This is a genomic window from Virgibacillus siamensis, from assembly GCF_900162695.1.
GTDB classification, from domain to species: domain Bacteria; phylum Bacillota; class Bacilli; order Bacillales; family Amphibacillaceae; genus Lentibacillus; species Lentibacillus siamensis_A.
Map to the genome: position 1 here is coordinate 1,666,263 of NZ_FUIH01000007.1, position 115,343 is coordinate 1,781,605.

The 115,343-nt window shown below is 40.4% G+C and carries 116 protein-coding genes and 3 other annotated features (2 of these 119 cut by a window edge); of the genes, 25 read left to right on the forward strand and 91 right to left on the reverse strand.

Features of this window, described 5'->3' with window-relative positions:
- The 3 genes in view from sdhB to B1K71_RS12230 are tightly spaced (at most 27 nt apart) and all read right to left on the reverse strand, a layout consistent with a single transcriptional unit that may run on beyond the window.
- A protein-coding gene (sdhB, locus tag B1K71_RS12220; protein WP_077327290.1) for a succinate dehydrogenase iron-sulfur subunit crosses the window boundary here: on the reverse strand, positions 1 to 191 show its start. It extends 574 nt beyond the left edge of the window; the window shows 191 of its 765 coding nt (coding positions 1–191); it begins with the start codon at positions 189 to 191; the stop codon falls past the left edge of the window.
- Positions 192 to 207: 16 nt separating this feature from the next.
- Entirely contained in the window at positions 208 to 1,959 is a 1,752-nt protein-coding gene (gene sdhA / locus B1K71_RS12225; protein ID WP_077327292.1) for a succinate dehydrogenase flavoprotein subunit, read from the reverse strand.
- A gap of 27 nt (positions 1,960 to 1,986) precedes the next feature.
- Positions 1,987 to 2,607: a succinate dehydrogenase cytochrome b558 subunit gene (locus tag B1K71_RS12230; RefSeq protein WP_077327294.1), complete on the reverse strand. Its 621-nt coding sequence runs from the start codon at positions 2,605 to 2,607 to the stop codon at positions 1,987 to 1,989.
- A 310-nt stretch (positions 2,608 to 2,917) separates the two neighbouring features.
- Between B1K71_RS12230 and B1K71_RS12235 the strand changes: the two genes are divergently transcribed.
- On the forward strand, positions 2,918 to 3,355 hold the full coding sequence (locus B1K71_RS12235; RefSeq protein ID WP_077327296.1) for a DUF2507 domain-containing protein: 438 nt from the start codon (positions 2,918 to 2,920) through the stop codon (positions 3,353 to 3,355).
- 63 nt (positions 3,356 to 3,418) lie between these two features.
- Here the strand turns inward: B1K71_RS12235 and uvrC are convergent, their stop codons facing one another.
- The 13 genes from uvrC to zapA form a co-directional block, all read right to left on the reverse strand.
- Entirely contained in the window at positions 3,419 to 5,197 is a 1,779-nt protein-coding gene (gene uvrC, locus B1K71_RS12240) for an excinuclease ABC subunit UvrC (protein WP_077327298.1), read from the reverse strand.
- 89 nt (positions 5,198 to 5,286) lie between these two features.
- Entirely contained in the window at positions 5,287 to 5,601 is a 315-nt protein-coding gene (trxA, locus tag B1K71_RS12245; RefSeq protein ID WP_077327300.1) for a thioredoxin, read from the reverse strand.
- Between the two features lie 144 nt (positions 5,602 to 5,745).
- Positions 5,746 to 6,717, reverse strand: coding sequence for an electron transfer flavoprotein subunit alpha/FixB family protein (locus B1K71_RS12250; protein ID WP_077327302.1), 972 nt, complete (start codon positions 6,715 to 6,717; stop codon positions 5,746 to 5,748).
- A gap of 27 nt (positions 6,718 to 6,744) precedes the next feature.
- Positions 6,745 to 7,518 (reverse strand): electron transfer flavoprotein subunit beta/FixA family protein, encoded by a 774-nt coding sequence (locus B1K71_RS12255; protein WP_077327304.1) that lies wholly within the window; start codon positions 7,516 to 7,518, stop codon positions 6,745 to 6,747.
- Positions 7,519 to 7,534: 16 nt separating this feature from the next.
- Positions 7,535 to 8,308 carry an enoyl-CoA hydratase gene (locus B1K71_RS12260; protein WP_077327306.1) on the reverse strand — a complete coding sequence of 258 codons (774 nt, stop codon included), beginning with the start codon at positions 8,306 to 8,308 and terminating at the stop codon, positions 7,535 to 7,537.
- Between the two features lie 18 nt (positions 8,309 to 8,326).
- On the reverse strand, positions 8,327 to 8,911 hold the full coding sequence (locus B1K71_RS12265; protein WP_077327309.1) for a TetR/AcrR family transcriptional regulator: 585 nt from the start codon (positions 8,909 to 8,911) through the stop codon (positions 8,327 to 8,329).
- Positions 8,912 to 9,040: 129 nt separating this feature from the next.
- Positions 9,041 to 10,735, reverse strand: coding sequence for a long-chain-fatty-acid--CoA ligase (locus B1K71_RS12270; protein ID WP_077327312.1), 1,695 nt, complete (start codon positions 10,733 to 10,735; stop codon positions 9,041 to 9,043).
- Positions 10,736 to 10,937: 202 nt separating this feature from the next.
- Positions 10,938 to 11,345, reverse strand: a complete 408-nt coding sequence (locus B1K71_RS12275; RefSeq protein ID WP_077327316.1) for a DUF350 domain-containing protein — start codon at positions 11,343 to 11,345, stop codon at positions 10,938 to 10,940.
- A gap of 22 nt (positions 11,346 to 11,367) precedes the next feature.
- Positions 11,368 to 13,713 carry an endonuclease MutS2 gene (locus B1K71_RS12280; RefSeq protein ID WP_077327320.1) on the reverse strand — a complete coding sequence of 782 codons (2,346 nt, stop codon included), beginning with the start codon at positions 13,711 to 13,713 and terminating at the stop codon, positions 11,368 to 11,370.
- 26 nt (positions 13,714 to 13,739) lie between these two features.
- Positions 13,740 to 15,461 carry a DNA polymerase/3'-5' exonuclease PolX gene (gene polX / locus B1K71_RS12285; RefSeq protein ID WP_077327324.1) on the reverse strand — a complete coding sequence of 574 codons (1,722 nt, stop codon included), beginning with the start codon at positions 15,459 to 15,461 and terminating at the stop codon, positions 13,740 to 13,742.
- The gene (locus tag B1K71_RS12290) at positions 15,448 to 15,708 is read right to left on the reverse strand and encodes a hypothetical protein (RefSeq protein ID WP_077327327.1); all 261 of its coding nucleotides are present in this window, start codon (positions 15,706 to 15,708) and stop codon (positions 15,448 to 15,450) included. The genes polX and B1K71_RS12290 overlap by 14 nt, the downstream gene beginning before the upstream one ends.
- Positions 15,709 to 15,966: 258 nt before the next feature.
- Entirely contained in the window at positions 15,967 to 16,521 is a 555-nt protein-coding gene (locus B1K71_RS12295) for a CvpA family protein (RefSeq protein WP_077327330.1), read from the reverse strand.
- A gap of 3 nt (positions 16,522 to 16,524) precedes the next feature.
- A complete protein-coding gene (zapA, locus tag B1K71_RS12300) occupies positions 16,525 to 16,788 on the reverse strand; it encodes a cell division protein ZapA (RefSeq protein ID WP_077327333.1) in 264 nt (87 codons plus the stop codon).
- A gap of 140 nt (positions 16,789 to 16,928) precedes the next feature.
- Between zapA and rnhC the strand changes: the two genes are divergently transcribed.
- Positions 16,929 to 17,858, forward strand: coding sequence for a ribonuclease HIII (rnhC, locus tag B1K71_RS12305; RefSeq protein ID WP_077327336.1), 930 nt, complete (start codon positions 16,929 to 16,931; stop codon positions 17,856 to 17,858).
- Positions 17,859 to 18,173: 315 nt separating this feature from the next.
- Here rnhC and pheT read toward each other — a convergent pair whose 3' ends face one another.
- From pheT to B1K71_RS12325, 3 genes are all read right to left on the reverse strand, one after another.
- On the reverse strand, positions 18,174 to 20,600 hold the full coding sequence (pheT, locus tag B1K71_RS12315) for a phenylalanine--tRNA ligase subunit beta (protein WP_077327343.1): 2,427 nt from the start codon (positions 20,598 to 20,600) through the stop codon (positions 18,174 to 18,176).
- Positions 20,600 to 21,649: a phenylalanine--tRNA ligase subunit alpha gene (gene pheS, locus B1K71_RS12320; protein ID WP_077327346.1), complete on the reverse strand. Its 1,050-nt coding sequence runs from the start codon at positions 21,647 to 21,649 to the stop codon at positions 20,600 to 20,602. The genes pheT and pheS overlap by 1 nt, the downstream gene beginning before the upstream one ends.
- Before the next feature lie 362 nt (positions 21,650 to 22,011).
- Complete coding sequence (locus B1K71_RS12325; RefSeq protein ID WP_077327349.1) at positions 22,012 to 22,746, reverse strand: TrmH family RNA methyltransferase; 735 nt, start codon at positions 22,744 to 22,746, stop codon at positions 22,012 to 22,014.
- A 100-nt stretch (positions 22,747 to 22,846) separates the two neighbouring features.
- Between B1K71_RS12325 and sspI the strand changes: the two genes are divergently transcribed.
- From sspI to B1K71_RS12350, 5 genes are all read left to right on the forward strand, one after another.
- The gene (gene sspI, locus B1K71_RS12330; RefSeq protein ID WP_077327352.1) at positions 22,847 to 23,071 is read left to right on the forward strand and encodes a small acid-soluble spore protein SspI; all 225 of its coding nucleotides are present in this window, start codon (positions 22,847 to 22,849) and stop codon (positions 23,069 to 23,071) included.
- Between the two features lie 310 nt (positions 23,072 to 23,381).
- Entirely contained in the window at positions 23,382 to 24,953 is a 1,572-nt protein-coding gene (locus B1K71_RS12335) for a DUF6583 family protein (protein WP_077327355.1), read from the forward strand.
- 15 nt (positions 24,954 to 24,968) lie between these two features.
- Positions 24,969 to 26,189, forward strand: coding sequence for an ABC transporter permease (locus tag B1K71_RS12340; protein WP_077327358.1), 1,221 nt, complete (start codon positions 24,969 to 24,971; stop codon positions 26,187 to 26,189).
- Positions 26,186 to 27,304: an ABC transporter permease gene (locus tag B1K71_RS12345; RefSeq protein WP_175631904.1), complete on the forward strand. Its 1,119-nt coding sequence runs from the start codon at positions 26,186 to 26,188 to the stop codon at positions 27,302 to 27,304. Before B1K71_RS12340 ends, B1K71_RS12345 begins: the two co-directional genes overlap by 4 nt.
- Entirely contained in the window at positions 27,297 to 27,968 is a 672-nt protein-coding gene (locus B1K71_RS12350) for an ABC transporter ATP-binding protein (protein ID WP_077327364.1), read from the forward strand. Before B1K71_RS12345 ends, B1K71_RS12350 begins: the two co-directional genes overlap by 8 nt.
- 47 nt (positions 27,969 to 28,015) lie before the next feature.
- Here B1K71_RS12350 and B1K71_RS12355 read toward each other — a convergent pair whose 3' ends face one another.
- Positions 28,016 to 29,101 (reverse strand): M42 family metallopeptidase, encoded by a 1,086-nt coding sequence (locus B1K71_RS12355; RefSeq protein WP_077327367.1) that lies wholly within the window; start codon positions 29,099 to 29,101, stop codon positions 28,016 to 28,018.
- A 73-nt stretch (positions 29,102 to 29,174) separates the two neighbouring features.
- Positions 29,175 to 29,660, reverse strand: coding sequence for a dUTP diphosphatase (locus tag B1K71_RS12360; protein ID WP_077327370.1), 486 nt, complete (start codon positions 29,658 to 29,660; stop codon positions 29,175 to 29,177).
- Between the two features lie 120 nt (positions 29,661 to 29,780).
- Here B1K71_RS12360 and B1K71_RS12365 point away from each other — a divergent pair, with 120 nt between their 5' ends.
- Positions 29,781 to 30,173: a sigma-w pathway protein ysdB gene (locus B1K71_RS12365; RefSeq protein ID WP_077327373.1), complete on the forward strand. Its 393-nt coding sequence runs from the start codon at positions 29,781 to 29,783 to the stop codon at positions 30,171 to 30,173.
- Between the two features lie 28 nt (positions 30,174 to 30,201).
- Here B1K71_RS12365 and B1K71_RS12370 read toward each other — a convergent pair whose 3' ends face one another.
- The 20 genes from B1K71_RS12370 to citZ all read right to left on the reverse strand — a co-directional run bounded on the left by B1K71_RS12370 (position 30,202) and on the right by citZ (position 50,021).
- Positions 30,202 to 30,774, reverse strand: a complete 573-nt coding sequence (locus B1K71_RS12370; protein ID WP_077327376.1) for a TVP38/TMEM64 family protein — start codon at positions 30,772 to 30,774, stop codon at positions 30,202 to 30,204.
- An 83-nt stretch (positions 30,775 to 30,857) separates the two neighbouring features.
- Entirely contained in the window at positions 30,858 to 31,124 is a 267-nt protein-coding gene (locus B1K71_RS12375) for a DUF1294 domain-containing protein (protein ID WP_077327379.1), read from the reverse strand.
- Between the two features lie 64 nt (positions 31,125 to 31,188).
- Entirely contained in the window at positions 31,189 to 31,545 is a 357-nt protein-coding gene (gene rplT / locus B1K71_RS12380; protein ID WP_077327383.1) for a 50S ribosomal protein L20, read from the reverse strand.
- A 53-nt stretch (positions 31,546 to 31,598) separates the two neighbouring features.
- Positions 31,599 to 31,796: a 50S ribosomal protein L35 gene (gene rpmI / locus B1K71_RS12385; RefSeq protein ID WP_077327386.1), complete on the reverse strand. Its 198-nt coding sequence runs from the start codon at positions 31,794 to 31,796 to the stop codon at positions 31,599 to 31,601.
- A 30-nt stretch (positions 31,797 to 31,826) separates the two neighbouring features.
- Complete coding sequence (infC, locus tag B1K71_RS12390; RefSeq protein ID WP_139343328.1) at positions 31,827 to 32,330, reverse strand: translation initiation factor IF-3; 504 nt, start codon at positions 32,328 to 32,330, stop codon at positions 31,827 to 31,829.
- A 60-nt stretch (positions 32,331 to 32,390) separates the two neighbouring features.
- Positions 32,391 to 32,517, reverse strand: a sequence feature (ribosomal protein L20 leader region).
- 150 nt (positions 32,518 to 32,667) lie between these two features.
- A complete protein-coding gene (gene thrS / locus B1K71_RS12395; RefSeq protein ID WP_077327388.1) occupies positions 32,668 to 34,614 on the reverse strand; it encodes a threonine--tRNA ligase in 1,947 nt (648 codons plus the stop codon).
- Positions 34,615 to 34,677: 63 nt separating this feature from the next.
- Positions 34,678 to 34,900: a binding site (T-box leader), on the reverse strand.
- A gap of 57 nt (positions 34,901 to 34,957) precedes the next feature.
- Positions 34,958 to 35,806: a putative sporulation protein YtxC gene (ytxC, locus tag B1K71_RS12400; RefSeq protein WP_245799264.1), complete on the reverse strand. Its 849-nt coding sequence runs from the start codon at positions 35,804 to 35,806 to the stop codon at positions 34,958 to 34,960.
- 200 nt (positions 35,807 to 36,006) lie between these two features.
- The gene (gene dnaI / locus B1K71_RS12405) at positions 36,007 to 36,939 is read right to left on the reverse strand and encodes a primosomal protein DnaI (protein ID WP_077327394.1); all 933 of its coding nucleotides are present in this window, start codon (positions 36,937 to 36,939) and stop codon (positions 36,007 to 36,009) included.
- Between the two features lie 21 nt (positions 36,940 to 36,960).
- The gene (locus tag B1K71_RS12410; RefSeq protein WP_077327397.1) at positions 36,961 to 38,298 is read right to left on the reverse strand and encodes a replication initiation and membrane attachment family protein; all 1,338 of its coding nucleotides are present in this window, start codon (positions 38,296 to 38,298) and stop codon (positions 36,961 to 36,963) included.
- 21 nt (positions 38,299 to 38,319) lie between these two features.
- Complete coding sequence (nrdR, locus tag B1K71_RS12415) at positions 38,320 to 38,799, reverse strand: transcriptional regulator NrdR (protein WP_077327400.1); 480 nt, start codon at positions 38,797 to 38,799, stop codon at positions 38,320 to 38,322.
- Between the two features lie 27 nt (positions 38,800 to 38,826).
- A complete protein-coding gene (locus tag B1K71_RS12420) occupies positions 38,827 to 39,219 on the reverse strand; it encodes a cytosolic protein (protein ID WP_077327403.1) in 393 nt (130 codons plus the stop codon).
- Between the two features lie 151 nt (positions 39,220 to 39,370).
- Positions 39,371 to 40,402 carry a glyceraldehyde-3-phosphate dehydrogenase gene (locus tag B1K71_RS12425; protein ID WP_077327406.1) on the reverse strand — a complete coding sequence of 344 codons (1,032 nt, stop codon included), beginning with the start codon at positions 40,400 to 40,402 and terminating at the stop codon, positions 39,371 to 39,373.
- Between the two features lie 111 nt (positions 40,403 to 40,513).
- Positions 40,514 to 41,116 carry a dephospho-CoA kinase gene (gene coaE, locus B1K71_RS12430; protein ID WP_077327408.1) on the reverse strand — a complete coding sequence of 201 codons (603 nt, stop codon included), beginning with the start codon at positions 41,114 to 41,116 and terminating at the stop codon, positions 40,514 to 40,516.
- Positions 41,117 to 41,130: 14 nt separating this feature from the next.
- Positions 41,131 to 41,958 carry a DNA-formamidopyrimidine glycosylase gene (gene mutM / locus B1K71_RS12435; RefSeq protein ID WP_077327411.1) on the reverse strand — a complete coding sequence of 276 codons (828 nt, stop codon included), beginning with the start codon at positions 41,956 to 41,958 and terminating at the stop codon, positions 41,131 to 41,133.
- A gap of 14 nt (positions 41,959 to 41,972) precedes the next feature.
- On the reverse strand, positions 41,973 to 44,609 hold the full coding sequence (polA, locus tag B1K71_RS12440; RefSeq protein ID WP_077327414.1) for a DNA polymerase I: 2,637 nt from the start codon (positions 44,607 to 44,609) through the stop codon (positions 41,973 to 41,975).
- 124 nt (positions 44,610 to 44,733) lie between these two features.
- Positions 44,734 to 46,098 carry a two-component system histidine kinase PnpS gene (gene pnpS / locus B1K71_RS12445; protein WP_077327417.1) on the reverse strand — a complete coding sequence of 455 codons (1,365 nt, stop codon included), beginning with the start codon at positions 46,096 to 46,098 and terminating at the stop codon, positions 44,734 to 44,736.
- Positions 46,098 to 46,790, reverse strand: a complete 693-nt coding sequence (locus tag B1K71_RS12450) for a response regulator transcription factor (RefSeq protein ID WP_077327420.1) — start codon at positions 46,788 to 46,790, stop codon at positions 46,098 to 46,100. The genes pnpS and B1K71_RS12450 overlap by 1 nt, the downstream gene beginning before the upstream one ends.
- 124 nt (positions 46,791 to 46,914) lie before the next feature.
- Positions 46,915 to 47,391, reverse strand: coding sequence for a MaoC/PaaZ C-terminal domain-containing protein (locus B1K71_RS12455; RefSeq protein ID WP_175631905.1), 477 nt, complete (start codon positions 47,389 to 47,391; stop codon positions 46,915 to 46,917).
- Positions 47,392 to 47,536: 145 nt separating this feature from the next.
- Positions 47,537 to 48,808, reverse strand: coding sequence for an NADP-dependent isocitrate dehydrogenase (gene icd / locus B1K71_RS12460; protein ID WP_077327428.1), 1,272 nt, complete (start codon positions 48,806 to 48,808; stop codon positions 47,537 to 47,539).
- 97 nt (positions 48,809 to 48,905) lie between these two features.
- Positions 48,906 to 50,021, reverse strand: a complete 1,116-nt coding sequence (gene citZ / locus B1K71_RS12465; RefSeq protein ID WP_077327431.1) for a citrate synthase — start codon at positions 50,019 to 50,021, stop codon at positions 48,906 to 48,908.
- Between the two features lie 347 nt (positions 50,022 to 50,368).
- Here citZ and ytvI point away from each other — a divergent pair, with 347 nt between their 5' ends.
- The gene (gene ytvI, locus B1K71_RS12470; RefSeq protein WP_077327434.1) at positions 50,369 to 51,481 is read left to right on the forward strand and encodes a sporulation integral membrane protein YtvI; all 1,113 of its coding nucleotides are present in this window, start codon (positions 50,369 to 50,371) and stop codon (positions 51,479 to 51,481) included.
- Between the two features lie 2 nt (positions 51,482 to 51,483).
- Here the strand turns inward: ytvI and B1K71_RS12475 are convergent, their stop codons facing one another.
- The 8 genes from B1K71_RS12475 to dnaE all read right to left on the reverse strand — a co-directional run bounded on the left by B1K71_RS12475 (position 51,484) and on the right by dnaE (position 62,643).
- A complete protein-coding gene (locus B1K71_RS12475) occupies positions 51,484 to 51,873 on the reverse strand; it encodes an FxsA family protein (RefSeq protein WP_077327436.1) in 390 nt (129 codons plus the stop codon).
- Between the two features lie 71 nt (positions 51,874 to 51,944).
- Positions 51,945 to 53,705 (reverse strand): pyruvate kinase, encoded by a 1,761-nt coding sequence (gene pyk, locus B1K71_RS12480; RefSeq protein ID WP_077327439.1) that lies wholly within the window; start codon positions 53,703 to 53,705, stop codon positions 51,945 to 51,947.
- A gap of 20 nt (positions 53,706 to 53,725) precedes the next feature.
- The gene (pfkA, locus tag B1K71_RS12485; RefSeq protein WP_077327442.1) at positions 53,726 to 54,685 is read right to left on the reverse strand and encodes a 6-phosphofructokinase; all 960 of its coding nucleotides are present in this window, start codon (positions 54,683 to 54,685) and stop codon (positions 53,726 to 53,728) included.
- A gap of 629 nt (positions 54,686 to 55,314) precedes the next feature.
- Positions 55,315 to 56,271 carry an acetyl-CoA carboxylase carboxyl transferase subunit alpha gene (gene accA / locus B1K71_RS12490; RefSeq protein ID WP_077327445.1) on the reverse strand — a complete coding sequence of 319 codons (957 nt, stop codon included), beginning with the start codon at positions 56,269 to 56,271 and terminating at the stop codon, positions 55,315 to 55,317.
- Positions 56,268 to 57,128 carry an acetyl-CoA carboxylase, carboxyltransferase subunit beta gene (gene accD, locus B1K71_RS12495; RefSeq protein WP_077327448.1) on the reverse strand — a complete coding sequence of 287 codons (861 nt, stop codon included), beginning with the start codon at positions 57,126 to 57,128 and terminating at the stop codon, positions 56,268 to 56,270. Before accD ends, accA begins: the two co-directional genes overlap by 4 nt.
- 96 nt (positions 57,129 to 57,224) lie before the next feature.
- Positions 57,225 to 57,872, reverse strand: a complete 648-nt coding sequence (locus B1K71_RS12500; protein ID WP_139343329.1) for a FadR/GntR family transcriptional regulator — start codon at positions 57,870 to 57,872, stop codon at positions 57,225 to 57,227.
- 23 nt (positions 57,873 to 57,895) lie between these two features.
- Entirely contained in the window at positions 57,896 to 59,134 is a 1,239-nt protein-coding gene (locus tag B1K71_RS12505; RefSeq protein ID WP_077327451.1) for an NAD(P)-dependent malic enzyme, read from the reverse strand.
- 134 nt (positions 59,135 to 59,268) lie between these two features.
- A complete protein-coding gene (gene dnaE / locus B1K71_RS12510; RefSeq protein ID WP_077327455.1) occupies positions 59,269 to 62,643 on the reverse strand; it encodes a DNA polymerase III subunit alpha in 3,375 nt (1,124 codons plus the stop codon).
- 144 nt (positions 62,644 to 62,787) lie between these two features.
- Here dnaE and B1K71_RS12515 point away from each other — a divergent pair, with 144 nt between their 5' ends.
- From B1K71_RS12515 to B1K71_RS12525, 3 genes are all read left to right on the forward strand, one after another.
- Entirely contained in the window at positions 62,788 to 63,120 is a 333-nt protein-coding gene (locus B1K71_RS12515; protein ID WP_077327458.1) for a YtrH family sporulation protein, read from the forward strand.
- Positions 63,120 to 63,623 (forward strand): sporulation membrane protein YtrI, encoded by a 504-nt coding sequence (gene ytrI, locus B1K71_RS12520; protein ID WP_077327461.1) that lies wholly within the window; start codon positions 63,120 to 63,122, stop codon positions 63,621 to 63,623. Before B1K71_RS12515 ends, ytrI begins: the two co-directional genes overlap by 1 nt.
- 126 nt (positions 63,624 to 63,749) lie before the next feature.
- Positions 63,750 to 63,947 (forward strand): hypothetical protein, encoded by a 198-nt coding sequence (locus tag B1K71_RS12525; RefSeq protein WP_077327464.1) that lies wholly within the window; start codon positions 63,750 to 63,752, stop codon positions 63,945 to 63,947.
- Between the two features lie 76 nt (positions 63,948 to 64,023).
- Here B1K71_RS12525 and B1K71_RS12530 read toward each other — a convergent pair whose 3' ends face one another.
- Positions 64,024 to 64,971, reverse strand: coding sequence for a DHH family phosphoesterase (locus tag B1K71_RS12530; protein WP_077327467.1), 948 nt, complete (start codon positions 64,969 to 64,971; stop codon positions 64,024 to 64,026).
- A 108-nt stretch (positions 64,972 to 65,079) separates the two neighbouring features.
- Between B1K71_RS12530 and B1K71_RS12535 the strand changes: the two genes are divergently transcribed.
- Entirely contained in the window at positions 65,080 to 65,373 is a 294-nt protein-coding gene (locus tag B1K71_RS12535) for a YtpI family protein (RefSeq protein WP_077327469.1), read from the forward strand.
- 27 nt (positions 65,374 to 65,400) lie between these two features.
- Here B1K71_RS12535 and B1K71_RS12540 read toward each other — a convergent pair whose 3' ends face one another.
- The 5 genes from B1K71_RS12540 to B1K71_RS12560 all read right to left on the reverse strand — a co-directional run bounded on the left by B1K71_RS12540 (position 65,401) and on the right by B1K71_RS12560 (position 69,543).
- Complete coding sequence (locus B1K71_RS12540) at positions 65,401 to 66,708, reverse strand: DRTGG domain-containing protein (protein WP_077327472.1); 1,308 nt, start codon at positions 66,706 to 66,708, stop codon at positions 65,401 to 65,403.
- A 78-nt stretch (positions 66,709 to 66,786) separates the two neighbouring features.
- Positions 66,787 to 67,008, reverse strand: a complete 222-nt coding sequence (locus B1K71_RS12545; protein WP_077327475.1) for a hypothetical protein — start codon at positions 67,006 to 67,008, stop codon at positions 66,787 to 66,789.
- A gap of 105 nt (positions 67,009 to 67,113) precedes the next feature.
- Positions 67,114 to 67,866: a prepilin peptidase gene (locus B1K71_RS12550; RefSeq protein ID WP_077327478.1), complete on the reverse strand. Its 753-nt coding sequence runs from the start codon at positions 67,864 to 67,866 to the stop codon at positions 67,114 to 67,116.
- Positions 67,867 to 68,031: 165 nt separating this feature from the next.
- On the reverse strand, positions 68,032 to 68,712 hold the full coding sequence (locus tag B1K71_RS12555; protein WP_077327481.1) for a metal-dependent hydrolase: 681 nt from the start codon (positions 68,710 to 68,712) through the stop codon (positions 68,032 to 68,034).
- A 159-nt stretch (positions 68,713 to 68,871) separates the two neighbouring features.
- Positions 68,872 to 69,543 carry a PspA/IM30 family protein gene (locus B1K71_RS12560; protein WP_077327484.1) on the reverse strand — a complete coding sequence of 224 codons (672 nt, stop codon included), beginning with the start codon at positions 69,541 to 69,543 and terminating at the stop codon, positions 68,872 to 68,874.
- A 160-nt stretch (positions 69,544 to 69,703) separates the two neighbouring features.
- Between B1K71_RS12560 and B1K71_RS12565 the strand changes: the two genes are divergently transcribed.
- Positions 69,704 to 70,801 carry a M24 family metallopeptidase gene (locus tag B1K71_RS12565; protein WP_077327487.1) on the forward strand — a complete coding sequence of 366 codons (1,098 nt, stop codon included), beginning with the start codon at positions 69,704 to 69,706 and terminating at the stop codon, positions 70,799 to 70,801.
- A gap of 371 nt (positions 70,802 to 71,172) precedes the next feature.
- On the opposite strand, the gene B1K71_RS12570 is transcribed toward B1K71_RS12565, so the two are convergent.
- Both B1K71_RS12570 and B1K71_RS19925 read right to left on the reverse strand, forming a co-directional pair.
- A complete protein-coding gene (locus B1K71_RS12570) occupies positions 71,173 to 71,931 on the reverse strand; it encodes an SDR family oxidoreductase (RefSeq protein WP_077327490.1) in 759 nt (252 codons plus the stop codon).
- A 133-nt stretch (positions 71,932 to 72,064) separates the two neighbouring features.
- Positions 72,065 to 72,217, reverse strand: coding sequence for a hypothetical protein (locus B1K71_RS19925; protein WP_175631818.1), 153 nt, complete (start codon positions 72,215 to 72,217; stop codon positions 72,065 to 72,067).
- A gap of 134 nt (positions 72,218 to 72,351) precedes the next feature.
- On the opposite strand from B1K71_RS19925, the gene B1K71_RS12575 reads away from it, so the two are divergent.
- Positions 72,352 to 72,786: a universal stress protein gene (locus tag B1K71_RS12575; RefSeq protein ID WP_077330223.1), complete on the forward strand. Its 435-nt coding sequence runs from the start codon at positions 72,352 to 72,354 to the stop codon at positions 72,784 to 72,786.
- 23 nt (positions 72,787 to 72,809) lie between these two features.
- Here the strand turns inward: B1K71_RS12575 and B1K71_RS12580 are convergent, their stop codons facing one another.
- From B1K71_RS12580 to B1K71_RS12605, 6 genes are all read right to left on the reverse strand, one after another.
- The gene (locus B1K71_RS12580; protein WP_077327493.1) at positions 72,810 to 73,322 is read right to left on the reverse strand and encodes a MogA/MoaB family molybdenum cofactor biosynthesis protein; all 513 of its coding nucleotides are present in this window, start codon (positions 73,320 to 73,322) and stop codon (positions 72,810 to 72,812) included.
- A 12-nt stretch (positions 73,323 to 73,334) separates the two neighbouring features.
- On the reverse strand, positions 73,335 to 74,519 hold the full coding sequence (locus B1K71_RS12585) for an acetate kinase (RefSeq protein WP_077327496.1): 1,185 nt from the start codon (positions 74,517 to 74,519) through the stop codon (positions 73,335 to 73,337).
- 15 nt (positions 74,520 to 74,534) lie between these two features.
- Positions 74,535 to 75,527, reverse strand: coding sequence for a class I SAM-dependent methyltransferase (locus tag B1K71_RS12590; RefSeq protein ID WP_077327499.1), 993 nt, complete (start codon positions 75,525 to 75,527; stop codon positions 74,535 to 74,537).
- A 106-nt stretch (positions 75,528 to 75,633) separates the two neighbouring features.
- Complete coding sequence (gene tpx / locus B1K71_RS12595; RefSeq protein ID WP_077327502.1) at positions 75,634 to 76,134, reverse strand: thiol peroxidase; 501 nt, start codon at positions 76,132 to 76,134, stop codon at positions 75,634 to 75,636.
- A gap of 101 nt (positions 76,135 to 76,235) precedes the next feature.
- A complete protein-coding gene (gene ytfJ, locus B1K71_RS12600; RefSeq protein WP_077327505.1) occupies positions 76,236 to 76,769 on the reverse strand; it encodes a GerW family sporulation protein in 534 nt (177 codons plus the stop codon).
- 12 nt (positions 76,770 to 76,781) lie between these two features.
- Entirely contained in the window at positions 76,782 to 77,249 is a 468-nt protein-coding gene (locus tag B1K71_RS12605; protein WP_175631907.1) for a DUF2953 domain-containing protein, read from the reverse strand.
- A 227-nt stretch (positions 77,250 to 77,476) separates the two neighbouring features.
- Between B1K71_RS12605 and B1K71_RS12610 the strand changes: the two genes are divergently transcribed.
- Positions 77,477 to 78,277 carry an NAD kinase gene (locus tag B1K71_RS12610; protein WP_077327511.1) on the forward strand — a complete coding sequence of 267 codons (801 nt, stop codon included), beginning with the start codon at positions 77,477 to 77,479 and terminating at the stop codon, positions 78,275 to 78,277.
- 44 nt (positions 78,278 to 78,321) lie between these two features.
- On the opposite strand, the gene B1K71_RS12615 is transcribed toward B1K71_RS12610, so the two are convergent.
- From B1K71_RS12615 to refZ, 6 genes are all read right to left on the reverse strand, one after another.
- Complete coding sequence (locus B1K71_RS12615; RefSeq protein WP_077327514.1) at positions 78,322 to 79,926, reverse strand: amidohydrolase; 1,605 nt, start codon at positions 79,924 to 79,926, stop codon at positions 78,322 to 78,324.
- 119 nt (positions 79,927 to 80,045) lie between these two features.
- On the reverse strand, positions 80,046 to 80,246 hold the full coding sequence (locus tag B1K71_RS12620; protein ID WP_077327517.1) for an alpha/beta-type small acid-soluble spore protein: 201 nt from the start codon (positions 80,244 to 80,246) through the stop codon (positions 80,046 to 80,048).
- A gap of 70 nt (positions 80,247 to 80,316) precedes the next feature.
- Complete coding sequence (gene thiI / locus B1K71_RS12625) at positions 80,317 to 81,519, reverse strand: tRNA uracil 4-sulfurtransferase ThiI (protein ID WP_077327520.1); 1,203 nt, start codon at positions 81,517 to 81,519, stop codon at positions 80,317 to 80,319.
- 5 nt (positions 81,520 to 81,524) lie between these two features.
- Positions 81,525 to 82,664 carry a cysteine desulfurase family protein gene (locus B1K71_RS12630; protein WP_077327523.1) on the reverse strand — a complete coding sequence of 380 codons (1,140 nt, stop codon included), beginning with the start codon at positions 82,662 to 82,664 and terminating at the stop codon, positions 81,525 to 81,527.
- A gap of 193 nt (positions 82,665 to 82,857) precedes the next feature.
- On the reverse strand, positions 82,858 to 84,549 hold the full coding sequence (ezrA, locus tag B1K71_RS12635) for a septation ring formation regulator EzrA (protein ID WP_077327526.1): 1,692 nt from the start codon (positions 84,547 to 84,549) through the stop codon (positions 82,858 to 82,860).
- Positions 84,550 to 84,784: 235 nt separating this feature from the next.
- Positions 84,785 to 85,390 carry a forespore capture DNA-binding protein RefZ gene (gene refZ / locus B1K71_RS12640; RefSeq protein WP_077327527.1) on the reverse strand — a complete coding sequence of 202 codons (606 nt, stop codon included), beginning with the start codon at positions 85,388 to 85,390 and terminating at the stop codon, positions 84,785 to 84,787.
- Between the two features lie 116 nt (positions 85,391 to 85,506).
- Between refZ and B1K71_RS12645 the strand changes: the two genes are divergently transcribed.
- Positions 85,507 to 85,989: a GAF domain-containing protein gene (locus tag B1K71_RS12645; protein ID WP_077327530.1), complete on the forward strand. Its 483-nt coding sequence runs from the start codon at positions 85,507 to 85,509 to the stop codon at positions 85,987 to 85,989.
- A gap of 272 nt (positions 85,990 to 86,261) precedes the next feature.
- Entirely contained in the window at positions 86,262 to 86,864 is a 603-nt protein-coding gene (gene rpsD, locus B1K71_RS12650) for a 30S ribosomal protein S4 (protein WP_077327533.1), read from the forward strand.
- 156 nt (positions 86,865 to 87,020) lie between these two features.
- Here rpsD and B1K71_RS12655 read toward each other — a convergent pair whose 3' ends face one another.
- From B1K71_RS12655 to tyrS, 4 genes are all read right to left on the reverse strand, one after another.
- On the reverse strand, positions 87,021 to 87,374 hold the full coding sequence (locus B1K71_RS12655) for an STAS/SEC14 domain-containing protein (protein ID WP_077327536.1): 354 nt from the start codon (positions 87,372 to 87,374) through the stop codon (positions 87,021 to 87,023).
- 165 nt (positions 87,375 to 87,539) lie between these two features.
- A complete protein-coding gene (locus B1K71_RS12660; RefSeq protein WP_077327538.1) occupies positions 87,540 to 88,709 on the reverse strand; it encodes a YkvI family membrane protein in 1,170 nt (389 codons plus the stop codon).
- Positions 88,710 to 88,913: 204 nt separating this feature from the next.
- Positions 88,914 to 89,666 carry a Bax inhibitor-1/YccA family protein gene (locus B1K71_RS12665; protein ID WP_077327541.1) on the reverse strand — a complete coding sequence of 251 codons (753 nt, stop codon included), beginning with the start codon at positions 89,664 to 89,666 and terminating at the stop codon, positions 88,914 to 88,916.
- 42 nt (positions 89,667 to 89,708) lie between these two features.
- Positions 89,709 to 90,980, reverse strand: coding sequence for a tyrosine--tRNA ligase (tyrS, locus tag B1K71_RS12670; protein WP_077327544.1), 1,272 nt, complete (start codon positions 90,978 to 90,980; stop codon positions 89,709 to 89,711).
- 47 nt (positions 90,981 to 91,027) lie between these two features.
- Positions 91,028 to 91,227, reverse strand: a binding site (T-box leader).
- 122 nt (positions 91,228 to 91,349) lie between these two features.
- Here tyrS and B1K71_RS12675 point away from each other — a divergent pair.
- The 4 genes from B1K71_RS12675 to B1K71_RS12690 all read left to right on the forward strand — a co-directional run bounded on the left by B1K71_RS12675 (position 91,350) and on the right by B1K71_RS12690 (position 97,380).
- On the forward strand, positions 91,350 to 94,352 hold the full coding sequence (locus B1K71_RS12675) for a transglycosylase domain-containing protein (RefSeq protein WP_077327548.1): 3,003 nt from the start codon (positions 91,350 to 91,352) through the stop codon (positions 94,350 to 94,352).
- 560 nt (positions 94,353 to 94,912) lie between these two features.
- Positions 94,913 to 95,566 carry a GNAT family N-acetyltransferase gene (locus B1K71_RS12680; RefSeq protein WP_077327549.1) on the forward strand — a complete coding sequence of 218 codons (654 nt, stop codon included), beginning with the start codon at positions 94,913 to 94,915 and terminating at the stop codon, positions 95,564 to 95,566.
- The gene (locus tag B1K71_RS12685) at positions 95,567 to 96,217 is read left to right on the forward strand and encodes an acetoin utilization AcuB family protein (protein WP_077327552.1); all 651 of its coding nucleotides are present in this window, start codon (positions 95,567 to 95,569) and stop codon (positions 96,215 to 96,217) included.
- Positions 96,214 to 97,380, forward strand: coding sequence for an acetoin utilization protein AcuC (locus B1K71_RS12690; protein WP_077327555.1), 1,167 nt, complete (start codon positions 96,214 to 96,216; stop codon positions 97,378 to 97,380). The genes B1K71_RS12685 and B1K71_RS12690 overlap by 4 nt, the downstream gene beginning before the upstream one ends.
- A gap of 36 nt (positions 97,381 to 97,416) precedes the next feature.
- Here the strand turns inward: B1K71_RS12690 and ccpA are convergent, their stop codons facing one another.
- From ccpA to B1K71_RS12745, 11 genes are all read right to left on the reverse strand, one after another.
- Positions 97,417 to 98,412 (reverse strand): catabolite control protein A, encoded by a 996-nt coding sequence (gene ccpA / locus B1K71_RS12695; RefSeq protein WP_077327557.1) that lies wholly within the window; start codon positions 98,410 to 98,412, stop codon positions 97,417 to 97,419.
- 107 nt (positions 98,413 to 98,519) lie between these two features.
- A complete protein-coding gene (locus B1K71_RS12700) occupies positions 98,520 to 99,593 on the reverse strand; it encodes a bifunctional 3-deoxy-7-phosphoheptulonate synthase/chorismate mutase (protein WP_077327560.1) in 1,074 nt (357 codons plus the stop codon).
- A gap of 290 nt (positions 99,594 to 99,883) precedes the next feature.
- A complete protein-coding gene (locus tag B1K71_RS12705; RefSeq protein WP_077327563.1) occupies positions 99,884 to 100,291 on the reverse strand; it encodes a YtxH domain-containing protein in 408 nt (135 codons plus the stop codon).
- 17 nt (positions 100,292 to 100,308) lie between these two features.
- Positions 100,309 to 100,716, reverse strand: coding sequence for a DUF948 domain-containing protein (locus B1K71_RS12710; protein WP_077327565.1), 408 nt, complete (start codon positions 100,714 to 100,716; stop codon positions 100,309 to 100,311).
- A 295-nt stretch (positions 100,717 to 101,011) separates the two neighbouring features.
- The gene (gene murC, locus B1K71_RS12715; RefSeq protein ID WP_077327568.1) at positions 101,012 to 102,334 is read right to left on the reverse strand and encodes a UDP-N-acetylmuramate--L-alanine ligase; all 1,323 of its coding nucleotides are present in this window, start codon (positions 102,332 to 102,334) and stop codon (positions 101,012 to 101,014) included.
- A gap of 110 nt (positions 102,335 to 102,444) precedes the next feature.
- Positions 102,445 to 103,563, reverse strand: coding sequence for a nicotinate phosphoribosyltransferase (locus tag B1K71_RS12720; RefSeq protein ID WP_077327570.1), 1,119 nt, complete (start codon positions 103,561 to 103,563; stop codon positions 102,445 to 102,447).
- A gap of 140 nt (positions 103,564 to 103,703) precedes the next feature.
- Entirely contained in the window at positions 103,704 to 106,118 is a 2,415-nt protein-coding gene (locus B1K71_RS12725; protein WP_077327573.1) for a DNA translocase FtsK, read from the reverse strand.
- 113 nt (positions 106,119 to 106,231) lie between these two features.
- Positions 106,232 to 106,834, reverse strand: a complete 603-nt coding sequence (gene ytpR / locus B1K71_RS12730) for a YtpR family tRNA-binding protein (protein WP_077327575.1) — start codon at positions 106,832 to 106,834, stop codon at positions 106,232 to 106,234.
- 13 nt (positions 106,835 to 106,847) lie between these two features.
- Positions 106,848 to 107,651, reverse strand: a complete 804-nt coding sequence (locus B1K71_RS12735) for a DUF1444 domain-containing protein (RefSeq protein ID WP_077327578.1) — start codon at positions 107,649 to 107,651, stop codon at positions 106,848 to 106,850.
- Between the two features lie 17 nt (positions 107,652 to 107,668).
- Complete coding sequence (locus B1K71_RS12740) at positions 107,669 to 107,986, reverse strand: thioredoxin family protein (protein ID WP_077327581.1); 318 nt, start codon at positions 107,984 to 107,986, stop codon at positions 107,669 to 107,671.
- Between the two features lie 104 nt (positions 107,987 to 108,090).
- Positions 108,091 to 108,636, reverse strand: a complete 546-nt coding sequence (locus tag B1K71_RS12745; protein WP_077327584.1) for a hypothetical protein — start codon at positions 108,634 to 108,636, stop codon at positions 108,091 to 108,093.
- 178 nt (positions 108,637 to 108,814) lie between these two features.
- Here B1K71_RS12745 and B1K71_RS12750 point away from each other — a divergent pair, with 178 nt between their 5' ends.
- Entirely contained in the window at positions 108,815 to 109,255 is a 441-nt protein-coding gene (locus tag B1K71_RS12750; RefSeq protein ID WP_077327587.1) for a YtoQ family protein, read from the forward strand.
- Between the two features lie 23 nt (positions 109,256 to 109,278).
- Here the strand turns inward: B1K71_RS12750 and B1K71_RS12755 are convergent, their stop codons facing one another.
- Positions 109,279 to 109,782 (reverse strand): DUF84 family protein, encoded by a 504-nt coding sequence (locus B1K71_RS12755; RefSeq protein WP_077327590.1) that lies wholly within the window; start codon positions 109,780 to 109,782, stop codon positions 109,279 to 109,281.
- 64 nt (positions 109,783 to 109,846) lie between these two features.
- Positions 109,847 to 110,914 (reverse strand): M42 family metallopeptidase, encoded by a 1,068-nt coding sequence (locus B1K71_RS12760; protein WP_077327593.1) that lies wholly within the window; start codon positions 110,912 to 110,914, stop codon positions 109,847 to 109,849.
- Between the two features lie 170 nt (positions 110,915 to 111,084).
- Between B1K71_RS12760 and B1K71_RS12765 the strand changes: the two genes are divergently transcribed.
- Positions 111,085 to 111,399, forward strand: a complete 315-nt coding sequence (locus tag B1K71_RS12765) for a PepSY domain-containing protein (protein ID WP_077327595.1) — start codon at positions 111,085 to 111,087, stop codon at positions 111,397 to 111,399.
- A 47-nt stretch (positions 111,400 to 111,446) separates the two neighbouring features.
- On the opposite strand, the gene B1K71_RS12770 is transcribed toward B1K71_RS12765, so the two are convergent.
- Together B1K71_RS12770 and trmB are read right to left on the reverse strand one after the other, a co-directional pair.
- The gene (locus tag B1K71_RS12770; RefSeq protein ID WP_077327598.1) at positions 111,447 to 112,301 is read right to left on the reverse strand and encodes a YtnP family quorum-quenching lactonase; all 855 of its coding nucleotides are present in this window, start codon (positions 112,299 to 112,301) and stop codon (positions 111,447 to 111,449) included.
- Positions 112,302 to 112,369: 68 nt separating this feature from the next.
- A complete protein-coding gene (gene trmB / locus B1K71_RS12775) occupies positions 112,370 to 113,005 on the reverse strand; it encodes a tRNA (guanosine(46)-N7)-methyltransferase TrmB (protein ID WP_077327601.1) in 636 nt (211 codons plus the stop codon).
- An 81-nt stretch (positions 113,006 to 113,086) separates the two neighbouring features.
- Here trmB and B1K71_RS12780 point away from each other — a divergent pair, with 81 nt between their 5' ends.
- Positions 113,087 to 113,374: a YtzH-like family protein gene (locus tag B1K71_RS12780; RefSeq protein WP_077327604.1), complete on the forward strand. Its 288-nt coding sequence runs from the start codon at positions 113,087 to 113,089 to the stop codon at positions 113,372 to 113,374.
- Here the strand turns inward: B1K71_RS12780 and B1K71_RS12785 are convergent.
- The 3 genes from B1K71_RS12785 to B1K71_RS12795 all read right to left on the reverse strand — a co-directional run.
- Complete coding sequence (locus B1K71_RS12785) at positions 113,349 to 114,182, reverse strand: phosphotransferase family protein (RefSeq protein ID WP_077327607.1); 834 nt, start codon at positions 114,180 to 114,182, stop codon at positions 113,349 to 113,351. The genes B1K71_RS12780 and B1K71_RS12785 overlap by 26 nt on opposite strands.
- A gap of 184 nt (positions 114,183 to 114,366) precedes the next feature.
- A complete protein-coding gene (gene thpR, locus B1K71_RS12790) occupies positions 114,367 to 114,939 on the reverse strand; it encodes an RNA 2',3'-cyclic phosphodiesterase (protein WP_077327610.1) in 573 nt (190 codons plus the stop codon).
- Between the two features lie 39 nt (positions 114,940 to 114,978).
- On the reverse strand, positions 114,979 to 115,343 hold the 3' portion of the coding sequence (locus B1K71_RS12795) for a pseudouridine synthase (RefSeq protein WP_077327613.1). The gene runs 352 nt beyond the window's last position; only the last 365 of its 717 coding nucleotides appear in the window; its start codon lies beyond the right edge, outside the window; the stop codon is at positions 114,979 to 114,981.

A 115,343-nucleotide genomic window follows, 5' to 3' on the forward strand; every position in this document is an offset into this window, starting at 1 on the left:
CAGTTCATATCCCAAGCTACCGGTGTCGTTTTTTCACCGTTCGCATTCACAGGGTTCTGACGGATTTCCATCAGTCCGGAAATAACATTCATATTTTTTTTATAAGGAACATCAAATGATTCCTCATAAGGAGCAGAATCCGGGCTGTCTTGACGCGTTATGATAAATTTAACAGTTTTTTGTTCAGCCATGTATATCTTTCTCCCCTCAGTGTTTTTGTGTGTAGTCCCTTAACCTTGGCTCAATTAGTGAAGTATCAACTTCTTCATAGGAAATTTCTGGAGCATTCTTTTCCTTGTCAAAAGTTGCGATTGTTGTCTTGAGCCAATCTTCATCATTACGATCCGGATAATCAGGTTTGTAATGCGCACCGCGGCTCTCATTACGGTTATATGCACCCATCGTTATAACACGTGCTAAATGCAGCATGTTTTTCAATTGACGTGTAAACATAACACCCTGATTGCTCCAGCGTGAAGTATCATTGATATTAATCTTGTTCCAGCGTTCCTGAAGTTCTTTGATTTTTTCATCAGTCTTGAGCAATTTATCATTATGACGAACAACCGTTACATTATCAGTCATCCATTCACCAAGTTCTTTATGAATCTGGTAAGCATTTTCGTCGCCTTCCATCTTCATGAACTCATCAAATATTTCCTGCTCTTCTTTTTCCCGATTCTTAAACAATTCAGGAGACATATCCTCAACATGCTTGTCGAGTCCATCGATATAATCGATTGCATTCGGCCCTGCTACAGAACCGCCATAAATCGCGGAAAGCAATGAGTTTGCTCCGAGCCGGTTTCCGCCGTGCTGTGAATAATCACACTCACCGCAAGCGAAAATTCCAGGGATGCTTGTCATCTGATCAAAATCAACCCAAAGACCGCCCATTGAGTAGTGAACAGCAGGGAAAATCTTCATTGGAACTTTACGCGGATCTTCACCAACAAATTTTTCATAAATCTCAATGATTCCGCCCAGCTTGACATCAAGCTCTTTTGGATCCTTATGTGACAGGTCAAGGTAAACCATATTTTCACCATTGATACCAAGCTTCTGGTTAACACAGACATCAAATATCTCACGGGTTGCAATGTCACGTGTTACCAGGTTTCCGTATGCCGGATATTTCTCTTCAAGGAAATACCATGGTTCCCCGTCTTTATACGTCCAGATACGTCCGCCTTCACCACGTGCTGATTCACTCATCAGGCGCAGTTTATCGTCGCCGGGGATAGCAGTTGGATGAATTTGTATAAATTCACCGTTTGCATACTTTGCACCCTGCTGATATAAAATACTCGCTGCGGAACCTGTATTAATCATGGAGTTCGTGGATTTACCAAAGATAATTCCCGGTCCTCCGGTAGCCATAATTGTTGCATCTGATGGATAGGATTTAATTTCATGTGTTTTAATGTCCTGTGCAACAATCCCTTTTCCGACACCATCATCATCCAGAATCGCACCAAGAAATTCCCAGTTTTCATATTTTGTAACCAAACCTTCAACTTCATAGCGACGAACCTGTTCGTCCAATGCATATAATAACTGTTGTCCGGTTGTTGCCCCTGCATATGCTGTGCGGTGTACAGATGTACCGCCAAAGCGCCGGAAGTCAAGCAATCCTTCTGGCGTACGGTTGAACATAACACCCATTCTGTCGAGTAAATTTATAATACCAGGTGCTGCTTCACACATCGCTTTGACCGGTGGCTGATTTGCCAGGAAATCACCGCCGTATACAGTATCATCAAAGTGTTTCCAAGGTGAATCTCCTTCACCTTTCGTGTTTACTGCACCATTAATCCCGCCTTGGGCACATACAGAGTGAGAACGTTTAACAGGTACAATGGAGAACAAGTCTACATTCACACCCGCTTCTGCTGCTTTAATCGTTGCCATAAGTCCGGCCAAACCGCCGCCTACAACAACTACTTTGCGATTACTCATCGTAATGACTCACTCCCTCTTTCAAAATTAAACACCATAAGCAAATTTAATTAATGCACGTACTCCAATATAGCTGATCGCAAGAAAAACTATCAGTGTAGCGTATGTAACAATTTTTTGCGATTTTGGTGACTGGGTGAAGCCCCATGAAACCAAGAAACTCCATAAGCCATTACTGAAATGGAATGTTGTTGAAAGCACGCCAATAATATAAAACCAGAACATTACCGGATTGGAAAGAATATTTTCCATCAGGTTATAATCCAGTTCCGCATTGCCTAAACCGATTTGCACACGAGTTTCCCATAAGTGCCATGCGATGAAGACAAATGTAATAATCCCTGTTACGCGCTGCAGATAAAACATCCAGTTTCGGAAATAGCCATAGTTTTTTGAATTGTTTTTCGTCACAAAAACAATGTAAACACCTAAAATTGCATGAAACAGGATAGGCAGAAAAATGATTACTGTTTCCAATACAATTCTGAACGGCAAATCATGCATAAATGCCGCCGCCTTGTTAAAGCTTTCTTCTCCGTATACAGCAAAATGGTTTACCACCAGGTGCTGTATGAGAAAGATTCCGATTGGTATTACGCCTAATAAGGAATGGAGTCTTCTGTAAAAGAACTCACGATGCTCTGACATGTGTTACCCCCCTCAGATGTGATTTATACTACTCTTAGTAATGCACAAATTCAGGTGACAATATGAAATTATTGTCCATTATTGTACAATTTATGACATATTTATTGTACTTCTAACATTAAAAAGCGTCAAGAAAGGAAACCTTTAATTCACGACTCTGTGACATTTATCATTTTTCGAGTCAAAAATGAAAAAATTACACGCGGGTTCTTGCACTGATGACGGATTAAATAGATAATGATACTAATAAATCATTAAGATACTCGCGAATTTTATAATCAGTATTTACAGAAACGAAAGGATGACATCAATGGCAAATACGAAAGAAACGCTGCCGGTTACTATTTTGGAAGACCTCCACACATCTGGTGCCGGATACGACATAATTCGTTATTTAGGGCTCCCTGAATTACTGGGACCTGAATCTTCCACATTGTTATATTTCATGGGGAAGAATATTGCGCGAAAAATGGATATCGAATCCATTTCAGACATCAACTACGCCTTTGAAAAACTTGGCTGGGGAAAGCTTGAACTGGTTAAAGAAAAGAAAAAAGAGTTAACTTTTCAGCTGATGTCCGATGCAGTAGTATACCGGATGAATGCACCATTTGAAACTGATTTTCGTCTTGAATCAGGTTTTCTGGCCGAATCCGTGCAACTGATTTATGACAGAACATGTGAGTGCAATGAACAAATTAATAAAAAGATTCACTTGGTTGAATTTACTGTCATCTATACAGATTAGTCCTTTTGAATCGTTTTTTCCCTATAATTGTCATTAAAAGAGCAGGCCTCCGTTTATTCCGGCCTACTCTTTTGCTGTCAGATGTTCTTTAATGGCGTTCGCTATATTGTTAGGTATACCAAGTCGTGTAATATGATCAATTTCCGCATTCCGAATTTCATTTACCGATTTAAAATGGGTCAAAAGTAATCTTTTTCGCTTTTCGCCTACTCCCGGAATTTTATCCAGTTCCGACTGAAACAAACTTTTCCCTCTTAACTGTCGGTGAAATGAAATGGCAAACCGGTGTACCTCTTCCTGTATTCGCTGTACAAGGTAAAACTCCTGTGACTTTCTCGACAATGTCACAATCGCTGGCGGATCACCATATAACAATTCACTCGTTTTATGTTTATCATCTTTCGCAAGTCCGCACAATGGAATATCCAGCCCAAGTTCATTCTCAAGTACATCAAGTGCTGCACTCATCTGCCCCTTGCCTCCATCTACAATAATAAGATCCGGAAGCGGCAAATTTTCCTTCAGCACCCGTTTATACCTGCGCCGGACAACCTCACGCATTGTATCATAGTCATCAGGGCCTTCCACATTCTTTATTTTATATTTCCGGTATTCCTTTTTATTTGCTTTTCCGTCAGTAAATACAACCATTGCTGATACGGGATCTGTACCTTGGATATTAGAGTTATCAAATGCCTCGATACGATGTGGCGTCTCGATATGCAACATATCTCCGAGACCTTCCACTGCCTTGATTGTTCGTTCTTCATCCCGTTCAATAATGGAAAACTTCTCCTCAAGTGCGATGGTAGCATTTTTTCCGGCCAGCTCGACAAGTTCTTTTTTTCTCCCACGGAATGGTGTATGCACATCAATCTCCAGGAGCTCTTTCAGCAGATTTGTATCAGTTCCGATTGGGACAAGCAATTGCTTCGGTTTAATATGATGATGATGAAGATAAAACCGCCCAATAAAACTGATAAATGTATCTGTTGGATCATCAAAAAACGGAAAAATAGACACATCCCGTTCAATTAATTTGCCCTGTCTAATGAAGAATACCTGTACACACATCCAGCCTTTATCGTAAGCGAAACCAATAATATCACGATCCGTTTGATCATTTAAGGTCATTCGCTGCTGTTCCATTACAATTTCTATATGCTGGATTTGATCCCTCAATTCTTTTGCCCGTTCAAAATTCAAATCAGCACTTGCTTCATACATGTTCTTTTTTAATTTGCTTTTAATTTCTTTATGTCCTCCATGAAGGAAGGATGTAATACTATGAACGATTTCCTTATATGTCTGCTCGGAAGCCGGATTTTCACTGCATGCCAGACATTGTCCCATGTGATAATACAGGCAATATCTGCCGGGAGGATTGTTGCATTTCCGGAGCGGGTACAACCGGTCCAACAGCTTTTTCGTTTCCCTTGCAGCCAGCACATTCGGATAGGGACCGAAATATTTACCTTTATCTTTTTTGATTTTGCGGACAATCAGCAGCCTTGGATGCCGTTCCGAAGTAATTTTCAAATAAGGATATGACTTATCATCTTTTAAAAGCACATTGTATTTCGGATCATATTTTTTAATTAAATTCATTTCCAGAATAAGTGCTTCAATTTCCGATGTTGTGACAATATATTCAAAATCGGTTATTTCCTGGACAAGTCGTTGTGTTTTTTTATCATTTGCTACGGTAAAATATGACCTGACCCTGTTCCGGAGCATCTTTGATTTCCCCACATATATAACTGTTCCATGCCTGTCCTTCATCAAATAACATCCGGGCTGAGATGGGAGGACAGCCAGTTTCTCCCTTATTTGCTGACTCATGATCAACTCATCCTTTAACTAAAGATAATCCCTTGCTACATGTTGCAACAAGGGATTATTAACGTTCCATTATAGTATTATACACGTTGTTATGCATGTTTGTTAATTAAATCAACAAGAGCTTCTTTCGGCTGAAAACCAACAACTTGATCTACAACATTACCGTCTTTGAACAGCAACAAAGTCGGGATGCTCATTACCCCGAATTTACCGGCAGTTTCCTGATTTTCATCAACATCAAGCTTAACAATTTGTACTTTTTCGCCCATTTCACCATCGATTTCTTCCAAAACCGGGGCAATCATCTTGCAAGGTCCACACCATGGTGCCCAAAAATCAGCAAGGACAAGACCCTCAGCAGTTTCTTTAGTGAAATTTTGATCTGTCACATGTGCAATCGCCATTATCTATTCCTCCTCAATCAAGCTGACTTCTTTACTGAGTATATCATCGTTATTATATCCTCGCTAATAGTTTGCTTATACAAGAGGATGGGACAAAAGTGTTTTGAATTGCACTTTTTTCAATGATTCCCAGCCTCGCTTACCCTATTTCAGTTTTTTAATTTCTTCTGTCAGCTTAGGGACCACGTCAAAGATGTCTCCAACGATACCATAGTCGGCCACATTAAAAATATTGGCTTCCGGATCTTTGTTGATAGCCACAATCACTTTGGAATTTGACATTCCGGCAAGGTGCTGAATCGCGCCGGAGATTCCGCATGCGATATACAAATCCGGCGTAACCACTTTACCTGTTTGACCAATTTGCAACGAATAGTCACAGTATTCAGCGTCACATGCACCGCGGGAAGCACCAACCGCTCCTCCCAAAACATCGGCAAGTTCCTGCAGCGGTTTAAATCCATCCTCGCTTTTAACGCCTCGTCCGCCGGCAACAATAACATTTGCCTCGGATAAATCGACGCCTTCAGATGCTTTCTTAATCACATCTTTTATCACGGTACGAATGTCTGTAATATCAACATTCTTGGCAGAAACTTCTCCAGAACGTGAATCATCCCGCTCAAGGGGCTTAATGTTGTTTGGACGAATCGTTGCAAACGTCAGTCCGCTCGTAATTACTTTCTTCTCAAATGCCTTTCCGGAATAAATCGGTCTTGTAAAGACAACCTTCCCGTCATCAGTCGAGATTTCTGTAGCATCTGAAATAAGTCCTGTCTCCAATTTACTGGCAAGTTTCGGGGTCAAATCTTTTCCGATTGATGTATGTCCCATCACTAAGCCATCCGGGGATTCGTCTTCGATTACGCCCATTACAGCCTGTCCAAATCCGTCCGGTGTATATGTTTCCAGCTTATCGTCTGATACGGTCACAACACGGTCTGCACCGTAGTAAATCATTTCCTGACCTTGGCTGTTTAAATCACCGGATCCGCAAATAACACCGACAATTTCTCCATCAGAACTAACTGTTTTTGCTGCAGCAATTGCTTCAAATGTTACATTACGCAGGTCGTTTTCTCTTAATTCGCCTATAACTAATATTTTGTCACTCATGTCATTTCTCCTTTCCGTAGTAAAAGGTTACAGTACTTTCGATTCATCTTTAAGCAGGGATACAAGTTCCTTCACTTGTTCATCAACTTCACCTTCAAGAACCCGTCCTGCCTCTTTTTCAGGCGGCAGGAAAATATCCTCTGTTTTTGTTTTCGCTTCGACATCATCTTCGTCAAGATCCAGATCATCTATTTCCAATTCTTCAAGAGGCTTTTTCTTAGCCTTCATTATGCCCGGAAGTGATGGGTATCTTGGATCATTGAGCCCCTGCTGGCATGTGACCAGAAGTGGCAATGAAGTCTCGATTTTTTCGACATCACCTTCAACGTCTTTATCAATTTTGACCGCATCCCCATCAATTTCCAACGATGTAATAGTTGTAACAGATGGAATGCCGAGCGACTCAGCAAGACGCGGACCAACTTGACCGCTTGCTTCGTCAATTGCAACATTCCCCGCTAAAATTAAATCTGCTTCTTTATCTTCAAAATACGCTTCCAGAATTTTGGCTGTAGTGAATTGATCACCATCTTCCAAATCTTCTTCCGTGTTAATCAAAACAGCTTTATCAGCTCCCATTGCGAGAGCAGTACGAAGCTGCTTTTCAGAATCTTCATCTCCAACAGTAACAACAGTGACTTCACCGCCATGGGCATCCTTCTGCTTAATGGCTTCTTCAACCGCATATTCATCATACGGATTAATGATATATTCTGCACCATCATCTTCAATTTGGCCATTGGATACAGCAATTTTTTCTTCTGTATCGAATGTTTTCTTCAGCAATACATAAATGTTCATATGTGATATCCTCCTTCTATTTATCCTGGAAGTTAGGCTTACGTTTTTCGATAAATGCCTGAACGCCTTCTTTTGCATCTTCGGAACCGAATATTTTACCAAATGCTTCTGCCTCTTCCCGGACGCCGTCAGCAAACCGGGCAGTTTTGGCATACGGAATTAAATGCATAACATTATTGATAGTCGGCTTACTTTTGGCTGCAATTGCAGTTGCCAGTTTCATAGATTTTTCAACAAGTTCTTCCTCACTGACTGCATGATTCGCCAGTCCAAACTGATGTGCCTCGCCCCCGCTTATGGGCGTACCGGTTAATATCATTTCATAGGCTTTTGCTGTTCCTACATATCCCGGAAGACGCTGCGTACCGGCAAAGCCCGGAATGATGCCCAAAGTCAGTTCAGGAAGCCCCAATTTAGCATTTTCCGTAACAATTCTAATATGACAGGACATCGCCAACTCAAGCCCGCCGCCTAAAGCAGCACCATGGATAGCGGCAATGACAGGAATGGAGAAGTTCTCAACCCGGTCAAATAATCTCTGCCCCCGCTCTGACAGTGATTGATAATCACTGGCGTCCTGAAGCGAAGTAAATTCTTTAATATCTGCGCCTGCAGAGAAAAACTTGCCTTCCCCTTTTAATATCACCGCTTTTACATTGGTATCGTTTTCAATTTTGTCCAAGTGTTCGTTTAGATCTTTTAAAAGGCTTGTCGATAATGCATTGGCTGGCGGGCTTTGAATTGTCAGCAAAGCAACATTATCTTTTGTTTCATATGCAAGTGTCCCCAACTTGATCCTCCTCTATTTCTATTTATTGGAAAGGCCATGGATTACCATTCTGTGTACCTCAGGAGCCAATTCTAATAAATTATATTTCTGGTCTTGCATAACCCAGTTTGTTACGGTTTCGTCCAGGGTACCAAAAATCATTTGCCTTACAAGTGGAATGTTCAGATCACTACGGAAAGCCCTTTCATCCATGCCTTCTTTTATTATATCATCAATAACAGTCAAGTAGGGCTTTAAAATGTCATTTATCTTATAACGCAATTCACTGTTTGACTGTCTTAATTCCAATTGTGTGACAATCGCCAGGTGATGATTACTGGCAAGCTGGCTGAAATGCATCCGGATTAATGTAAGCAATTTTTCGTCGGTTTTTTCTTCTTTATTAATTTCCGCGGCAATCTGCTCGATAAACTGTCCCATTTTTTCCTTAAAGACAGATACAAGAATATCCTCTTTGTTTTTAAAATACAGATAGATGGTCCCGTCTGCAACCCCGGCTTTTTTTGCTATTTTGGATACTTGTGAAGCATGGTAGCCATTTTCGGCAATTACAACAACGGCAGCTTCTATTATTTGGTTATATTTCGGTTTGTTTTTCTTCATGACAATCTCCTTAGCGGCACCCCAGTCCGCAAAACTGAATGAATCATCATTCATATTTCATTGTACAAATACAATTCATTTCTGTCAATATAGATTGTACAACTATTGTACAAAAAACGAACCCGATGCTCAATTTGTGTTACTGTTTTGTTCCATCTTTTCTTTCTCTTCATCAACCAATTTTCTCCTTAGTATCTTACCAACAGCCGTTTTAGGAAGCTCTTCTCGAAATTCATAAATCCTTGGAACTTTAAACGCTGCCAGATTGTTTCTGCAGTATGCATTTAATTCCTTCTCTGTTACATCATGACCCGACTTAAGCACAACATATGCCTTTACCGTTTCACCACGGTACGCATCCGGCACACCAGCTACAACTGCCTCTTGAATTGCCTCATGCTCGTAAAGCACTTCCTCGACTTCTCTTGGGTAAATATTATATCCGCCGGCAATGATCATATCTTTTTTTCGGTCAACAATGTAAAAATATCCGTCTTCATCCATATAGCCCATGTCCCCGGTAAACATCCAGCCATCTTTCAGAACGTTGTCGGTTTCCTCCTGGTTTCCCCAGTATCCCTTCATCACTTGCGGGCCTTTTACTGCAACTTCCCCGACTTCACCGATTTCCGCTTCCTGATTCGTATCCATATTGAAGATTTTACTATCGGTATCCGGCCATGGGACCCCAATACTTCCGTTAACACGTTCAGCCCAAACAAAATTGGCATGTGTTACAGGTGATGTTTCTGTCAACCCGTACCCCTCCACCAATCGTCCGCCGGTAACTTTTTCAAACTGTTCCTGGACTTCAGCCGGTAATGGTGCGGAGCCGCTGATACAAGCTTCAATGGAGGATAAATCATACTTTTTTAAGTCCGGATGATTAAGCAATCCGATATAAATCGTTGGTGCCCCAGGAAAAATAGTCGGTTTTTGCTTTTGAATGGTTTTTAACATTTCTTTCGCATCAAACTTTGGAAGGAGAACCATTTTTGAACCATATATCATCGACATATTCATAACAGTTGTCATGCCATACACATGAAAAAACGGCAATACCCCCATTACAATTTGTTCCGCCGGATCCAGCTTATGCAGCCATGCTTTGCACATTTGAACATTTGCAACAAGATTACGATGTGTCAGCATAACACCTTTTGGATGGCCAGTTGTGCCCCCGGTATATTGCAATAATGCCAGGTCCTCCATTGGATCCTGTTCGACGGGCTGATAATTTCCATCCGCTTGTTCCATGATATTTTTCCAAATGTGGGTGTCATCCGTTTCTTCCGGTTTTACAACCATTTTATATTGCCTTTTTTGGATAAACGGATATACCATGTTTTTCGGAAATGGCAAATAATCTTTTATCCCTGTAACAAGGATATGGTTCAAATTTGTATTATTTCTAATGTTTGTAACCCGCGGAAGTAAAATATCCAGGCAGACAATAAATGTTGCGCCGGAATCTTTTAACTGGTATTCGAGTTCTCGCTCTTTATAGAGCGGGTTCGTTTGTACCACCGTACCTCCCGCCATCAGTGTTCCGTAATAGCTGATAACACCTTGAGGACAATTCGGGAGCATTACTGCAACACGATCTCCTTTTTTAAGGCCAAGGGATTGTAAATAGCCTGCCATTTTTTTGGACGCGGCAAATACTTCGGAAAATGTCATTTCCTTACCCATAAAATGAAGCGCCTTCTTTTCCGGGTTTTCTTCAGCAAGATTCGCTAAATAACCATGCAGCGGTTTATCATCATATGTTAATGAAACCGCAATATCTTCAGGATAATGATTGTGCCAAGGTTTTCTCTCCATGTTACTCCTCCTCCTTGTTCCTTCATATATCCATTATAGCGATTAATTAGTATTTTTTGAAATCTTACCTGTCATTTTTCGATAATCTTTTCAGTGAAGGATTACTTCCAATAACCTATATTAAATATATGATGCCCACAATTACAAAAATGACCGCAACAGCCATTAATATTTTGGCTAACGTTTCCATTGTATTCTCCCCTTATCCAATGCTGGCTCCGATTACAAATGATAATCCGATTGAAATCATCATGGAAATGAAGCCGACAGCTCTATTGTCCCGACCAATCTCTTTATCCACATCAATTGTTGGTGTTAAAAACTCAAATATAAAATAACCAAGCAGCAATAAAACAAAACCGAATACACCCCATCCGATACTTTGCATTAATGTGTCATTGTGCTCAATGGAATACCGGAAAATGGTAGCAATTCCAAAGATCTTTCCCCCTGTTGCCAATGCTACAGCAATATTTCCCCGTCGAATTTCCAACCAATTTTTATAAGATGTTACAAGTTCAAAAACGGACAAAAAAACAATTGTACACAATATGACAACACTGTACCTTGCTGCAATTTCCACAAAAACATTCTCCCAGAACCCGGTCATGAACAGGTTTCCCCCTTCCCGGTCAACTTAGCTTTAATATCGTCGCACCGCTTCCGCCTTCGCCCATGGAACCAGACCTGGCATCAGCAATTCGCGGGTGTTTTTTAGCGAATTGATTGACACCTTTTCGCAATGCTCCTGTTCCCTTACCATGTATGATCGACACTTGCGGATAACCTGCAAGCAATGCATCATCGATATATTTCTCCAGTTTAAGAAGTGCATCTTCGTACCGTTCCCCTCTTAAATCAAGTTCCGTTTTTACGTGATAATTTGAACCTTTTACAGTTGCAAGCGGTTTTTCCGATACACTGCTCTTTTTACTGATCAGTTGTAATTCATCCCGTTTCACTTTAACTTTCATAATTCCAACCTGAACATAGTACTCGTTTTCACTGATTTTTTCCAAAACAGTTCCATTCTGATTGACTGATAATAATTTAATCTCGTCACCAGTCTGCAATTGTTGTTTTGCTTCTTTCTTCTGTCCTTTTTTGGCCGGCATCTTTTTCGTTAGATCAGGTTGTGCTTCATCAAGCATTTTTTTGGCTTCAATCCATTCATGTTCTTTTAATTCCGCTCCTGATTTCATGTTTCTAATTTCATCAACAATCGCTTCTGCTTCTTCGCGGGCATTTTGTAAAGCCTTATTTGCCTTATCCTCCGCCTTTTTATATAGATTTTCCCGTTTATCCTCAAATTGCTTCCATTCTTTTAAGAGGTCATCCCGCAATTTTTCACTTTCCTGCAAAATATTGTGTGCTTCCTCATAATCGGTCTCTGCCTGCCGGTGCGATTGTTCCAAAGAAGCGATCATATTCTCCACACTTTTGGAGTCCATGCCAATGTGATTCTTCGCCTGATCAATAATGTTATCCTGCAATCCAAGACGCTTGGATATTTCAAACGCATTACTTCTTCCCGGAACCCCTATCAGAAGACGGTATGTGGGCTGCAGCGTTCTTACATCAAATTCTACGGAAGCATTGACAACTTCTTCACGATTATAACCGTAAGCTTTCAATTCCGGATAATGCGTTGTAGCTACTACACGCGCTCCACGTGAGACAACATCGTCCAAAATTGACATGGCAAGTGCAGCACCTTCCTGCGGGTCTGTGCCTGCACCAAGTTCATCAAATAATACGAGTGACTTATGGTTAACCTGCTTCAATATGGAGACAATGTTGGTCATATGTGAAGAAAAAGTACTTAAGTTCTGTTCAATGGACTGCTCATCACCAATATCCGCATAAACATCTTCAAAAACAGCCATTTCACAACCGTCAAATGCAGGCACACGTAATCCGGACTGAGCCATCAATGTGCACAAACCAATCAACTTTAATGTTACCGTTTTTCCTCCGGTGTTTGGTCCGGTAATGACAATTGCTGTATAATTATCTCCCAGTTCAATATCATTCGCCACTACTTCATCATGATCAATTAAAGGATGTCTCGCTTGTTTCATCCTAATGATTCCTTTATTATTAATAGCCGGTTTGGCAGCTTTCATTTGCATACCCAATTTCGCGCGCGCGGAAATAAAATCAATCTTTGCAAGCACTGAAACATTTTCAGTTAATAGGGCCTCATTTTCGGCAATATGATTCGTTAATTCACGAAGAATCCGGACAATTTCCTGCTGCTCTTTTACCTTTGATTCCTGCAGCTGATTATTTATATCAACAACCGCTTTCGGTTCCATAAACAGCGTAGCACCTGATGCAGACTGATCATGAACAATACCTCCGATTGTCCCGCGATATTCGGCTTTAACCGGAAGTACATACCGGTCATTCCGGATTGTGATAATGGCGTCGGAAAGCATACTCGTATTCGATTTTGTATAGCCGTCTAGTTTATCCCGTACTCTGCTTTCAAACGTTTTAATGGAAGACCGTATACCTTTCAGCTTTACGGAGGCACTGTCCATCATATTACCGTTATCATCAATACATGAACTGATATGATTTTCAAGATTCCGCATTGGTTCAATACGCTGTACAAGGGACTGTAATATCGGAAGGTCTTCTTCTTCCATTTTGATCATGAAATTTTTAACCTGTCTTCCAGCATACAGTGTGGTAGCAATGTCCAGACATTCATTTGTATTCAATACACCGCCGATAACGCTTCGCTTAATACTGGGACGGATATCCTTTATCCCGCCCAATGGAATCGAAGCGTTCAAACGATATATTTGGCTTGCTTCATCTGTTTCAGACTGCAGTTCGACCACTTTATCCATTTCAGTTTCAGGTTTCAATACCAAGCAGTAGTCCTTGCCAATCGTTGTTGCTGCCTGAGCAGCTAATTGTTCAGTTATTTTATTGAATTCGAGTACCTGAAGAATTCTTCCATTCATAAAACTTGCTCCTTTGATGTATCTAGTTACTTGTTACGATTCATAAATTCAATTAGTTTCGCTTTTGGCCAGGTGTTTATGACAGTATTTTTCTCAATCCAGCCTCTTCTTGCTGCACCTGTGCCGTATTTCATATGTTCCAGCATTAAATAATCATGAGCATCCGTATTAATGGCAATAGTCACTCCTGCCTCCTGCGCTTTACGCACCCATTCACTTGCAAGATCCAGCCGGTTTGGATTGGCATTCAGTTCCAATGCTGTATTTGTTTCTTTGGCACGTTCAATCAATTTTTCCACATTCACCCGATAACCTTCACGACGCCCAATCAACCTGCCTGTCGGATGAGCAATCAGCGATACATACGGATTATCAAGTGCCGTATATAATCGGTACATAATCTTTTCCTCTGACTGATTAAAAGCGGAATGAATAGCACCGATCACAAAATCCATTTCCTTTAGAAAATCATCTTCAAAGTTCAAGCTTCCGTCAGGTAAAATATCCATTTCAACACCAGCAAAAATATGAATATCATCAAACTTTTCATTTAGCCGATTAATTTCCTCGCGTTGTTTACGGAGTCTGGTTTCATTTAAACCATTCGCAACCTGAAGGAATTTGGAGTGATCCGTTATACAGATGTATTCGTATTGCTTCTCCCTTGCACGATTAACCATTTCTTCCAGTGATTGTGCTCCATCACTCCAAGTCGTATGCATGTGCAAATCACCACGAATATCCGTTAATTCGAGCAGTGGCGGTGTTTTATCCAGGAAGTGTTCCAGTTCACCGGTATTTTCACGAACTTCTGGCGGAATGTATTGCAGTCCAAAATGATGGAAGAACTGCTTCTCATTTTCAAATGTTAATGTTTCACCAGTTTCCTCCACTTCCACTCCGTATTCGTTAATTTTTTCCCCATTGGACTTTGCCAATTGCCGCATCGCAACATTATGATCTTTCGAACCGGTGAAATGATGAAGTGTCGATGCAAATTCATCCGGGGCAACGATTCGAAAATCAACATTAACGTCGTACGCCTCATTAAGTGTCACGGATACTTTAGTATCTCCTTTGGCAATAACTTCTTTAATATTATCAAATTTTAACAGACTGTCCCTGACCTCAGATGGATTGTCGGAAGATACAATAAAGTCAATATCTTTTATTGTTTCCCTCATCCTTCGTAAGCTTCCGGCTCTTGAAAAGTCCGTTATAGAAGGTATATCCTGCAAAAATGCCTCGATTCGTTCTGCAATCGGCAGAATAGTGGCGATCGGCAGTCGCTCTGGGCGCTTATTGGCATTTTCCAATGCGGCCCCTATTTTTTCCGCTGATTTCTTTCCGAATCCTGCAAGCTGCTCCACTTTTCCTTCATCAACTGCTTTTCGAAGAGATGCCGCATCTGTTACACCAAGGTCCTGAAACAATTTTGCCAGTTTCTTACCGCCAAGTCCGGGCAAATCCAATAGTGGAATCAGGCCCTTTGGCACTTCTTTCTCCAGCTGTGATAATGTCTCGGATGTTCCATTTTGAATGTATTCTTGAATGACTGCAGCGGTTCCTTTACCAATTCCTTTTATTTTCGTGAAATCCTCAATATGTGTTAATGAACGATCATCCCGTTCCAATGCCTGGGCGGCTTTGCGATAAGCAGAAATCTTAAAAGGATTTTCACCTTTCAGCTCAAGATAAGTTGCTATTTTTTCAAGCAATTTAATAACATCTTTTTTATTTATTTCCATCATCCATCACCTGCAATTTTTTTAAATACTGTTTTCCAAACTCAAACTTTATAAACTGTGTCACAGAAAAAATTAACCAATTGATAATCGGATTTCCGATCCAGGCGACATCTGCTCTAGCTAAAACTTTCGCAGTGTCTTCTTTACCGCGGCCAAGTGATCGGGCCTTCTCAGCTTGTTCTTCCCGCAGGAGTCTCGCATAATCCAATGACTGGTTAAGGTTGTTTCGGGAATCTGCTTTACCCATTTAAATCACTTCTATAATAGATTAAAGAATTTATTCCCAGCGCAGGAAATACACGAAGACTCCTGCGGGAAAGCGAAGTGTATTTCCGGGGCGATGCAATCGCACTCTACTTTTTCCCACTGTATTAAGGTGCAAATATCGATATCCTTTTCGAAAAGAGGTATCTTATAACAAAAGACTGATTCATTAATAGTTATCTTCATTGTACATGACATACAATAAAAATCCCTAATTAATTGAACCAGTCTTCGTTGCCTGTCAGCCTTTTAATAATTTCTCTGTCTGTGTAAACCAAAGCTCTTTTACTTGTTCTGATAAAAATGGCGTGTACTCGATAATAAACAGTGCTATGGAGGAATCATTTATCCATTCCTGCACTTGTGCCAGCGGTGTCAATGCCAGAATATATAAGATAATAAAAATCAACAGATAGATTTCAACAAATCCAAGTACAGCACCTAATAGTTTATTTACAGAGTTTAAAACAGGCAAATCCGCAACGAAATCGAGCATTGATGCAATAATTTGCAGGATGATTTTTACTGCAAAAAATATAATCGCAAATGCTACAGCATTATAAAACGCCCCTTCCAGCGGCAATGATTCAAGAAAATCAGCCCAGGCACTGCTATCAGCCAGTTCAGGGTATGGAATCCATAATGCCAATCGTTCTGAAAGGTCATCATAATAAAATGCTGCCACCAAAAAAGCAGTAATAAATCCAATCAGATGAAATGCTTGCAGGATAAATCCCCGCTTTAAACCCATTAAAAAACCAAAAATCAGTAAAATTAGTATTAATATATCTACCATTCTTTATTTATCCTCTTTCTTATTTATTGATCCCAGCAAAGAAGCATATTCTTCCTTCAGCTTCATATATTCATTCATTGTATTGACTGCTGTTAAAACAGCCAGTTCACTTGTATTCAATTGCTGGTTTGCATCATGAATGTCACGCATTTTTTGATCAACCAAACTTGCAACAAAACGTACATGCTGCGCATTTTCTTTTCCCATAATGGTATATGGCTTATTATATATTTCGACCGTTACACGTGTTTTATCGTTCTGGGCCACATGGATACCCCCTCAAAAATAGTTCACTTTATATTAACACAAACAGAAGCATACGGGAAACTCCTGCCTCTTTCAATCATATATTTCAATTCTGTTTCCTGTCTGCTATAGTAAATAGAAGAAATTAATGGAGGATTGTCATGCCACAGTTAGTAAATCGATATTCATCTTTGACCATTGGAAAAATGCAGCAACATTATACCGCTTGCATGCAGGAGCCGCCGCAAGGGGCAATTTTTAGAGCAAAGACCGGTAATGCAGTCATTACTGCATACAAATCGGGGAAGGTCGTGTTTCAGGGCAAGAACCCGGAAACAGAAGCTGACAGATGGACACCGGAGCAAAACGGGCAGAAAAAAACGGGGTCTAAAACTTTCGAGACTTCACCGTATGCTCCACCGGAAACACTTTTCACAAGCAGTCATATCGGATCCGATGAAGCCGGGACAGGGGATTATTTCGGTCCCATTACTACTGCAGCGGCTTTTGTCAAACAGGATCAGCTGGAATTGCTTAAAGAACTGGGTGTTCAGGATTCGAAAAATCTTTCGGATACAACGATTCGTAAAATCGCAACAAATTTGATGCATCTTGATCTTCCTTATTCACTTCTGGTGTTACATAATAAAAAATATAATACATTGCAAAAAAAAGGTTGGAGCCAGGGGAAAATGAAGGCGATGCTCCACCATCATGCCATCAGCAAGCTGCAACAAAAAATTAGCACAGCACCGTTAGACGGTATATTAATCGACCAGTTCTGTGAACCGCACATATACAAAAAACACATCGCATCGGAACAGCAGGAAATGGCTGAAAACACGTACTTTATGACGAAAGCGGAGGGCAGTTCACTCGCTGTTGCTGCTGGGTCCATCATTGCGAGGGCAAGCTTTTTGAATGAAATGGATAATTTGTCCAATCGGGTTGGGTTCACTTTGCCCAAAGGCGCTTCGAAAAAAGTCGATGTGACGATTGCAAGAATTATTAAAGCAAAGGGAAGAAACGTGTTAAACACTTGTGCCAAAACACACTTTGCCAACACAAAAAAAGCTGCACAGTATATGTAAGCGTGCTGGGATCGAAATTATTCGTTTAAAAACCAGGCTGGGACATATCAAAAAGTGTAATTCAAAAGCCGAACAATTTGGCGATCAGCGAAGGAAATATACGTTCGGGATTATAATTGTGAACATTATCATATTGATTGTGAACTTTAGCATTTTGAGCATGAACTTTATCATTTCAGCTTTCAACTATAGCGAAAACGCCTTCCGCTTTATCATTTCGGTGCGGCCCGCAAAAAAACTAAAAACTGCCCGCTCCCCTATCAGGAAGCGGACAGTCACACAACTGCCGAACAATCTGTCCCAGCCCGTTTTCACTTATGACCTGACGTATGCATCAAATTTATCATTTACCTTTCCTACAATTTCCTGATACGATGCCTCGACCTCTTCATCTTTTAATGTTTTTTCCGGATCCTGGTACAGCAGACTGATAGCAATTGACTTTTTACCATCTTCCAGGTGCTCGCCTTTGTATACATCAAAAATGTGTACATCCTGTACGAGCGGCGCACCGGTTTCTTCAATCTGCTTTTTAATGTCCCCTGCTCGTACATCCTCATCAACAATAAATGCGATATCCCTTGAGACAGATGGATATTTCGGAATTGGTTTATAGCTGTTGGAGCCGCTGTATACTTCCAACACATAATCCATGTCAATGTCAAAAATATATGTTTCCTTGATGTCCAAGTCCTTTTCCAATTTTGGATGAACTTGCCCCAGGTATCCTGCTGTTTTATTGTTAATCATAATAACGGCACATCTTCCGGGATGGAGTTCAGGCAATTCAGCCTGCACATAGTCTGCTTCGATTCCCAGGAAATCAAATAAACCTTCCAAGATTCCTTTTACCAAATAGAAATCCACGTGCTTTTTCTCCTGCTGCCAAAGATGTACTAACCAGTTACCTGTCAATACACCTGATGCTCTAAGCTTTTCTTCCGGCTGCTGTGTCAGATTTTCTTCAGCGGAAATAAATATGTTACCAAGCTCATAATATGCAAGGTCCATCTGATTTCTTGCCTGGTTATAAGATACTGTTTGCAGTAATTCAGGAATCAAACTCAACCTTAAGGATTTATGATCCTCCGTCATCGGCATGGATAAATGAACAGGCTTCGGATTTTTTTCGGATATTTCCGGACTGAGAAACTTCGTAACCAGTTCATCTTTCGTCAAGGAATAGGTAATAGTTTCCATTAATCCGGCTCCTTGCAGATAACCTTTAATTTCCCGTTTTAATTGTTGGTAATGTGTAAGCCCTCCAGCTTGTGAAGATCCTTTTGGCAATGTAAATGGCAAATTGTCATATCCATAAATTCGTGCAGCTTCTTCCAACATATCCTCAAAAATAGTAATATCCCCGCGCCGTGTTGGGATTGTTACTGAAAATTCTTCTGCCTGTTGCTCAAATGAAAACTGCAATCTGTTTAATATGTCACCAATTTCTTCGTTTCGTATCGCTGTCCCAAGCCGTTTGTTGATTTCATTTGTATTGATTTCAACAATTTTTTCAGAACGGTCCAACTTATCAAATGTTGCTGGCTCAGCCAATACTGTACCACCGGCATATTTCTGCATCAGATGTGCTGCCCGCATTCCTGCTCTGGCGACACGGTTCGGGTCTACTCCTTTTTCAAATCGAGTACTCGATTCACTGCGCAAACCGGTATCTTTGACTGTTTTCCTGACAGATGATGGGTTGAAGTATGCTGCTTCAAGCAATACCGTTTTTGTATCCGCATTAACCTCTGTGTTGGCGCCGCCCATTACACCTGCCAAAGCAACCGGTTCTTTACCATTTGTAATTAGCAAGTGATCGGCTGACAGATTTCGTTCAACATCATCAAGTGTAACCATTTTTTCATCTTGTTTGGCACGTCGCACAACAATTTTATCCGAATTCAATAAATCATAATCAAATGCATGAAGCGGTTGACCATATTCCAATAGAACATAGTTTGTAATATCCACTACATTATTGATTGGCCGTATTCCTGCAGCTATCAATGCATTGCGCATCCATAGCGGGGACTTCCCAACCTCTAAATCCTTAATAATGACTGCACCGTAATACGGATTCAATTCCGGGTTTTCCACTTCAACTGATACATGGTCAGTTGCTTTTTCCTCACTGAAATTCACTGTTTCATCCGGCAGCATAATGTCCTGATTCAAAATAGCTGCTACTTCATATGCAACACCGAGCATACTTAAACAATCGGCACGGTTCGGAGTCAGGTCAAATTCCAAAACAGCATCATTAAGGTTTAACAAGGGTTCAACATCTTCGCCAATTTCTACATCATCAGGAAATACGAATATTCCATCTGCAACATCTTTCGGCACATATTTTTCTTCAATCCCCAACTCCTGTAATGAACAAATCATGCCGTTGGATTCAATCCCCCGCAATTTCACTTTCTTAATTTTAAAATTACCTGGTAAAACAGCGCCTGGTCTGGCTACTGCCACCTTTTGCCCCTGACTGATGTTCGGTGCCCCGCAAATAATTTGTAATGTCTCATCACCAACATCAACCTGGCATAAATTCAGCTTATCCGCATTTGGATGCCTCTCGCACGATTTCACATAACCTGTCACAACGTTTTTACTCTCGTCGGCAATATATTCGATGCCATCAACTTCAATTCCGGTTTTAGTGATTTTTTCAGCCAGTTCTTCAGGTGTAATATCCCCAATATCAACATATCTTTTAAGCCAATTTATTGAAACTAACATTACAGGATCCCTCCTTTTGCGTGATGATACTGACGTAAGAATCGCTTATCATTTGTATAGAATTGACGGATATCATCGATGCCGTATTTCAGCATTGCAATCCGATCCGGCCCCATTCCGAATGCAAATCCGGTATATACTTCGGGGTCATACCCGGCCATTTTCAACACACGCGGGTGAACCATGCCTGCACCAAGAATCTCAATCCAACCGGTTTTTTTACAGACTGAGCACCCTGCTCCATTACAAACTTTACAGGATATATCCATTTCCACGGAAGGTTCTGTAAAAGGGAAAAAGCTTGGGCGCAATCTGATTTTCCGGTCCTGTCCGAACATTTTTTTAGCAAATTTATCAAGGATCCCTTTCAGATCGCTCATCCGAACATCCTTATCCACATATAGCCCTTCAATCTGCGTGAATTGATGGGAGTGTGTTGCATCATCCGTATCACGTCGGTAAACTTTACCGGGACAAATCATTTTCACAGCTTGTGTTCCTTTGTATTGATTCATTGTTCTGGCCTGGACGGGTGATGTATGTGTTCGTAACAACAATTCATTAGTTATATAAAATGTATCCTGCATATCACGGGCTGGATGGTTTTTCGGAAGGTTCAACGCTTCGAAGTTGTAATAGTCCGTTTCCACTTCCGGTCCTTCCTTAATTTCAAAGCCCATTCCAATGAATAAATCTTCAATTTCTTCAATGATACTCGTCAGCAAATGCGGTCCGCCAAATTGAACCGGCCGACCCGGCAATGTGACATCAATTGCTTCTTTTTTCAATTGCTCTTCCATGGCCTGTTCCTCAAGAACATTACTTTTCTGATCAATTTCTGCACTAATGGTTTCTCTGACTTTATTGGCTAATTCACCAACTACAGGGCGCTCCTCTTTGGACAGTTTGCCCATTCCTCTCAGGACGCTTGTTAAGGATCCCTTTTTTCCCAAAACCGCCACCTTAATATCCTGAAGTTCTTTCGATGTGTAAGCATTTTGGATTTTTTCCAAAGTTTCCACCTGAATGGAATTTAACTCATCCTTCATCAATATTCCTCCTTCAAAAATAAGTTCTTGCAACTGTTTGCTTTGTTTCAGCCATACAGATCAATTCGTTTAAAAAGAGCAGAAAATATAAAAAACCCCGCCCCCTTTAAAAAAAGGGACGAGGTTGTCTTTTCGCGGTACCACCCTAGTTGACACAAAATGTGCCCGGCTCTTTGTGATAACGGGATATTACCCGGAACACCTTTACTTGCTTTCACAAGGTCCCAGTGTCAGCTCCAGGGTGAATTGCAATAATCTTACCGGCAGAAATGTTCTCAGTCCATGACATCTCTTCCCTTTGCCGGTTTCACGAATTATCGCTTGCCCTTTCGTCGCATGTATGATTCATGTTAAATCAATTATCATCTTCTAATATAATACATTAATATCCCCGCTGCAACACTAACGTTTAATGATTCCGCTTTCCCATATATTGGGATATGGACGGTTGAATCGGTCAGATGTAAAATTTCACTCTGGATTCCGGCACCTTCATTACCAACAATTAATGCTGTTTTTTCGGGGACGGAAACTGTTTCAAAGGATACTGCATTGTTTAACGCGGAAGCCCATACTTCAAATCCTTGCTTTTTCAGCTTCGGTATTTCATGTACAATATTTATATGGAATACCGGCAAATGAAAGATGGATCCTTGTGTTGATCGTATTACTTTATTATTGTATGGGTCAACTGTACCCTCGCCTAGAATAACAGCATCAAAGCCAGCCGCATCTGCAGTCCTGATAATTGTTCCCAGATTCCCGGGATCTTGAATTGCATCAACTAAAAGAACGGACTTTTCTTCGCTTCGATCCATTTTTTTCATTTCGACAACCGCGGCAATTCCCTGCGGTGTTTCCGTATAGGATACATGCCGAAAGACTTCGGGACTTACATATTCAGTAATTTGATGACACCATTCCGGAACACCTGCTTCTTTCACTGCAATTACTTCAACTATTTTCCAGTTGCTTTTGTATGCTTCGTCAATCAGATGATGCCCCTCTATAAAAAATGTGCCCGTCTTTTCCCTTTCTTTGCGTCTGCCCAACTTTTTCCACTGTTTGACTTTGCTATTTTGAACTGACGTTATCATATCATTCATTCCTTACAGTTATTTATTTTATTATCATACATATTTCCTGCAGCATCGGTCAAACTATCCTTAGTATAAATAATTGTGTGAGGTGTTCAAAATGGATTTGAATTTACGAAAAGCAATTGTTTCCAACATTGCTTCCAACGATCAGGAACAACTTGAAGCAACTATTGTTGATGCAATTGAAAAGGGTGAAGAAAAAATGCTTCCGGGTCTCGGCGTGCTGTTTGAACTAATTTGGCAGCAATCTGGTGAAAAAGATAAACAAGAAATGGTTGATTCGCTGGAACAAGGTGTCAAACAGGCATCCGCAAAGGATTAATTACTAATAAAACCTTACCTATTTGAAAAGATAGATGCATTTTATTCGGCATCTGTCTTTTTTTATTTTTCCCTCTTTAAAAATGAATCCAATGGCCTAACTTTTCACTTCGGATTCGTTCCTGTTACAGTTCATTTGTGTTTTTCAGATAAAAAATGAATCTAAAGAACTAGCAATCTTTCGACTAAACTTAACACTATATGACTATAATTTTAGTAAATGGTATATAATGGATTTATATCGTTGTTATTAAGAATGCGTCTTAATAATACATATGAGTATAAGGATAACAGAGAGGGGTTTCAGAAATATGGACGGGCCTGTAAACAATGGAAGAAAAAAGAAAGGAATTCCCAAAAAACTAATCGCAATTCTGGCAGCAGCTTTAATCATTATCGGCGGAAGTGTAGCCGCTTATGCTATGTTGACCGGATCTGCCAAAGCACAGTATTTCCTGGCAGAAAAAAACACGATTGAATTTATTGGTGATAAATTTGAAGAACGCTTTCAGCCGGAATTTGACTGGGCGGAACAGGCAAGTAAAAATGCTACGGAGACCTCGTACGAATTATCCGCGGCGTATAACGGACCTGTCGCTGCGGGAATAGGCGTTCCTCCCCAGTTGATTAATAATTCAACGATTGAATTGACAACTCAAATGAATCAAAAAAAAGCACAAATGATGACAGATGTAAATGTAAACTTCGGCGGGGTTGAAATCAATGATATCCATGTATTTTTAAATGAAAATGACTTATTGCTTAAACTCCCCTTTCTTCAGGAAACACTAAAAATAACTGATAAAGACCTGAGTAAACTTCTTAAAGAATCGAATCCGGCCATTACTGGTGAACTGGATTTCAACACAGTATTTAAAAGTTTGGACGGTTCTTTATCAGAGGAAGACCATGCATACATATATGCAGAATATCTGACATTCATTTATGAACAGCTGCCAAAGGATGCTTTTAAAACCAAAGACGAGACAGTGAAAGTTCAAGACAAATCAGTTGATGCAAAAAAAATCACAATGAAACTATCTGAAAAACAAGTAAAAAATATCCTTAGATCGGTACTTGAAAAGATGAAAAAGGATGATAGATTAAAGGCGCTTGTCAGGAAGCAACTTGAAATTCAACAATTAGGAACATTGTCCGCAACTTCAGGAAGCGGACAAATGCAAAACAATATCCAAACTGCCTTAGAAAATTATGATAAAGCACTTGATAAAATAATGAATGGCTTAAAAAACTTTCAAATACCTGATGGGTTGACTTCCGAAATATGGGTGCACGATGACCTTATTGTAAAGCGAAACATGAAAATCAGTATCGCTCCTAAGGGTGAAAAACCATCCACTCTTACTGTTAATGGAACTCAATTATTGTCCGACACTTCACAAAAAGTGAAGTACAAACTGGCAGTTGATCAGCAGTCATTTACAGTTACTGCAAATCTTTCAAATCAAGATAATAAGCTGAAAGATTCCATTTCATTTTCTGACGGAAAAACGGATATCACATACAACGGTTCATCCTCGCTCAAGGACGGAACCCGTGAATTCGAACGGAGCTTTTCTGTAGAAGGGGCAGGAACCTTTATATGGACTGGTGAAGCTGATTATAACAATGATAGAATGTCATCGGAGAACAACATCACAATGGAAACTCCGGATTTACAGCAGGATATGATTGACCTGCAAATTGATAAAGAAGCCAAAACGATTAAAAAAGTTGATCAGCCTGGCAATTCAAACTTGAAAAATATCGGCGACATGTCACCGATTGAAATGCAGCAATATATGGAGCAGGAAATAAGACCGCAATTCCAGCAATGGTTCATGAGCATTATGGGTTTTCCAGGCGGTATGAACGGTTTTTAACGGGGAAGTGAACATATGATATTACTTAAGCAGTTTTTCCTGTTTTTACAACATGATTTTAGGAAATTGAAGAGGAAGTGGATCTCACTTCCTCTTCTTTTACTGTTTCCAATTTTTATTATGTCACTGTGCGCGATAATTGCTGTAGCTGTTTTTTCACCCGATAAAGAAGACCCGATAGTTGTGGGGTTAGTTGACCTTGATCAATCCAAAGAAACAAAAATGGTCACGAAGATGATTGAAGGTTCCTCTCAATTAGGGAATTACATACAAATCGAAAAACTGACAAGGGAGCAAGCTGCACAACATATAAAGAATAAGCTGAGTGCTTACATAACTTTTCCGGATGGATTTACGGAAGATTTATATAATGGAACTTCTGTCACATTGCAAGTAACCGGAAACCGAAATAAACAAACCGAAAGTTATGTGATCAAAGAACTGCTAGACAGCATTGCAAGACACATTCGCACATCACAGGCGAATATACTGACGGTCAACTATTACGCCAAACAATTATCCATTAGCGAATCGAAAAGGCATGATTTGTTATTTAAACAGTTTACCAATTTCCTGTTGTACACTGTTGGAAAAGATAAAATAGTGGATGAGACAAAAATAACTAACGATGCAACTTCCGCCTCGCTTCAGTATTACATCCTTTCCGGCTGGATCGTTGTAGTTACGATTTGGCTGCTTGGTTTCTATTCTTTTTTTTCAGGGGAAGACGAGCTGCTTCTGAAACAGCGGATGCGTTTGTATGGCGTTATCTTCCTTGTCCAGCTGCTCGCCAAGATGGTTATTTCCTTTGTGGTAACCGGAATTTTGGCTGCGGCAATGCTTTATATCTGCACTACATTTATGAATATAACCCTTTACGGTGATGATTTGATCCGAATAGCAATCATTACAGGCTTATACTGCCTTACTTTCCTAACAACTCTTGCCATCATTGAAACGCTTATCGTCAGCCCAAAAATCCGATTGCTGATACAATCCTTGTTTACCGTCATGACTTTGCTTGCAACAGGGGCAATATTGCCATCATTGTATTTTCCTTTCTATATACAATCTTTTTTGCCATATATATTTGCTTATGAAAGTTTCTACTGGCTCCGGGAAATTCTTCTAAACGACAGGTTGTACGCTGAATATATACCACTCTTATTGATGACTTCAGCTGTATTGTTTCTTCTCCTCGGTCTGTCGCTATGGAAGGAGCGTCGATACTTATGAAACAGATGATAATAACACGGTTCATGCATTGGAAAAAGCAATCATTCGCACTTTTATTCTGGCTGTTCCTGCCTATTTTCGCAACATGGGCTATTACAACTGTAACAAATTCGGTTACAGATGATGCAAAAGTTCCGGTGGGGATTGTTTTGGAAGAACAGTCCGATACTGCATTGGAGCTGGTTGAGGAAATCAGGTCTGTTCCTTTTGTCCGATCAACCATTTTGGAAGAGAAAGAAGCACTTTACAAACTGAAAAAACATGAACTGGACAGTGTCTTCGTCATTGAGGAAGGGTATCAGGATCATGTGCGGCATGACCAGCGAAACCAGCTTATCACAGGCTACTATTCTGATCTGTCATTTGCTTTCGTGCCGGTAAAAGAAATGATTCTGTCCTATGTGCAACAGGAAACCAGTCGGGCAAAAGCAGCAATTTCCGTAAAAAACCTTGAAAATAAATACAACGGAAATAGCGAATGGTCTGCGGAAGAAATAATTGCGAAAAGCAAGGAAATCCAGCAAAACGAAAATCTGCTGGAAACCACGCTTTCTTTCAGTGGTTCAAAAATACGGACGGAGGACGATCCTCCATTATTTCTGATTTGGGGGATTTGGGGTATTTTCACGATCTTATCTGCCTTCCTTATTTTTGACTGGGTTATTAAAGAAAAACATGCAAACGTTGCGGTTAGATTTCCATTTACCCGTACACCATTAAAGACCTATCTCATACAAAACTTTATACTGTATACCCTATTATTCTTGATAACCGATTTCCTTGCTGTTTCATTTTTCTATATGGTGTATCACGAATCAATCAACATACTAAATCTGATTATATTCAGGATTTTAATCAATCTTGCTGCCTTTTTACTTGCACAGCTATTTTCAAATATATTTTTATTCTACTGCACTTCTTTCGGTTTAACATTAACAGCAGGTATTATAAGTGGTGCACTGTTGCCATCAGGATTTTCGTTATATTGGTCGGGATTTGATTGGATAAATCCGCTTCGACCCCTGCTGGATGGGAAATTTATAAGCCTATTGCCGCTCACAATTGTGATACTTGCTGTCCTCTGGGGGGTTAGAAAGGAGAATACCAATGCTTAGCATAAATAAATTATCAAAAACATTTCGTAAAAAACAGGTTCTGGATTCCATAACATTTACTGTCAATCCCGGTGAAATTATTGGATTAGTCGGTGAAAACGGCGCCGGAAAATCAACTATGCTGCACATTTTGGCCACCTTATCCAAGCCGGATTCAGGAACCCTTACGTTACAAAAAATGTCCTATGATAAAGATAAGAAACACATTCGAAAACAAATAGGATTCGTTCCTCAGGATATAGCATTATGGGATGAATTTACTGTTAAGGAGAACATGCTATTTTTCGAAAGGCTATCATGGACACATAAAAATGAAGATGAACTGCAACAACTTTGTTTTAATATGAAATTGGACAAGTGGAATCAGCCGGTTAAGACCTTGTCCGGGGGGATGAAGCGGAAACTGAATCTCGCGATATCTCTCATCCATGACCCGTCACTTTTACTACTGGATGAGCCGACTGTTGGGATTGACCTGAAATCCCGGAAAGAAATTGGTGCCTATTTGAGTGAACAGGCTAAACGGAACGATAAAATGATTATCTACACTTCACATGACATGGATGAAATTGAAAATCTATGCGACACAATCTATTGTATCGGGAAAGATCCATTTTATTTTGATGTATTAAAGAAAGCTGGAAACAACCCGATATTGCTGTAAATAAAAGCGCAAGCGCCCGTTTAGTAACGTACGCTTGCGCTTTTGCTTTATGCCATTACAATTTCCTTCACTTTATCACTATCGAGTTTCTTAATGGTTTCGACAATTAGTTTCACTGCATTTTCAAAGTCGTCACGATGCAAAATTGCTGCATGAGAATGAATGTATCGAGTTGCAATGGTTATGGATAGTGCAGGAACCCCATTAGCTGTCAAATGGATGGATCCGGAATCTGTACCTCCACCTGCCATAGAAGCATATTGGAAAGGTATCTTGTTTTCTTCAGCTGTGTCCACAACGAATTCACGAACTCCTTTATGTGAAACCATTGATGCATCATAAAGGATAATTTGCGGGCCTTTTCCAAGTTCACTGTCAGCATCCTTATCGGAAATTCCTGGAGTATCCCCCGCGATACCAACATCAACACCGAAGCCGATATCCGGTTTAATCGTATGTGTGGATGTTTTTGCACCACGAAGGCCAACTTCCTCCTGAATGGTACCAACGCCATAAACGACATTCGGATGGTCGACATCTTTCAATTGTTTTAATACTTCAATTGCGATTGCACAGCCAATTCGATTATCCCATGCCTTGGCGAGCAGCATTTTTTCGTTTTTCAATTGTGTGAACTCGAAATAAGGCACTACTGAATCCCCCGGACGCACGCCAAATTCTTTAGCTTCCTCCCGGCTTGATGCACCGATATCAATGAACATATCCTTAATATCAATTGGTTTCTTGCGGGCATCAGCAGAAAGAATATGCGGCGGTTTTGAACCAATGACACCGGTAACGTCACCTTTTTTGCTCATGACTGTTACGCGCTGTGCCAACATAACCTGGCTCCACCATCCGCCGACGGTCTGGAAGTATACGAAACCGTTTTCATCAATACGGGTAACCATGAAGCCTACTTCATCCAAATGACCGGCTACCATGATTTTTGGACCATTTGCATCACCGGTTTTTTCTGCAATCAGGCTTCCGAGATTATCCATAAAGACGTTATCCGCGTATGGAGTAATGTACTTCTCCATTACTTCTCTCGCTTCTTTTTCATTACCCGGAATCCCTTTTGCATCCGTTAAATCTTTAAGCATCGTATTCGTTTCATCCAATTTTGCCATATGTAAGTACCTCCTATTTTTTATCCTCTTCCATTATAACCGTAATGCGTGAAATAACAAAATATTTCATTTATCAGTATCCTTGATCCTGCCGTTCATAATTGATTTCATTTTTTTTCAGATAGGCCTGTTGTATTGCTTCTTCATCAAAGCCTAGTAATTCCCCCAGCTGCACATAATATTCAAATAGTGCTGCATAATTTACTTCAGTAGGTTCCTGCCTGAAAAGCACGGATGCATCATAAACTCTGTTAAATTGGTCAGTTTCACTTCCAACTGGAGCAGATGGATTAACCCTGGAAAATATCATTCCTTTTTCAAGTCCCAGTGATAACAGAAAGTGAATGCCATCCACATACTCTTCCAAAATGATGGATCTTTCATTTCTCGGTTTTGTACTCCAAAATTTGAAGCATCGTGTTTCATTTGCCAGTTCTCCCAATTCAACAAGAAGTGCCAAAGATTTTTCCTGAAATAAATTTCTTCCCGACAAATCGTGCTGTGATTCAATATACTTGTCCAATTGTTCTTGCATGTTGTAAAGTGTCTGCCAGTCCATCATGAAACCTCTTTTCATTCTCTTTTATATTAATTGTATCATGAATTCGATATAATTTTGAAACCACTTACGTTCTTCAATCGTATTATTGATTAACACATTACAGGGAGTCGGTTTAATATGATTGTAATTCTTTTTCGCATCTTGATATTTATTGCTCTGGTACTGCTCCTGTATACCATTTACAAGTATTTTCGTAATCCTGACAGAAAGCTCCAATTGGCAAAGGACAATAATGAATTTTATATACTTGATGAATCAACGAACAGCAAAAAAAATATTCAGCTGGCATATAAGGGCTGCCTGTTTGAAGGTGAAAAATATTTAGGAGCAGCGGAAGATTCCTTCGAAGTTGTCAATGTTCATGTATTTGCGCATGAACCGGGTGAACTCAGAGGCATAACCAGGGACGATTTATATTTTATTGAAAAAGAATTGCTCATCCGCTATCCATACGCAAAAATTGAATGGAAACATCCAATCAATAAATTGATGATTACCTCCATCGATTGAAAAGGCGCACCTTAGCTGGTGCGCCTTTTCATGTACTGACCTGAAAAAAATCATTCCATTTTATAATAATTTCTTTCCGGCGCAGCAAATAAATTAGTGGGAGCAGTATTGCCAGTGATACGAGGATATATAATGGTGATAGTCCGGAAATCCACTTTCCGATGGATGTGTATACAAGAGCAAGAGGAATATTTGATAGCAGTGATGATTTCATATAATCCTTGAAGCCCACCGATATTTCAAACAAACATAATGACAGCAAATGAAAGTGTATGAACGGAATAAGTCGTAAAAGGGCAATTTGTGGAGTAGTAAGTTCAGAATGACTGCCAATTATCTTTTGCTTTAAACAAAGCAGTCTGTTCAATGTTCCCGGCATCCAGCGAATAACACCATAAAAGAGTAAACTGGATAATGTGATTCCGATTACCGAATACACTGTTCCGGCAACCGTCCCAAACAAAACACCACCGGATATACAAATCAACACTACCGGTAAAAAAAATAATGGCCTTAAGAGATGGCAGCTGATAAACAATAATGGAGCAAAAAAACCACCTGTTTCAATAAGCGCCAATAAGTAGTTGCCAAACAGATCCATATCTTGCCTCCTTTACATGTACCTCCCCTTTTGTTATCAATATCTATAAGCTTTTGTACATGTATATGACAAGAGACGAGCCGTTATGACATCCGAATCACAATAGCGGCTATTAAAATAATATGTATTAATATAAGAACAGGCATTCCAATCACGAATGAATAATGCTTGGTCTTATGGCGGAATATTTTCATGCCAGCAAGTGCTCCGGCAGATCCTCCAATAATCCCTGTTAACCATAGTGTTCGTTCCGGAATACGCTGCTTATGCTTTTTAGCCTTTCGTTTATCTGTACCCATCATAATAAAAGCAAGCACATTAACAAATGCCAAATATACCCATACGTACATAGCCAATCCCCCTTTAACATAGAAAGACCAAACCCAATTCGGTTTGGCCACTGTTTCATATCAATTATTTTAGAGCTGATTTTGCTTTTTCAGCAAGTTGAGCAAAGCCTTTTTCATCATTAACTGCAAGATCAGACAGCATCTTGCGGTTTACTTCGATTCCGGCAACTTTCAATCCGTGCATCATTTTGCTGTACGAAATATCGTTTATACGTGCTGCAGCGTTAATACGTGCAATCCAAAGTTTGCGAAATTCACGTTTCTTTTGCTTACGGTCACGATACGCATATTGACCTGACTTCATTACTTGTTGTTTAGCTGTTTTAAATAACGTTCTTTTCGAACCATAATATCCTTTAGCTAGCTTTAACACGCGCTTACGACGTCTGCGTGTAACTGTTCCACCTTTTACACGTGGCATAGTAATTCCCTCCTAATATTGCATATAAAAATATTTTTAAAGTCGTACAATGCTTATTTGTATGGCAGCATTGTTTTAATACGTTTGAAATCTCCAGATGAAACAACAGCTGACTTGCGAAGTTTACGCTTTTGTTTTTGAGATTTATGCGCGAACATATGGCTTGTATATGCATGTGCACGCTTAAGCTTTCCTGTAGCTGTTTTTTTGAAACGTTTTTGAGAACCTTTATGGGTTTTCATTTTAGGCATAGTTAGTTCCTCCTTGTAAGCATAAAAAAATTATTTTTCGTTTGATGGAGCGAGCATCATAAACATGTTGCGGCCTTCCATCTTTGGCTTGGATTCAACCGTTGCAAGATCGTTTACCTCTTCAGCAAGGCGGTCAAGTACTTCACGTCCAAGTTCTTTGTGTGTAATTGCACGTCCACGAAAACGAACTGATGCTTTCACTTTATCACCTTTACTTAGGAATTTACGAGCATTTTTTAATTTCGTATTAAAATCATGTTCCCCAATTCCCGGCGTAAAGCGAACCTCTTTTACATTGATAACTTTTTGTTTCTTGCGCGCTTCTTTTTCCTTCTTTTGCTGTTCAAAACGATATTTCCCGAAGTCCATGATACGACACACCGGTGGTTTTGCATTTGGCGCAACAAGAACAAGGTCCAGGTTGCGTGTTTGCGCAATTTTCAAAGCTTCATTACGAGACTTTACCCCAAGCTGATCACCGTTTGCATCGATAAGACGTACTTCTTTAGCACGAATCTTTTCATTGACATTCATTTCTTTGCTAATAGCCAGCCACCTCCAGATTTTTTGTGTAACTGATCCTGACAAGTGTTGCATATAAAAAAAGTGTCGGTACTTAATGCACCCACACTTCTCCAATAGTCTTTTAAAAGAATTCGGAACCAGCCAACTGCAATAATTGCGTTGATCAGGTGAGAAGCGGGTGCTTCTACTTGTCTTTAGATCACTTTATTAAATTCAACTTTAATAGAATATCACGTAATTACGTTTCTGTCAAAGAAATAAATAACTACGATTGCTTTAATCATATCACAAACCATAGGACATGAATAGCCCAGATTATATGCGGTACATATATCCGGGCTTTAGATTATAACTTACGCAGCGCTTTGGTTTCAATTTCTTTTGTAACCATATCCTCAAACAAATCATAAACCATAGTCTCGGATTCTTTTTCACCGTACCGGCGGACATTTACGGAACCACTTTCAATTTCCTTATCCCCCAGAACCAGTGCAAATGGGATTTTCTTCGTCTGTGCCTCCCGAATTTTATAGCCGATTTTTTCGTCCCGTTCATCAACGGATACACGAACACCGCTTTTCCGTAATTTATCAGCAATTTCCTTCGCATAATCCAGATGCACCTCTGGTGAAACAGGTATGATTTTAGCCTGAACCGGTGCGAGCCAAGTCGGGAATACACCTTTATATTCCTCAATAAGAAATGCAACAAAACGTTCCATTGTGCCCACAACACCACGATGGATTACAACAGGACGGTGTTCCTGACCATCCTCGCCAATATATGTCAAATCAAATTGTTCCGGCAAGTGGAAGTCCAACTGTACTGTTGATAATGTTTCGTCTTTTCCTAAAGCTGTTTGCACCTGTACATCAAGCTTTGGACCGTAAAAGGCAGCTTCTCCGACTGCTTCCACATATTCCACTTCCATGTCATCGAGTGTTTCTTTCAGCATCGACTGTGCTTTCTCCCACATCGCATCATTGTCAACATATTTTTCCTTATCTTCCGGATCACGGTAAGAAAGACGGAAATAATATTTATCAATCCCAAAATCTTTATAAACTTGCTGAATCAGCTCGACTACGCGAATAAATTCATCCTTTAACTGATCAGGACGTGCGAAAATGTGCGCATCATTTAACGTCATAGCCCGAACCCGCTGCAGCCCAGCCAATGCGCCTGACATTTCATGCCTGTGCATCATGCCAAGTTCAGCAATCCGCACTGGAAGGTTCCGGTAGCTGTATAATTGATTTTTATAGACCATCATATGATGCGGACAGTTCATCGGACGAAGAATTAATTCCTCATTATCCATTTCCATTGGCGGAAAAATATCATCCTGATAATGATCCCAATGGCCACTTGTTTTATAAAGATCAACACTTCCCAATACAGGAGTATACACGTGATCATAGCCAAGGCGTTCTTCCAGATCGACTATATAACGTTCGATATTACGCCGGATGGTTGCTCCTTTCGGCAGCCATAACGGAAGACCTTGACCAACTTTCTGGGAAACCGTAAAAATTTCCAGTTCCTTGCCCAATTTACGATGATCACGTTCTTTTCTTTCTTCCAGAATGCGCAAATGTTCATCAAGCTGGGATTGTTTTTCAAAAGCTGTTCCATAAATACGCTGCAGCTGTTTGTTATTACTGTCCCCGCGCCAGTAAGCACCGGAAATGGTCAATAATTTGAATGCTTTTATTTTACTTGTGGATGGAACATGAACCCCGCGGCATAGGTCGAAAAACTCTCCCTGCTTGTAAATGGTTACCTGCTCATTTTCCGGAATAGCATCGATTAATTCCAGCTTCAATTCATCCCCAATTTCACGGAACATTTCTTTCGCCTGTTCACGGGAAACTTCAATCCGTTCGATTTCCAGATTTTCATCGATCATGCGTTTCATTTCTTTTTCGATTTTCGGTAAATCTTCCGGTGTCAGTGATTGGTCCAAATCCATGTCATAGTAAAAACCTTCTTCAATGACAGGACCCACTCCGAAATTCACATGCTTATACAGCCGTTTTATTGCTTGTGCCATGAGGTGCGCCGTTGAGTGACGCATGATTTCGATGCCTTCCTGATTTTTGTAAGTGATTATTTCAATGGCACCATCATGCTCCAGTCCCCGCCGTAAATCATACAGTTTTCCATCCAATTTCACGGCAAGCGCTTGCTTTTTTAAACCGGATGATATTGAGCCTGCTACTTCTTCTCCAGTTGTTCCTTTAGGAAATTGTTTATTTGCTCCATCAGGAAACGTAATTGTAATGTCAGACATAGATTTCCGCTCCTTCATATTTAATCTAAGAAATTAAAAAACGCCCATCCCTCTGCTAAACTGCAAAGGGACGAGCGTTAATCACGTGGTTCCACCCTAATTCCCGCAAAAAAATGCGGCTTCATTATATCTTTAACGCAGATAATACGCTGCAATATACATATTGTTCCATCACAGGGTTTAAAGGTGGTAATCATTTGCCAGATCAGAGGAAGCTTTCAGCCGATGACTTCCCTCTCTTATCAAACCATTATACAAATAATTATGTCCTTATCATTACCTTTGAAAAAATTTACTTCTATTTAAAATGTATTATAGCTTCTAGTACGCATAAAATCAAGCCTTAAGATTTATTTTTCAAGTAATTGGAAAATGGAAAACTGCTGAACGGCTTAAACTCAGCTTTTTCCTGAAACACATTAATGACTGTCAGCGTTTTTGGTTCCGACGGATAATCCCCATAAATCGTTATTTTATCTGGTGCCATTGCAATGAGCGGAGCCAAATTCAGTTCCTCTTCATCAAGACCTACCATGTACAATGGTTCTTTATGCATCAGCATACGCAATTCCATTCTTGTAAATTGTTTTCCATCGGGTTTAAAAAAAGTAAACGGATTTCCCTGCAGAATATGAACGGTACTGAAAGTTGCTTTCCGTGTAACGATGTATTCCCTTAACGAATCAACAAACGCCTGGTGATCTTCTTCCCGCTTATATTCGTCAATTGCCAACCCGACAAAATGAATAAGCTGATCCTTAAACATTTTTGTCTGGAATTTCAATATGGAATCAAAATGAATCGTATCGGTATTTTCCAAATTCCCGATTATAATTGATTTTAACAATTGACTTGGATCTCTGTTTTTACGGACCCGCCTGCTGTCTTCATCCTCACCATCATAGAGCCATTGGGCAATGTCAGTGATGCGGTCAATTTCCTCTGTATTTGAATAATAATAATGAGTTTTAATAATGCCGCTAATTAGGCTTGTCAGCCGGTGGCCATTAAACACATCCATCATTGCCTGTGCAGTTGTTGATGTAATACCGTCAGCATGTCCGATTTCAAGCTGTAATTGATTCCCCCATTCCTCATGTGTCCTCCAGTATAATTCAATTCGTTTATTATACTGAAATAAATGCTCGCAAAAACTAATTGCTTCTTTATCATGTTCAAAAAATACCTCCAACAAATAATCACCCTCATCCAGACCAAACTGTTACATTATATGGACCTGTTGTTAAAAAAATGTGTAAACCATCAAAACTAGTAACAGCAGTGATAATGGAGAGGTGTTTCATCAAAAACCCCTTGGATCATATAGATCCAAGGGGGAATGAGAATACTATTGCAGCAAAATCTTATCATTAATAGTCTCTTTCATTTCTTCTATAAATCGCGCCTGTTTTCACCTGATAACGGAATTTCGGCGGAAACTTGTTTAATCCGTTCGATAATTCTCCCTGCCTTCACGGTTTCTGTTCCACCTTTGTTTGACATTGACAATTGTCTTTCCAGTTGATCAAGACTATAGTTAGAAGTAAAAAAAACCGGCAGCTTTTCCATCATCCGATATTGCAGAATAGACCCGAGTATCTCATCCCGGAACCAGGCAGATTGGGTTTCCGCTCCAATATCATCAAGCATCAGAACATCGGTATTTTTAAAATAATTGATTTTATCATTAATGGAGTCATCCTTAATGGATCCTTTCATCTCCCTGACAAATTCCGGCATATAGATCAGCATTGATGAAATGTTCATATGCTTTAATTCATTGGCAAGAGCACCCAGGAAATATGTTTTGCCTATACCAAACGGACCATAAAAATACAAGCCTCGTTCAGGAAGCTCTGTTTTTGCATCCTTAAGAAAATGCATCATTTCATGAACAACGGGCTGCCTGTTTTGATCGAGTTCAATACTCGAAATACTCGCGTTGAAAATATCTTTAGGCATGTACAAGCTTTGAATTAAACGCTGCTGATCCTTTTGCTTTTCATAATCAATCCGGTTATGGCATTTTTCATAAACCAGATGAATTTCATTATCTTCCACCTGCAATATAGGAGAATATCCTTGTATCATATTCATGCAGCTGCCAAAACTTTCACATTTATCGCATTGCTTGGACTGCGTTTTATATTCATAGAGTTTTATCAGGCTCTTATCTATTTCCCGTTCCGAAATATTTGGATGCAATGAAAGAAACTCTTTAATTTCAGGGTCCTGAAGCACTTCTTGCCTTACCTTTTGATAGTTTTCTTTAAAATTTTTATTTTGCTGCATCCACTTTTTCAGTTCTGATTGGACCGGTTTCATCGAAATCATCCTTGACCTTGATTATTTTTGGTTTCCATTCGAAAATTCTTTCAGAAGTGCCGCAAACTCATCATTATTCTGTTCATATTCTTGATTGTTCCGGCTTGGCTGCTGCGGCTTCTTTTTCCTTTCTTTAAACCAATCCGGCACCACTTCCCTGGAAGGATTAGTTCGTTTATTATACTTTCCGGAAGTTTTATTCTTTTGAACGAATTCCTGTTCTTTTTTGGCAAAGGCCATTGCCTCTCTGGCAGTTTTCAAATTCGCACGTGACCAGTGACTGGCAATTTTCTCCATATATGCCTTTGACAGTTTCATATTAGTCTGCAGCAGAACATAGTGAATCAAAACATTCATAACTGGAGAAGGAAGGCCCTGCGTTGTCATAATATCCCGTATAACTTTCATATCCTGTCCGGAAGCCTGACCGCCATTTGATAAATCCTCCAGTAATTGTCTTGGTGACATTCTTTCCAATTCGGTAATAAACTGCTCTTGTCTTGATTGTGGTTTTTTTTCAGGCTTCACATCTTCTGAGGGCTTCTCTTTTTCTGTCAACTTTATTGTCGATTTCCGATGTCTGCTTTTGAACAGATCATGACACGCCTGCTTAAATTCATTATGATGAAGCAAATTTTCATCGGTCAACGCCCATAAAATGGCCTTTTCTGTATCAAGTCCTGTTAGATCGTACAATACCATCATTTGCGTAATCAGCTTCTTATTGTCCGGTGTCAGTACCTTTTTCACAGGAATCATTTTTCGCTGAAGCATTTGTTCAATCCATGAAAAATCCATTTCAACTCGATTTTGTGCTTCGTCATTAGAGTATTCCACTATAACACCACTGCCAGGTACCGGTTGAAATGTCTGAAATACATCGTGAAAAGAGGCAGTAACATTATTTTCTTTTGTCATTATTTCATCTTGCTGATACGTACGTTTAAGCATTTGAAACTTATCATTATCAATATGGTGATACAATAATTGCTCGAGCATTTCATCCTTAAAAAAAGCCGATGGGGCAAAAGGGCATTGCAGTTCATAAACATATGAATCATGCTCATCAAGGGATTGCTTAAATGTTTTAAGCAATCCGATTCCTTCAAGCTTTAGTCTTGCCCTGTAGATAGTATCCAAAGGCACATTCATATAATTCATTAAAGTATGATGGGTCTGGTTCCCTGTTTCCTGCTGCAGTTCTCTGTCATGCAAAAGTGTCTGATAAAGCATAACCGCTTCTATTCCAATCAGCGGCTGATAAAGATGCGTCAGTGATTTCGCATAATCAACAGGCAATTCACCTTTCAGAAATACATGATAACCTTCAATCGGCAATAACTTTCCAATAACATCCATATGTCTTTCCCTTTCTTTCCATTAGCTGTCTGACCCGGAGTTTTCTTTATCCGTTTTGATTAAGTCTTTAAGTTCATCCAGAAATACACTAATATCCTTGAATTGGCGATAAACAGAAGCGAAACGCACATATGCCACCTCATCAATATGTGAAAGCCGATCCATCACCATTTCACCAATTTGCTTGCTGTCAATTTCTGATACACCTGTATTTCGAAGTTCTTTTTCAACATCAACAGCAATTCCTTCTATTTTTTCCATTGGTACGGGACGTTTTTCACAAGCTTTGATTAATCCTCTGATAAGCTTATCACGGCTGTATTCCTGACGCGCACCATCCTTTTTCACAACAATTAACGGGACCTCTTCAATCCGTTCAAATGTTGTGAAACGAAAACCGCACTCTTCGCATTCTCTGCGCCTGCGAATGGACCGGCCTTCTTCAATTGGTCTGGAATCAAGGACCTTCGTACTTTTATTGTGGCAATTTGAACATCTCATTTCAGTTCAACCCCATTCATATTACATTTACCTGTTTGTTTTTGGAATTACGGGAAGTTCTTTATCAGCCTGGTTGTATAACTGCTGGATCACTTTCGTACTGTAACCCAGATCAAATGGAAAAGCCGATTCTGTCGTCACTGAAAAATCAATGGCTGTCTGATGCGGTCTGACCATGATAACAGTTCCCACAATAAACGCCTTTCTGCCTTTTACAATCGAAGCACTGATTTCCCCGCGTTCTTTGGATATAGCATTTATACGAAACGATTCATTTTTATTAAAAAAAGCTTCAAGTACATTCAATGCTTTGTCTTTTGTTGTCTTATAATAACGTGTTTGAAGCGAAGCATCCGGATGATTCTCGTTTGTTTCAGCATGATTGCTGAAAAATTTCCCCAAATTCTGTCGAAACGCCATTCAGTACACCTCGTCCAATAAATTATGTAACTTTATTTATTTTAACATGTTTTCGCCAATTGGACTAATCGTTTTATCATGGCAAACCAATTGATTGAAATAAAAAAGACCGGCCGCAATTATTGCGGTCAGCCTTTAACATGTACCCGGTTTATGATATCTTTACCTGTTTTTGATGAAGACAGCTGCCTACATATTTCGTCAAATCCAGAACCCGTTTGGAATAGCCCCATTCATTGTCATACCAGGCCAGAACCTTAACCTTCTTATCTTCCATAACCATCGTTGTTAAACCATCAATAATTGCAGAATAATCAGTGGTGGTGTAATCGATTGACACGAGAGGTTCCTCACTGTATTTAATAATTCCTTTCATTTGATTTGCTGAAGCCTTTTTAAATGCTTCATTTACTTTATCAATGGTGACCTCATCTTCAACATCTATCACAAGATCAACCAGGGAAACATTTGGTGTCGGAACCCTTAATGCCATACCATGCAATTTCCCTTTCATATTGGGTAATACCTCTCCCAAAGCTTTTGCAGCTCCAGTTGATGTTGGAATGATAGATTGATTGCATCCCCGGGCACGACGCAGATCTTTATGCGGATTATCCAGATTCTTCTGGTCACTTGTAAATGCGTGAACAGTAGTCATAAGTCCATTTACGATTTTAAAATTCTCATCCAGCACTTTCACAACAGGGGCCAGACAGTTTGTTGTACAGGATGCATTCGACACAACATCATCTTTATCAGGGTTATAAGTTTCTTCATTGACACCCATTACAATTGTGTTGTCTACTTCTTTTCCCGGCGCGGTAATAACTACTTTTCGTGCACCTGCCTCCAGATGCAATCCCGCACTCGCTTTTGTTTTGAATTTACCGGTTGCTTCCACAACCACGTCTATATCAAATTTTTCCCATGGCAGTTTTTCCGGTTCACGTGAACTTACATGATTAATAAATTTCCCATTCACTTCGATACCCTGGTGAAGCGGTTTCACTTCACCGTCAAAAATACCGTGAACACTATCATATTTAATGAGATGTGCAAGTGTTTCTGGAGGATAGCTCGCATTAATTGCAACGACCTCTAGTTGATTATCAGTAATTGCCTGACGAAAAACGATGCGTCCAATTCGTCCAAATCCATTAATTGCAATTCGGGTTTTTTTCATCTGTAGTCCTCCCATATATGTTATACTCTTTTTTGTAATTATCATAAATAGTATAACATATTTCAAGTAAAATGTGCTTAAAAGTTTGTGAAAACAGATAAAAAGCGCCAATTATGATATGGCGCCCCAATTCTTCAATATTTTTTCCAGCTGCAGAAAGGATTCCTCCACTGTTCCATTGTTATCAATAATTGCATCGGCAAGACTCACTTTCTTGTGAATCGGTATTTGTGAATCAATCCGCTGCTTTGCTTCACGTTCAGATGAACCGTCACGTTCCATTAAACGCGTTAATTGTACATCCTCATCAACAGCAACCACAATGGTTTTATCCACAAAATGAGTCAGATTGCTTTCAAACAACAATGGTATATCCAATATGATACACCTTTCACCTGATTCCATGTATGCATCTCGTTTTGAGAGCATTTTTTCCCTGACAGCAGGGTGCACAATTCCGTTTAGTTTCTCTCGCTTTTTTTCGTCGGCAAATATAATGGAACCTAATTTTTTCCGATCCAAAGTATGATTGGCAAATAATACTTTTTCACCGAACGCTTCCACAATCTGTTTATAAGCACTTTCACCCGGCATGACAACTTCTCTCGCTATTTTATCTGCATCGATTACGGGAATACGGAATTTCGCAAACATTGACGATACCGTACTCTTTCCACTTGCAATACTACCTGTCAGTCCTATCACTAGAGCCATGTTACATACCCCGCTTATAATTTTTGGCAGGAGGCACAAACGTGAGTCCCCCGCCCGCCTACTTTTAATTTAATAATAGGCTTTCCGCACTTTTTACACGGATTGTTTTCCTGTCCATATACAAATAATTCCTGTTGAAACATACCCATGTCACCTTGTCCGTTCACATAGGATCGAATTGTCGTCCCGCCTTGCAAGACCGCCTCCTGCAACGTTTGCATTGCTTCATTGCGTATTGCCTTTACCTCTCTTTTGGAAAGTTTACTTGATTTCTTTAAAGGATGGACATTTGCTCTGAATAACGTCTCATCCACATAAATGTTACCCAGTCCCGCAACAATTGACTGATCTAGCAGGGCGGTTTTAATATTGCGTTCCGTTTTTCTCAGTTTTTGATAGAAGTACTCCTGTGAAAAATGTTTGTCAAACGGGTCCGGTCCCAGTAAGGAGAGAGGTTTTTGTGTGAATTCCTCCCCCTTTGAAAATAGATGCATCGTTCCAAATTTACGTACATCATTATAGCGCAGTTCATCTCCGCCAACAAAACGAAAGATAACATGCGTATGCTTTTTTATTATTTCTGATGATGGGTGTACACTGTATTTGCCTTCCATCCGTAAATGCGACACAAGCACATGATCATCCAATTGAAACAGCAAAAACTTGCCTTTTCGTGTAATGTCCTGAAACGTTTGTCCATTCAGTTCCAATTTAAACTGTTCCACATCATCCGGCCGCTTTATAATGTTCGGCCAAAATACTTCCACTTCTTTAATTTCTTTTCCAATCACAAATCGTTTCAGTGTGTTTTTAATCGTTTCGACTTCTGGTAATTCCGGCATGATTTCCTATCCCCTTATTTTGCATCAAACCAGCTTTCACCATATTCATAATCAACCTTTAACGGTACTGATAATTCAACGGTATTTTCCATAACTGCTGGTACTATTTCTTTTAATTTATCGATTTCTTCTTTTGGCGCCTCCAGGATAAGTTCATCATGAACTTGCAGCAGCATACGTGCATTCAGTTTTTCGTCAAGCAATTTTTCATGCAGATCAATCATAGCTTTTTTAATGATGTCTGCAGCACTCCCTTGTATAGGCGTATTCATTGCAGTTCGTTCTGCGAAAGACCTCATGTTAAAATTCCTGCTCGTAATGTCTGGTAAATACCTTCTGCGGTTCATGATTGTGGTCACATATCCCTGATGTTTCGCCTCATGTACGATTTCATCCATATAATTTTTGACTTCCGGATAACTGTCAAAATAACGTTCAATAAACTTCTTCGCTTCCTTCCGAGTGATGCCAAGACTTTGGGAAAGTCCATAGTCACTGATTCCATACACTATACCAAAGTTAACCGCTTTTGCCTGCCTGCGCATAATGGATGTCACGTCATTTTCTTCTACATGGAAAACATCCATTGCGGTACGTGTGTGGATATCCTGGTCATTTTTAAACGCCTCAGATAACTTTTCATCACCCGCGATATGTGCAAGCACGCGAAGTTCAATCTGCGAATAGTCAGCTGCAAACATAATCCAGTCCTTTCCAGACGGTACAAAGGCTTGGCGAATTTTACGTCCCTCTTCCAACCGGATTGGGATATTTTGCAGATTAGGGTCAATGGAGCTTAAACGGCCTGTCTGTGTAAGTGCCTGATTAAAACGCGTATGGATCTTACACGTATCCTTATCTACCACTTTGAGCAATCCCTCAATATAAGTTGACTGCAATTTACCAAGCTGTCTGTACAAAAGCAGCTTCTCTATAATTGGGTGCTCGTCTTTAAGCTGTTCAAGGACATCCGCTGCAGTTGAATAGCCAGTTTTTGTCTTTTTAATTACCGGCAGCTCCAGTTTTTCAAACAGGATTGGTCCGAGCTGTTTCGGGGAATTCAGATTAAACTTCTCTCCGGCCAGATCATGTACTTCTTTTTCGAGATCATTTAATCGTTGCTTTAAATCTTCACCCATTTTTTCAAGCCTTCCGATGTCCACCAAAACGCCAGTGTGTTCCATTTCACCAAGGATCAGCGCAAGCGGCATCTCCAATTCCTTTAGGAGTTCATACTGATCATTCTGCTTTAACTCCTCTTCCATTTGCGATTTAACCTGATACATCAGATTTGTTTTGCGCACAACATGGTCTGCCAGCACATCTTGTTCCGGGACTTTGGCCTTTGCCCCTTTACCATATACTTCCTCATCATACAACACTTCCGTTCGACCCATTCGATGTCCAATTGCCGGGATATCATGATTATTTTCGGACGGATTTAGAAGATAAGAGCTTAACAGCATATCGAATGCAATCCCCTTGATGTGAATATCATGTCTTAACAAGGCAACGAGCGTTTTCTTTGCATCAAAAACTATTTTTGACTTGCGGGCATCTTCCAGCCACTCTTTAAACACTTTTGACTGTACTGCAGTCTCTGTTGGGATAAAATAGGCATGTTTCTCTGTTACCAGTCCAATCCCTTCAATTGCCGCCTGATGGTAACTGTCGCCAAACATTTCCACGACAAGTGCAGCATGATCAGTCAAAATATCTTCATGTATGTCCTGCAGTATGTCATATTCAATTTCTTTCAGTTCCTGCGATTCTATGGCACCTTCTTCAGCACCCTCCACCCTGGACAACAATGATTGGAAACCAAGATTTTTGAATATGGTACTAACCTCGGTGGCAGAGTATCCGCTATAATCCAGTTCATCAATCTTCACCTTTATTGGTGAATCAAGCTTTATCGTCACTAATTCCTTACTCATGAACGCTTCGGATTTATGGTTGGACAACTTTTCCTTCAATTTCTTTCCGCTGATTTCATCAAGGTTCTCATAGACCCTTTCAAGCGTATGATACTGCTTTAGTAGTTTGGTTGCAGTTTTCTGACCAACCCCCGGAACCCCTGGAATGTTGTCCGAACTGTCTCCCATTAATGCCTTTAAATCAATAATCTGGTCCGGATCGATTTCCATTTTTTCTTTCATGAAAGCTGGTGTATATAATTCGATATCACTAATGCCTTTTTTCGTCAGATTAACCGTCACTCGATCTGAAGCAAGCTGAAGCAGGTCTTTGTCACCGGAAATAACCGTAACATCCCACTTCTTATCCTCGGCCTCGCTGGCAAGGGTCCCAATAATATCATCCGCTTCGTATTGTTCCAACTGATAATGCGGAATCTGAAAAGCATCAAGCACTTCTTTAAGGATTGGAAACTGCTCAGACAACTCCGGCGGTGTCTTTTGACGGCCGCCTTTATACTCTTTATACGTTTCATGTCGGAATGTCGTCTTCCCGGCATCAAATGCCACCAGCATATGTGTCGGTTTTTCATCCTCAAGAATTTTTAGAAGCATTGTCGTAAAACCGTAAACTGCATTTGTATAAACACCTTTATCATTATTCAACAAAGGCAAGGCAAAAAACGCGCGGTAAATGATGCTGTTTCCATCAATGAGCACCAGTTTTTCAGCCATATGTACTTCTCCTCCAATCAAACCGTTATAATCGCTAAACTTATTTTATCATTGAATAAGAGAGATTGAAAAAGTTATCCTTTAGGTCTTTTGTGGAACCAAAAAAACATCCTCGATCAGGATGTTATTTTGGGAAATAGACGTGAAAAGTTGATCCTTTATTCAGTTCACTATCCACTGTTATTTTTCCGCCATGTACTTCAACGATATGCTTTAAGATGGAGAGACCCAATCCGGTTCCGCCAGTATTTCTGCTGCGGGCTTTATCGACCCGGTAAAAGCGCTCGAATATTCTCGGAATCGCATCCTTATGAATTCCAATTCCAGTATCCGTAACATATATATGGACGAAATCATCTGTTTCATCCGCATTCAATGATACACGTCCATTTTCGGATGTATAGCTGATTGCATTCATCAGCAAATTCATAATCACCTGTTTGACTCCTTCACGTTCAGCTTGAAACACGATGTTTTCAGCAATTTCTACGGAAAGTGTAATTTTCTTTTTTTCTGCCGACTGATTTACGATTGGTATTATTTCATTGATCAGCACATCCAAATTTACATCTCTTTTTGAAACTTGATACGCTTCTTTTTCAAGCTTGGAAAGAGTCAATAAATCCTCTATCAATCCCTGCAAACGTGCGCTTTCATCATTAATAATCATTAAAAAGTTGTGGAGTGTTTCTGGATCTTCCTTCGCACCTTCAAGTAAGGTTTCGGCAAAACCCTTTATGGACGTAATCGGCGTTTTTAATTCGTGTGAAACATTAGCTACGAAATCCTTCCGCGTTAATTCCAGTTTCTTCAAATGTGTAATATCATACAAAACAAGTACAGCACCCTTCAGCATATTTCGCTCATTGAAGATAGGTGCCCCAACAATCTCCAGATACTTTTTATCGTTTTCCACAACTTGCGTAAAGGACTCTTTCACATTTTTTTCATACAGAAAGGTTTGCTGGACGGTTTCATGTATCCGCTCATTCTCCAGTACATCGTAATACAAATATCCAATATAGTCGTGTTGGCCCCCGCCAAACATAGTGATGAATTTCCGGTTAACCAGATGAATATATCCCTTCTCATCCAGAAGGACAAGACCGCTTTCCATATTATCGATGACGGTGGAAAGCTGCTTCTCCTGCATTTGTTCATGAATCGCAAATTCACTCAAGTTTCGTGCCAGAATGTTTATTTTATTGTTTAATTCCGCAACATTTCCTTCGGCACTATGATGAATGCGTGCGCTGTAATTTCCTTTGACAAGCTCATTGACTGTCCTTGTAGCTTTTTTAATTGGTTTCATATATTTATCATAAAGATGAAGCATGATCAGCAGCAGTATGACAAACTCCACTACCAGAATAGCACCCAGAATAATATATTCATCAGTAGTTTGTGCCAGCAAAACTCCTGTTATAATGACTAACACAAAAATTCCGACGACATATGCAAATAATGGTCTCGAAAATATGGCCCGCATTACTCAGGTTCCTCCATTTTATATCCTAATCCCCGGACCGTTTTAATATAGACCGGTTTTTTCGTTACTGGTTCAATTTTTTCCCGAAGATGGCTGACATGCACATCAACAATCCGTGTATCCCCTGCAAAATCATAGTTCCATACAGCACTTAACAATTGATCCCTGGAAAGAATCTTCCCTTTATGTGCTGCCAGATAATAGAGCAGTTCAAACTCTTTTCTGGTAAAAGTAAGGATTTCATCATGCATTTCAGCTTCATAGCGTTCCGGATATATTGTCAATTTTCCAATCTGCAAAGATGAAAAACTGTGTTCCTCCACCTTGGCAGCCCGTCTTAAAATTGCCTTTATCCGGGCAACAACCTCTTTTGGACTGAAGGGTTTTGTCAAATAGTCATCTGCACCAAGTTCCAACCCCAATACTTTATCAAACTCATCATCTTTGGCGGTCAGCATTAAAATAGGTACATCAATTTTGTTATTGCGTAAGTGTTTACACACATCCATTCCATCCATTTCCGGGAGCATTAAATCAAGAATAACCAAATCATAATGGTTCTGTTCGACCATATTGACCGCTTCGCGACCGTCAAAAGCTACATCGGCCTCAAATCCCGCCTGTTCTACGTTAAATTTCAACAAGGTAACAATCGATTTTTCATCATCAACGATAAGAATTCTTTTTCCCATATTTACCCCATCCCTGCTGCAACATGTGTTATATTCATCATACAATGAATGGGAACAGATGTGAACACGATGCCATGTAAAGATTAATTTACAAAGTATAATCTCATCATCACAAAATTATCGTTTAAAAGAAATTCTTTAATGAACGACCGCTGATAGATTCCGGTTCATAGGAAGGAATCACATTCAGTTTACCATGAACAACTTCATCACCATCATTATCGTATGCAATGACAGACATTGTTGCCTGGTGTGCGTCCCGATCAACTGCGATAATTTCAAGATTGAATGTTATTTCCGTATAATGATAGACAGGTTTTGGAAACGACATCTCATGTCTTGTGATATGACTTCCTGGCCCGGGGAGATGCATGGAAACAATTGATGCTGCCATCCCAAACAACATTACAACCGGAACAATCGGCTGTTGATACGGTGTTTCAGATGCATAATCATGTTGTAAATATAATGGATTTGCGTCATCTGTCAATCCCAAATACAATAACAAGTCGCGATCCTCAATTACCCTTGTCGCCGTATAATAATCCCCCACTTCCAATGTATCAATCTGTTTACCAAGCTTTCTCTTTTTTTCTGCCACAATTACCCCTCCATTCGTGTAAGCGCTTACTATTATACCAAAAATAAGCCAGTCTGACTAAATAAAAAAACCCTCCTTCATACAGTGTTCCTGCACAAAGAAGGGTTTTCGATTCAAACCAACTGCATCCTGACAGTGGGAAGAGTTAGTCCATATTTTTAATTAATTCATCACCGAATTCAGAGCATTTCACTTCGGTTGCACCATCCATCAAACGAGCGAAATCATACGTTACAACCTTTGATGCGATTGTTTTATCCATTGCTTTTGTAATAAGATTTGCTGCTTCTCTCCACTCCAGATGTTCAAGCATCAATACTGCGGAAAGAATAACGGATGAAGGATTTACCTTGTCCATTCCAGCATACTTAGGTGCTGTACCATGTGTAGCTTCAAAAATCGCATGGCCGGTATCATAGTTAATGTTTGCACCTGGTGCAATTCCAATTCCGCCTACTTGTGCTGCCAACGCATCGGAAATGTAGTCACCGTTCAGGTTCATCGTTGCCACAACGTCAAATTCATTCGGACGGGTAAGAATTTGCTGCAGGAAGATATCGGCGATTGCATCTTTAACAAGAATTTTTCCGGATGCCAATGCTTCATCCTGTGCTTTATTTGCTGCATCTTTTCCATCTTTTTCAACGATCCGGTCGTATTCTGCCCATGTGAATACTTTGTCACCGTATTCCTGCTCAGCAACTTCATATCCCCATGCTTTGAATGAACCTTCCGTAAACTTCATGATGTTACCTTTATGTACCAAAGTAACACTTTTACGTCCCTCATTCAATGCATATTCAATGGATGCACGTACAAGACGTTTCGTTCCTTCTTCAGAAACAGGCTTCACACCAATTCCGGATGTTTCAGGGAATCGGATGTTGTTCACACCCATTTCATTCTTCAAAAAGTCAATCACCTTTTTAACTTCGTCTGATCCCTTTTGCCATTCGATGCCTGCATAAATATCCTCCGTATTTTCACGGAAAATTACCATATCAACGTCTTCCGGACGTTTAACCGGTGATGGAACACCTGTAAAATAACGGACCGGACGCAAACATGTGAACAAGTCCAATTTTTGGCGAAGTGCCACATTCAACGAACGAATCCCGCCGCCGATTGGTGTAGTAAGTGGTCCTTTAATAGCAATCTTATATTTATCAATCATGTCCAATGTATCTTGCGGAAGCCATTCCCCAGTCTTATCATATGCTTTTTGACCTGCATATACTTCGGTCCACTGAATTTCTTTCTCACCGTTATATGCCTTTTGAACCGCTGCTTCGATTACCCTTCGTGCAGCTGCCCAAATATCAGGACCGGTTCCGTCTCCTTCGATGAATGGAACGATTGGCGTATTTGGAACGGTCATTTTTCCGTTCTCAACAGTAATTTTTTCTCCTTGTGTCATAAAAATTCCTCCTAATCATCTTTCATACATTTGCTATTCTATCATATTGCATCCAATCATGGTAATAGCCGGAGTTACCGGCTATTTCAAATACTCCCTACCGCTCTTCAATCGGCTTATATGCTTGTGTTTGCGGACCAACATAATATGCACGAGGACGAATTAGACGATTGTTGTCATATTGCTCAAGAATGTGTGCCAGCCATCCGGAAGCACGACTCGTAGCAAAGATCGGCGTAAACAAATCATGATCAATTCCCAGGCTGTGATAAACGGACGCTGAATAAAAGTCAACATTTGCCGGGAGACCTTTCTCTTCTTTAACAAAATCTTCAATTTTAACGGACATATTATACCATTTAGATTGTCCGCTGGTTTTTGTTAACTCGCGGGACATTTTTTTCAAATGTTTGGCACGTGGGTCACCGTTTTTATAAACCCTATGTCCCATACCCATGATTTTTTCTTTTTTGTCCATTTTATCTTTTATATATGGAATGGCATTTTCTTCTTCGCCAATTTCAGTCAGCATTGCCATAACACGCTCATTCGCACCGCCATGCAATGGTCCTTTAAGCGCACCGATTGCGGCAGTAATACCTGAATAGATATCCGAAAGGGTTGCTACACAGACCCGGGCCGTAAATGTCGATGCATTTAATTCATGATCCGCATGCAGAACCAAAGCTTTATTGATAGCTTCAACTTCAACATCTTCAGCTTCTTTCCCATTCAGCATATAAAGAAAGTTAGCAGCAAAGCTTAGTTCTTTTTTAGGCTTAACCGGATCCTGTCCTTTACGAATTCGTGCAAATGCCGTAACAATCGTTGCAATTTTAGCCTGAATGCGAATTGCCTTACGCTTATTTGCCTCAGGTTCCATGACATCTGCCTCATTATCATACAATCCCAGGATGGAAACTGCTGTACGTAATGCTGCCATTGGATGTACTGTAGATAAATCATAGGAACGCAAATGATCAATTACTGCTTCCGGCAATTCCATTTCTGCTGCCAGGTCAGCTTTAAATGCATCCAGTTCAGATTCTGTTGGTAATTTAAGATTCCATAATAAATAAACTACCTCTTCAAAACTGGAATTATCTGCCAAGTCATCAATTTTATAACCGACGTATGTCAGTTGATCATCAATAATTGAACTGATTGACGATTGCGTTGCGACAACTCCTTCTAAACCTTTAGTTGTTGCCATAACAAACCCTCTCCTTTTTCTATGAATTGTTCATTAGCTTAGGTAAAATAATTATAAGTATATTGGACAATATTCTTACAATATAACATTGTCATCCCCACGGACAATTATAAAGTATTATGTTCATAATGTGAATTGAAACCGATTAAACCGGCCAATATTTTTAGCCTGAAGCAACATAACAAAGCGGATATATTCTGTTTCAATACACAAAATAGCTCTTCCATGATTTTTTCCGGTCTTTTGAACTTCAATTGATTACTTTTTGTAACAAATTCATGAATGACATATTCACGTCATCAGTAAACATAACATAATACTGGTACTTAATACGTGGATAGGCGGGGATGACAGTGGACAAGCACTTCCTTCACCAGCTTTTGCGATTCTGTTTAGTTATCACATTACTCATAACAGGAATATTACTATTGCATTACTCTTTTATATACCTATACCCGTTTATTCTTGCTGGTATTCTTTCCTTTCTGCTTCATCCGCTCGTGACATTAACCGAGAAAATACTGAAAATGCCGCGTCCGCTTGCTTCTTTCACGGTGCTGACGACTTCTTTACTCTTGTTAACCGCAATTATCGTATTTGTTGTAGTGGAATTTATCCAAGGCAGTGCATATCTTGCAGAAAGCATACCAGCGCATTTTCAATCTTTCATCCATGAACTCGAGCACATGGTGGAGGAAAAAGTACTGCCTTTTTATCATAAACTTACATCTTTTTTTCATACATTAAATCCGACGCAGCAGGAGGCTATTAATAATTATGTAACCGAACTTATTGATCAGTTCGCAATTATCGGCACGAATATCCTGTACAGCATCCTGATGTCTATACCCCATACATTATCAATGCTGCCGGGATCAGTGGCAGCATTGATGTTTATCGTAATCGCATCATATTTCATCATTAATGATTGGAATGCCATTGGCAGATCCATAAAAAAACGAATACCGAACACTGCACATGAGTCATTCGAAACCATCTGGAAACATTTGAAAAAAGCAATTTTCGGGTTTCTAAAAGCACAATTAATCCTTATTTCGCTAACAACAATCATTATTTATACCGGTCTTCTGATAATCGGTAATCCATATCCGTTGACTGTTGCATTGTTGGCTGCATTGGTTGATATTCTTCCGCTTGTCGGAACCGGCATTATTTTTATTCCATGGATTGTTTATGTGTTTTTGACCGGTGATTATGAACTGACGATTTCCTTGTCTGTATTATACATGACTGTCGTAATCCAGCGGCAATTGCTCGAACCAAAAATCATCTCCAGCAGTATTGGATTGAACCCTTTGGCGGTATTGATTGTACTATTTGCCGGCTTAAAAATATGGGGAATCGCTGGTTTATTCATTGGACCATTTTTGCTCATCCTGTTTCAGGCATTCCGAGAGGCTGGCGCCATTCATTATATATGGCACTTTATCAAAGGGTAGGGTTACCATTTGTGGTAGATAATAGTGCCTTTATTCATACGGTTTTTAATAAATCGCTGAAGCAACGTTTTAAATGGTCTCCTTGTAAACGGAAGTACCAGGATGAAACCGGCAGTATCCGTTATAAACCCCGGTGTGAACAAAAGTACAGCACCAATAAAAATACAGATCCCATCAATAATTTCATTGGCCGGCATTATTCCTTGATTCATGGAGTTCTGCGCCCGCCTCCAGGTTTCCATACCCTGGATTTTCGCAATTGATATACCTGCAATACCAGTGAGTAAAATAGATGCAACCACCCACCATGGACCAATCACACCGCCTGCCCAGATAAAAATACCAATTTCCATTGCGGGAATAATTAAAAATGCAAGTAACAACCAGCGCATCGTTTCACCCTTTCAGCAGCTTGATTTGTATGCCAAAAAAAGAAGGGAATACCCCTTCTTTTATAATCCCATTACAGGACGCTTGCATGCCCTTTATATATATCACCTTTTGCACCATCAATCGTTATATCTTCCCCATCATGGATAAGGTCAAATGCATCTTTGACTCCAACAACAACAGGAATTCCCAGACTTAATCCCACAACAGCCGCGTGTGATGTCAGTCCACCTTCTTCTGTTATAATTCCGGCGGCTTTTTCAATAGCCGGCATCATGTCACGGTCTGTTCCATACGTTACAATAATATCATCATCTTTTACTTTTTCCATCGCTTCCTCTGCGCTTTTGGCGATGACTGCTTTCCCGTATGCACTCTTACGGCCAATCCCTTGCCCCTTAGCCATAACGTCTCCGATAACATGTACTTTCATTAAATTTGTTGTTCCACTTTCACCGACAGGTACACCGGCTGTTATCAGCACCCTGCTGCCGCGTTTGAACAAATTTGTGCTTAACCCGCTGTCAACAGCAATGTCCAGCATTTCGTCTGTTGATTGAGCCAGACCACCCATTACAGCATGAACGCCCCAAACAAGAGCCAATCGACGGTTTACACGTTCAGAAAATGTCACAGCAACAATCGTAGCCTTTGGACGGTATTTGGAAATCATTCTGGCAGTATGACCACTCTCAGTCGGTGTAATGATTGCACTAACTGTCAAATTCATGGCAGTGTGTGTAACAGACTGACTAATCGCATCAGTGATTGTCATATCAACTGATCTTGAGCGATTACGCAAAATAGTCGTATGATCCAATCCAGTTTCTGCTTTTAACGCTATATTACTCATTGTCTGCACCGATTCCACCGGATAATTACCAGCAGCAGTCTCCCCTGATAGCATGATTGCATCCGTACCATCAAAAATGGCATTTGCAACATCAGACGCTTCTGCCCTTGTCGGCCTTGGGTTACGCTGCATGGAATCAAGCATTTGCGTCGCCGTTATGACAGGCTTACCGGCAGTATTGCAAATTGTAATCAAATGTTTCTGTACCAATGGAACGTCTTCAGCAGGAATTTCAACTCCCAAGTCACCGCGGGCTACCATTAATCCATCACTGACTTCGAGAATGGATTCAATATTATCGACGCCTTCCTGATTTTCAATTTTGGGGATAAGCTGAATATGGGTAGCATCATGTCTTTCCAGAAGCTCTTTTATTTCCAGTATATCGGATGATCTTCTGACAAATGACGCAGCTATAAAATCAATTCCCTGTTCAATCCCGAACTCGATATCGTTCGCATCCTTTTCGGTTATTCCGGGCAGCTTTACACTTACATTGGGAACATTTACCCCTTTTTTGTTTTTGATCAACCCGGAATTAAGTGCTTTTGTTTTTAGCTCCTGATTACCATGATCGATATCCATTACTTCCAATTCAATCAATCCGTCATCAAGCAATATTTTTGAGCCTTCATACACATCATTAATTAACCCGCCGTAAGTTACTGAAAAACGTTCAGCAGTCCCTTCAACATCATTCATAGCGATGTATACTGTATTGCCCTCTTTAATCATTGCTTCACCATTGACAAATGAACCGGTTCTGATTTCCGGTCCTTTCGTATCCAGCAAAATCGCTACTGTTTGACCGGCTTTTTCTGCTGCCTTTCGTATATTTTCAATGCGCCTGCCATGTTCCTCATAGTCACCATGTGAGAAATTCAACCGGGCTACATTCATCCCGGATTCAATCAATTGTTCCAGTGTATCAATCGATTCAGAGGCTGGTCCAATCGTACATACTATTTTTGTTTTTCGCATTTATATCCTCCTTATACACTTTATATCGATAACTCTTTGGATAATTGGTACATATCATTGTCGATTTGATGTTCTTCAGACAATACTTTTAATATGTCATGATCAATCAGTTGATTATTTTGAATTCCAACCATTCGCCCTGCCTTGCCATTAATCAGCAGATCAATCGCTTTCGCTCCAAGTCTGCTGGCCAGAACCCGATCAGATGCTGTTGGAGATCCTCCACGTTGGATATGACCGAGTACGGTTACTCTTGTTTCAAGTTTTGTCGCTTCCTGTATTCGTTCACCATAAGAAAGACCGCTTCCGACACCTTCGGCAAGAATTATGATACTATGTTTTTTGCCACGCTCGTGCCCGCGTTTCAAGCGTTCAATTACTTCCTGAAAATCATCAGCCTTCTCCGGGACAAGGATGCTTTCCGCTCCATCGGCAAGTCCTGCCCATAAAGCAAGATCACCAGCGTCCCTTCCCATGACCTCAATCACATATGTACGTTCATGTGATGTTGCTGTATCACGGATTTTGTCAATCGCCTCAATGATGGTATTCAACGCCGTGTCGAAGCCGATTGTAAAATCTGTTCCCGCAATATCGTTATCAATCGTACCAGGAACACCAATACAAGGATAGCCCTTTTCGGTCAACTTTTGAGCACCGCGGAAGCTTCCATCACCGCCGATCACAATAAGACCCTCGATTCCAAACTTTTTCAGCTGTTCGATACCCTTGTTCTGTCCGGCATCCGTTTTAAATTCATCACACCTTGCGGAACGCAGAATTGTTCCGCCGCGTTGAATAATATCACCGACAGAACCAATATTCATTTTCTCTATGTTGCCCTCAATAAGTCCTTGAAATCCATTTTTCACTGCATATACTTCCATATTATGATAAATGGCTTTTCGCACAACAGCACGTATCGCAGCATTCATGCCGGGTGCGTCTCCGCCACTTGTCAAAACACCAATTTTTTTCATCTTTCCACCTCATGTCTTACTAAGTTTCTATTTCAAAGATAATCGGAACGGCAATAAATTTCAAGAACGAAGGCGCAAACACCGATTTCACGAATCGGTATGTCTATCTTCATCATAGTGAAGAAGTGTGAAGTTTGCTCGTGGCTAAGCGCAGGAACGGGACGTGGCTAGATTATGTAAAAACTAATTACCACGATTATAAAATTTATTATTTCCAAACCAATCAAAAACAAGCATGAGGCCGGGACAAAAGTGTATTATCAAAAGAAAAAGTCGAACAAACAAATTAGAAAATGCTGCGTATAGCCGCTCCGGAAATATACTTCGCTTTCACTGCCAGCATAAGTGCGACATATGCTCAAGCAAGCTTTCGCAGTGTCTTCTTTACCGCGGACAGCTGCTGAGCCTCCTTGTGCTTGGTGCTCGTCGTGTTGCAAGTAATTCGATGAAGCAGCACTCCTCGCAACTCGTAGTATACTCGGTAGAAGTACCGCTCGTCGCACTGCGGGGTCTCACCTAGGCTTTTCCTCCCGTTTCCTTTTTCGAGGAGTCTCCGTATATTTCCTACGCTATTTTTCTAATTGTTCGTCTTTTGAATTACACTTTTTTGATGTGTCCCAGCCTCTTGGTTAAATTTCCTTATAATCACCAATTTTTTTATATTTTTCCCAACGTTTTTCCAGTAAATCCTCGGTGTTGATTTTCGTTAATGTTTTTAATGATTTCTCCAGCACAGCATAGATATTTTTAGCTTGTTGTTTAATATCCTGATGTGCACCGCCCTTAGGCTCCGGTATCACCTGATCAATGACTCCCAGTTCTTTTAAATCGTAGGATGTGATTTTCATTGTTTCCGCAGCACGCTGGGCTTGTCCTGAATCTTTCCAAAGAAGTGCAGCTGCACCTTCAGGAGATATTACAGAATAGGTGGAGTTCTCAAGCATATGAATATGGTCACCAACACCTAATCCCAAAGCGCCTCCACTTCCGCCTTCTCCAATAACTATGCAAACAACCGGTACTGTCAGCCCGGCCATTTCCATCAGGTTACGGGCAATTGCCTCACTCTGACCACGTTCTTCAGCCGCTTTTCCGGGATATGCCCCCTTCGTATCGATGAAGCATATAATCGGCCTGTTAAATTTCTCTGCCTGATGCATATGACGCAATGCTTTACGATAACCCTCCGGATGAGGCATACCAAAGTTCCGGCGAATATTTTCCTTTGTGTCTTTTCCCCGCTGATGTCCTATAACCGTTACTGGGTTATCCTTGAAATAGGCTATCCCGGAAACAATTGCTGCATCATCACCATACAGCCTGTCACCGTAAAATTCTATAAAATCCGTAAATAATTCCGCAATATAGTCCAATGTCGTTGGACGTTCTTGATGCCTTGCCATTTGCACACGATTCCAGGGCTGCAAATTGCCATAGATATCATTTTCCAGCACTTCCAACCTTTTCTCGAGTGTGCTGATTTCCTCTGACAAGTCTATTTCACTGTCGTTTGTAAACTTTTTCAATTCCGTAATTTTATCTTTCAAATTCATGATCGGTTTTTCAAATTCCATAACTTGTTTCATGATACATCCCCGCCTTTCTGATGCATCGCAAGTAATGACGTCAGAAGTGACTTCAGGTCATGCCGGTGAACAACCTTATCCAGTTGTCCATGTTTCAGCAAAAATTCCGCTGTCTGGAAATCCTCAGGCAGTTTCTCGCGTATGGTTTGTTCAATAATCCTGCGTCCGGCAAAGCCAATTAAAGCACCGGGCTCAGCAAAATTATAATCCCCCAGCGACGCGAAACTGGCGGAAACACCTCCAGTAGTTGGATGCGTCATGACGGATATCATTAACCCGCCGGCATCAGAAAATCTGCTGATCGCAACAGATGTCTTGGTCATTTGCATCAAGCTCAATACACCTTCCTGCATTCTCGCGCCACCCGATGCTGTGAAAATGATAAACGGTAATGATTCCTTTCTCGCCTGTTCAATAGCTCTGGCTATTTTTTCTCCAATTACAGATCCCATACTTCCCATCCGAAAACTTGCATCCATTACAGCGCAGGCGGCCGGGTTCCCTTCAATCATCCCCTTGCCTGTTACCACACCTTCATTCAAGCCGGTTTTTTCCCGGTCTTTTTCAATCTTTTCTTCATACCCCGGGAAGCCGAGCGGGTTGGTAGTTGTTAACTGTCCATCCCATTCCTCGAACGTTTCATCATCAAACAACCCGCCGATACGTTCCCAAGCTGTCAATGGGTGATGATAACCGCAATTGGGACAGACATTATCATTTTTTATCATTTCTTTTCGATAATAAATTTTATTACATCCACTGCACTTTTTCATTAACCCTTCTGGAACATCAAGTTTTCCCTGTTCACTCGGTATGGATGCATATTTCTTTTTTCTGGCAAAAAAATCCTTAAGCAAGGGAATACCTCCTTTTTCTAACAAAAACGGACAACAATCTAATTTCATGATTACACCGCTTCAGTTTACTATAACGAATAATTCATGAAAAGGGTATCAGTTCTTGTCGCCCCCGGACAACGTATGGATGTGCTGATCCATAAATAGCCTATCAATTAATTCACATTCTTTTTGCCGCAGCATTTCCAGAAGTTTGTGATAAAACTCCCATTGAAAATAAAATGTATTAACTGTATTGGAAAAATCATCTAATAAATACCATATTTTAGCCAAAAGCTTATTTTCGGCATGTTCACTTAAAAACCGAAAAAAAGATACGTGCATTTCCGTTCTGCTTAATTGCGGATTATCCAAATAGGACTGAAGGATGTACAGATCATTTGTATTCAATCGTTTGCAGGCAAGCTTGGCAACCTCTTTTTCGATGAGCCGTTTGGTAGCCAGTAAATCTTTTTTGGTATTGTTTTCCTGTAATATAAACGAGGATAATAATTCCACTGTCTGATACGGGTTGTACATACTCAAAAAAGTACCTTCACCATGCCTTGTCTGAATTAAGCCTAGCAGTTCCATAGCACGTAAAGCTTCACGCACAGAAGATCTCCCTGCATGAAGCTTTTCGGATAAATCGCGTTCTGATGGAAGTTTATCACCGGGCTCCAGGTCGTTACTGTCGATAAACCTGCGAATTTCCTGCAATACACCCTGATATACTTTTTGTTTCGGTGACATGGACACAGCCATGGCTCACTCCTTTAAATACAAGTTTAATCCTCGTCAATCCTTGTCAATACCTTTGTTTTCTCCGCCACATCATCAGGATTCACATTAATCCGGGCGACACCGGATTCCATTGCAGCTTTTGCAACACTGGAAGCAACCAATGGCGCAACTCGCGGATCGAAAGGAGCCGGAATGACATAATCCGTACTTAATTCATTCTCGGAAATCAAAGAAGCTATCGCCTTTGCTGCAGCGACTTTCATCTTTTCATTGATTCGGGTAGCTCTGACATCCAACGCCCCTCTGAAAATTCCTGGAAAAGCCAGTACATTATTAACCTGGTTTGGAAAATCAGACCTGCCTGTTCCAATTACTTTGGCACCGGCTGCCTTTGCATCATCCGGCATGATTTCCGGATCAGGGTTCGCCATCGCAAAAATAATTGGATCATCGTCCATTTTCTTCACCATGTCCTGGGTCAACAACCCGCCAACTGATACACCGATAAACACATCGGCTCCTTCCAGAACTTCTTCAAGATTTCCTTCTTTATTATCTTTATTGGTCATTTTGGCAACTTGTTCTTTTACTTCATTCATACCATAAGGTCTGTTCTCATAAATTGCACCCTTGGAATCACACATAATCATTTCACGGACTCCAAAGCTATACAAAAGTTTTATAATCGCAATACCGGCTGCACCTGCTCCATTCGCAACCACCTTGATTTCCGAAAATGACTTGCCTGTTAATTTCAACGCATTAATAAGACCGGCTACTGTAACAATCGCCGTTCCATGCTGGTCATCATGAAAAATCGGAATATTTGTCTCCTTTTTCAGCCGCTCTTCAATAATAAAACAATTTGGAGCAGCAATATCTTCAAGGTTAATCCCGCCGAAAGTTGGTTCCATCAGTTTCACCGTTTGAACGATATCCTCAATTTCGTGGGATGAAAGACAAACCGGAAATGCGTCGACTCCGGCAAAGCTTTTGAATAGCACGGCCTTACCTTCCATAACAGGCATGGAAGCTTCTGCTCCAATATTCCCTAATCCGAGAACCGCAGATCCGTCTGTTACAACTCCTACCATGTTTCCTTTCATCGTATAATCATATACAGTTTCTGGTCGGTCATAGATTTCTTTGCATGGTTCTGCCACACCTGGCGAATATGCTAAGCTTAAATCTTTTGCATTACGAACCTTAACTTTCGGCTCTGTGGATAATTTGCCTTTATTCATTTTATGCATGTGCAATGCTTCATCTCTTAAGTCTGACACGAATTCCACTCCTTCATGTACTGAAATTGCAAATTCACTCACTCAAAATCGATCAATGATTAAAGTGGTCTGACCACTTAACTATTTAATTATAACAGATGCTATATTTGTGTAAAGCAGAAAATTACAAGGATTTATTCCTCCTGTACTTCACGGTGCACCTCATTCAGCACAACGTTTTCATTACCAAAATGATTGCGGAATAATCGTAAACACCCATCGGTTGACTGGATTGAGTATGCCATACTGAGTTTGTATGTTTGTTTCGATTGCGGATTGTACACGATAATCGGAATATTTCCCCTGTACTTGGAAGCTATATGTTTTATAACTTTGAAAGCTTTCTCACTGTCTTGTCCGGTTAATTTTATAAATAACCGTCTCGTTTGATCGGGTTCCCATGCTTCTTTTTGAAAAACATCCAAGTTGGACATCAGCCACTGAATTTTATTATTTCTAGCTTCAATTTTGCCTGAAAGAGTAATGATTTTTTCTTCTGAAAGCCAAGGATTAACTTCCCTGTACACATCCGGAAATATAACCCCTTCCATCTCACCTGTTTCATCACCAACCGTAACAAAAGCCATCGATTCCCCGCGTTTGGTGCGGATAACCTTTATTGACTGAATAATTCCGGCGCTCTTTATATTCTTCCGTCCAATCATCTGCTGTGCTTCTTTCATTGAGACATAGTTGTTCATGCTCAATATTTCTCTGAACTTTTTTAACGGATGACTGGAGATGTATATTCCCAGCAATCCTTTTTCATCCGTCAGCTTTTTCATCTGACTAAAATCTTCCATTTCTATATAGGACCCTTCCAGATCAAGACCATCCTGAAACAGACTGGATTGGTCCGTAAATTCCTTAAATAACTCTCCTTGTTCCAGTGCCCTGTCAATAGAAGCCAATAGACTTGCGCGATTGTTATAAATCTGATCAAATGCTCCAGCCATAATAATTGTCTCTAATGCTGATCGGTTAACTGTTTTTAACGAAACCCGCAGGCACAAATCAAATAAACTTTTGAAAGGACCGTCCTTTCGTGCGCGTATTAATTCCTTTACAACATTGTTGCCAATCCCTTTTATGGATAATAACCCCATACGAATACCTTCAGCCTCAACTGAATATTTGCCGAAACTTTTATTAATGGAAGGCGGGAGTAACTGAATGCCCATTTCTCTTAACTCTGTCATGTACAAATGGAGTTTATCTTGCTGGTTTCCGGCAGAGCTTAGCAATTCGGCGAAAAAAGCCCTTGGATAATGCGCCTTCAAATATGCCAGCTGGTACGAAATTTTACTATAGGCAACAGCGTGACTACGGTTAAAGCCATAGTTTGAAAACTTAACAATCCACTGAAAAATCTCTTCAGCAACCTGAACACTGTAACCCTTGTCGCTGCAGCCCACAATGAATTTCTCCTTCAGTTCATCCATCATCTGCTGCTGTTTTTTACTGACCGCCCTGCGCAATATATCTGCTTCACCCAACGTGAATCCTGCCAGTTTATTAGCAATCTGCATAATTTGCTCTTGATAGACAAGAACCCCATATGTTTTTCCTAAAATAGATTCAAGATCCGGATGTGGGTACGTAACCGCTGCATTTCCATGTTTCCGTTCGATATATTCCGGAATATGTTCCATAGGTCCCGGCCGGTACAATGCGTTCACTGCAACAATATCTTCAAATCGGGTAGGCTCCAGATTTCTCAGAACACGTTTCATCCCTTGGGATTCAAGCTGGAATATTCCATTCGTCTTTCCTTCCTGTAACAGGTTATAAGCAGCTTCATCATTATCAGGAATATCTTGAAGGCCGATTGTTTTTTTCATCTGATACGCAATCGTTTTTAATATACGTTCAAGCAGTGTCAGATTACGAAGACCGAGAAAATCCATCTTCAGTAGTCCAATGGATTCGAGATCATTCATGGAAAACTGGGTCAAATTCGTCTCAGCAGCGCCTTCAGTCAATGGAACGTCCCCGACAAGCGGTTTATCACTGATAACCACTCCAGCCGCGTGGGTTGAAATATGCCTTGGCAACCCTTCCAGCTTCGCAGCTACCTTCAACAACGCCTTCAATTTCCTGGATTGTTGAACGTATTCCTGTAATTCCCGCGAATCCTTCACAAGTTCCACAATCGATTTTCTTGACTGTGAAGGAATATCCTTCAGTAAATAATGAGCCTCCTGCTGTTCAATTCCCATCGTTTTGATAAGCTCCCTGATTAACGATCTGGCTGCAAAAGTCCCAAAGGTAATAATTTGTGCAACGTTTGCATCTCCATATTTTTCACGGACATATGCAATGACCTCATCTCTTCGATGATCCGAAAAATCCACATCAATATCAGGCATGGTAATACGTTCCGGATTCAGAAAACGTTCAAATAACAATTCGTACTGGATTGGATCCACTTCTGTGATGCCAAGAACATATGCCACAAGAGAACCGGCAGCAGACCCTCGTCCCGGACCGACCATAATGTGTTGTTCTTTCGCGTATGCAATAAAGTCCCAGACAATCAAAAAATAATCACTGAATCCCATAGACTTAATAATCTTCAATTCATATGTAAGACGATTTTCAATCTCATCTGTTACCACATTATATTTTTTATGCAAATTTCCTCTGCAAATATCAGTCAGATATGTATGTGCATCCTGATGAGCCGGAACCGGATATGCCGGAAGGGTTTTATGTTCAAAATCAAATGAAACATTACATTTCTTTTTGATTTCGGCAGTTGTTTTAAGGACATTTGGCCAATCCGCAAAAACCTGCATCATTTCACTCTCAGAACGAAGATGATGCTGCTGTATTTCGGGTTCCGGGTTTCGGAGCATCCAGCCTTTTCCGTTTTTCATAGCCTGAAGACAATCAAATGCCACGCTGTCTTTCTCATCCAAGTACCAAACATTGTTAACAGCTGTAACCTGAATACCGTACCCCTTGTGAAACACCTGTAATGATGTATTAACTTTTCGGTCTCTTTCCAGTCCATGATCCTGGACCCCAATATAAAAGTCATCGAATGCGAACATCCCCCATTCTGACTCCAGGTAATCATTCACTTCATCATGCGTAAGATTTTGCAATAAATCTGACAGATGTTTATTTGTTGCAGGCAGGATACAGATTAGTCCGGATACATGAGGAGCTAGTGCTGATGTTTCCATGCTTTTTATATCAGTCAAATTGATCAGCGTGCTGATCTGCATCAGATTTTTGTAACCATGGTTATTCTTGGCAAGCAGTATACATTCCGAAATGCTGCCTGTTGATTCTTTAACATTTATGGTCATTCCAATAATAGGTTTTATGCCGGTTTTCAAACATGCTTTATAAAATTGGACAGCACCATATAAAACATGATCATCTGTCAGCGCCACTGAATCCATTCCCAGTTTTTTCACTTGTTCCGCAAGCCGCTCAACTGTAATCGTACTGTTCATTATGCTGTAGCCGCTATGTACTTGTAAATGTGTAAAAGACATATGCAATCCAACCTCTTTCTGCTCCTATTATAGCCTATATGGAAACAACTGCATAAAATCCTGATTATGACTTGCCGCGCATCGTAACATATCCTGTCCAAGTTCCTCATACAATGATATCAGCAATAATAAGGAGCGGTAAAAATGGAAGAAAGATTTGTCGTACAATTCATTCATTGCTTTTTTATAGCTTTTGGAGTAATTATAGGCGGTGCCATTATTGGAAGCATTGGATCTTTTGCAACAGGGGATGCACCGTTCACATCAATGAACCGAATCGCAAAGAGCCTGCGCATTTGGGCAATCGTTGCAGCAATCGGCGGAACGTTTGACGCAATCGCTAATTTTGAAAGAGGAATCTATGACGGGTCTACACTGGACATGTTTAAACAAATCATGCTTATCTTATCAGCAATGGGAGGCGTTAAAACAGCAATGGTATTACTTGGCTGGCTGATCCAGGAGGATATCGGGTAATGCATATTCCGCCATATTATAAAAAACCGTCGTGGCAGCGTTTTTTCGCGGGAGCTTTTTTTGGGGCATGTATTGCCTATTTTATATTTGTCTATATGCACGGATTCATGTATGAACAACTTTTGGGAGAAAATAAAGATTTACAATCACAGGTGGCTGAACTAAAAAAACAAAATGAAGCACTGCTTCAGGACAATCAGGATTTAAATGAAAAAACAGAGGAACCATTAACGGTCAATTCCATCGAAATTACAATAACCAACCAAGATGAACTGCGTCTTGATAAATTAATTATACACGATCTTGAAGAATTGATGAAGGAAGAAATCGACCATATTATCGGTAAAGATGTTTCCATCATTGATGAAAGTGCCCAGCTTCTGATTTCATCCTTGGAAAACAAAGAGTATACAGTAGATGATTTCAACTATGGATTTACGATCAAAAAACTAACAATCAGTAAAACATTGAAAATAACTGCGGAGGCAGAACTTGCTGATTAATGTGAACATTTCATGAATATCGTCAAAACATTGTGGTAATGTTGATAAATTTATATATACTTAATTATAAAGAACAATTTAACAGATACTTTCATAAGATGAACTGGATTGAAAGGAGCTGGTCTAATGCAAATTATTAATAAGCAACGAATCCGCGATGAAAAAATCGCACAATTACTTAGTGGAAGAACCGCTTATGCTGAAAGCCAGGAAATGATTCGACTGGTTACACGCTCTATCGAACGAAATAACATACATGTGCATTTGGACAAAACAAATATGGGCTGCTGGTTTATTCCACTGGATGGAAAACACAGCAGTTGAAAAACAAATGCTAATTTCCGGGATTGGAAATTAGCATTGTTTTAAAAAGAAAATTGCTATGTAATAGTTTTTAGTCTTAGCCGTTATACTGAAGACATGCTTTTTCCAGATCCGCCACGACTTCATCTGTATCATCCCATGTTTTTACAGATGCTCCAGCAGCCATTGGATGTCCGCCTCCATTATACTTAGCAGCAATATCGTTCACGACAGGACCTTTCGAACGCAATCGCACACGAATCTGATCTTCCTCCTCAATAAAAAATACCCATGCTTTAATACCTTCAATATCCCCCAGTACTCCAATAAGCTGGCCGGAATCAGCAGCGCTAACATTAAATTCCGCCAATTTGTCACAGGTTAGCCGTATGGAACTCATTCCTGAAGTTGAAAGTTGGAAGTGTTGCAAAATATAGCCGCGCAAACGAGCAATATGATCCTTTATATTATAAATTCCATCATAAAGACGCGGCCGATCAAAATCATAGGCAACAAGTTCAGCCGCATGCTGAAAGGTCTTCTGCGATGTGGATGGAAATAAAAATCTTCCGGTATCTCCAACAATACCTGCATAAAGGAGCATCGCTACCCTGTTGTTCATCTGAAACCCATCATGCTTAGCATATTCGTACAAATCACAAATCATTTCACTCGTAGAACTTGCTGATGTATCAACCCATATTAGATCACCATACATATCGACATTTGGATGATGATCAATCTTGATAAGTTCGGCTCCCAAATCGTATCTCCGGTCACATATTCGGGCAGCATTTGCTGTATCACAAACAATCACCAGCGCATTTTCATACATATCGTCAGAAATATCATCCATTCTTGCCAAAAAGTTCAATGATGGGTCTTCTTCCCCGACAATGAAAACTTGTTTATCCGGGAATGAACCAATAATCATTTCCTTCAGGCCGGCCTGAGAACCATACGCATCAGGATCTGGCCGGACGTGACGATGAATGATGATCGTATCATAATTCTTGATTTTAGATATTATTTTTTCCAGTTTCATTTGTTTGCTCCTAACTTTGTCACAAAATTTATAGATTCACCGTCTGGCAAATTAACCGTAAACAAGCTACAATAGAACCATATTGACTTAAATACAGGAGTAGATGACATGATTATTTTTCCAATCCTGATTACGTTGTCAGCAGTGTTCTGGATTTACTACAAGGTGGCAATCCTGAAGACACATGACGGATTGAAACAACGATATTTCAATGCAAAATCACGTCTTTGTCTCGGGGGCTTTCTTATTTTCTTTGCGATTAATGAGTATCTGTTTTATCAAACGCAAATAGCTTTACTTATTGGAATAGTATTTTTGATTATTGGCGTTATGCAATTGAATCGAGGACTGAAGGAAACCAAACATTACCGCAATGAATGGAAACGATTGAACCAGGCATAAAGCTGACCATAAACAGGTCAGCTTTTTTTAACGATCAATTAATTGAGCCATCAAAAGACCCTTTCCAACCATTTTTCTGCCGTTGTACACTTCAATATCAATTTTAGCGTAAATCCTGCCTGCCTCCATTAGTGTCGGCTTAATTAACAAAATGCTTTCAATTGGTACAGGCTTCAAAAAGTACACCGTTAAACTTTCCACAACCAGCTCACCTTTTTTATGATGTAGCAATAGTCTGCTGCTGGCTTCGGTCATCAGCGCAGTAAAGACACCATTTGAAAGAGTTCCCAATTGATTGGTCATCTGCGGCATAACCTGTACTTGAAAGCTCGTCCCATCATTTCCGGCTGGCTGCAGATTGCGCGAAACGATATCTTCTATCGTTTCCCCGACCTGTGGTTGTCGCTGAACTTGCTGTAATGCCTTCAGCACATCCTGCCGGGATACAATTCCCTGCAGTTTCTGCGATGGGTTAACAACGGGAACAACCTCAATTCCCTCCCATACCATCATATGGGCAACGTATGCAAGCGACGTCTTTTCCTGCACCATAATTGGATTTTTCGTCATTACTTTTTCAACCGGTAATGAGACATCTTTGCCAATTATATCTTTTGAAGTAACCATCCCCATTACCCGTTCTTTTTCATCAACAACCGGAAATCTGGTATGTTTCGATTGGTCATTCAATTCATACCAGCGCTGCAGATGGTCCTTGGTGTATAAATAAAAAGATTTATCATATGGAGTATAAATATCTCCAACAAATACAATTTCCTTTTTGATTAACTGGTCATAAATAGCCCGGTTAATCATCGCTGCAACAGTAAAAGTATCGTAACTGGTGGACATTAAAGGCAGCTGTTTTTCATCAGCAAGCTGTTTAATTTCATCGGTTGTATCAAAACCACCCGTAATCAAAACAGCTGCACCTTCACTTAATGCAAGTTGATGCGCTTTCACACGATTACCGACAATAAGAAGTGAACCTGCCTCCGTATAGCGCATCATCGCATCAAGCTGCATTGCACCAATAACAAATTTATTCAATGTCTTGTGAAGTCCTTTACGTCCGCCAAGTACTTGTCCATCAACAATATTGATAACCTCGGCAAATGTGAGACGCTCAAAATTTTCTTTTTTCTTACGTTCAATCCGAATTGTCCCGACACGTTCTATTGTACTGACAATTCCTTGGTTTTCAGCTTCCTTTATCGCCCGATAGGCTGTGCCTTCACTCACATTTAACGCTTTTGCAATCTGCCGGACCGAAATTTTATGGCCTATATCCAGCGTTAAAATATGCTGCAGAATCTGCTCATGTTTTGTTGCCATTTCCGCTCACCGACTTTCAACTGTACTAGTCATTTATTTATATTTAATTATACAGTTGATAAGCATAAACCTCAATGATTAAGCGTTTTGCCGCCGCTGTGCTTTTTGCTGTTCCATAACCGGCGGGCTGGTCATTTGCAATAGAGTTGCTAAATTTGAGCCGACCGTAAGAAGCAGAAAAATCAGCCATACTCCCCAAAAGACAGCCTCCAGCTGTGTTACAGCACCTGGTATTAAAGGCCAAGCAAAATATAACAGAAATCCGGCAAGCAGTAATCGCAGTATAGCGTAATTGCGCATGAATATGACCTCCTTTTATTGTTTGTCTAACTGTTTTTTAACAGCCTTTTTAAACAATATGAAGCCACATTTGACATCATGACTGAAACACCGGTAATCAATTAATTATACCAAATTAAAATACCAGTATATGATATCATCCCCGTAATAGTATGCCAGTAAAGCACCAACAATTATGTACGGTCCAAACGGTACTTCCTGCTTACGTCCCACAATCCTGAAAACCAGAAGCAACCCTCCGAATAGTGCTCCAATTAAAGTTGCAAGGAAAAATGAAAGTAATACTTTCTCCGTGCCAAGTACGATACCTAATAATCCGAAAAGCTTCATATCCCCTCCTCCCATTCCTCCTTTACTGACAACGATAATGACAGCGAGAAGGACAAGGGCTATAATTCCCCCGGCTATGGAATCCCACCATGGATCAAGTGGATTTATCATACGGAGAATGATAAAAACAGGTAAGAAAAAAAGCAAAATACGGTTTGGGATAAGCATATAATGAACATCCGAAACAAACAGAATCATCAGCATCGATACAAGGGTTAGCGCAATAATCAGTTCCACATTCAGTCCAATGTGAATGTAACTGAAAGAAAAGAAAAATCCTGTTGCCAACTCAACCACCGGATAAATAAATGAAATTCGTTTCCCGCAATCACGGCATTTCCCCCGCAAAAAAATGAAGGAAAGAACGGGAATTAAATCGTACCATGAAAGGGATTGACCACAGTTCGGACAATGCGATCTGTCATTCACGAAAGGTTCCCTTTTTGGTACTCTAAGTCCAGCCACATTAAAAAAAGAACCGAAAATAATACCCAGAACAAAGAAAAAAAGAATAAGTGCATTTTCCATCTCGTATACCCCTAAACTGTTTTTTCTATATTATAGCATTTGTACAAGACTTTGGAATGAATAAAAACGTGAACTTTGATAGTTCACGTTTTTAAAGACTGATTGTTATTTAAGACATCATATGGGATTCACTGCAATGCTTACAAAAAAGCCTTACAGAAGTATTTAGAGTTCTATAGAGTCGCCTATTTTCATGGCCAGTCCTTTACCGGTTTTAACTTTGGCTGCAAAATCGTCCGGATCCTGCTCAATAACCGGGAACGTGTTGTAATGCATTGGCACTACAGTATTTGCCTTCACCCAGTCAGCCGCAACAAGCGCATCTTCCGGTCCCATCGTAAAGTTATCACCAATCGGCAGAAAAACAAGCTCAATATCATTCATGTCACCAATCAGTTTCAAATCACTGAACAATGCTGTATCCCCGGCATGGTAGATGGTTTTTCCTTCCACAGTCAACAATATTCCAGCTGGCATTCCGGTATAAATAATGGAACCATCTTCTTCCGTATAAGAGGATCCATGAAAGGCCTGTGTTAATTTAACCTTCCCGAAATCAAACTCGTGCGCCCCGCCAATGTGCATTGGGTGTGTATTCAAACCTTTTCCTCCAAAATAATTGGCAAGTTCATTCGGTGCAACAACCAATGCATCATTCCGTTTGGCAATATCAAACGTATCTCCAACGTGATCGTTGTGACCATGTGTCAAAAGAATCACATCTGCTTTGATGGAATCCGCATCCAAATCACACAGCTCATTTCCGGAAATGAATGGGTCAATTAAAATAGTATGATCAGCTGTTTCCACCCGTACTACTGATTGTCCATGATAAGATACTTTCACGTTATCCGCTCCTTCTGCAAAAATTATTGCTTCATCTATTATATATTATATTCTACAAAAATCTTATATTTTCCTCTACCCGTTTCACGTTTTTTTCATTCATACTTCTATATAAAATGGAACAGATACCTTTACATCGGCATCTGTTCAAAAACCATTTCAGTCTTTTCCCATTTTCTTCTTTAATGCTTTGAATTCATCATCAACTGCTTTATTTTTCTCCATCTCATCAAATGTATCATCCAATGTTCTGCTTTCGGTTGAGATATCCTCAGTTGTCTCCGCTTCAGCCTCGTACTGCATTACTTTCTCTTCCATCCGCTCAAAACCTCTTCTCGAATCATCATTTCCGATCGAAGACATCGTACGGTTCATTTTCGCTTTGGTTTTAGCTGATTCAGCGCGTGCAGTAAGTGTATCCTTTTTCAGTTTCATCTCCTGGAATTCCTTTTTCATCTCATCCAATTTGCTTTTGAGTACTTTTGAATCTTCTGTTGCCTGATCCCATGATTCATTCAGCATGGATGCCTGCTTATCATACTCACCTTTGCCTTCCAATGCTTTGCGTGCAAGTTCTTCATCATCAGTCGCAAGTGCCTGTTCAGCCTGATACTGACGCTTATCCGCCATGGCCCTGGCATCATCCGCTTTCCGTTTTAGCATTTTTTCATTTGCGACCTGCCGGGCTACAGCGGTTTCCATTTCGCGAATGTCCTCTGCCATTTCACGTATATATTGTTCAAGCATTTTAACGGGATCCTCCGCTTTATCCAGCATGGCATTCAATTCAGAACCAACTACCGTCGACAGCCGTTTAAAAAATTTAAACATATTGCGCCTCCTTTTTGATTTAGCCATCCTTTCTCTGTATACCCATTACCTTTACAAAGAAATACGTTTCAGTTCCATAAAAGTTTCATTAACATCATTCTTTTATCAATTTACAGTTCGTTTGTTATAATAAAACCATTCACGAAAAAGAGGTGCTTATATGTCTGACAGAATCGATACATTATTACACGAAATGAAAACCAATGATTTGGAAAGTATGATGGTAACATCAGCCGCAAATTTTTATTACTTGAGCGGCTACTATACAGATCCGCATGAACGGGTAATTGCAGTTTATATCAGTAAACTTCATGATCCCGTTATTATGGTCCCCTCCATGGAGGAGGAAGATGCCAGGAATGCAGGATGGAAATATGATATCATCGGGTATCAGGATCATGAGAATCCATGGGACCTGCTGCTCAGTTACTTAAAACGGAATGACAGTATCCCTGCATCAGTAGGTCTGGAATTAAACCATTTATCAGTTGAACGCTTTGAGCACATCAAATCCATTTTTCCAAAAGCAGTATTCACAGATACACAGGGAATACTTGCCAATTTACGTGTGCTGAAAAGCAAGAAAGAGTATACATTATTGAAGGAGGCGGCATCACTTGCTGACTTTGGTGTGGAGACCGGAATAAAAGCGATTCAAGAAGGCGTGGCTGAACAAAGTATTATTGCCAAGATTGAATATGAACTTAAAAAACAGGGAGTTCAGGGAATGTCCTTCTCCACCATGGCGCTATCCGGATCCAAAACTGCATCACCGCATGGAAATCCTTCCATGAAAAAGATTGAAAAAGGTGACCTGGTATTGTTTGATCTCGGCGTTATTTTCGAGGGGTATTGTTCAGATACTACGAGGACGGTTGCTTATAAATCCATAACACCAGAACAGGAGAAAATTTATAATACAGTGTTAGAGGCAGAAAATAAAGCGATAGAAGCATCGGTCATTGGAACTCCTGTTGGAAAAATCGATCTGACCGCACGAAATCATATTGAACAGGCAGGATATGGCAAATACTTTACACATCGAATTGGACATGGTCTTGGTATTGAAACACATGAATATCCTTCCATGCATAGTAAAAACGAGTTACCGCTTAAACCTGGAATGTGCTATACCATTGAGCCCGGTATTTATGTGCCGGATACAGGCGGTGTACGAATTGAAGATATGATTTTCATGACGGAAAACGGCGCCGAATCACTAACCAAATTCCCTAAAGAACTGCAAATTATTGGATAGAAAAAAACAGAGGCCGGGACATATTAAAAAGTGTAATTCAAAAGACGAATAGTTAGAAATTTTTAGCGGAGGAAATATACGGAGACTCCTTGAAAAAGGAATACACTTTTTCTGCGTGCGATGTAACGCTCCGCAGCTTTCCTTGTCCTGCGGGAGGAAAGGCATAGGTGAGACCCCGCAGTGCGACGAGCACCCAGCACGAGGAGGCTCAGCAGCCGCCCGCGGTAAAGAAGACACTGCGAAAGCCTGCTTGAGCAGATGTCGCACTTATGCTGGCAGTGAAAGCGTAGTATATTTCCGGAGCGGTTACACGCTCCGTTCATTATTCGGGTTTTACTTTGGATACACTTTTTTTCCGGGCCTCTTTTTATTTATCTATAACGATGAATCACGTCCAGACCGCCTGTCACTTCGAAAACGGAACCGGTAATCATGTCTGAGTTTTCTTCACACAAATACATAATGGTTCGTGCTATATCTTCACCAGTGCCGGACCTGCCAATTGGGGTTTTACTGTCAAACGTTTTTCTGCTTTCTTCAATACTGGCTTCTTTCATATCACCAACAATATTCCCCGGGGAAATCATGTTCGAGGTAATCTGATTTTCCGCCTCTTCAAAAGCTAATGTCTTCGTCAGAGAAGCGAGCCCGCTTTTGGCAGCTGCAAATGCAGCACGGTATGGCCATCCAGATGCACTGTTTGCACCTTGAAATCCATAATTGACAATCCTTCCAAATTTCTGTTGACGCATGTGTGGAATTGTGAGCCGTAATAAATAAAAAACTGCACTCAAGTTCCCTTCTACCATTTCATACCATTCATCTTCTGTATAATCCATCAATTTTTTCCGATCAAATACAAAAGGGCCGGCATTGTTAATTAAGTAGTCAATCCCGCCAAATTTTGCAATACCTGCATCCACAAGTTTTTTTAATTCCGATTTTTTAGTTACATCGGTCTGTACAATATGCAAATGATGACTGTAGGCACCCAAATCTTCCTGAACCTTTTTTGCCTTTTCATAATTTTTACAATATGTAGTGGTAACGCAATGGCCGGCCCTTAAAAATTCTTCAATCACTTTTCTCCCCAAACCGGATGTTCCGGCTGTAATAAGTGCATGGCCCATTTCAATACCTCCTCTTCCCAATTGCCTGTCATGATTGGAATTATATCATAATATAATATTAACAAAAGCGAAAGAGCCTGTTCGATACTAAATAATGAAGATCCACCCCTGTTTCAGGGATGGATGACTTCCACTATTTCTTCTGATTATTGAAGGTGTGAATACTTCTGTTGTTTGAAAGGTTTTCTTTATCTTCAATGACACCACTTTGATAACTTTCAATCAATTGGTTCTGCACGGCTGCAATACCTTCCTTATCTTCAAACAATCGCTCTTTCCTGGTCAATATCATCACCTCCAGTTTTAGTATATGCATTTCTTTCTGTATTACTGGAGGTAGCTGTTTCCATCTCGCTTCAAATTGATTAAACTGTTGATAAAACGGGTACTGTTTTCTAAGAAAAAGGGAGGGCGAGAATGATGGATTTTGAATACAAAAATATTGTTGTAGCAGTCGATGGGTCTGAAGCATCTGAACATGCGTTTAAAAAATCACTTGATATTGTTAAACGAAATGATGCAAGGTTGATTTTGGCACACGTTGTGGATTCCAGGACTTTCGCCACTGCTGAAGCTTACGACAGAACATTGGCAGAACGGGCCGACAACTACGCAAAAGAACTTTTGGAAAGTTATGTGGAAAGCGCTCATGAGGCAAGTGTAACCAACATTGTACGTTGTGTGGAATACGGATCACCAAAAGTTAAAATAGCCAAAGAAATTGCGGTTGATTTTGGAGCTGATCTGATTATATGCGGTGCTACCGGCATGGGTGCTGTTGAACGCTTTCTGATCGGCAGCGTTTCAGAAAGTATTACAAGATATGCTAATTGTGATGTGCTTGTTGTACGGTAGTAACGCCAATTGAAAAATAAGCGTTACGTCATATCTTTCTTTATTTCCTTTACAACATGTGAAACTTCCGGAAGAATAAGGTTATTCATTGCGAGTTTCACAGCACCGGACGACCCTGGCACAGCAAAAACGGCAGTATTTTCAATAACACCTGCTATTGCCCTGGATAAGAGGGCTGCTGAGCCAATATCTTCATAATAACTAAGCGAGCGAAACAACTCTCCAAAACCGGTAATTTCTTTATCAAACAATGGCTTTATCGTTTCAATCGTAACATCTCTGCCAGCTATTCCCGTACCGCCATTTGTAATAATGACCTCAACTTCAGGATGATTGCAGCCCGCATCAATCATCCTTTCAATTGCTGTTTGTTCATCATGAATAATCTCTTTCATTTGAACATGATGTCCGGCACCTTTCAGAAGTGCAACAATCAGATCACCGCTTTTATCTGTGTCTTCTGTCCGCGTATCACTGATTGTCAGTACCATGCAATTTACGTTTAATTGTTCATTTTTATGCTTCTGAATGGACAATGCACATTCCTCCTATGTTGTAAGCCGCACCGTATCCCTGGCAATCATTATCTCTTCATTCGTCGGAATAACAAGCACCTTCACTGGAGAATGAGGGTAGTTGATAAAAGCTTCCTTACCATGTACTTTATTTAGTTCCTTATTCCAATAAACTCCCATAAACTCAAGTCCGGTCAGTACCTTCTCGCGGATAACATCACTGTTTTCCCCGACGCCGGCGGTAAAAATGATAGCATCAACACCTGACATGCGAGCTGCATAGGAACCGAGGTATTTATGGATTCGGGCAGCAAAAACTTCCAGAGCCAGCTCTGCACGCTCATTTGTACCTGCCTGCTGCTCAATATCCCGCAAATCACTTGAAAATCCTGACAATGCCAGCATTCCACTCTTTTTGTTGAGGACATTCATAACCTCATCCGCTGTCTGTCCTGTCTGCTCCATAATATAAGGAATTAATGCGGGATCAATATTTCCAGATCGGGTTCCCATTGTTACACCTGCGAGTGGGGTAAATCCCATGGAGGTGTCAATTGATTTTCCTTTGTCAATCGCCGCAATACTCGCACCATTACCGAGGTGACATGTAATAAGCCGTAACTGTTCAACCGGAATATCCATCATTTCTGCTGCCCGTTGTGAAACATATTGGTGTGAAGTGCCATGAAATCCGTATTTGCGAATGCCAAATTCACTATAATACTCATATGGCAAGCTATATAAGTATGACTTCTTAGGCATTGTTTGATGAAATGCTGTATCAAATACTGCCACCATCGGTACATCCGGCAAGATTTCTCTGAAGGCCTTTACCCCGGTCAGATTGGCAGGGTTATGAAGAGGTGCCAATTTGGAAACTTCCTTGATTTCCTGAATAACTTCATCCGTGATGACAACCGAATCTGTAAAACGTTCCCCGCCATGTACAATCCGGTGGCCAATTGAACTGATTTCATTCATTGATTGAATGACACCGGAAGTCTGCAATCTTTCCAACAGCCATTTTACTGCTGTTTCATGGTCCGGTATATTCGCCTCAACACTATCCTTTTTGCCGTCAATTGTGATGGAGAAGATAGAATTCTCCATTCCAATCCGCTCGAAAATCCCTTTTGCCAGGACTTCCTCCGCAGGCATTTGAATTAATTGATACTTAAATGATGAACTACCGGCATTGATTGCCAACACTTTTCCCATACATCTCAACTCCTGTCAATCCTGATTTGGAATATGTGCCGAAAACCATGCATTGATCTGGTTCAGGATATCATTCATCGCTTCCGTATTATTAAAAGATGGAAGGTTTGCGAGCAACGGCTGTTTCGGCGCTTGTATTCCCTGTCCATTTTTTTGCAGGATCAGAATACTTTTCACGTTTTTTTCAGATTTAAAAGTGCTGTCAGGCAGTCTGACCACCCCAACGATATGGGCAACTTCATGAATATACGCATAAAGTTTGTCAGACTGATCACTGTCAAAGAGGAAATCCGGGATTATAAAAATTAAATAACCACCATCTTTTGTGTAATTCATACTCTGTTCGATAAACAAATGATGGGCATATGAGTGTCCCTGATCCGCCTTCAATTCATAGTTTTGCGCGCGTATATCATCCGGGTAATAACCCACAGGAAGATCTGCAATAATCAAGTCAACCGGATCCAATAAAAAAGGACGCAAACTGTCCTGATGAAAGAATTCAATTTCTTTCTTTTGTAAATTGGCATTCAGTACTGCCAGTTCAATTAAGGTCGGATCAACTTCACCGGCATACGCGTTGTCCACATGCTTCAGATGGTCCATTATTATAGTAAGTAAATTTCCTGTCCCGCTGGCTGGATCAAACACGCGTAGATTTTCTTTTCCATGTGTCAGTTTCTCAGCTAAATACCCTGTAAACAATGCGACCGTTTCCGGAGTCATTAAATGCTGTTGTTGCGTGGAACCTTTCATCCCTTTCAAAATCGCCAATTGCACAGATTTTCGCACCTCAGAAGTCGTATAGGTTTCAACCACGCCATCCTGCAGTTTCTCCTGCAATTTATTTCCTACTACTTCTTCTGTTTCTGCCGGGACTTCCCGGTAAAACAGAATTTCTAATGTATTAGAAAGGGAATCCAGATATGGTACATTTTCGTATTTCTGTATAATTTCTGTTGTCTGGTCTATCCATTCAAATAATTTTTCTACATTTGTTTTTTCCATATTGCACATCCTCTTCTTTCGTCTATGTTGAGTGTATCAAAAGAAACAGGTATATGTACAAAAATCTCCCCTGCCGAACAAAAGCAGGAGAGGTTGGAATCGAATATTATTCAGCTTCTTTGGCAGCCGCCAATGCTTTGTCAAAATCAGGATAATTGGTAACTTCACTAACATATTCCACGTGTTTTACTATGTTCTCTGAATCCACAACAAATACTGCTCTTGCAAGCAAGCGTAATTCCTTGATCAGAACACCGTATTTTTCTCCGAAATCTGCGTCACGATGATCTGATAATGTATCCAGTTTCTTAACACCGTTTGCCGCACACCAGCGTCCTTGAGCGAATGGAAGATCCATGCTGATTGTCAGTACCTGAACATTATCCAGCTTGTCCGCTTCTTCATTAAAACGTTTCGTTTCCTCCGAGCATACACCCGTATCCACTGATGGTACAGCTGCAATCAATTTAACCTTTCCTTTATAATCCTCCAATGAAACTTCCTTCAGATCATTTGAAAGCACGGTAAAATCCGGTGCCTTATCCCCTTCCGAAATATCTTCCCCTAAAAGTGTGACAGGTTCTTCTTGGAATGTAACATCTGCCATATAATCATTCCTCCCAAATTTTGTAGTCTACACTTTTATTATGGGTTTCTCTATTGGAATTGTCTAACAAAAACCGTTAAAACAAAGGACATTTATGTGAACTAAATATCATAATTCGTTTGTTCAGAATCACTTTCATTTCCCTTGCTGTTTTTTTGTTTATTGTCCTTGTCCTGATCCTGCTGTTTTTGCTGTGAATCTCCTTTTTGTTGGGAATCCTTTTTCTGTTGTTTGGATTGACCGGATTCCTTTAAAATCTGCTGAATTTTTTCCACCGCTTGCGGGGCAAAGTTAATCATTTTCTCATAAAGATGAACATTCTCATCCATATGAATCATTTTAATTCCTTTTTGACTGACAACCAAAAAAGCAACCGGTGTAATGGATACTCCTCCTCCACTTCCACCTCCAAACGGAAGTTTTTTGCTGTCTCCGCCGGAATCGCCGCCTTTGCTTCCGCCACTGGAAAATTCACTGCCCCCAGCGGCAAACCCGAATCCTACTTTTGATACAGGAACAATAACGCTTCCATCCGGAGATTCAACTGGATCTCCGATAATCGTATTCACTTCTATCATATCTTTCAGATTTTCCATTGCAGTAGTCATCAGGCCTTGAATCGGATGTTCACTCATAATGCTCCTCCTTTATATAACTGCTTCTTTTTTAACCGGTATTTTCCGTACCACTTTAAGAAGTGCGTACATAGCTTGCCCGATTCTTATGGAAACAATGCACTCCATTTCCGACTGAAAATATGCCCTGTTAAAATAAGGGATGACTTGTATATGCGGCCGCTCCTTAAAATTACTTTTATCCGTAAGATAGCCTGCAAGCAACCCTTTACAAGTCCAAATTCCACCTGTCGCAAAACCGGTGCTATCCGCCTTTCCGGTTCCAACCCCCGTTTCCCATAATAATTTACGAAAGTATAATCTTTTTAACAACATCACGGTCAACTCATGATATACATTTAATTTATGTAATAAATTACTGCCGGTAGTTTGGAACAGCTCAATACTTTGTCTGATGGACATGTCCATGGTTTTTGGTTCCGATAGATCCAATGTTTTTCCCAACAATCTGATTCCGTAAAAATAGACCTTTATTTCCAATTGCTGACATTCTTGCCGGAATTCCCCCCTGCAAGCAATTGTAATCCGTGAAAACAATAAAAATATACAAACAAGCAATATCAACCCGAATATCCACATATTTTTCACCTCAAGCAATACTATGCAGCAAAATTTCATGTTTTATCCATTTTTCAACTAATTATTCGTTTACCTGCTTTAAACATGATACGATAAATAAAGGATAAGGATAGTAGGAGGCATCTCTTATGCATAAAAAACGAAACAACATATACTTGTATCAGCTTACTGAATTACCGGAAGAACAGTTAGCATCTTTGGTTCAAACCGCTGAAAGGAACGATTTCAAAATTGTTGATCAAGCAGATGATGCCAATATCATCATGAGTGTCGGAGGTGATGGCGCGTTTCTACAGGCTGTGCGGAAAACCGGGTTTCGACAGGATTGCTTATATACCGGTCTGACACGCTCAAATGAATCCGGATTATATTGTGATTTTAATATGGATAACATGAGTGACATGCTGCATACGATGGAACATGAAGCTCTTGAAGTTCGCCGATTTCCTGTCATCGATGTGAAAATCAACGATCAGTCATCCTTTCATTGTCTGAATGAAATCAGTATTCGTTCCACTATTATAAAGACAATTGTTATCGAGGTTTATATCGATGATTTGCATTTTGAAACATTCAGGGGAGATGGATTGATTGTTGCAACTCCGACTGGGAGTACTGGTTACAATAAATCGACCGGGGGATCCATTGTTGACCCAAAACTTCCCTGTTTCCAGGTATCTGAGCTAGCATCTCTGAATAACAACCGCTATCGGACACTTGGTTCGCCATTTTTGCTGAACAAAGACAGAGAATTAACCCTTAAAGTCGTCCAGGATGGAAATGACTACCCTATTATCGGACTTGATAATGAAGCACATCCCATTCGCAATATAAGATCATTAAATATTACGCTCAGCAACAAAGTTATTAAAACGGTAAAACTAAAAAACAATTCTTACTGGTCCAGAGTAAAGCGGACATTTTTATAGGTGCATCACATAAGCTCTCAACAGAAAAACGCCATACCGGCTTGTTAAAGCCGGTATGGCGTTTTTTCATATACAATATCACCATCCACTACGGTCATGGAGACTTCTGTTTCGTGAAGTTTTACCGGATCAGTTTGAAAAATATCCTCCTCCAAAATGGTAAAGTCAGCTGTATATCCTTCTTTTATGATGCCACGATAATTTTCCTGGCTGATAGCATGTGCACTTCCAACTGTATACAATCGTACAGCATCAAATAAGGACAGTTTTTCGTCAGGCAAATATTCATTCCCGTCAAAGGTTGATTTTCGCAGAACAGCAGCCTGGATGCCCAGAAGCGGATTGGGCTCCTCAATCGGGGCGTCAGACCCACCGGCACAAATTACACCTTCATCAAGCATTTTCTTCCAGGCATATGCAAATTCCAGTCTATCCTTCCCAATCCTGTCAAGCACCCATGGAAAATCAGATGCAACAAAAGAGGGCTGAATGTCTACAATCACCGGTAATTCAGACAATGTTTTCAATGCCCGCTCATTCAGCATTTGTCCGTGGATTAAGCGATCCCGTGCACCATTTTGCAACGGATACTTTTTCATGAACGATATAATTACTTCTGCAGCCCGGTCGCCAATAGCGTGAACTGCAATGGGAAGGCCGTATTTTCTCGCCTTTTGTACAATTTTTTCAAGATTCTCGATACTGTGAATTGCGACACCTGCATTCCCGGCATCATCATTATAGTCACTGCTCAGCCATGCAGTGCGTCCACCCAACGCACCGTCTGAAAAAATCTTTACTGCACCTAATTCAATATATGTAGTACCATCCAAAAATCCTAAATTCTCTTCAATCATATTATCCAAGACTTCATGGTGAACAAGCAAATGGGCTTTGAATTTTTTATTATTTCCGTTAACCGCGTGCATAAATGCCTGATATGTCTTGTTAAACCCTCCATAGTAATTCAAATCCTCACTATGCCCGCCAACCAAACCTTTGGATAGCAAATCATCCACTGCAATCTTGATAACCTGCTGCAAATATTCCTGGGAAACTTCCGGCATCGAGGCTTTTATTAAATCCTGAGCAGTATCCATAAAGTAGCCTTCCGGATATCCCTTTTCATTGCGCATAATAATGCCGCCTTGTGGATCAGGAGTATCACTGGTAACCTGGGATAATTCCATAGCCTTTGAGTTAGCCAGTAAGGCATGCCGGCAAACCCTTGAGAGCATCATCGGATTATCCGGACAAATATCATCCAATTCTTTTCTTGATAAAATGACTGGTTCATCCCACTGATTTTCATTCCAGCCTTCCCCGATTAGCCATTCACCTTCAGCTAAGTTAGCTGTACGATTCATTAACGCTTCCTTCACTTCAGCTGACGACTTCATCTGTGATAAATCGAGACGAAGCAATTTTTCCCCGTACTGAATAATATGTAAATGACTGTCTATCAGCCCTGGAAGCATCATTTTTCCTTTCAGGTTCACCTCGTTGTCTATCCTGTCAAAATAATCATGATACAGGCGCTCGTATGTCCCGACTGCCTTTATAAAGCCGCCTTCAGTATACACGGCCTCCACAGCATCCCCTTCATTTTCCATTGTATAAATTGAACCGCCAAACCAAAGTCTTCCCATCTAATCCCCCCGGTTAAATAGTTCCATACCTTTATAAAAACTTTACCGATTTAAGCCCTAAAAATCAAGGGCTGCTCCCGATTTTTTGGGAACAGCCCGAATCCAATTTTATTTTGTTATTATTGTTGCATACCGCCAAATTGCTGTTCAGCTGTTTGAACAAGACGCTTCGTAATTTCTCCGCCAACTGAACCATTCGCGCGTGAAGTGTTGTCAGCACTTAGCTGCACACCAAATTCTGATGCAATTTCCATTTTCATTTGATCCAGTGCCTGCTCTACGCCAGGTACCAGGATTTGATTTGAGTTATTGTTAGCCATGTTCAATCACCTCCTTGGTACTTATAGAGTTTGAAGGTTGGAGGAATTTTAAACTGGTAGTTGCTGTAAATCAAAACAAATCGCTAAATTCATCTTCTGTCTTCTTTTCTCCCGTCAGTTTTATCACTTCGATTCCATTAACTGCTTCGTCAATCAATTCCGTAAAATCTTCCTGGGACTCAAATTGATTGATTTTTTCCCTGCCTGGTCTTGTTTTCGGTGATTTTGACACGAATATCGTACAGCAATCTTCATATGGTCTGATTGAAATATCATACGTATTAATTTTCCTGGAAACTTGTACGATATCATCCTTGTCCATCGCAACTAACGGACGAATAATTGGTATTGTCGTAACCTCATTTATAGCATTCATGCTTTCCATTGTCTGACTCGCAACCTGTCCAAGGCTTTCACCGGTTGTCATGGAAAGAATTGACTGTTTTGTACAGACCTTCTCACTGATGCGAAACATCATCCTGCGCATAATTGTCATGGCATATCCGTCCGGCATCGTGCGAAAAATATGCTGCTGCAGCTTTGTAAATGGAACGACATGCACATTTACCGCATTTCCGTATTTGGTAAGTTTCTCAGCCAAGTCCAGCACTTTCTGTTTGGCACGATCACTGGTAAATGGCGGCGAATGGAAATGTATCGCTTCTATCTGCACACCACGTTTCATCGCCAGAAAACCTGCAACAGGACTATCAATACCGCCCGATAAAAGCAACAAAGATTTACCCGATGTGCCAACAGGCAAACCTCCAAGTCCTTTAACAACATTTGATGTCAGGTAGGTGGCTTCGTTCCTGATTTCCACTTTGATTTCCAAATCCGGATGATGAACATCAACGGTATACCCTTCTGTGTTTTGAAGTAAATGTCCCCCAAGTACCTGATTCATATCCTGCGAGCGGATTGGAAAGGTTTTATCAATCCGTTTGACGGAAATTTTAAATGTCCGGGTCTGTTCGCTGTTGGTAAGTGCCCATAATGCCGCACTTTTTATATCCTCTGCTTCATTGGGTACTTTAACAGCAAGGCTGAGACTTTGAATTCCAAAGACGTTTTTGCATGTTTCCATAACCGGATCCGGCTCATGTCCATTCAGTAAGACAAACATCCTGCCTTGGGTCCGTTTTACCTTTACACCTGGAAATTCCTTCAATTTGCTTTTCAGATTGTTTTGAAGCTGTATAATAAACCGTTTTCTGTTTTTTCCTTTTAGGGCCATTTCACCGTAGCGAATTAATATATGATCATATTCCATACTATCTACCTCATTACTGCTTTAAATTTTTGAATTGCTTGTTCCAGCGATTGCAGGAATTGTTCAATTTCAGTTTCAGTTGTATCAAAAGACATACTTATTCGCAATGCTGATGTGGAACGGTCTGTCCCTAATCCGCATGCAGATAATATTTTGCTTTTATCCGATTGTTTGGAAGAACAAGCTGATTTTGTTGAAATATAAATTTCCAGCTCACCAAGCATATGAATAATAACTTCAGGTTTTATTCCAGGCACTGAAATATTCATTATATGAGGGGCTGCTGCTGAAGGTGTATTAACAACCACCCCATCCATTATTTTCAGATTGTTGACCAGTTTTTTCTGAAGCTTATACAAATGCTTGACTCCTTCACCTTCACGCTCCCGAATTAACCGCAATGCCTTAACCATGGACACAGCACCTGCAAGATTTTCTGTACCGGATCTCAGCGAACGCTCCTGATTTCCGCCATGGAATAAAGGAGTTATCTTCATTCGCTGGTTAACATATAAAATTCCTGTTCCTTTCAGTCCATGAATTTTATGACCTGAAATCGTACAAAAATCAATTCCGCTGTCCTTCAGCTGCAAAGGAACTTTACTGATTCCCTGAACATGATCAACGTGAAAAGCAAGTTTTGGATACTGCCTGGCAATTTCACCAATTTCTTTTACCGGCTGAATTGTGCCAAGTTCATTATTTACATGCATAATACTAATGAGTATCGTATCATCCCGAATGGCTTTTTTTAAGGTATCGATTGATATCCTTCCATTATTGTCTACAGGTAAATAGGTCACACTGAATCCATCCTGTTCCAGATTCCTGCAGGTTTCATAAACAGACGGATGTTCAATTTCAGTTGTAATAATGTGTTTACCGCGTCCCCGGTGTTTATATACAAAGCCTTTAATGGCAAGGTTATTTCCCTCTGTTCCCCCTGATGTGAAGACAATTTCCTCAGGCTGTACTCCCAGCAGAGATGATGCCTGTTCTCTTGACTTTTGCAAGAGCGCTTCCGATTTGCCGCCTAGTTGATGAATACTTGACGGATTGGCAAAAAAACTTTCCGCGGCCTTATAATAACTATTCAGTACAGCCTTGTCAGGTTTCGTTGTTGCACTATTATCCAGATAAATCATAATAAATGCTCCTTTAAGAAAATCTTTCGCATAAGTTCTACGGCTGCCGCATTGTTTAGCTAGCTTTTAATATAAAATAATGAAGGCTGACTCAGAAACAGGTTATTTGCATACCCAATTCTTAAGACAGCCCCTCATTTAATCATTTCCCTTATTGCTAATCATATTTCAATCGATATGTCTTTACAATTATTTAGTTTGCTGCTTGGTATTCCTCAATCCGTTTCAATGCTCCGGGTTCCACTTCTTCAACGGCCTTTGCAGCTTGTTCCAGTGCCAGTTCATACTCGTATGAACGAAATAACCGCTCCGATTCCGATAATTTTGCGGATAATACAGGGTACTGACTGCGATACCTGTTTGCATACTGTATTACCTGTTCGGTCAAATAAGCTTGATCAAGTACCATATCTGTTTGTTCCGCTACTTGATTCACACTGGATTCTGCATCTGATAATGCCTTTTGCACTTCTGTGATGTCAAGGGGCTGTTTGTCCAGCACATCCAATACCCGGACATTCTTATTCGATGCATCTTCCATCAGGGTCCAAATAAAACCTGGAACTCCGGGAATATTGCTCTTACTTAAACGGCGATTGATTTGATATAAATCATCCTTCATATCAGCAAGTTTTTCTTTCGCCGTCACTTCATCTTTCCGCAGATTTTTAATTTGTTTCCTGAAATCATCGTGCTGTTTTTGAAGCTCTTCTACCTGCTGAAAGCCATTTTCCAATTCAGACCTTAGTTTGGAATGTGAAGTTTCCATTTCTTGTTCCATTTCATCGTTAATCATATGCAGCTGTTTTTTCAGCTGCCCAATGGCCTTGTCAAGAACGAGGTACTTTTCCATATCACTGTCCTCGAAATAATATGCTTTCTGCAGCTCGTCCACTTCTTCCTTAGTGATCAGAAAATCGTTTTCCAGGGTTTCCAGTTCTTCCCGATATACCGGAATTTTATTTTCCATATAATTGCGGGCAACAGCTTCTTTCTCAAGCAGCTGATACATTTCCGCCATTCGCTCTTCTATCTCATTCTTCATTTCTTTTGCAAGTTCTTCTTCTCCCTGATCCAAGGCACTTACACAATCTTTCAACCGATGCTGATACTTATGTATTTCCTTCTCAAATCCGAAGTGTTCTACACGATAGCCATCATCTTTCATACCTTTCAATCCGTTCAAGAGCTCGTTTAACTGTTGAGGAAGATCATTTTTGCACGCTGTGTACAAGGCAGGGAAATCTTCCATTTGCGTTTGGAGATTGTCAAGATCCTGCTTCAACTCTTCGACCAAGTGGCGTGCATCCGAATAGTTCCCTGATCCCACCAATTCATTGTACTGCGTGAGTTGTTTTTCCATTCCATCAATTTCCGAATCATAATATTCTTCTGCATTTCCGTACTGATAACGATTTTGGGAAAGTTGTTTCCGTAAAGCTTTTATAGTTGGCTGAATTTGTTCTATTTCTTTTCGGCTCGATTCCTCAGATTCCATTAACTCGTTCAATTCAGCAAGCATTTTTTCGATTTCATCTTCAATTGACTGGAGCACTTCTTCTGTTTTACGTAACATCTTTTTAGCTTTGGAAAATCGATATCTGTCCGCTGCTGCTTCGGAATCAAATAAATATTCCTCTATATCGGGCAGCTCTTTCGTAACAATCAGTTCCCAGCGCTCTCTCCAGGATTCGAATTTCTCCTGTGTTTCACCGGACAAATTTAAATTTTTAATACGGCTGATCTCAGAAGCAATGTTTCGATTCATAATATCCATTTTCCAGGCTTCCAACCTGTCTACCTCATCATAAATCCGTTTTCTAAGTATTAGTCCTGCAATAATCAGTGCAATAATTATCAGTATGATGCCAATGATGTAAGCCATAAAATGCCTCCTGACTGTATTTCAAATAAGAGGGTAATCTATCGATGAGTTCTCTAAGAAGAACAGGATTTGCCGAATTAATCAACAAAACACCCGAAGTTATGTCGTAATTATACTTATGATACCATGTAAATTGCATTTTTGGCTAAAAAAATACAATTAAATTGTGATTTTGACAAATTTTTTTATGCAAGCAGCGTTATACACAAAAAAATATACATAAATTAACAAAACTCTATGCTTGTTTAATCACATAATCCAGCCACTCTTCAATGGTTCGAATATACTTTTGGGCAAAAATGCCATGTGATCTTTCCCCAATCACCTGATTTTTCCATTCATGCTGCAAAATATATGGCGTAATCAGCATCCCTTTTAATTGCATCAATAAAAATTGCCGATCAAACGATTTGCCACTGCCTGAAAGGGCATCAAAAAATGCATTTTTGATGAAGTAATTTTCCTTGGCAAGATAGGTCACTGTCATCTCCCGTACAAATACCGAATCAAGAGAAAGTTCCCGGTGAATGAAACATGAAAATTGATGGTTGCTTTGCTTGTACTGTATAATAGCTTCAACCATTTTTTTCAGGCAGGTTATCGGTTCTTCGGATTCGTTTTTTTTCAGCGTCTCCTCTATTGTTTCAAGATATGCTTCATAATAGTGTGTAACAGCATGTTCCAGCAACCCTTGCTTGCTTTTAAAATAGTAACTTATTAATGAAACATTTACAGTTGCTTTATCAGCAATATCACGTACAGAAGTTCCATGAAACCCGTTTTGAAAAAATAATTGGGAAGCGGCATCGACGACTTTTTGTTTTGTAGGATATTTTATCATTAAATTCATCTCCTTATATTAAAATTACGACAAATTGAAGATTTATCCTTCAATTTTCTATCGACAAATACCCACACAAATGTCGAAATACCAGGCAATGAGAGGATAATGTGACCATGTTTCAGACGACAGCATATTCAGGTGAAAAAGTAAAAGACTACGAAATGTTATTAAAACAACTTACAGCATTGACAGAGGACGAAAACGATGTAATTGCGAATCTTTCCAATGCATCGGCACTGTTGAATCAGTTTTTGCACGATGTGAATTGGGTAGGATTTTATCTGTGGAAGGAAGACCAGCTTGTACTGGGACCATTCCAGGGGCTGCCGGCCTGTCTGCGGATTGATTATGGAAAAGGTGTTTGTGGAACAGCCATCAGTACAGGGGAGTCCCAGGTTGTCGAAGATGTTACGAAATTCCCGGGGCATATCGCCTGTGACAGTGCAAGTAAATCTGAGATTGTCATCCCATTGAAGGTTAACGGTGAAATCTTTGGTGTTTTGGATATCGACAGCCCAAGTACAAACCGTTTTGATGAGACCGATCGGGAATACCTTGAAAAGTTTGGAAAGATTGTCGAAGGATTTGGGAAATAGTTTTTTTCATTTCAGGGGATTTTTTCGTAAAAAATCCCCTGAAAAATAGAGATATGATTGACTTCTACTATGAAAACTAATATAATACTCTTTGTGTAAAATAAAAAGGTAGCTTATGTGAACCTGCGTTTATGTTATTTTGTTCCTCACTTTGAGGTGTATCGCGTAACTCTCGGCTGCTGGAGCGATGGTACATGAAAACAAAATACATGGCGATTGTGGGACACGCGGTTTTATTTTATGCAAATAAAACAAAAAGGAGGAAATGTCTCATGTCACGTTATACAGATTCCATTTGGAAAAAGTCACGTCGTCTTGGCATTTCTTTAACCGGTACCGGTAAAGAACTTGATAAGCGTCCATATGCTCCTGGTCAGCATGGACCAAACCAACGCAAGAAAATTTCAGAATTCGGTCTGCAACAACAAGAAAAGCAGAAATTGCGCTTTATGTACGGATTGAACGAACGTCAATTCCGTAACCTGTTTAACAAAGCGGGTAAAATGAAAGGTGTTCATGGTGAAAACTTCATGATTCTGCTTGAATCAAGATTGGATAACTTAGTTTATCGACTTGGACTTGCACGTACACGCAGACAATCCCGTCAGCTTGTAAACCATGGACATGTAACTGTAGATGGAAAACGCGTTGACATCCCATCATATGCGGTCAAACCTGGTCAGGTAATCGGACTGCGTGAAAAGTCTCAAAATCTGGACATCATTAAAGAGGCAATCGAGGTAAACAACTTCGTACCAGAATACATTTCATTTGATGCCGACAAACTGGAAGGAAGCTATACACGCTACCCTGAACGTTCCGAACTTCCGGCTGAAATCAACGAAGCGCTTATCGTAGAGTACTACTCACGTTAAGTTTGGTACATTGCAGAATTAAAATTTCATGCTTTGTTAAAACTCTCAACTCCCTTAGGCATTAAGGAGTTGAGAGTTTTTAATGTAATGTGAAACTAAAAAGAAGGAAATGGACTGATGATCATCTATTTCCTTCTTTTTTGTATCTGCATTATATTATGCACGGACCCACTTTCTGGCAGATTCGAGTTCTTCCATCGGATACTGAATGATTTCCACACCCGGAATGAGCTTTTCAAGATTTTCATTAAGACCCATAAACGATTCATCCGCCACAATGGCACTCTTTTTAATGCTCTTCAAATAAGGAACCACCTTCCAAGCTTCCAACATTGCTTTTGCGGTATTGCCTTCAATATTTTTGAAAACAAACAAAATATTAAACGGTTCCTCCTGCATCTTCTTTGATTTCAAAGCGTCTTTAAATTTTTGCAAGTCCTCTTGTGTCGCTGTACCCTCAGTTGTAACTTCCAACACATCTCCTTGTTCCCTTCCGTTTACTTCCAGCATAATTTCATCCCTTCATTTTCATCTTTGTCTAATCATTCCACTTTTAGCCAAGAATAAAACGTCTTAATAAATTTCGGGCGGTGCTGGGAGCCGCCCGAATTTTTTCGAATAAAAAACCGTGTCACAAACAAATAATCTGCTTGTAACACGGTTTTTATGCACAGTTTATGCTACCGTATTGACTTTACTTTTCTTTTCCTTAAAGTGTTTAAAAATTTTATATGGACCAACTGTTATTAAAGGCAATCCAAAAACAATCAGCATTCCATAACCAAGTGCCGTATATCCCTTAGATACAAGATCCATAATTCCAACCTCCGCCAGAAGTACAGATGCGGCAAGAGTTATAAATGCAACAAGGCCGCTTTGCTTTTTGGAGAGTTTCTTTTTCCCGAGTTCTTCCAAATTATTATCCAGTCTCTCGATAAATGCATGGATCATCCCTGTAGCTGTTTCAATTAATGTCCAGCCGACAACAATTCCAAACAGAACAACAACCCATGTTCCATATCCATTCAGCATTTGCAGCCATGGAATTTCTGCTCCAAATATATCTTCAGATGGATAGAATCCCATCAGGGCAAAATACGTGAGGAACCACGGCAAGGTCATCAATACACCGGCAACAATGCCGGATACAATTGTATCTTTCATTGACTTTTGTCTTTTCACTGTAAATAACGCAGCAGGATAAACAGCAAGGTTATAACCAACGTAAATGATTCCGCTCCAAATAATGGTCCAGATACTGAAATCACTCACATAACTGGTATCACCGTTCGCAAATACCTGCATTGCCTCATCCCAGGTTGAACTGATTACCATAATTCCAAAAATAATATAACCGAGCATTAATGCGATTGTGCCATATGTTTCAAAGCGTTCAATCAACCGTTCACCATACAGGTTAAGTATGCCGACAATAACAGCAATACCAACAACCCCAACCCAGTAATTAATACCCAGGGTGCTTTCTACGATTGATCCGGTAGCCGCAGCCATAATGGAAATAATCAATACTGCAAGTAATAAATAGATAATATCGAACAAAAACCAAAATGGACCAATTAAATTTTTTACCATCGACTTATAATCATACGCCCTAAAAATCCTGGCAACTTCAAACATCAGAAATGCCATAAGTCCGAATCCTAAAAAGATTGCCAGACCTGCAATCCAACCGAGTGAACCAAATTTCGCACCATATGCAACAATCTCACGCCCAGTTGCGTACCCTCCTCCAATCAGGGTGGATTGGAGGATAATGGCCGGCAAAATGAATCTTCCAAATTTGCCATCAAAGAAACTCTTTTTACCCTTTGTCTGTTCGCTCATCCTGTTTCCCCCTTATAATCCAAATTCTTCCTCTCCCCCGCTATCCCCCTTCCAATTGATTAATCATTCGAGTTAAAACCTGTCTTACTATGTTCCATTTAAATTTAGCACACGGGTTAGATCGGGTCAAGAAAATTCCAATAATTCAACCTTTAATAAATAATATAAAATCACCGGAACGCATTGCATTCCGGTGATTACCAGTTACCTTCTCAATTTGGAAATTAAACGCAAAATTTCGAGGTACAGCCATACCAGTGTTACCATGAGCCCAAATGCTCCATACCATTCCATATGCTTAGGGGCGTTGCGCTTCACACCTCTTTCAATCAGATCAAAATCCAGTGCAAGATTCAGTGCAGCCACAATAACGATACCGACACTTATCAAAATTCCGATTGGTCCGCTGCTGTGCATATAAAAAATATCATGCACACCAAACAACCGCATAATAAAGGTTATCAGGTAAGCAAGCATAATAGCTCCTGTTGCACAAAGCACGCCGATCCGGAATTTTTTGGTCACCTTAATCAGCCCCGTTTTATAAAACAGGAGCATTAAGAGTAATACTCCAAATGTCAATAACGCAGCCTGCATCGTTACGCCATCATAAAGTGATTCATACCTTGCCGAAATACCGCCAAGAACCAGCCCCTCCGCCAATGCGTACGGGATGGAAGTAAATGGTGCGGCTTTCGGTATAAATATGGTAATAAGCGCAAGAATGAACCCTGCAATCAGTCCGAATACAAGAAGCCCCGTTACCAATGATTGATTGCCGTTGAAAGACTGATTCCAGGTAAACGCTGCTGCGATAAGCAGTGCCATTGTAAGTAAAAAGGTCCTGTTGATGGTTCCCTGGAGTGTCATGCGCTTGGAAGTGAAATCGCCCGGTCGAAATGCTTTATTGCTCCATGCCGGATTTGCGGTTTGTGAATAAGAACCAATCCCAGCCATAGATCTTCACCCCTTTTATTTCCTATTTATATATCGTTACGATTATTGATAACGAATCAGAAAATATTTTTTCTTGCCCCGTCTGATAATCGTAAATTTATCATCAATCCGATCATCTGAAGTGACGACATATTTCATGTCCTGTTCCCTTGTACCATTAATGTATATCGCGCCATTATTAATGTCTTCCCTTGCCTGTCTTTTGGAGGAAGATATCGAACTGTTTACAAGCAGGTCTATCAAACCGACATCCTCTTTCTCCATTTCAAACGCCGGAACATCTTTGAATCCCTGTTCAATATCTGCCCCTGTCAGTTCCTTTAAGTCACCGCTGAATAAGGACGCAGTGATACGCTGTGCCTGTTCCAGTGCTTCCTGGCTATGCACTTCCTTTGTCATCTCTTCAGCCAGCCGTTTCTGTGCAAGACGTTGTTCCGGATGGTTCTCCAATTCCTGCTGCAAATGTTCCATCTCTTCGTCATCCATAAATGTAAAGTATTTTATAAACTTCATAACATCGCGATCATCGGTATTCACCCAGAATTGGTAAAACTCATAAGGTGACGTTTTATCGGGATCAAGCCAAATTGCACCACCGGCGGTTTTACCGAATTTCGTGCCATCTGCCTTCGTAATCAATGGAACGGTCAATCCGAATACATTTATTTCATCATCCGCATTTTCTCTTGATCTCCGTATCAGTTCCATACCGGCTGTTATATTTCCCCACTGATCACTTCCACCTATTTGCAATGTACAGTTTTCCTGTTCATACAATTTCATGAAGTCCAGTGACTGCAAAATCATATAACTGAACTCAGTGTAAGATATACCCTGTTCAATTCTCGCGGAAACGGATTCTTTCCCAAGCATGTAGTTAATGCCAAAATGCTTCCCCGCATCACGAAGAAAGTCAATAACCGTCATGCTGGCCAGCCAGTCATGGTTGTTTCTTGCGACAGCCGCATTTGATCCATTATCAAAATCAAGCTGCTTTGCAAGTTGCTGCTTTATTTTTTCACTATATCCTTTTACAACAGATGCTTCATTCAGGGAACGTTCACTGGAGCGGCCACTCGGATCACCTATCATACCAGTCCCTCCGCCAATTAAAGCAATTGGTCTGTGTCCTGCACGCTGAAATCTCTTCAGCATGGTGATCGGTACTAAATGCCCAATGTGCAGACTGTCAGCTGTTGGATCAAACCCGCAATATACAGTCACCTGATTCTCATCAAGATGTTTTTTCAGTCCTTTGTCATCTGTTGTTTGATGAATAAGATTTCGCTTATCCAGATCCTTTAAAATATCCATGTAACCTACTCCTCTTTTCTATAAAATTAAAAAAACCCATCCCTCCTGAAAGGGACGAGTTTACGCTCGCGGTACCACCCTTGTTACACACATGTGTCACTTTGGGATTGTTAACGATGGTTCTCACCGTCTTGAAAAAGACGCTCCGGAATTGTAATTCGCCTGCATTTGTTTACCGACTTCCACCAACCGTCAGCTCGCTGAAAAAGGGAAATGCAACACTACTGTTATCTTTCATTGCGTATTTCGTTTCATTATGATTTATTCATACCACACCACGCATTTAAACGCAATAGGCAGTTACAAATTATTATACACCAATTCAACCTGCTATGCTATAATAGATTGTGGAATTTAGGAGGTTTTATAGTGAATTATAAAGAATTGCTTCAAAAATATATGCAGAAAGTAAAAGATGCCTGGCACGCTGGGAAAATTCAACGGACATCCAGAATTACCTATGATGTCCTATGGAACGTAATCCTGATTTTTCTTATTATTGGACTGATAGGTTTCTTTTTCGCTGGCGGATTAGGGGCAGGTTATTTTGCCTCCCTTGTAAAAGATGAGCCTGTTCGAAGTTACGCAAGTATGAAGAAAGATATTTATAACTATGAGGAGACGTCAAAACTATATTTTGCTGGCGGTAACTATTTTGGCGATGTACGTTCTGATATACATAGAGAAGAAGTCTCGCTTGATAATGTTTCCGATAAGCTGATTCAAGCTGTAATCGCAACAGAGGACAGGAACTTTAGAATGCATGAAGGAGTCGTGCCAAAAGCGATTGTCAGAGCGGTTGTACAACAGGTCACAAATGCTCCCTTACAATCAGGAGGAAGCACACTTACCCAGCAGCTTGTCAAAAACCAAATTCTGACAAATGAAGTATCTTTTGAACGAAAAGCAAAAGAAATATTAATTGCTATGCGGTTGGAGCGTTTTTTTGACAAAGGCGAAATACTGGAAGCCTATTTGAATATTATCCCATACGGACGCGATGCTTCCGGTAATAACATAGCCGGAATTCAAACCGCTGCACAAGGTATTTTTGGCAAAGATGCATCAAAGCTGAATTTACCACAAGCAGCCTTCCTGGCCGGGCTCCCGCAAAGCCCATCCTATTATACCCCATTTAAAAATAGTGGCGGATTAAAGAACAAAGAAGGATTGCAGCCTGGAATAAACAGAATGAAAACGGTACTTGAACGTATGCTTGATGCAAGTTATATTACAAAAAAACAATACAAAAAAGCAATAAACTATGATATTGTCGCCGATTTTATTGAAGAGTCAAAATCGACAATTGAAAAATATCCATACTTGACGTTTGAGGCAGAGGATCGTGCCAAAGATATCATTATGGAATACCTGGCTGAACAAGACGGATATTCTATAAAAGATCTGAAAAAAGATGAAAAATTGATGGAAGAGTACAAGATTCTTGCCGATCGTGCCATGCGTAAAAATGGTTATAAAATCCATACGACAATAGATAAGAAGATTCATGACAAATTTAAGAAAATCGTAAAAAACTATGAACAATATGGTCCTACCTGGACTGGCGATGTGGTTGTTAATTCAGAAACTGGTGAAACCAAAACAATCACCCAGAAAATCCAGACTGGTGGAATTCTGATTGAAAACAGCACCGGCAGAATTATTAGTTTCATAGGCGGCAGAAATTACAGTCAAGATAACCAGATTAACTATATGACGGCACCACGTCCAAATGGAAGTACAATGAAACCGATTCTTGATTATGCGCCGGCAATGGAAATGGGCAAAATCCAGCCGGGAACACCGATTGCCGATGTAGAAACGCAATTTTATATGCCAGGAATGCCAAAAGCCTGGAGCCCAAGCAACTATATCCAGGGTTCCTATCACGGAATCGTTTCAGCCCGTAAAGCATTGGCGAAATCCTATAACATTCCGGCAGCCAAAGTATACCGGAAAATTGTTGAACAAAATCCGGCCAAAAATTTCCTGATTGATAAAATGGGGATAACGACACTTACCAAAGGCGATCAGACAAACTTGTCCCTTTCTCTTGGACAGCCGACGTATGGAATAAGTGTGGAAGAAAACACGAACGCATTCAGTACATTTGGCAATAACGGGAAATTCAACGATGCTTACCTGATTCAAAAAATTACTACCAATGATGGAAAAGTAATTTACAAACATAAAAAAAAGCCTGTTGATGTATTTTCACCGCAAACAAACTATTTAACCATTGATATGATGCGTGATGTCATTGACAGTGGTACAGCAACATTCCTGAACTCGCAGTTAAAGTACAGCGGCGTTGACTGGGCAGGAAAAACCGGTACGTCAAACTTTTGGCAAGACACATGGTTTGTGGGTGTAAACCCAAATGTCACTTTCGGAACATGGATGGGATATGAAATTCCTAAATCAATCAAATGTGCAGGTTGTTCTCTTAGTTACAGTAACCGTAATATCAACCTGTGGGCTGAACTGATCAATGCGGCTTCAGACATTCGCCCTGACCTTGTGGCACCACAGGACAATTTTGAACGTCCAAGCGGTATTGTTTCCCGCAGTTATTGTGCCATTTCGGGAATGCTTCCATCTGAACTATGTAAAAAAGCCGGTCTGATTCAGACTGATCTGTTTAATGCCAAGTATGTGCCTACAAAGAAAGATGATAGTTTAATAGAAGGCTCCTATGTCATGGTTAATGGTCAGGCTGTAGTTGCAGGACCGCATACACCGGCTGAGTTTACACAAGGAAACGGACTTGCATTCAATCCGGAATTTTTGAAGCGAAAAGGTTGGGACAGACTGAATGATTTATCCAAGCTGTTCCCACGCACTAACCGGGATAAATGGTCCAAGATAGGCCTGCCATCATCCAATGTTGGTTCAGGTTCAATCGATAATGATGGTAAGGCACCTTCCGCCCCATCTTCTGTTTCCGTTTCAGGGGGAAATTTATCCTGGAGTAAATCCGGAAGCAATGATGTAGTTGGCTACCGGATTTATAAAGCATCCAGTCCTGGCGGTTCATACAGCAAAGTTGGAAGCACAACCGGAACAAGCTATTCCGTTTCAGGAGGCGGTGCTTATATCGTCCGTGCAGTGGATTATTTCGGAATGGAATCATCCGCATCAAAATCGGCTGTCTCCGGTAACCCATCCAAAAAGGACGATAAAGATAAAGGTAAGCCGGATAAGCCGAATAAACCTGATAAACCTGACAAGCCAAATAAACCGGATAAACCCGATAAGCCTGACAAGCCCGATAAACCGGATAAACCCGATAAGCCAGATAAACCAGGTAACAATGGAGATAATAATGGCGGTAATAACGATAAACCGGAAGATAAGAAACAAAACAACTAATAGACCCAACAACAGTTACGGTCGGTTGGCAATATAATGTAAAGATATCCCGTATCACGAATAAGGTGATACGGGTTTCTTATTTGTTGAAACCAATGGATGGATTGTTGTGGAACTTTTCACTGGTTACGGTCTATCCGCCTGTGAAGGTTGATATACATGAATGTAGGTTGATTCCTGTAACGCGATGGTTGATTCTTTCCTGTTGAAGGTTGATACCTTGCTGAGGAAGGTCGATTTCCCCTTATTAAAGGTCGATAACCGTCCACGAAGGTTGATACCCTGCTGATGAAGGTCGATTTCCCCTTATTAAAGGTCGATAACCGTCCACGAAGGTTGATTCCCCGCTGAGGAAGGTCGATTCCCCTTATTAAAGGTCGATAACCGTCCACAAAGGTTGATTCCCCGCTGATGAAGGTTGATAGCGCCAACGCCGCATTGCTTTTCAAAACTACTGCCACTAATAAGACAAGACTACCTTTACTTTGTCAATTTCCGCTTTTTACTAAAAATACAGACGAATCTCCTGTATAATGAAAGTAGTTAAGGGTGGTGAAAATGTGGAGCATGTTAAAACGTACCATTCAACAGAACGAAAAACTGATAAAGGCTCTGTCATAATTGAAGGGCCGGTCCCTTCTTCCGAGTTGCAGAAATACGATTTCCATGAACATTTAACAGCATTTCGACGCGCACCGCAACAATTCGAAGCAATCAAAAATATTGCCGACTTTGAAGAAGGACGCATCATTATTGCCAGGACTGAAAATACAATCATCGGGTATGTTACTTATTTGCATCCGGATCCACTGGAACGGTGGTCCGAATTTAAAATGGAAGATCTGATTGAACTTGGTGCAATTGAAATCATACCTGAATATCGGGGGGCCGGTATTGCATCCGGACTTCTGAAGCTATCGATGCTTGATGATTATATGGAAAATTACATTGTCATTTCCACTGAATACTATTGGCACTGGGATTTAGATGGTACGCGCCTCAGTGTTTGGGACTACCGAAAAGTGATGGAGAAGATGATGGCTGCAGGCGGACTTGTTCCCGCACCAACAGATGATCCGGAAATCATCTCCCATCCTGCAAACTGCCTGATGGTTAGAATTGGAAATAACGTACCGGAATCGTCCATTGAACAATTTGATAAACTCCGATTTTTACAACGGCATCAATACCGCAACATGAGGGAGGGGTTGTAAATGCTAGTTGAAGAGATTATGAAGACAGATGTAACAGCACTGCCGCCAACAGCACTGATTGCAGAGGCATTAAAACTGCTTCATGAAAACAAAATCCGTCACATCCCCATTATTAATGAAAAGAAAAATGTCATTGGAATTGTTTCCGATCGGGATGTCCGGGATGCGTCGCCATCAATTTTTGAAAAAAATAAAGAAAATACGGAACTGCAAAATGAAATTCATACGATTATGAGTAAACCGGTAGTTACTGTTCATCCTCTCGATTTTGTAGAGGAAATAGCCGGGATATTCTATGAGGAAGAATTTGCATGTCTTCCCGTGGTCAGCAATGATAAACTGGTTGGATTAATCACAGAGAAGGATATGCTTCATACGTTAATTAAAATCACCGGTACAAATGTTCAAAGCTCCCATATTGAAGTTAAAGTCCCGCATAAACCAGGGATTCTCCCTGAAGTTGCAGCAATATTTGGAGCCCGAAAAACCAACATAACATCTGTGTTAGTCTACCCATATAAAGATGATCCAAGCTATAAAATTCTTGTTTTCCGCATTCAGACTATGAATCCATTACCAGTTATTCATGATATCCGGGAAGCAGGATATGAGTTAATCTGGCCAACCGCTGATACGGGGCCAAACCTATGACTTGCAATGCAGCCTTTGTTTTTTCAGATGCCTTTTTAAACTACCATTTTCATTCGGATCATCCTTTTAATCAGACACGGGTTCTATTATCAAAAGCGTTATTGGAACAATCCGGTCTGCTGACTAACGAAAATATCATTAAGCCGCGAAAAGCGACAATGGAAGAACTCGGTCTTTTTCATGATGTAAGTTTTGTTGAGGCGGTTCAGAAAGCTGGCAGTGGCAGACTCGACCCTGATGAAGGACTGGAATATGGACTTGGCACAGAAGATACACCTGTATTTGAAGGGATGCATGAAGCATCCAGTTATTTGGTTGGAGGTACCCTTACAGCGGTCGACCAGGTGTTGCAAGGCAACAGTGAACACGCACTCAATCTTGGCGGCGGCCTCCACCATGGGTTCAAGCGAAAAGCAAGTGGATTCTGTATTTATAATGATGGGGCAGTTGCGCTGAAATATATCCGTAAAAAGTATGGACTTCGGGCATTATATATTGACACAGATGCTCATCATGGTGATGGAGTACAATGGGCATTCTATGATGATCCACAGGTTTGTACATTATCAATCCATGAGACTGGCCGCTATCTTTTCCCCGGAACCGGAAATGTAAATGAACGCGGCATTAAAGAAGGCCACGGCTTTTCATTCAACATACCTATTGATGCATTTACAGAAGATGAATCTTTTTTGCAGGTTTATGAATCCGCCATACGGAATATTGCAGCCTATTTTAAGCCGGACGTTATCATAACACAGAACGGGGCTGACGCGCATACATACGATCCGCTCACCCATCTTTGCACTACAATGGAGAGTTACGCCAAAATACCACAACTGGCACATGAAATTGCTCATGAATATTGTGAGGGACGATGGATTGCCCTTGGCGGAGGCGGATATGATATGTGGCGGGTCGTTCCTCGTGCCTGGTCGCAAGTTTGGAGTGTCATGAAAACAGGATCTGAACAAATCGGCCCGATACCGGAAACGTGGCTTAGACAATGGCAGCCGGAAGCTCCTGTTGCACTGCCGAAAAACTGGCACGATGATAGAAGCATTGTTCCGAATATTCCACGCAAAAACGAAATTATGGATAAAAACGCGAATCTGCTGCAGAACGCTTTAAAGTATACCAATCATATACAAACGGAGAGATGATTTTTCATCTCTCCGTTTATTAGCTTTCATAGATGATTACTTTGTTGAATTTCTTTGCACAATTCGGTGTGGAAGAACAACCTTTTTCTCGTCGACTTCCTCTTTATTCATAAATTTCGTCAACAGTCGCATAGCAACCGCGCCAATATCATACATAGGCTGGACTATTGTTGACAGGGTCGGACGAACCATTGTTGCCAGTCTCGTATTATCAAATCCGAATACTTCCAGATCTTCAGGTACTTTATAGCCTTTATCCTGTGCACCGTGAATAACGCCCAGTGCCATTTCATCAGATGCCACGAAAACTGCTGTCGGCCTGTTCTCTAGTGCGAGCAGTTCTTCTACAACCTTTATTCCTGAATTATAGGTATAGTCACCTTCCAGAATGTAATTATCGTCAATATTGATTGATTTTTCCCGTAACGCACGCAGATACCCTTTATATTTTTGCTGATTAATCAGCGTATCCTCCCGTCCGGAAATGAATGCAATTTTATCATTCGCATTATCAATCAAGAATGAGGTGGCTTCGTAAGCAGCTACTTCATAATCGATATTAACGGATGGAATTGTGTCTGTTTCATCGTACGTAGCTGCCAGAACAACCGGGATTGATGAACTTTCGAATTGGTCCACATGTTCTTTGGAAATGTTACCGCCCATAAAAAGAATACCGTCAACCTGTTTCTCCAGCATCGTATTAATGAGCTGCAGTTCTTTGTCTTTGTTTTGATCAGAGTTACTTAAGATCATATTGTACTTGTACATCGTTGCAATGTCTTCAATACCTCTCGCAAGTTCTGCAAAAAAGATGCTGGAAATGTCCGGGATGATCGCCCCGACCGTTGTCGTTTTTTTACTGGCCAGTCCGCGGGCAACGGCGTTCGGCCTGTATCCCAATTGTTCAATGGTGTTCAGCACTTTTTTACGGGTTGCAGGCTTTACATTTGGATTTCCATTAACTACCCTTGATACTGTTGCCATCGATACATTTGCTTCTCTTGCCACATCATAAATTGTTATGTTCATGCTAATCTACCTCCATAAATACGGTTCCTATGCATATATCATACTTTACCGGGAAAAAAAACACAAAAAATTTAAGGCTGATCGTAAATAGATCAGCCTTAAATCAGCTACTTGCGATTCGAAAATGCTTCCAATTCTTTGTTAAACGTATCAAATGTCGGGATATCCATCTGTTGGGCAGCATCGGATAATGCAACTGCTGGATCAGGGTGAACCTCCGCCATCACCCCGTCAGCACCGATTGCAAGGGCTGCCTTTGCGGTTGGCAGCAATATATCCCTGCGTCCCGTTGAGTGTGTGACATCAACCATAACCGGCAAGTGTGTTTCCTGTTTAAGAATTGGCACCGCAGAAATATCAAGTGTATTTCTAGTAGCCTTTTCATACGTACGAATACCACGCTCACAAAGAATAATATTTCCATTGCCACGGGAGATGATGTATTCAGCAGCATTAATGAATTCTGAAATAGTTGCTGACAAACCGCGTTTCAGCAACACGGGCTTATCAACTTCCCCTGCAGCTTTTAACAATTCAAAGTTTTGCATATTGCGTGCACCGATTTGAATGACGTCAATATAATCGGCCGCTTCTTCGATATGGGCTGGGTTAACAATTTCACTGACGACAGCGAGATCAAACTCATCTGCCACCTTCTTCAAAATTTGCAAACCTTCCAGTCCAAGACCTTGGAAATCATATGGAGAAGTTCTTGGTTTGAATGCGCCGCCCCGTAACAGTTTATTTCCATTGCGTTTAATTGCCTTGGCTACTTCTGCAACCTGATCATAACTTTCCACCGCACATGGTCCGAAAATATTATGCGTGTTCCCATCACCGAACTTTTCCCCTTTAATGTCGATAACCGTATCCTCAGGCTTCATTTTTCTGGAAACCAGTAAAGCTTTTCGGTGATCATCTTCTTGCAATTCCAGACTTGCTTTAAAAATCTCTTTAAAAATATGTTCAATCGTGGAATTGTCAAATGGTCCATTATTCTTTTCGGAAAGTTTATCAAGCATTTTCCGTTCTCTGACCGGATCAAACCGCTTAATGCTCTGTTTATTTTTCACTTTACCGATTTGTTGTGCTGTTTTCCCACGCTCAATGATAAGATCCAGCAACTCCATATTAATCCTGTCAAGATTCTCACGCAGTTGTTCCAATTCATTTTGGCTCATTTTTACCCCTCCTGAACTCTATCTTTTTACCTGATTGAAATAGGCCAATTTTTAATAATTAGAAACTATTATAACGAAATTATGTGGCTTTGTCATCAGGAAATTTTAAAAATCTGGGTTTTTAAAAAGCCAATCATATCAGGCTATTTGATGTAAGCGCTTCATCTGTTATCAAATACAGATTTGCAGTAAGAGTGCCAGTTTTTTACATTTAAAAATTTTTTTCAGACAAATTGTTTTCTAATCAAAAAAAGATCTGCAGCGTTAATTCACGTGCAGATCTTTTTCCCTTATTTATTATCTTCTGCTTCTTCTGCCGCCTCTTCAATTGCATCTGCGAGTTCTTCTGCTGCTTCCTCTGCGGCAGTCTCCTGATTTTTCCGCTCATTCCATTTTCCCTGAACATTTTTGGTCAATTCCTGCGTCTTTTGAGTGAATTTTTCCTTTGAGTCTGCAGCTTTTGACTTTAGATTTGAGCCCTTTTCATATGCCATATCTTTCAAGCCGGAGCCCTTTTCATATGCGGCGTCCTTCCATGTACCGGCACGCCCTTTTAGCTGTGTTGCACCATCATTCAGATTTCCCCGCAGTTCATGACCTGCTTTTGGTGCAAATAATAAAGCCGCAGCTGCACCAACGAATCCGCCAATAAGCGTTCCAATCAGAAAGTCTTTACTGTTAATGTTGCTCTCTCCCATATAACCTTCCTCCGTTCTTATTTATTTTTCTTCCTTTTCAAATAATCGACTGCCTTATTTCCCCATTGCATAACCTGTGATGTTTGATCCTGATTTTCGGAAGCGGAATTGGAAATGCTCTTCGATAATTTGCTTAATGAACCATTAACACCCTTAACCGTTTCGCCAATTCCTTTAATCCCTTCAAATAGTCCATCTAATTTTGTCGATTTTTCATTTACATCGTCAGCCAGTTTATTGGTTTTATTCAACAAGGCAGATGTTTCGGATGTTATGCCCTGCATTTGTTTTTCAAGGCTGTCCAATGTTCCTCCAACATTATTCATCGTTTGCTTTGCCGCTTTTAGTGTAATAATTAAATAAACAACAAGTACGGCAAAAGCCACTGCAACGATTATTGCTGCGATATACAACAAACTCTCCACTGGTAATTCAGCTCCTTCGAATCCTATGACATTTAATGCGGAATCATTTTTGTCACAAAAGATGAAAATATTTTTATTACACATTCCCTAAATAACATTACATAAACATATCATAACATACCAGTTGACTGCTTGTACCAGTCAACTAAACAATAATGCACTTTTAATGCTCCGGATTGAGCATAAAAAGCTGAGAGTTAACTTGCAGTCGAGAGGCAAATACCGAACCTTGGAATTACCACCGATTTGCAAGAAATTATTATAAATGCGAAATAGAGCCCTTCATCCAAGGCTCTTACGCATTCAATCTGTTATTTTCGGACAGAGAAAGTTGCTCTTCATAAGCCTGCTGAAACTTCTGAATATCTCCTGCTCCCATAAAAATCAGCACACTATCTTCGTTCTCGCGCAGTAATTCCGTACTGGACAATTCCAATATGGCGCTTCCTTCTATCCGTTCCTGTAAATCATGAATGGTAAGCTTACCGCTATCCTCACGGGCAGACCCGAAAATATCGCATAAATAGACATTGTCAGCATTGGAAAGACTATCTGCAAATTCCTGTAAAAAAGTTTTCGTTCTCGAAAATGTATGCGGCTGGAAAATTGCAGTTATGGATTTTCCCGGATACTTTTTGCGCGCAGAATCAATAGTTGCTGTGATCTCTTTTGGATGATGTGCATAATCATCAATTAAAATCTGATCACCAATTTTCTTTTCCGTAAATCGGCGCTTTACGCCCTGGAACGTACTGAGTGCCTTGATATCATCAGCCTTCATATCTTCATAATGGCAAATCGCAATCACAGACAATGCATTAAGAATATTATGATCCCCATACATTGGAATTTGGAACGTATCATAAAACGTGTTACGTACAAATACATCAAATTCAGTTCCGTTGTCTGTTTCCCTTACGTTTTGTGCCTGAAAATCATTTGTTTCGGCAAATCCGTAATAAACAACCGGAACTTTTGCCTGGATTTTCTGTAATTGTTCATCATCACCACAGGCAATGATCCCTTTTTTCACTTTCTCTGCCATTGACTGAAATGCTTTAAAGACATCATCAATACTTGTGTAATAATCCGGATGATCAAAGTCAATGTTGGTCATGATTGCATAATCAGGCTCATACCGCAAAAAATGGCGGCGGTATTCACACGCCTCGAAAGCAAAATACCTGCTGTCTACATGCCCTTTTCCGGTACCATCGCCAATTAAGTAAGAGATCGGATAAGTTTCATTTAAAACATGTGCCAGCAGACCAGTAGTTGATGTCTTTCCATGTGCGCCTGTTACAGCAATACTGGTAAACTGTTTAAGCCATTCCCCTAAAAATTCGTGATATCTGTAAAAAGATAAACCTTGTCGCTTCGCTTCTTTTATTTCCTGATGCTCATCAGAAAATGCATTCCCGGCGATTATGGTTAACCCCTCTTTGATGTTGCTTTCTGCAAAAGGAAGAATCGGGATATTTTTCTTTTCCAATGCTTCCTGTGTAAAAAAACGTTTTTCCACATCGGAACCCTGCACCTTTTCCCCTGAATCATGAAGTATTTGGGCAAGTGCGCTCATCCCGGTCCCCTTGATACCAATAAAATGGTAAGTTGTCATAAAAAAGAACCTCCAAAAAATATATAAAAACCTTTATATTCGTTACTTCTCAATAGTCACTTCAATCATTATAGCAAAACTCTCGCCACTGTAAAATAAATTACATGTTGTTATTTCTCCTGAGGGCAATATTCAACACGTTCCATCAATGGATTTGGCCGGTACATACGACCTTCTTTTGCCTCACGGGTCCCGTTGAGCAGCACATTGTCTCCTGTGAACCCGATATTTATTTGCAGAAGGCTTCTGCCGACACCATACATATCAACTGGCACACCCAACTTTTCAAACTCGTGAATGCGTTTCTCATTAAATCCGCCGGTCACAACAATATTCACATGTGAAAAACCATCATCATCCAGCGCTTTCCTTAATGCAAATACCAGTTCCGGATTAACGCCACGCGGGTCGAAAGTTCCCATTAAGTGATGATTTCGCAAAAAATACTTATCAACCAATGTTCTTGATGTGTCAATACGGACACCTTTAAGGTCATCTCCAAATGCTTTGGCTACTTTTAATGAATCTGTAATAACATCATTATTATAATCAACAAGCGTTACCAGATCATCTTCCGGGAACATTTCATGATATGCCTCCGTTGCGGCAATTACGTCTCCACGGAACATCTGAATCATTGCGTGCGGCATCGTTCCCATTCCATGTTTGCCCCACCATTCATTCATGGCATGTGTAGCCTGTGCAGTGGATCCGCCGATGAAAGCTGCATACCCGTCACCAGCCTGCTGCGTATAATGATCATCCCGATCACCCATGAAAATAATTGGCTTTCGTTTTCCTGAAGAACTGGCCGCTTTTACCACATTATATACATTCGTTGCAACCGATGTTCTTCTGGCCAGAATACCATCAATAATTCCTTCCAAAAAACCGAATTGCTGATACGATCCTGATATGGTCAGAACTGTTTCATAAGGGCTGATTTTATCGCCATCTTTTAATGAATGTATCTCAAGTGTTTCAGGCTGTTCTGCAAAAGTATGTACCAGAGCAATGGCTTCATCTGTACCGCATAATACGGCATTGCTGCTTTTTTGGAAAAATTGCATCGTAACATGGTTATTGGGAAGTTTTTCCTCAGCCATCTCCTTTGTTTTCAAAAAATATACAGCTGAAAACCAGCCCTCTTTAATACGATCATCAAATTTAAATGTTTTGTTTGTCAGCCGCTTAATCGTACCATTCAGCTTTTGCTCAATTTCTTTCATAACGGTTGTCTCCTCTTAATCATATTGATTTCAAAAGTGTCTTCGGTCATATGATAATTTTATTCCCACATTCTATCAAGAAAATTAATCGTTCTGTCAGGAAAAACGAGTATGCTATCAGTAAAATCCGCAGTTCTATCCTATTCAATTTGCGCTTCGGAAATCAGTACTTCACGAGGTTTACTGCCGTTTTGTTGTGCAATAATACCTCTTGACTCCATAGAATCCATCAGACGCGCTGCCCGATTGTAACCAATTTTAAAATGCCGCTGCAGCAGTGATGTACTTGCACTGTTCTGTCTGACAACGAACCCGATTGCCTCCTGCAGCAACTCATCTTCGTGATCATCATGAGAAATCTGTTCCAGTAACTGCTCCTGTTCAAAAGCGTATTCCGGTTCAGCAATATTCCGTGCAAAATCAGTTACCCGTTCAATCTCTTCGTCGGAAACAAATGCTCCCTGCAGTCGTATACTCTTTCCAGCACCATTTTCCACAAACAGCATGTCACCTTTTCCGAGCAATTTCTCTGCACCGTTTGTATCCATTATCGTCCTTGAATCCACCTGAGAGGACACACTAAACGCAATTCGTGTCGGGATATTGGCTTTAATCAATCCGGTAATAACATCCACCGATGGCCGCTGTGTCGCAAGCAAAAGATGGATTCCGCAAGCACGTGCTTTTTGAGCAATCCGGCAAATTGCATCCTCCACGTCCTGTGGTGACACCATCATCAAATCTGCCAGTTCATCAATAACGATAACCATATAAGGAAGTTTTTCTTCTATCCGGTTTTGACTGACCATTTTCTTGTTGTATCGTTCTACATCCCGAACGCCTTCCGTTACAAATTTATCATATCTTTCTTCCATTTCATTAACTGCCCATTTTAATGCCGCTGTTGCTGCCTTCACATCTGTAATAACCGGTGATATAAGATGCGGAATACCATTGTATGGTGCCAATTCAACCATTTTTGGATCAATCAGCATAAACTTAACATCTTTGTGGCTCGCTTTGTATAGCAGACTGATTAAAATCGTATTGATGCAAACACTTTTACCAGAGCCTGTTGCACCGGCGATCAACCCATGCGGCATCTTCTGGATATCAGTAATGAGCGGACTTCCTTCAATACTCAGCCCAAGTCCGACAGTAAGGTGAGAATTATTGTGCCGGAAACTGTCGCTTTCGAAAATCTCCTGTAGTCCGACAAGTTGCGGGTTCCGGTTTGGAATCTCAATGCCTATAGTATTTTTTCCTGGTATCGGCGCTTCGATACGTATGTCTTTAGCAGCCATGTTCAATTTCAGGTCATCACTGAGATTTTTTACCTTGCTTACTTTGACACCCATTTCAGGCTGTACTTCAAATCGTGTAACAGATGGGCCCTGTGTAGTGTTTACCACCTTGGCACGAACATTAAAATGTTTTAGCGTTTTTTCCAGTAACTCCTGCATTTCTCTCATCCATATCTGATCCTGATCCGTCTTATTCACTGGGTCATTCAATAAATGATATGGTATTGTTTTAGGTTTCAATTCAGCTGCGGGCTTTGGATCACGTCTTATTTTTCGCTCATGGTGCCTGCGTTTATCATTGGCTGACATCATCACATTAAAAGGTAAAGGCTTCTGACCCGTATTTTTTCCCCTATCCTTTTTTCGATCAGGACGTATTTTATGCTGCTTGCCCGCAGGCTTCGATTTTTGAACGGGCTTTAAGGGAGCCTCTTCCTCTTTATTCTCTGTAACAGTTGTTATGTCCTGGGTGGCTGCCGCTTCATTTTCAGCTTCCTGGTTCAAAGCCCGGCTTGTATCTGCCTCATACTCTGTATTTGGATAAACACCCTCATCCGTTCCATGTTCTTCTGCCACAGCTGGTTTTTGCAATGGTTTCGTCTTATCTTCCATTTCCTCTGAATATGTATTTGTTGTATCTGTAACTGCTTCCGCTTGCTGTGTATTTTCCGTTTCTTGAATTTCAGGCTGGTGTGACGAAATCGGATTGTTCTCTCTTTCTTTCCAGCGATCATGAAAACCATAGATTGGTGAAGGAACCGGTGTCGGCTCAAACGGTTTTTTGGAATAAAAATCATTTTCCTTTTTCCTTTGTTTTTCCGGTTGCCGATATTCCTTCTTTTGAATATTTGATTCCGGAATATGCCTTTCCATCTTTCTGGTATTTGTTTTTGGAATATGGCGTTCCCTCTGCCGGCCGTATCTTTCAGGAATTTGCCGTTCCTCTTTCCGGGCATTTGTTTCCTGAAAATGTCGTTCCTTCTTTCGGTAATTTGTTCCCGAAATATGCCGCTCTTTCTTTCGGGCATAAGCAGGAATATCTTCCGTTCTCTCCTGTTTTGGCCGGTCAGGTATTACAGGAAAACGGAATGGTTTTTTTTCCGGGTATTGATACGTTATCTTAGCCTTAATATTATCTTTTTGATGATTTCTGTGATCAATTTTCCTTGTTGGCTGTTCATTTACCTCTTCTGTCTCTTCTATCTCAACAAAAAGAAAGTCATTAATTTTCTTTTTAAATTGATCCCACATATCGTTTCACTCATTTCTAAAATAATAGATACTACTAGTTTATCAGGTTTTTTAAGTTTTTGTAGGAAAAAATGAAAGGCAACCCTTGTCCTTAGACTCAGGTTGCCATGTTTTTAAAATTCAAACGGCTCGCCTGCCTGGAATGAATCTTCAAGGACATATATCCCTTTTTCCTTTGGCGCATCAGGCAGTCCTAACTCCTTCTGTGAACATATCATACCATTCGAAGGAACCCCGCGTAATTCTGTCGGTTTAATTTTCATTCCGCTTGGCATTGTGGCGCCAACTTTGGCAACTACCACTTTTTGACCAGCATCAATATTTGGTGCACCACAGACAATCTGCAATGTTTCATCTCCGGTATCAACTTGGCAAACACTTAACTTATCTGCATTTTCATGGGCGTCTTTCGACATAACATACCCTACAACAAATTTTGGACGCAAATCGAATTCCAATGAATCATGCACTCCATATTTGCGGAAAACATCCTTTAACTGATCAAGCAATACTTCCGTCAACGTTATTTTTCCGTTGCCGGAGAGCTTTAAATTGGCAGAGGCATGGAAAATATTATACCCGATTACTTCCCCGTCTTTTTTCGTTATTTTCGTAATATCTCCAATGTCTTCATGTTTCACTTCATATCGATCGGCATTCTCCAGAGGAATAATCAGTACATCACCGATTCCATCCGGATTATAAAAAACATCCATTTAAACCATCCTTTTATTCTGTCGGCCGGTTTTTCGCAAGTATAAATACCGGTTCCAGTTCTTTATTTTCATAGATAAACGGAAGTGACGTAATTGGAATTCTGCCTTCCGCAAAAAATTTCATCGTCATTTGGGCAAGTACATCATACCCCATCTTGTTTTGGATATCCGCAAAAATGAGCACATCCTGATGTGGTACGGCAACAGCCAATTCACCCTTGCTATTCACCTTCATCTCTTCCAGAAGCGCTTCATTTAAAATACGGCTTGCATCATATCCGTCCTGTTTAGCAATAAAATAAAAATCATTATCTGCGACAGTATCTTTCTTATATTCATTATCAAGTGAACGAACATTGAATGTCGCAATTTCATCAATACGGTCATGTGACCATCCTTCTTTTTCAAGCATGCCTTCATCAATCAGCCGATATGATTTCCCAAGATCAAGGGCATAATATATCCTGGTTTCAGCTGTATGGTCCTTGCAGACAAGTTTCTTTCCCGATTTTGTGGTAGTTGCAAATGAGGCAGCCCGTATAACCGGATAAATATTTTTTTCCATCCCGGTCAACTGATGCTCCTCATTCATAATCCGAAGCGCCTCTAAAACATGTTCTACCAATTCATCAACTGCTTGATCACCATGTTCATTATATTTAGCAACCACATTTGGCAATGTAATCGTCATTCCACGATTTGAATCCTTCCAGGCAATCCGGTACGTATCCTTGTCCCTGTTGTAGGAAGTCTTGAATTCAGGACGCGCCAAACGTTCTTCGAGAATTTTTTTCATTTTGATGCTTGTCATTTTCAATTCATTCAACCTCCTTTCTATCTTGGAAGTCCATTAATAAAGGTCATTATTTCTTCCTTGGTTTTCCGATCCTTGCTCACAAATCTTCCTGATTCTTTTCCGTCCTTATACGCAAGAAAACTTGGAATCCCAAAGATGTCGTTTTCTGCACACAAATCAATAAACTGATCCCGGTCAACTTCCAAAAACGTATATTCCGGATATTTTGCTTCAATTTCCGGCAAGACCGGTTCAATTATCCGGCAATCCGGACACCAGCCTGCAGTAAAAAGCGCTATAACATTTCCATTGTTTGTCAGTTGATTCCATTCTTCTATCGATTCAATTGATTTCATTTTCATCATCCTCCATCATCATCATATCTTTGTTTGCAGTATGAATCAATTCTGAAACGTTAAAAAAACAGCCGAACATTTACTTCTGCCCGGCTGGTTTTCGGTTATTTTTTCACATTGGTAGCGGTCGTTGTGTTGGACCCTGATATTGATTTCGCCACTTTCATGAGGTCCTCCGAGTCCGAGTCCAATTGACCCTTTGATGTATACGTGGTGATTTTCACACCACCGACACCTACCTGCAATTCATAATTATCTTCTTGTTTATGTGAAAGAATGCGGATATAACCAAATTTTTCATCATCCTCAAATGACTCCAGCAGCAATGCCGAATCTTTTTCAGCCGCTTTATAGCCTAGTTTGCTTGTTGCTCCTTCGAGACTGTTGTAGAAAACAATATAGGTTTGACCCCCATCTTCCAGAATCACATTGCTGTTACTTGCTTCTTTGACCTCCATCCGTTCGGGCAGATAGAGTGAAAAACCTTCCAGTTTATGATTCGTTTCCACCATTTTATTTGAAGTAAAGACCCTTTTTGCTGATTTTTCCGCTTTCTGAACCGCTTCTTCCTCCGATTGCAAGCTGCATCCGGATAGAACGGTTGCAAGAAAACAAACGGCAGCAATTATCGCAATACGTTTGATTTTCAATTTCGCTTCCCCCTAAAATAGTACAACTGTACAATTTTCCCCTTTTATAATACTAGGATTTTTGAATATTACAAGCAGTATGTTTTTCCAGTAAAACAGAACGATTCAGTCCAATTGCTTGCGAAGTTTAATAAAAACGATAACATGGAATATAAAGAGATAATTGGAGGGATTATGAATGGAGATAACCGTATACCTGGCAGGACAAATTCATGATGACTGGCGTGATCAGGTAAAAGCCAAGGCAAAAGAAAAAAGCCTGCCAATCACATTTGTATCGCCGCAAACGATTCATGAACGGTCCGATAATGTTGGGGAAGATATTCTTGGGGAACAGCCCAACAAATTAGTTAAAGATGATAAAGCATCCGACATCAATAATTTCCGGACCCAGGTTTTGATGCAAAAATCCGACGCTGTTATCGCGTTGTTCGGGGAAAGTTATAAGCAATGGAATACCGCAATGGATGCCAGTGCAGCAATATCATTGGACAAACCAACAATTATTGTCCGGCCTGAATCACTCATACATCCGTTGAAAGAGTTATCCAATAAAGCGAATGTTACCGTTGAAACCGTTGACCAGGCTCTTGATGTATTGGCTTATATTTATGAATAGGAAAGCAGCGGGTTGCCCGCTGCTTATTTTTTAACCATTTTATATTCATACTGCCCTTTCAGCAGTTTCACTACATGGATAAACATCTCTTGTCGTGAAACCAGTTCATTTGTGAAAATTCCGATTGCCCCCTTATGTTTCCGGACATTTTTTTGTTTTGCGTATTCATCCATGATGTCCCCCAGTTCCAAGCCACGCTTAAGTTCAGTGCTAAATTCATTTGGAAGCTGTATTCTTGCTCCACCGGCTGTGACCATACTTTCACCATCTGAAAGTGCACCCCAATTCGTTACATAAAGCTGACCGCCCATCTCCATGACTCCGCCTTCCAGCCCAATACCAATATCGCATTGCTGCTGCGCGCATTGGAATGCCCTGTTAATTGCACCGCGACGGGTTTCCTCATCTGTTGAAGGCTGTGGACTAACCTTTGATGGAACTTCGATGCTGGACACATTGTCGGTATGAAACACAAAGCGGACAGGTTCAATTTTTGCCGGGTTTTCCGATCCAATTAGTATGTTCATTCAGACACCTCATGTTTGTTAGAAAAAATATGCTGCCATCACACGTGACAGCAGCACTACAATATTAATTTGCCTTCTTAATTGTTTCCAGTGTACCCTTATCGGTTGTTTTTACTAATTTAACAATCAGTTCTTTTGCAGCCTGATAGTCATCTACATGAATAATGGAAGCAGCTGTATGAATATAACGTGAGCAAATTCCAACCACAGCAGATGGTACACCATTATTTGATAAATGCACACGACCGGCATCCGTTCCACCCTGGGAGATAAAATACTGATATGGAATATCATTTGATTCAGCAGTATCCAGTATAAAGTCCCGCATTCCATGATGGGTGATCATCGAGCGGTCAAAAATCCGAAGCAGGGCACCTTCACCAAGCTGACCGAATTCTTTGTCATCACCGGACATATCATTAGCCGGAGAAGCATCCAGCGCGTAGAAAATATCTGGTTTGATCATATTAGCAGCAACTTGTGCTCCACGTAAACCGACCTCTTCCTGCACCGTTGCACCTGAATATAATTCATTTGGCAGATTCTCACCTTCTAATTCTTTCAACAGTTCGATGGTTAGCCCGCAGCCATAACGGTTATCCCACGCCTTCGCAAGGATCTTTTTATCGTTTGCCATTGGAGTGAATGGGCAAATCGGTAAAATGGCCTGTCCGGGTTTGATACCGATTTTTTCAGCGTCTTCCTGGTCGTCTGCACCAATATCAATTAACATATTATTAAGTTCCATTGGTTTTTTGCGCTGCTCCGGTGTTAGATTATGCGGCGGAATCGATCCAATCACTCCAATAACCGGACCGTTTTCTGTCATAACCTGCACACGCTGTGCCAATAGCACCTGGCTCCACCAGCCGCCAAGTGTCTGAAAACGAATCATTCCGTTTTTAGTAATTTTCGTTACCATAAAACCTACTTCATCCATATGACCGGCTACCATTACACGCGGGCCTTCCCCTTTTTTAACCCCGAAAACTCCGCCAAGGTTGTCCTGAATCAATTCATCTGAGTATTTCGCCAGCTCCTGTTTCATAAACTGACGAACCGGATGTTCATTCCCCGGCGCTCCCTGTAGTTCAGTCAACGTTTTAAACATATCCAATGTTTCCTGCTTCATATGTATACCCCCATCTAAAAGTATATAATTAGTATAAACGAAAACATGATATGCTTTCCACCAATCAGTTATGTAAGCAATCAGTTTCTATTTTTTTATTTTTGAGTTATACTTAAATTTAAAGTGAATAACCATTTACATTGGAATAAATTAGTATAGAGGTGAATGAAATGAGTGTAAAAAAAGCAGTACTTGCAGCCGGAATGGGAGTAGCAGTCGGATATCTGGCTAAACAGCAGCTGGACAATTATCAAAAAATAACCCCGGAAAAAGCATTGAAACAGGCAAAAGAGTCTTTTAAAAAACAAGGCCCAATCAGTGGTTCATGGATTTATATGAAACCTGAGGAAGTAGAGAAAAACGGTTTACTGTATAACGCATACCGCGGTGGCGTCACCCGTAATATCGACGGCGAAAACAAGCAATTTGAATTCTACGTGGATATCGAAACCGGTGCTGTCATCGGCGCAGTACAAACCGCATAACATATTTTAAAGAACAAAAGCCATCTATTGTCAGATGGCTTTTTCCGTTATTTATAATCATATCTTTCTCTCTCAACCTGATCAACCCGCCTGCCTTCTGTGTTAAATTTGACTGCACGCAAGTATGCATCATGATAAAACGTATACCAAGCCTGCTTACGATACCCAAAATCCATCCACTTTTCTTTCTGATGAACAGAAGTGACCGGATAATCATCATAGGCTAGTGCCCATAATTTATTTTGATGAGCATGTGTCGGCATTATATCAGCCATGTGGATAAATGTATCATCCCCATCTTCAAATACCAGAATTGCATGACCATCACTATGTCCGCTTGTATGAATCATCTTCAAACCATCTGCAATTTGCAGTTCATCTTTAAACGGCTGAACCTGTTCTTGAATTGGCTTCCAATTCATTTCCCAATACGTATTCACCGAGCGGATATTAGGATTTCGCATTTCATCCCACTCCACCTGCGAAACATAAATCGGTGTATCCTTAAATACCGGCTCATATGTATCACCGCTTACTTTAGTAAGCCCGCAAGCATGGTCAAAATGAAGATGCGTCATAAGCATTGCATCAATATCATCAACAGTCAGATCCTTTTCAGCAAGTGACTTTTCAAGTGATGACTGTTCCAGCACACCGAAATTCCGTAATTGTTTATCGGTTAATTTCCCATTCCCCATTCCGGAATCAATCAAATAATTTTTGCCGTCCAGTTGAAGTAAAATCGGGTCAGTTCTTAATTCAATCTGGTTTTTATCATTATTCGGATACTTTTTACTCCATAATGCTTTAGGAACAACACCGAACATCGCTCCGCCATCAAGGAAGTTGACGCCTCCATTCAGCCAAGTCAGTTTTGCCCTTCCAACCTGCAATGTCTCCATTATTTCATCCTCCTTTGCCTATACTGTTAGTTTAGCGAAAGGAGGATATCCATGTAAACAAACATGCATTAGAATACCGAACGGCATCGATAGATGGTTTGTCCTTTTGCGGAAAATTTCTCCTCGTATTCGGTCATCACATTCATGGGATCTTCAATGGCATGCAAGTTTAAATTTACTTCCTTAAACGTCATGCCAAACTCAGAAAAGCTGACAAGTGAATATTCAAACAACCCTCTGTTATCCGTTTTGAAAATTAATTCCCCGTTTTCCTGAAGCACATTCCGGTATCGTTTCAAAAAAGTATAATACGTTAAACGTCTTTTTTCGTGTCGGTTTTTAGGCCATGGATCAGAGAAATTTAAATAAAGCTGCGCAATTTCATCATTGGCAAATATGGATTCGAGTTCTTCCGCATTCTCATTAATGAGTAAAATATTGTCCGGATTTGTCTCCATTATTTTCTGAGCCGCGGTAACGATTACGCTTTTGGCCAATTCAATTCCAATAAAATTGACATCCGGATATTGTTTTGCCATTCCGGCTATAAACTGGCCTTTCCCTGTCCCAATTTCCACAAAAATCGGGTTGGAATTACCGAAAACATCAGCCCATCGTCCTCTTTTAGAAGCGGGATCGGGTATTATAAAATGCGCATTTTCCCTTAAAAAATCATCTGCCCATGGTTTATTCCGCTGTCGCAACTGCAACACCTTCTTTCATTTTCATCATTCAAGCATATTAAAATTAAATATTGTCAACACTATCAGCTGAGGTGATTTAGGATGACATTAACAGTAAATAATCAACTAAAACTTTTACAGGATATATTAACAGAACAGAATGAAGACTGCTGCGGAGAGATTTCTGAATACCAGCAAATAAAACGTTTGGTTCAAACGATGATGGCTAATAATACGATTACCGATGAACAGCTGCTGCAATTACTCCCGGAAATCTACAATTACGGCCGCCAGGGGGAGATTGCCCATAATGACGCTGAGCACATTACGGCAAATAAAGAAAAGATAGAAACCTGGGTAGATGCTATTCAGCAAACCAGTCCCGAATAGTATCGGCGGCATCTCTGTTTAACAGCAGCAAATCATCCAATCGAAGCCGGGCTTTTTCCACTTCTTCCCGCTGCAGGTGCCAATTCAAGAAATAGAGTGCATCTAAAAGTAAATACCAGTACATCCTTTCAAATAATAGCTGGTCATTGGATATTCCATACTCCTGCAGCCATTTTTTCCAATCTTCGGGTGGTATATACCATTTCAGAATAGTCCCAATATCCATGGCAGGATCAGCAATCATTGCATTCTCCCAATCTACAAGATAAAGCTGCCCTTCATTCGTCAGTAAAAGATTATTGTGATTCAAATCGCAGTGGCAAACCACCTGCTCCTGATCACGTGTAACCGGAAGCAGATGCTCCAGATTTGCAATTGCTTCCTGAACTTCCGGATAACTGTCGATAATCCCTCTCTGTCGCAGCTCTTCTTTCACTTGCAAATAACGGTCTTCGGGTGTTATCGGTCTTCTTCCCATACGCATAAGCATATGGAGCAGCTCAGAAGAATTATGGATTTTATTCAATAATGCAGCCACTTGTTTGTGCTGCATTTCGATTGGCATTAACTCTCTTCCATCAAGCCATTCCTGCGCTGTAATAACGTCCCCATTTTCCAGACGCTTTGTCCAAACAAGCTTTGGAACAATCCCTTCAGCTGAGAGAACAGCCAGAAACGGTGAAGAATTCCTTTTTAGAAACAGCCGATTACGATTGTTTTCAGCAATGAAAGCTTCCCCTGTCAACCCACCAGCCTTTTCAATATGCCATTCTTTACCAAGTACTTGCTTTAACCAATTCACACCCATACCCCAAATCTGCACAGTTTAACTTACATTTTAATTGTCACGCCGCTATTTCTTCCAAATATGGACATAGAATAGATTAACGAACTTTTTCATCCATTTCAAGAACAAACTTTAAATACGGCCGTTTATTTCCATATATGTATTAAAATTTATAGAACATGAAATGCTGCTGTTACCACTTCAGTCAAATAATTCCATCATCAGTCTTTAACTGATATTCAGCAACTTGCTTATATTTCGGGGTTGCGTCCGGAAAGATCTGATATAGAACAATCCGATTAACCAGCATTTTATACGGTGTCATGAATGGAGACGAGAGATCAGACCACATCTCATTCCGGTTATTCCACTTTTTAGCAAGTGTTATATGAGGGGAATAGTTCCTTTTCTCCGGTTGGAATCCGGATTCATTTGCCCTCCATTCCACCAGCTGCTGCAGTTCCAGCAATGGTTCTGTTTTTTCAACACCAGTCCATAGCACCCTTGGCTGCTTCGGATTTCCAAAAGTGCCTACAGAACCTGTCCTAAGATGAAATGAAGGAAAACCTGTTACGCATTCCAAATTATTAATTAACGTATCAAGTTGATCATCTGAAACAGGTCCTAAGAATTTAAGCGTAATATGCAAATCATCCATGTGCGGCCACTGTTTATAAGGTAATTGATCCCGAAGCTGCTCTTGTTTTTCCGCTAAATACATTTTCAATTCTTTTGGCAATGGAACAGCTATAAAATAGTGGGGTAATGATGCTGACATAATAGTCCCTCATTTCTTTTCCTGCAAAACTCAAATACTTTATTTTTTTAAAGACAGGCAGTAATCCAATTCATCTTTGGTCAGCTCGCGGCTCTCTCCGAGGGCAAGATTTGAATCCAACTGAAGTTCACCCATACTGAGCCGCTTTAAATAAACTACCTTTTTTCCAACTGCCTCAAACATCCGCTTTACCTGATGGAACTTTCCCTCTGTAATGGTTATTTTAACTTCAGAAATGGAAGCGGAATCCATAATAACAAGGTCCGCAGGCTTGGATTGATAGCCGTCATCGAGCGTGATACCTTTTTTAAATGTTTCAATGTCGTCATCTGTTACATAACCGTTGACCTTGGCATAATACGTTTTCCCGACGTCCTTCTTCGGGGAAACAAGCTGATGGGCAA

Excerpts from the sequence above, each read along its gene's own strand:
- sdhA (WP_077327292.1), bottom strand. The coding sequence starts at position 1,959 with ATGAGTAATCGCAAAGTAGTTGTTGTAGGCGGCGGTTTGGCCGGACTT.
- B1K71_RS12230 (WP_077327294.1), bottom strand. The coding sequence starts at position 2,607 with ATGTCAGAGCATCGTGAGTTCTTTTACAGAAGACTCCATTCCTTATTA.
- B1K71_RS12235 (WP_077327296.1), top strand. The coding sequence starts at position 2,918 with ATGGCAAATACGAAAGAAACGCTGCCGGTTACTATTTTGGAAGACCTC.
- uvrC (WP_077327298.1), bottom strand. The coding sequence starts at position 5,197 with ATGAGTCAGCAAATAAGGGAGAAACTGGCTGTCCTCCCATCTCAGCCC.
- trxA (WP_077327300.1), bottom strand. The coding sequence starts at position 5,601 with ATGGCGATTGCACATGTGACAGATCAAAATTTCACTAAAGAAACTGCT.
- B1K71_RS12250 (WP_077327302.1), bottom strand. The coding sequence starts at position 6,717 with ATGAGTGACAAAATATTAGTTATAGGCGAATTAAGAGAAAACGACCTG.
- B1K71_RS12255 (WP_077327304.1), bottom strand. The coding sequence starts at position 7,518 with ATGAACATTTATGTATTGCTGAAGAAAACATTCGATACAGAAGAAAAA.
- B1K71_RS12265 (WP_077327309.1), bottom strand. The coding sequence starts at position 8,911 with ATGAAGAAAAACAAACCGAAATATAACCAAATAATAGAAGCTGCCGTT.
- B1K71_RS12270 (WP_077327312.1), bottom strand. The coding sequence starts at position 10,735 with ATGGAGAGAAAACCTTGGCACAATCATTATCCTGAAGATATTGCGGTT.
- B1K71_RS12275 (WP_077327316.1), bottom strand. The coding sequence starts at position 11,345 with ATGACCGGGTTCTGGGAGAATGTTTTTGTGGAAATTGCAGCAAGGTAC.
- B1K71_RS12280 (WP_077327320.1), bottom strand. The coding sequence starts at position 13,713 with ATGAATGGAAGAATTCTTCAGGTACTCGAATTCAATAAAATAACTGAA.
- polX (WP_077327324.1), bottom strand. The coding sequence starts at position 15,461 with ATGGAAATAAATAAAAAAGATGTTATTAAATTGCTTGAAAAAATAGCA.
- B1K71_RS12290 (WP_077327327.1), bottom strand. The coding sequence starts at position 15,708 with ATGGGTAAAGCAGATTCCCGAAACAACCTTAACCAGTCATTGGATTAT.
- B1K71_RS12295 (WP_077327330.1), bottom strand. The coding sequence starts at position 16,521 with ATGGTAGATATATTAATACTAATTTTACTGATTTTTGGTTTTTTAATG.
- rnhC (WP_077327336.1), top strand. The coding sequence starts at position 16,929 with ATGCCACAGTTAGTAAATCGATATTCATCTTTGACCATTGGAAAAATG.
- pheT (WP_077327343.1), bottom strand. The coding sequence starts at position 20,600 with ATGTTAGTTTCAATAAATTGGCTTAAAAGATATGTTGATATTGGGGAT.
- pheS (WP_077327346.1), bottom strand. The coding sequence starts at position 21,649 with ATGAAGGATGAGTTAAATTCCATTCAGGTGGAAACTTTGGAAAAAATC.
- B1K71_RS12325 (WP_077327349.1), bottom strand. The coding sequence starts at position 22,746 with ATGATAACGTCAGTTCAAAATAGCAAAGTCAAACAGTGGAAAAAGTTG.
- sspI (WP_077327352.1), top strand. The coding sequence starts at position 22,847 with ATGGATTTGAATTTACGAAAAGCAATTGTTTCCAACATTGCTTCCAAC.
- B1K71_RS12335 (WP_077327355.1), top strand. The coding sequence starts at position 23,382 with ATGGACGGGCCTGTAAACAATGGAAGAAAAAAGAAAGGAATTCCCAAA.
- B1K71_RS12340 (WP_077327358.1), top strand. The coding sequence starts at position 24,969 with ATGATATTACTTAAGCAGTTTTTCCTGTTTTTACAACATGATTTTAGG.
- B1K71_RS12345 (WP_175631904.1), top strand. The coding sequence starts at position 26,186 with ATGAAACAGATGATAATAACACGGTTCATGCATTGGAAAAAGCAATCA.
- B1K71_RS12350 (WP_077327364.1), top strand. The coding sequence starts at position 27,297 with ATGCTTAGCATAAATAAATTATCAAAAACATTTCGTAAAAAACAGGTT.
- B1K71_RS12355 (WP_077327367.1), bottom strand. The coding sequence starts at position 29,101 with ATGGCAAAATTGGATGAAACGAATACGATGCTTAAAGATTTAACGGAT.
- B1K71_RS12360 (WP_077327370.1), bottom strand. The coding sequence starts at position 29,660 with ATGGACTGGCAGACACTTTACAACATGCAAGAACAATTGGACAAGTAT.
- B1K71_RS12365 (WP_077327373.1), top strand. The coding sequence starts at position 29,781 with ATGATTGTAATTCTTTTTCGCATCTTGATATTTATTGCTCTGGTACTG.
- B1K71_RS12370 (WP_077327376.1), bottom strand. The coding sequence starts at position 30,774 with ATGGATCTGTTTGGCAACTACTTATTGGCGCTTATTGAAACAGGTGGT.
- B1K71_RS12375 (WP_077327379.1), bottom strand. The coding sequence starts at position 31,124 with ATGTACGTATGGGTATATTTGGCATTTGTTAATGTGCTTGCTTTTATT.
- rplT (WP_077327383.1), bottom strand. The coding sequence starts at position 31,545 with ATGCCACGTGTAAAAGGTGGAACAGTTACACGCAGACGTCGTAAGCGC.
- rpmI (WP_077327386.1), bottom strand. The coding sequence starts at position 31,796 with ATGCCTAAAATGAAAACCCATAAAGGTTCTCAAAAACGTTTCAAAAAA.
- infC (WP_139343328.1), bottom strand. The coding sequence starts at position 32,330 with ATGAATGTCAATGAAAAGATTCGTGCTAAAGAAGTACGTCTTATCGAT.
- thrS (WP_077327388.1), bottom strand. The coding sequence starts at position 34,614 with ATGTCTGACATTACAATTACGTTTCCTGATGGAGCAAATAAACAATTT.
- dnaI (WP_077327394.1), bottom strand. The coding sequence starts at position 36,939 with ATGAAACCGGTCCAATCAGAACTGAAAAAGTGGATGCAGCAAAATAAA.
- B1K71_RS12410 (WP_077327397.1), bottom strand. The coding sequence starts at position 38,298 with ATGGATGTTATTGGAAAGTTATTGCCGATTGAAGGTTATCATGTATTT.
- nrdR (WP_077327400.1), bottom strand. The coding sequence starts at position 38,799 with ATGAGATGTTCAAATTGCCACAATAAAAGTACGAAGGTCCTTGATTCC.
- B1K71_RS12420 (WP_077327403.1), bottom strand. The coding sequence starts at position 39,219 with ATGGCGTTTCGACAGAATTTGGGGAAATTTTTCAGCAATCATGCTGAA.
- B1K71_RS12425 (WP_077327406.1), bottom strand. The coding sequence starts at position 40,402 with ATGAAAAAAACCCGAATTGCAATTAATGGATTTGGACGAATTGGACGC.
- coaE (WP_077327408.1), bottom strand. The coding sequence starts at position 41,116 with ATGGCTCTAGTGATAGGACTGACAGGTAGTATTGCAAGTGGAAAGAGT.
- mutM (WP_077327411.1), bottom strand. The coding sequence starts at position 41,958 with ATGCCGGAATTACCAGAAGTCGAAACGATTAAAAACACACTGAAACGA.
- polA (WP_077327414.1), bottom strand. The coding sequence starts at position 44,609 with ATGGCTGAAAAACTGGTGCTCATTGATGGAAACAGCATCATTTACCGC.
- pnpS (WP_077327417.1), bottom strand. The coding sequence starts at position 46,098 with ATGCGGGCCATATTTTCGAGACCATTATTTGCATATGTCGTCGGAATT.
- B1K71_RS12450 (WP_077327420.1), bottom strand. The coding sequence starts at position 46,790 with ATGGGAAAAAGAATTCTTATCGTTGATGATGAAAAATCGATTGTTACC.
- icd (WP_077327428.1), bottom strand. The coding sequence starts at position 48,808 with ATGACACAAGGAGAAAAAATTACTGTTGAGAACGGAAAAATGACCGTT.
- citZ (WP_077327431.1), bottom strand. The coding sequence starts at position 50,021 with ATGGCAACAACTAAAGGTTTAGAAGGAGTTGTCGCAACGCAATCGTCA.
- ytvI (WP_077327434.1), top strand. The coding sequence starts at position 50,369 with ATGACAGTGGACAAGCACTTCCTTCACCAGCTTTTGCGATTCTGTTTA.
- B1K71_RS12475 (WP_077327436.1), bottom strand. The coding sequence starts at position 51,873 with ATGCGCTGGTTGTTACTTGCATTTTTAATTATTCCCGCAATGGAAATT.
- pyk (WP_077327439.1), bottom strand. The coding sequence starts at position 53,705 with ATGCGAAAAACAAAAATAGTATGTACGATTGGACCAGCCTCTGAATCG.
- pfkA (WP_077327442.1), bottom strand. The coding sequence starts at position 54,685 with ATGAAAAAAATTGGTGTTTTGACAAGTGGCGGAGACGCACCCGGCATG.
- accA (WP_077327445.1), bottom strand. The coding sequence starts at position 56,271 with ATGAAACAAGTTATGGAATTTGAAAAACCGATCATGAATTTGAAAGAT.
- B1K71_RS12500 (WP_139343329.1), bottom strand. The coding sequence starts at position 57,872 with ATGGCTGTGTCCATGTCACCGAAACAAAAAGTATATCAGGGTGTATTG.
- dnaE (WP_077327455.1), bottom strand. The coding sequence starts at position 62,643 with ATGTCTTTTACACATTTACAAGTACATAGCGGCTACAGCATAATGAAC.
- B1K71_RS12515 (WP_077327458.1), top strand. The coding sequence starts at position 62,788 with ATGGAAGAAAGATTTGTCGTACAATTCATTCATTGCTTTTTTATAGCT.
- ytrI (WP_077327461.1), top strand. The coding sequence starts at position 63,120 with ATGCATATTCCGCCATATTATAAAAAACCGTCGTGGCAGCGTTTTTTC.
- B1K71_RS12525 (WP_077327464.1), top strand. The coding sequence starts at position 63,750 with ATGCAAATTATTAATAAGCAACGAATCCGCGATGAAAAAATCGCACAA.
- B1K71_RS12530 (WP_077327467.1), bottom strand. The coding sequence starts at position 64,971 with ATGAAACTGGAAAAAATAATATCTAAAATCAAGAATTATGATACGATC.
- B1K71_RS12535 (WP_077327469.1), top strand. The coding sequence starts at position 65,080 with ATGATTATTTTTCCAATCCTGATTACGTTGTCAGCAGTGTTCTGGATT.
- B1K71_RS12540 (WP_077327472.1), bottom strand. The coding sequence starts at position 66,708 with ATGGCAACAAAACATGAGCAGATTCTGCAGCATATTTTAACGCTGGAT.
- B1K71_RS12545 (WP_077327475.1), bottom strand. The coding sequence starts at position 67,008 with ATGCGCAATTACGCTATACTGCGATTACTGCTTGCCGGATTTCTGTTA.
- B1K71_RS12550 (WP_077327478.1), bottom strand. The coding sequence starts at position 67,866 with ATGGAAAATGCACTTATTCTTTTTTTCTTTGTTCTGGGTATTATTTTC.
- B1K71_RS12560 (WP_077327484.1), bottom strand. The coding sequence starts at position 69,543 with ATGTTTAAATTTTTTAAACGGCTGTCGACGGTAGTTGGTTCTGAATTG.
- B1K71_RS12565 (WP_077327487.1), top strand. The coding sequence starts at position 69,704 with ATGTCTGACAGAATCGATACATTATTACACGAAATGAAAACCAATGAT.
- B1K71_RS12570 (WP_077327490.1), bottom strand. The coding sequence starts at position 71,931 with ATGGGCCATGCACTTATTACAGCCGGAACATCCGGTTTGGGGAGAAAA.
- B1K71_RS12575 (WP_077330223.1), top strand. The coding sequence starts at position 72,352 with ATGGATTTTGAATACAAAAATATTGTTGTAGCAGTCGATGGGTCTGAA.
- B1K71_RS12585 (WP_077327496.1), bottom strand. The coding sequence starts at position 74,519 with ATGGGAAAAGTGTTGGCAATCAATGCCGGTAGTTCATCATTTAAGTAT.
- B1K71_RS12590 (WP_077327499.1), bottom strand. The coding sequence starts at position 75,527 with ATGGAAAAAACAAATGTAGAAAAATTATTTGAATGGATAGACCAGACA.
- tpx (WP_077327502.1), bottom strand. The coding sequence starts at position 76,134 with ATGGCAGATGTTACATTCCAAGAAGAACCTGTCACACTTTTAGGGGAA.
- ytfJ (WP_077327505.1), bottom strand. The coding sequence starts at position 76,769 with ATGAGTGAACATCCGATTCAAGGCCTGATGACTACTGCAATGGAAAAT.
- B1K71_RS12610 (WP_077327511.1), top strand. The coding sequence starts at position 77,477 with ATGCATAAAAAACGAAACAACATATACTTGTATCAGCTTACTGAATTA.
- B1K71_RS12615 (WP_077327514.1), bottom strand. The coding sequence starts at position 79,926 with ATGGGAAGACTTTGGTTTGGCGGTTCAATTTATACAATGGAAAATGAA.
- B1K71_RS12620 (WP_077327517.1), bottom strand. The coding sequence starts at position 80,246 with ATGGCTAACAATAACTCAAATCAAATCCTGGTACCTGGCGTAGAGCAG.
- thiI (WP_077327520.1), bottom strand. The coding sequence starts at position 81,519 with ATGGAATATGATCATATATTAATTCGCTACGGTGAAATGGCCCTAAAA.
- B1K71_RS12630 (WP_077327523.1), bottom strand. The coding sequence starts at position 82,664 with ATGATTTATCTGGATAATAGTGCAACAACGAAACCTGACAAGGCTGTA.
- ezrA (WP_077327526.1), bottom strand. The coding sequence starts at position 84,549 with ATGGCTTACATCATTGGCATCATACTGATAATTATTGCACTGATTATT.
- refZ (WP_077327527.1), bottom strand. The coding sequence starts at position 85,390 with ATGATAAAATATCCTACAAAACAAAAAGTCGTCGATGCCGCTTCCCAA.
- B1K71_RS12645 (WP_077327530.1), top strand. The coding sequence starts at position 85,507 with ATGTTTCAGACGACAGCATATTCAGGTGAAAAAGTAAAAGACTACGAA.
- rpsD (WP_077327533.1), top strand. The coding sequence starts at position 86,262 with ATGTCACGTTATACAGATTCCATTTGGAAAAAGTCACGTCGTCTTGGC.
- B1K71_RS12655 (WP_077327536.1), bottom strand. The coding sequence starts at position 87,374 with ATGCTGGAAGTAAACGGAAGGGAACAAGGAGATGTGTTGGAAGTTACA.
- B1K71_RS12660 (WP_077327538.1), bottom strand. The coding sequence starts at position 88,709 with ATGAGCGAACAGACAAAGGGTAAAAAGAGTTTCTTTGATGGCAAATTT.
- B1K71_RS12665 (WP_077327541.1), bottom strand. The coding sequence starts at position 89,666 with ATGGCTGGGATTGGTTCTTATTCACAAACCGCAAATCCGGCATGGAGC.
- tyrS (WP_077327544.1), bottom strand. The coding sequence starts at position 90,980 with ATGGATATTTTAAAGGATCTGGATAAGCGAAATCTTATTCATCAAACA.
- B1K71_RS12685 (WP_077327552.1), top strand. The coding sequence starts at position 95,567 with ATGCTAGTTGAAGAGATTATGAAGACAGATGTAACAGCACTGCCGCCA.
- B1K71_RS12690 (WP_077327555.1), top strand. The coding sequence starts at position 96,214 with ATGACTTGCAATGCAGCCTTTGTTTTTTCAGATGCCTTTTTAAACTAC.
- ccpA (WP_077327557.1), bottom strand. The coding sequence starts at position 98,412 with ATGAACATAACAATTTATGATGTGGCAAGAGAAGCAAATGTATCGATG.
- B1K71_RS12700 (WP_077327560.1), bottom strand. The coding sequence starts at position 99,593 with ATGAGCCAAAATGAATTGGAACAACTGCGTGAGAATCTTGACAGGATT.
- B1K71_RS12705 (WP_077327563.1), bottom strand. The coding sequence starts at position 100,291 with ATGGGAGAGAGCAACATTAACAGTAAAGACTTTCTGATTGGAACGCTT.
- murC (WP_077327568.1), bottom strand. The coding sequence starts at position 102,334 with ATGACAACTTACCATTTTATTGGTATCAAGGGGACCGGGATGAGCGCA.
- B1K71_RS12720 (WP_077327570.1), bottom strand. The coding sequence starts at position 103,563 with ATGAAAGAAATTGAGCAAAAGCTGAATGGTACGATTAAGCGGCTGACA.
- B1K71_RS12725 (WP_077327573.1), bottom strand. The coding sequence starts at position 106,118 with ATGTGGGATCAATTTAAAAAGAAAATTAATGACTTTCTTTTTGTTGAG.
- ytpR (WP_077327575.1), bottom strand. The coding sequence starts at position 106,834 with ATGGATGTTTTTTATAATCCGGATGGAATCGGTGATGTACTGATTATT.
- B1K71_RS12740 (WP_077327581.1), bottom strand. The coding sequence starts at position 107,986 with ATGAAATCAATTGAATCGATAGAAGAATGGAATCAACTGACAAACAAT.
- B1K71_RS12750 (WP_077327587.1), top strand. The coding sequence starts at position 108,815 with ATGGAGATAACCGTATACCTGGCAGGACAAATTCATGATGACTGGCGT.
- B1K71_RS12755 (WP_077327590.1), bottom strand. The coding sequence starts at position 109,782 with ATGAACATACTAATTGGATCGGAAAACCCGGCAAAAATTGAACCTGTC.
- B1K71_RS12760 (WP_077327593.1), bottom strand. The coding sequence starts at position 110,914 with ATGAAGCAGGAAACATTGGATATGTTTAAAACGTTGACTGAACTACAG.
- B1K71_RS12765 (WP_077327595.1), top strand. The coding sequence starts at position 111,085 with ATGAGTGTAAAAAAAGCAGTACTTGCAGCCGGAATGGGAGTAGCAGTC.
- B1K71_RS12770 (WP_077327598.1), bottom strand. The coding sequence starts at position 112,301 with ATGGAGACATTGCAGGTTGGAAGGGCAAAACTGACTTGGCTGAATGGA.
- B1K71_RS12780 (WP_077327604.1), top strand. The coding sequence starts at position 113,087 with ATGACATTAACAGTAAATAATCAACTAAAACTTTTACAGGATATATTA.
- B1K71_RS12785 (WP_077327607.1), bottom strand. The coding sequence starts at position 114,182 with ATGGGTGTGAATTGGTTAAAGCAAGTACTTGGTAAAGAATGGCATATT.
- thpR (WP_077327610.1), bottom strand. The coding sequence starts at position 114,939 with ATGTCAGCATCATTACCCCACTATTTTATAGCTGTTCCATTGCCAAAA.